The following is a 111,885-nucleotide window of genomic DNA, read 5'->3' as shown; positions in this document are numbered from 1 at the left end:
AACTGTAAACTGGGTTTCGGGCTCATGATTGACCAACACAGGATAGCTGCGGGTATAGGTCAGTTTGCCGTCTCATCCGTGTCCTCTGGCAATGCGTGTGATAATATCTTGTAACCGCCTTTCAACATAAATACGCACAGTCTCGTGCATTGTCCGCATTGTGTCTTTTATAGTGAGGCTTTGCTGTATGACATTTAAGCAGCTCCCCAATAAATACGCTAATTTTGGTTGTCTCTGTTCAGGCTTTGGTCCTTCTGTGACCGGTTGGCATATTCCGCTGGTGTCCAGCCAGCAAGGCTTGAATGTGTGCGGTTGTGGTTGAAGTCGGTGCGCCATGCCGCAGGCTCGCTTCTGATTGTATCCATTCATAAGTGTTGGAGACATCTTAGCACGCTGCCCAATTTTGCCGGACCACTTCACACAAGACATTGCACGAAGGCGCGCACCAGTACGTTCCTAAACTCGGTTCGCCAGCATTGGCGCGTGCGTTTCGAATGAACCCGCTCAACCGAAGACCGTAGATTATAGTGTATGTGTATTGCAGGCCAACGCATTGGCAGAATGCACATTCTGGCATGGCAGGCGCAGCAGTCGCCAAAGACCTGCACTGTCATCAGAGATTTTTCTGGCTGTCATCACTATGTCACGCACAGCGCTTATGCAAAATTCATTCGAATGATTGGTGTGATATGAATAAAGAAAAATGGTCCATTGTCTGTGACAAAATCGAAACGGCTATCACGTTGGGGCACTATCCACCCGGTGAAAAACTTCCAACAGAACCTGAGTTGGCAGCCCAGTTCGGGGTTGGTCGGTATTCGATAAGACGCGCTATTGCAGAGCTGGCAAAAGCCGGAAAGGTGAGTGTCGAACAAGGGCGCGGAACCTTTGTTGAAAGCGGCCCTTTGCTTGAATATGCAATCGGCGCACGCACGCGGCTGCGCAAAAACCTGTTGTCTCAAGGTGTTGATCTGCATGGCGAACTTTTGAGCGCGCAGATCATCACAGCCCATCCACGGATCGCCCAAGCTTTGAACCTCGATAAGGATGCACAGGTCATCCAAAGCCAACGCATCACCTTTGCCGACGGTGTGCCGCTCGCCTTTGGCACGTCGCATCATTGCGCCAAACGCTTTGTTGATTTTGTGGCGCGGCGCGATGTGCTGGGCTCTGTCACCGAGACCTATAAATCTTACGGAATTGACGATTATTTGCGTGCCGAGACGACCATGCATGCGCGTCTGGCCCGTGCCGAAGAAGCCAAAACACTTAAGTTGCACCCGCAGACAGCCGTCATGGTTGTGCGCGCCAAAGATCAATTGCTGGACGGCACGCCGATCAGTTTCAGCGAAGTGATTTGGGCCGCCTCGCGGGTCAAATTCACAATGACAAACGAGGATTAGAATATGCCCCCAACCGCACAAGAATTTTCCCACGAGGAGGCCCTCTCGATTTTGGCGCGTGCAGATGCCGCCGCGCTCAAGAAAGTTGGTGAGGATTTGGCTCCAGAACTGCCGGATTTGGAAGTGCTGCACAGCCGAACAGGCTTGGTGATGCTGCCCATGCGCGACACGGCCAAAGGCACAGCGTTTCACTTGGGTGAAGTGCTGGTGAGTGAAGCCCATATTCGCCATGGCGACCATGAGGGCTACGGGCTGCGCAAAGGATTGGATCTTGAGGCGAGTATGGCCATGGCGCTCGTTGATATTGCTTTAGCGAGCGGAACAAGCGTCGCTATGTGCCACGATTTCTTGCGCACAGCTGAGGCGCAGCACCACGCCTCCGACACAGAAACCTTGCGCCGCGTCGAAGCGACCCGCGTTGATATGGAGACGTTTTAATGCTCACCGTTCCTACAGCCAGCGTAGAAGAAACGCGCGGCAATGAGACCTTTGATGCCTTGCTTTGGGCGCTCAGCCGCCCCGGTATGCCGCGTGACATAGCACCAGACGCCGAAGCTGCCATAATTGATGCTCTGATCGACCGCGAATGCAAAGTCTACTGCGCTGATCCGGTGATGATGCCACTCATCTTGAAAACGGGCGCGCTGCTTGCGGATGTCTGCACCGCAGATCACGCCTTTCTTGGAAAGCTCGTGGATATAAACGTCATGGACCATCTCAAAGCGGGGTCCGATCTCTACCCCGATGATGGCGCCACGATTGTGGTCAATGCGCAGATCGGCGCGGGCCAGCTGTTACGCCTAAGCGGTCCGGGCATTGATGGGTCTCTTGAGATCAACATCGACGGATTACCCCAAGGGTTTTGGGCCAAACGCGCGGATTGTCTGCGCTACCCGATGGGGTTTGACATATTTTTGATCGACGCAGGCCGCGTGATTGGCCTGCCGCGTTCTACACAGATTGAGGTGCTCTGATGGCTTATGTTGCGACCCGCGGTGGCGAACGCGCGATTGAACAATCGGAACGGTTGTTTCGCGCTGAAATGGGTACAATCACCCCTGAACGGATCTGCGAGATCAAAGCCTCCATGCCCTATTTGGTGGATCGTGTAATGGGCGAAGCTTCGCTTTACGACGAAGACATCGCGGCTTTGGCCTTGGCGCAAACGGGTGGAGAATTGTATGAGGCGGTACTGGTATTGCGAGCTTGGCGCACGACACAACCCCGTTTGAGCGTGGCCGAACCGATTGAGCAAGAAACGCTGTTCACCCACCGTCGTCTGTCTGCCGCGTTCAAAGACATTCCGGGTGGTCAATTGCTTGGACCCACCTTAGATTACTCTCACCGTTTATTGGCAACACAGGTCCTCACAGGCGAGGCATTTGAACCCGTGCCTGTTGAGCCTGCCGCCAAAGCAGCGCCAGCGCATCAGCCGTCTGTGAGCGCATGGCAAGCGGCAAACGATTTGGTCGATTTGCCTGATGCGGACACGACGCTGTCTGAAGATATTCCTGACATCACACGCGAACCTTTGCTGTTCCCGTCCAAACGCGCGCATACCTTGCAAAGCCTTGCGCGGGCGGAAACGGGGGGTGTTTTGGCTCTGGGATATGCCGCGATGCGTGGGTACGGCCAATCCCATCCAACTGTGAACGAGTTGCGTTTGGCCGAAGCCGAGATCGTGGTGACCCATCCCAAAGGCACTAAATTCTCTGCTGGCCGCGTCAAAGTTTCCCAAGCTGAAGTTCTATCGAAAAAGGGTGAAAAGCTGGAACTTGGATTTGCCGCCACACTTGGCTGGAACGAGGTCAAAGTCATCGCTGCCGCCACTCTAGATTTGAACAGCGCAGGTGCGCCCAAAGGCTCAGCCACAGAAGAAGAGTTCTTTTTGTATCACACCGAAGGTGTCGAAAGCTCTGGCTTTTGCATCCACTTCAAACTGCCACACTACGTCACGTTTCAGTCGTCTTTGGACGCGATGCGCGACGCGAAAGCACGATCCAAGCAGCAAAAGGAACCAGCGCAATGAGCCTGAAATCCCTCACCCGCGATTGGGAACCGATGAGCTATGGTTTCTTGGATGCGTCCGCCAAGCGCGAGTTGCGCCGCAAGATGCTCAAGGCCGTGGCCGTACCCGGATGCCAGATGCCCTATGCCAGCCGCGAGGTGCCTATGGCGCGCGGCTGGGGGACGGGCGGCTTGCAAGTCTCCTTGACGCTGATCAACCCAAACACTTGCGTGAAAGTGATCGACCAAGGCGCCGACGACAGCGTCAATGCCGCGTCAATCCGGTCGTTTCTTGCTCGGGTTTCTGGTGCGCCAACAACACTCGATACGCTTGAAGCGGATCTCATTCAATCGCGTCACCGCATCCCAGAAGAGGTGTTGCGCGAAGATCAGGTACTTGTTTTGCAAGTGCCAAACCCAGAACCGTTGCGATCCGTTCAACCCAATATGTCGATTGCCCGCCAAATGCATGCGGATGCGGATTACGGGCGCATGTGGCTGCAGCTTTACGAGCAAATCGTGCGGTCGGGCCGGATCATGCAAGGCGCGTCTTATCCGTCTATGGTCAACGGGCGACATGTGATGACGCCGTCGCCGATCCCGCGCTGGGATGTGCCAAAACTGAATATGGCCAAGCATTTGACCATCCTGTCTGCGGGGCGCGAAAAACGCATTTTCGCTGTGCCGCCCTATACGCGGGTCGAACCTTTGGTCTTTGATGATGTGCCCTACAAGGTCGAAGAGCACGCAAATCTGACCTGTTACAGATCAGGCGTTCGCGGTTTCTTTATGAACGAAATTCCGCAAGACGATGGCAGCTCAACTCACGAGATTTCTGACAGTGAATATGGGGTGAAAGCCATTCGCAGCACTGAGGGCGATGACATCGCGCTTGGCAAAACATGGTATGAAAATGGGGAGATGTCGTCATGACGATCACTTTGGACGCACCGCGCATCGTCACAGCGCGCCCGTTGATGACATTGAAAAATGTCTCGAAATCTTACGGGGATGTTAAGGCCGTACGCGATGCCTCGGTTGAGGTATTCCCCGGCGAAGTCATGGGCATTGTCGGCGAAAGTGGGTCAGGCAAATCCACATTGCTGCGTATGATGAACCTCGAAGATACGCCAGACACCGGCAGCTACACGCTAGATTTGCCTGATGTGCAGGGCAATTTATTTGAGCTGGATCGCTTTGCACGCCGGATGCTGTGCGCCACAAAAATCGGTATTGTCTATCAAAACCCACATTTGGGATTGTTGATGAACCATTCCAGTTCCGGCAATGTGGCCGAGCGGCTTTTGGTGGCAGGGGAACGACGGTTTTCAGTGCTGCGTGAAAAGGCCAAAACCGCGCTGGAAGCCTCAGAGTTCCCGTTGGAACGTCTGGACGCTCCACCGATTGAGTTGTCGGGCGGCATGCAGCAACGCGTGCAATTGGCCAAAGCCATCGCCTTGGAGCCTGCGCTGTTGTTGCTGGATGAGCCGACCACGGGCTTGGATGTCAGTGTGCAAGCCTTGGTTCTCGACACGTTGAAACGGCTGCAACAAGATCGGCACATTACCATGGTGATCGTGTCCCATGATTTGGGCGTGATCCGTACGATGGCAGACCGTGTCATCGTCATGCGCCGCGGTGAAATCGTCGAATCTGGCTTGGCTGATCAGATCTTTCAAGACCCTCAACACCCTTACACACAACAATTGGTGCACGCAAAATTATGACACTTGTATTGGATGTTCAAAGCCTGACCAAAGGCTTCACGATGCACCATTTGAACACTCAAATGGCGGCCTTCAACGATATTTCATTTGGCTTGAACGCGGGCGAATTTCTTTTGCTCAAGGGCACCAATGGAGCGGGTAAATCGACGCTGTTGCGCACGCTCTATCGCAGCTATCTGGCGCAAAGTGGGGCTGTGTTGTTCCATTCCTCGCATGGCGTGATCGATCTGATGCGCGCAGCTGATGTGGACATAACCCATTTGCGGCGCACTGAAATCGGCTTTGTCACACAGTTTCTTGTGGCGCGCCCCCGCGTCAGTGCGCAGGCCTTGGTGGCAGAACCTTTGCGCCAAGCTGGACACTCGGCTGAGGCCGCACTGGATGAAGCGCGCAGTTGGCTCAGCGCCTTTGGCGTCAAAGAAGAATTGTGGCGCGCTTATCCCACGACGTTTTCTGGCGGTGAACAGCAAAAAGTCAACCTTGCACGGGCGTTGATCTTGCCGCAAAAACTGTTGTTTTTGGACGAGCCGACTGCGTCACTAGATGTCCAAGCCCGCGCCGCTTTGGTGGCGCGATTGGCCGAGTTGAAATCTCAAGGCACCGCGATGATCGGTGTTTTTCACCACCCCGATGACGTGTCCCATTTGATCGATCGCGTCATCGATCTAACGCCCAATGCTCCCAACCCAGAGGACCGAGAAGATGTGGCTTACTAATGCAAAACTGGTACTGCCTGATCGCGTTGTTGAAAACGGTGCGATGAGACTTGAAGACGGCCTGATTGTCGAAATCGCAGAACAGCCTGTTGACGCTGGCCTTGATTGTGGTGGCGCTCTTATTTTCCCCGGCTTCATTGATATGCATGGCGACATGATTGAGTTGGAACTGGAACCCCGCGCGCTGGTCGATTTCCCGATGGAGGTGGCGCTGGGCCATTTGGACAGCCGCTTGGCGGCCTCTGGGATCACCACGGCCTATGCGGCTGTTAGCTTTTCCAAAGGCGCGCGCAGTGGTGAACAGCGCTCGTTTGAACATACAAACCAGACGATCCGCGCACTTAATGCGTTTCGACAGCATTGCCAAATCGATCACCGTATTCACGCGCGGTTCGACATCACATTCGACAATGCTGTGGCTGTGCTTGAAGATCTCATTCGTGATGATCTGGTCGATCTTGTGTCGGTCATGGATCACACGCCTGGTCAAGGCCAATACCGCGACATTGAACGCCACATCACATTGGTGGCCGCGCGCGAAGGTATTTCACTTACACAAGCACGCCAAGATGTGGCCACGCGTATCGCTGAACGCAGCCGTCCTGAAAGCGTGATCATGGACAATCTGCAACAGGTTGCCGCTCTGTGCAAAACACACGGAGTGGCGCTTGCCAGTCACGATGACGATACGCACGAAAAGGCGCATTTGATGGCAGATGTTGGCGCAGTCATTTCCGAGTTTCCCGTGACGTTCGAGGCGGCAAAAGTCGCAGCCGAACGCGGGTTGCTATCGGCTATGGGCGCACCAAACGCGATGCGCGGACAAAGCTATTCCGGCAATTTGTCAGCGCGTGAGGCACATGCACAAGGTTTGTTGCATATCTTGGCGTCGGACTATCATCCGGGCGCAATGTTGCCGGCTGTGTTGGAGTTGGCGAAATCTGATCCAAATGGTCTTGCAGGGGCTGCCGCACTTGTGACGTCCAATCCGGCGCGCGCGCTTGGGTTGACTGATCGTGGACAGTTGGCCGTTGGTTTGAAAGCCGATCTTGCCATTGTAGAGACCCATGGGTTCACACGGGTTGTTGCAACGTTACGCGATGGGCATTTTGTCCATTCAATACGTCAACTGTCAACGACTTCGGTCGCTCAGCGTGCTGTGGCGTAAGGAAGAATGGCACGTCACCAAGGCGTTACAAAGCCTTGGGCAACTTGTCACGCAACTGTCGATTCAGGGTCATTTTCCTCGGGTACTTCTCACTTGAAACATTCGAATGAATTTTTGGGAGTGCCACACGATGAGTTCGATCTTGACCCTGAACCAAGTTTCCCGGCAATTTGGTGAGACCCGCGCGGTGGACCAAGTCACGCTATCCATCGAGCCGGGCCAGTTTGTTGGCGTCATCGGCCGGTCTGGTGCCGGTAAATCTACTATGTTGCGGTTGATCAATCGCCTTATCGATCCCACTTCGGGGTCGATTTCTTTTGGGGATCTTGAGGTTTCATCTCTCAAGGGCAAAGCGCTGCGCCATTGGCGGCGCGATTGCGCGATGATCTTTCAACAGTTCAATCTGGTCGACCGCTTGGACGTTTTGACCAATGTATTGATCGGTCGTTTGGCCGAGCATGGGTTTTTATCCTCTATGGCGATGCGGTTCACCGACGAAGAACGCGCTATGGCCATCCAAGCTTTGGATCGTTTGGATTTGGTGCCGCAAGCCTTGCAACGCGCAGGTACGCTTTCAGGTGGGCAACAACAACGCGTCGCCATTGCCAAGGCCTTGGTTCAAAACCCTAAAATCATGTTGGCAGATGAACCTATTGCATCGCTTGATCCAGCCAATGCTTCGTTGGTGATGGATGGTTTGAAAACCATCAACCGCGAAGACGGCATCACCGTTTTGGTCAATCTGCACACACTCGACACAGCACGCGCTTACTGTGACCGCATCATCGCGATGCGTCAGGGCCGCGTGTTTTTTGATGGGACCGCTGCGCAGCTCACAGATGATGTTGTGCGCGACATCTATGGTCTTGAAGGCTTGAAAGAATTCAACGCCGACATCACGTCGACCGCGATCCGAACACCTATACACGCTTAATCACTCAACGCTTACAAGGAGATATCCACATGCGTTTTATCACAGCTACAGCCCTTATCGCTCTTATCGCCGTTCCCGCCTTGGCCGAAGGTTGGAAAGATGACTACCAAGTCGTTAAATTCGGCATCTTGTCTGGCGAAAACGAAAAAGACCGTATCGCACGCTACACACCGTTCGAAGACTACTTGGAAAAAGAACTCGGTGTTGAAGTCGAAATCTTCACAGCCGGCAACTATGATGGCGTGATCCAAGCGCTCGCAGCTGACCAAATCGAATTCGCGTTCTTGGGCTCCTCTTCCTACGCGGCAGCTTACACAGCGACAAACGGCGGCGTTACACCCTTGGTGTCTCGTGTGCAAAATGACGGCTCAACCGGCTACTATTCTATCATCGTGACACGTTGTGACAGCGGCTTGAACGACTTGGCCTCTTTGGAAGGCAAAGTCTTGGCCTTTGCTGACCCGGATTCCACATCTGGTTATGCTGTGCCTTACTTCAACCTGTCCAAAGAACTTGATCCTAAAACCTACTTCGCAGCCATCCCTTTCTCTGGCTCCCATGAAGCGGGCGTTCAGGCGGTTGTAAACGGCACGTTTGATGCGGCAGCCACTTACACAACCAACGAAACCAATGGCGTTATTCAAAAGATGGTCACCAAAGGCATGATCAAAGAAGGCGAAGCATGTCCGATCTGGCAGTCTCCTGAAATCACATCTGGTCCATTGGCTGCACGTTCAAACCTGCCGACCGGTCTGATCGAAGCCATGACAACTGCCGTGATGGAAATCCCTGAAAAAGATCCAGCAGCCTTCAAAGAAATGTCTGGTGGCGAAGATTCAACTCAAAAAGGTTGGGTCAAAGTTGATAAAGAGCGCTACCAATGGATCGTTGAGATGCGTGAGTGGATCAAAAACGAGCGCCGTAACGCGAACTGAGTTTGACCCAATAAAAGGGGGGCCATCTGGCCTCCCTTTTTCCTTTTTGGAAGGCATCTCGATATGACCATGACCGCCGACAGTCCCCGCGACACTCCTGAGAAAATCTCTAGGATCAAAACCTTTGAACAAGACTTTGCAACCAAGCGTCTGCGATCGAGGCGCGCTTGGATCATCGGCAGTGTTCTGTTTTTGGTGGCCTTTGCCCTGACAAGCTGGCTGGGTGATTTCTTTAAATACACGCAAGTCAGCCTGCCAGGCGGAGCACGCGAATGGCGCTGGATCATTCCCGCGGGGATCCCACGCCTTGGGGAATATATCTCGCAAACCATCCCCACCCTGCGCTGGGACAGTTTTGGCAGTGATTTCGCCGAATGGTTTTGGCGTTGGAAAATTTGGGGCCGGCTGCTGGTGGAAACCATTTTGATCGCCTTTATGGGGACAGCCTTTGGTGTCTTCGGCGGGTTTGCTTTGTCTTTTCTTGCTGCAAGAAACCTATCGCCAAACAAATGGATCCTCTGGGCGGCGCGGCGCTATCTTGAGATTGCGCGCACCGTACCTGAACTTGTTTGGGCTTTGATTTTCGTTTTTTGTTTTTCGGTCGGGCCCTTGGCTGGCGTTTTGGCCATCGGGCTGCACGCAACGGGCTCTTTGGGCAAGCTCTACTCTGAAGTGAATGAGAACATCGATATGCGCCCGCTTGAAGGTGTTAAGGCCTCGGGCGGCAGTTGGTTCGATCAAATTCGCTATGGCGCTGTGCCACAGGTCTTGCCCAACATCATCAGTTACACTTTGCTGCGATTTGAAATCAACGTGCGTTCCAGTTCGATCATCGGCTACGTCGGCGCCGGGGGCTTGGGGCAAGAGTTTCGCACGGCGATGTCGTTTCAAGAATACGCAGACCTGTCGGCCCTTTTCGTGATCATTGTCTTAACCGTGATGATCATCGACTACGGATCAGAAAAACTACGCCATCGCATGATTGGTATGGAGGCACGGACATGAGCTTGACGTTGGATGAAATCGAGGCCGCCAAAGCGCGTTTGCCACTGGCTTTTAAAGCGCCTTTGTCCTTGCGGATCAAACGCGGCGCACTGTGGGTCGGCTTCATTGGGCTGTTTTGCTATTGCCTTTGGGCCTTCGATTTTAACCCCGCTCGCATTTGGAACGGCTTGGATCGATTGGGCACTGTCTTAGGCTTTATGTTCCCGCCCCATATCTGGGACAACTGGCCTGAGTTTTCGGAAATTCTAAAGGGCTTGGGCGAGACCCTGTCCATCGCGTTCATGGGCACGCTTTTGGGCGCAATCATCGGATACCCTCTGTCGTTTTTGGGCGCGAAAAACATCAACCGCTTTACCTTTTTGCGCCAAGCTGCGCGGCGTGGCTTTGATGTGATCCGCGCCTTCGAGACCTTGATCCTCGCGCTGATTTTTATTCGCGCCTTTGGTCTTGGCCCTTTGGCCGGCATCTTAGCGATTGCGGTCAGCGAGATCGGCACCTTCGCAAAAATGTTCTCAGAGGCCACAGAAAACACTTCTGAGAAACCAGTCGAGGGTGTGAAAGCCTCGGGCGGCTCACGCATTCAGCAAATTCGTTTCGCAATTGCACCACAGGTGAACCCAGTGATCTTGTCTTTCCTTTTGTACCAATTCGAATCCAACGTGCGATCTGGTACGATTTTGGGCATCGTCGGGGCAGGGGGCATCGGCTTTTTGCTTTCGGATCGCATCAGTGCGTACAAATGGGATGAAGCTTGGTCGATCATCTTTTTAATTATCGCCATGGTCTATGTGATCGATCACCTCTCTGGCTTGATCCGTCAACGCATCACCGGCAAATTCGAGGGCGCGAAGTGACCGCTTTGCGGCGCGACCCAGTTTGCCCAACCCCTCACACACTGGAGACATCGCCATGAGCGGCGCAGGATCAAAACATCTTTTAAGCGAAACCCCCACCATTCATCCCGAGGCCCAAGTCGCAGATTGTGAGCTTGGCGCTTGGACAGAAGTGGGCAAGGGCACGATGATGAAGTCATCGCAGATGGGCGATTATTCTTACATCACGCAGAACTGTCATGTGGTTTGGAGCACCATCGGCAAATTCTGTTCCATCGCCAATGCGGCGCGGATCAACCCCGGAAATCACCCGACATGGCGCGCCATGCAGCACCATTCTGTCTATCGCGCCGAAGCCTATGGGTTGGGCGAGGATGATCATGACTTTTTTGAATGGCGCAAAGACCATTGGGTCACCATCGGTCATGACGTTTGGATCGGCCACGGGGTGACCATCACTGCAGGTGTGAGCATCGGCACGGGCGCTGTGATTGGCGCAGGCGCTGTGGTTTCACGCGATGTTGCCCCCTATACAGTCGTTGGCGGCGTGCCTGCACGGCTGATCAAACGGCGGTTTTCTGAGGCGCAGGCCGAGGCCTTGCTCGAGATTGCTGTCTGGGATTGGTCGCGTGAAAAATATAAAGCAGCCCTCCCAGATATTCGAGCCTTAAGCATAGATGAGTTCATTGAAAAATTCCGTCCTTAACACCCCGCTTTCATTTGGCTTCACCTTAGGCATCGCACTGGCTGGCAGCGCGGCGTTCAAGCTCGCGGGCTTGCCCCTGCCTTGGATGTTGGGCGCGATGACCGCGACCACTGTTGCTGCTATGTCAAACGTGTCATTGCGCAGCCCTGAAAAAGTGCGCCCTGCCGTGACCAGTGTGATCGGCGTGATGCTCGGATCGGGCTTTACGGCTGACACATTTACCCAGTTTGGGCAGTGGTCTTTGTCGCTCCTTGGTCTGCTGGCGTGCATCGGTGTCTCTGCGATGGTTGTGAGCCTGTATTACGTGCGCGTTGGCCGGATGGATCCGGTGACGGCGCTCTTCGCGGCCATGCCGGGCGGGGTCGTTGAAATGATGGAAATCGGCCGCCAGCACGGCGGCGACGATCGCGCCATTATTTTGGCTCATGCTGCCCGCATTGTTTTGGTGATCGCCCTTGTGGCCTTTTGGTTTCGTGTCGTTCTGGGCTATGAGGTCAGCGGCGTGTCTGTATCCTCGCACGGGCAGGCTGGCCCCCTTGATTTTGCGATCCTAACACTGTGCGGCTTGATCGGCGCGTTTGCTGCCTATCGCGCCAAATTTCCGGCACCTGCGTTCCTTGGCCCGATGTTGCTTAGCGCCGGGGCGCATATGCTTGGGTTGACGCAAAGCAGTCCTCCGGCAACGCTGGTGATCTGTGCGCAGATCATTATGGGCACAATCGTGGGGTGCCGCTTTGTCGGAATGCCCGCGATAAAAGTGTTCAAAGCCTTTGCACTCAGCCTCGGGGCAACGCTTTTGATGCTGGCGACTGCGCTTGGGTTTGCTCTGGTCTTGCACGGCCTGCTGGGTCAAACAACAGAGCAAATGCTGCTGGCCTATGCACCGGGCGGATTGACCGAAATGACCTTGGTCGCGCTAACGCTCGGCGGCGATGTGGCCTATATCGCCACGCACCACCTTGTCCGAGTCACGGTGCTTCTGGCGATCGCCGCGCCGCTTTTGGGCCGCGTCGCGAAACGCATTTCGACACGCATTTCGGCTTAGTCGCGCGGCGCCTTGCTCAGCCAGAGCATCGCAAGGCGCCGCGGTCAGTCCTGTTATGGCAAAGCCTGCCTCGGATCAGCAGGCCAGTCCCAAACCTTGCAAATAGGCAAACCCCTTGGGGATGTCCGCCTTGTTGCGCAGCTCAAGCACAAGGTGGGGCGCGCTTTCGCAATATGACAAAGCGCGGAACACGGCATGCCATTCGATCTCACCTTCGCCGGGCGCCCAGTGGCGATCCGCATGGCCGTCAAGATCTTGCAAATGCACATGCTGCAGCTGATGACCCGCGTCGCGCACAAAGTAATCAACGGGCGGCGCGCCTGACATATGCCGCGCCAGATGGGCATGGCCGGTGTCGATGGAGAGCGCGATGGCATCGCTGTTAAAACTGTCGACCATCATGCGCCGCGTGGCGGGATCCACGTCTTGGATATTTTCAATCACCAAAGTGATCCCTTCGATCTCGGCCTGTTTGACAACGGGGCCAAGCACGTCATGGATGCGTCCCAGCTTGTTGGCGCTGTAATCAGCGTGGTTGAGCCGGTTGTTTTGGTACCAAAGCGAATAGGGCGAATGCAGCACCATTTGACGCGCGCCCACAGCGGCGGCGGCCTCAAGGGCTTTTAAAAAACGCGCCGTGATCAACGGGCGCAGCTCTTCATCTTTATTATCGATATCGAGCCCCTCAAAAGGCCCGTGAATACCGAGGCGGCCCTTATGGCCTTTGAGGGCGGATTTGGCCGCAGAGATGAGCTCTTGGCTGTCGCGTATTACAGCAGCATGGCTCATGAAATCTTGCAATTCGATGTCGCGATCCGCGTCAAAAAGCCAATCACGATGGGTCGAAATTTCACTATGGCGCAGACATGCGCCGATCTTGAGAGGGGGCATTGGGTTGTCTCCTTGGGTCAGAAATAAAGAAATAGGTGGCCAGAGCGGCCAGCAGGCACAGCGTCATGGCGGCAAAGGAATACCAGCCACCGAACATTTGCGTGATCCATGCAAACACAAACGGAGCAGAGGCGTTCACGCTTAGCTGTACAAAGGAAATCCAGCCGAGCCGCGCGCCATAGCCTTTCGCGCCAAACAGCGCCAGCGGCAGCGTGCCCCGTGCGATGGTTTTGATGCCATCACCCATGCCGTACAACGCGGCGGCGATGATCACACCTGGCAGGGTGAAGCCAAAAACGAGCAACACGGCAAAGCCGGATAACATCAGAGCCAGACTTAGAAAATACGTAAACATAGGGTACATATTGCGGCTGACCAACATTTCAAAGCCACGCCCGACGGTTTTAAACGGGCCAATAACGGCACCTGCCAAAGCGGCCATGGCCGCGCTGTGGCCCAAATCCTGCACGTTGATCACCCATAGGCTCATCATTGCGCCCATGAGGTATCCCGAAAAGACAAAAGATATGACCATCCACATCATGCCACGCTTGCGCGCCAGTCCGGTCAATTCAGGCCAATCGTCTTGTTCGCGGCTTTGGGGCGCGTCATGATCCTTTTGTGGTCCGCGCAAAACAAAGAAATTGATGGGCACGCAGATAAGCGCCAAGGCCACGCCCATCACGATCCAAGTGTCCTGCCATCCCAGCCAATTGTAGAGGGCCAATGTGAGCGGCCAAAAAATGGTCGAGGCCACGCCGCCGAACAGGGTGATGACCGAAATCGATTTCTTGGCGGGCACGGGCCCATCCAGACGTGCCACGCTGGCAAAGGCCACGTTGTATAAAATGAACATGCCGGCGCCCTCGGCCAGAAGGATTGCAAAAAACAATCCAAACTTGCCTTGGACCGCAGACAGCAGCACCAAGGCGGTCGCGGCCATGGCGGTGCCAAGTGTCATCACATAGCGCCCGCCAAACCGGTCCACCAATGTCCCTGCAATCGGGGAGGCCAATCCGCCGAAGAACAAGCCGAGCGAGAGGATGCCAAACACCGTCGACAGCGACAAAGACAGATCCTCGGCCATATGCGGCAGCAAGACCGCATAGGCGTACATCAACGTGCCATAGCCCATGATCTGGGTTACGCCCAATCCGATGGCTGGCACATAGGGGCTTAAATATTTCAGCATCCGGCAGGCGTGCCGCGATAGGCACAGCGCCCTGCAACCCAAGTGCCCAAAATCGCGGGCGCTTGCCCGTCCGGCCAATCCACCAGAACCAGGTCAGCCCGTTTGCCGACGGCAATGTCGCCTCTGTCCGTCAGGTTCATAGCGCGCGCTGGCCCGCTGGACACAAGCGACCAAAGCGTGCTGCGATCTGCGCGTCGTTCTGTATCAAGGCGGGCGACGGCTGCCAGCATTGCTGGATAAAAGTAATCAGAGGCCAAGACATCGCAGAGTCCCTCTTCGACCATATCACCGGCCCCGAGCGAGCCGATATGACTGCCGCCGCGTGCCGCGTTGGGCGAGCCGAAAATGATCAAATCGCCGTGGTCGCGTGCGGCCTGTACAGCTTCCATCACCATCGGAAATTCAGCAACCTTTGCGCCTAAATCTCGGAAATAACTGCGGGTCTCGCTGCGGGTGTCATCATGGCTGAGCATCGGGACACCTGCGGTGCGGCCAAGTTCAGCGACCCGTTGCACGTTTTTTTCAACATCAGGGCGACGAGCCCAGACCTCACTCAAAAGCTTGATATATGCTTCTTGAGTCATGCCGGAACGATGCGCTTTGGAGGCCGTGCGTTTGACCATGCGCGCGTCATCCAGTGCTGCAATCGAGAAATCCGGTGACAGCTCAAATTCGCGATCTTGAATGGCAACGTCATAGGCGCGCATCGTCATCGAAGTGTGATCGTTGAAGGATAGCGAGGGCTTTAAAGGCGATTGAAGCGCCCACTCAATGGTATCGAGCGCTTCAAAAGCGAAGGTTTCCCAACGCAGTTGCACGCGGTTTTCCACGCTCAAACGCGGCGCAAGATCAATCATCGCCTGCATCAAGTCGCGGCCTCGCTGCACATCGCGCAGCCCCGGCTCCCAGCCCAAGGTGATCGCATGATAGGCGGTCGCAATGCCGTTCGAGGCCAGTTGGCGATCTGTGTCTAGAACAGCGGTTTGGGTTGGGAAAAACACATTCGGACGGGGCATCAATTGACGCTCGAAAGCATCGCCATGCACATCGATCAATGCTGGCGCAAGATACTGACCCTTGGCGTCGATCACGTCGCCTGATACAGCCCCGCCAATGTCGACAATCGTCCCGTCTGAAACGGTCACGGTGGTTTCAAAAAGGCCGTCAGGCAAGAAAACTTTTGCCCCCACAAACGTATAAGTCATTTTAGTCTCTCCAAGCTTAGATGTGGTGTCGAGGCAGCGATCGGTGTGCCGATCATCGCTGCTCTCCTATGATTTTTTTGCGCGCCCAAGTGCTGAAGGCTTCAATACTCAGAACCACAACAGCGATCATCAAAATCACTGTCATCGCTGTTGGATAATCAAAAAGGTCGAACCCGACCTTAAGCTCGATCCCGATGCCGCCGGCACCCACCAGCCCCAAAACTGTTGATGATCTCACAGCTTTTTCAAGCGCATAAAGGGCTGTGGACACGAAAGCGGGCATGGATGCTGGCACAGTGGCGCAGGCAGCAATGTCCACGCGGGTCGCGCCTGTTGCCGTCAATGCCTCGGACGGACCTTTGTCGATGGCTTCCATGTCATCTGCGAAAAACCGACCACAAAACCCAATGGTGTCCAGCGCGATGGCAAGGGTCCCAGCAAAGGGCCCAAGCCCCACAGCAACAACAAACACCAAGGCCCACGCCAGATCGGGCACAGAGCGGATGAACCCCAAAATATTGCGTACGGTGGTGCTGACCACTTGGCCTGCAATCAGACCGCGTGCGGCCAAAAGTGCGATGGGTATTGATAGCGCGACGCCAATAATCGCGCCTGCGAATGCGATCTGAAGTGTTTCAACCATTTTCCAAAAAAGCCGTAATAGCACCCTTGGCTCCACGTTGGGCGGAAAGGCACGGGACATGAAATCGGCGAAACGGGGCGGAGAACTTAGGATCTTGTCGACGGAAAATCCGGCCCCTTGAAAAGACCAGAACACTACGATTATGACGACAGCGTAGATCAAAAAGGAAAACGCCGAGGGCCGCTCGAGCCTCTGCGGCAAAGACGTATCAGTCATAAAGCCCCCTAAGGTCTTGAATGCTCAACGATTGGGCTGTCGCGTCTAGGCGCACTTTGCCAGCCGCCAAACCGAGAACGCGGTCGCCATACTTCAAAGCATGTTCCATGTGGTGCGATGTGAAAATCACCGTCACCCCGTCTTCGCGCATCAAACGGAAAAACAGCTCCATCACCTCTTCGCCGGCAGACGGATCAAGGGAAGCGCAGGGTTCGTCCGCGATCAGCAGTTTGGGTTTGGCGACCAAGGCGCGGGCGATGGCCACCCTTTGGGATTGCCCACCAGACAGCCGGTCTGCACGGCGATCTGCCAAATGAGCCAAACCCACCTTTTCCAATGACGCAAGTGCGGCATGGCGTGCGGTGGCTGGCGCAAAGGATTGCGACCAATAGCGCGGCCCTGAATGTTGGCCTAAAAAACCGTGAATGACGTTTGTTAAAACAGACAGGCGCGGCACCAAGTTGTGCTTTTGCGCCACCAGTCCTGTTTGTGCCCGCAGCCTGCGCATATCGCGTGCGGTGGCTCCGTTCACATGTTGGCCCAGTACCTCAACCGTGCCGCCGCTCACTGGGATCAATCCCACAATGCACCGCAACAGTGTAGATTTTCCGGTGCCATTGGCTCCCACAAGCGCCAAGGATTCGCCTGTGGCCAAACGAAAGCTGACGTCTTGAAAAATAGGTGTTGTGCCGAATGATTTCTTGAGGCCCTTGACGGTGACATCATGCCCCAAAGGCACAAGTGAAGCCGGAGTGCGATGCACCCCGGCTGCGGCCGGACGCTGTTGAGCGTCTGGGTGTGTTGTCATTGGATTACTCACCAATAAAATTGTCAAATTGTGGGTAGCCCGCGTTGGAATACATTGAGCGCACGTAGTCGTAAGCAGAGTCGTCGATCGCCACCAAGTCCATGCCAGAGTATTTTTCATTCTCTTCATGGGCCACGATACCGGCGATAACTGCTTCTTTGTTTGCCAAAATCGCGAGCTTCACAGCCTCAGCTTTTTCAGCCGGAACATGCGCGCCAACCATGATCATGTCATTGGGCAGATCGCCAGAGCGCGCGATCATTTTGAAGAATCCGTATGGCAGGTCTGTTTCTTTATTGCGCACTTGCAGCCAGCTGTTCGCATTGGTGCCGATGGCATCCACATCGCCCGCTTTCAACGCTTCATGGGCGATGTTGCGTTCTGTGTGGATTTTTTCGATATCATTGACTGGATCAACGCCGTGATCTGCCAAAACCTGCATCGGGCACAGCATGTTTGATGTGGAGCCGATGTCACCAAAGGCTACTTTTTTGCCTTTCAGATCTTCAGGCACATTGATGCCGCTGTCTGCGCGTACAACGATGGCACAGTGATAATCTGGGCGGCCCAGACCGATCAACGGTGTCGCGTTCGTCAGCTTGTTGATCACAACATATTCTGCCGGACCGGTGACAACGAAATCGACAGTCTCGCCGCGCAGGGCTTCTGCCGCTGCAGTGCGCGATGGCACGGCAAAAAACTCAAAGCTATCGCCTGTTGCCGCTTCGAGCGCGTCTTTGAATGGACCCCATTCGACAAGAAGGCGCTCCATGCCTTCAACGTCTGTGACGGCAAGTTTGAATGTATCTGCTGATGCAGTTGATGCAGCAATTGAGGACACAGTCGCCAGACTGAGACCGAGAAGGATTGATTTGATTTTCATGACGCGCTCCAAATGAAATTCATGCGGATGAATTTCATTTGGAAGCGAAGGCAGCGTGTCGAAGTTGCGAAATATTTGTGACAGGGTTGGTCGCGTTGGGCATCGGTCAGAGTGCCAAGGCAGCAATTTGCATTTAGAGTTCGTATGCCTTTACACGCGCAGGCTTGGGCATTTGCATAGATAATGGAGTCATTTGAGCACTGCACAGATGTTGATGTCAGCTTGGTCAAAATAAAAAATGCCACGCATCAGTTAAGATGCATGGCACTAAATTATACTTGGCTGTGTCAGCAGTCTTAGTTGAACGTCTCAGGCATCAACATTTGTGGCAGCCAAAGTGCGATGTTGGGGAAGATGATAATCAGCAACAAAATCACCAGCATCGGCAGCAAGATGATGCAAACCTCTTTCATGACCTGCACAACATTCATGCCACCGATCGAGGCCGATATCAGCAAGCACAGTCCGTAAGGCGGCGTCACCAAACCAAAGGCCAGCGACACGATACCGATGATCGCAAACACAACCGGATGAATGTCTGCTGCGGTCGCAACAGGCAAAAGAACTGTGCCAAGGATGATGATCGTCGGGATCGCGTCAATGAACAGACCAAAGAACAAGAACAGGCCAGCAATCACAAGTGCGGTTCCGAAAGGTCCGAAATCAAGACTGGTCATCGCGTCCACGACCAATTGCGGAACGTGGTAGAAGGCAAGCAACCACCCGAAAGCAGAGGCAGATCCAATCGCAAAGAGCGAGATCGAAGCGAACCGACCTGTGTCGTAAAAAATGTGGCCAAGGTCTTTAACGGACACGGTGCGATAGACAAACATGCCGAGGAACAAAGAATACCCAGCTGCGATGATCGCGCTTTCTGTAGGCGTGACGATACCGCCGACAATGCCGCCGATCACAAAAACCGGTGTGAGCATGGCAAGGAACGCGCCTTTGAATGCTTTCCAGATGTCGCACAGCGTTGGTTTGCCAATGATCGGATAGTTGTAGACTTTCGCATAGCCATAAACAGTCGCCATCAGTGCAAGGCCGATCATGATCCCAGGAATGGCACCCGCAAGGAACAACGCCCCGACAGAAGTCTGCATCACGCCGCCCCAAACGATCATCAAGATCGATGGCGGGATGATCACACCCATCACAGACGAACAGGCAGTGATCGCGATGGCGAAACGACGGTCGTAACCTTCTTTGATCATCGCAGGAATCAAGATCTTGCCACAACCCGCAGCGTCAGCGGTGGACGAGCCTGAAATGCCTGCAAACAGCATAGACACAGCAACGTTTACATGGCCCAGGCCACCAGGCATCCAGCCGGTTAAGACGCGGGATAGTTCAATCAGCTTGTCCGTCACTTTGCCGGAATTCATCAAGTTTGCGGCCAGCAAGAAAAACGGCACCGCCAGCAAGATGAACGAGTTGTAGGACTGGAACATGCGGTCCAGCACAATGAAGGGGGTCAGACGTAGCTCAAGCACCACGATCGGCACTGTCGCAATGGCAAGCGCAAAAGCCACGGGAATACGCATGGCGACCAAAAAAATGAAACCGCCCACAAGAATGGCGCAGGCGAGGCCAGTTGTAATAATCATGCTGCGGTTACCGCTCTGTTCTTATAGATTTGAATGGCTTCAAAGAGCCGGTATCCTGCAAACAAAAACCAGACCACACCGGTGATTGGGAGCGAGATATAGGTGATCAACATATTGGCCCGCATCATCACAGAGTGCTGGATGTAGCCGAATTTTGCATACTCAAGCCCGTACCACGCGAAAATAAGCGCGAAGGCCAAGATCATGACTAAAACGAACCCGTTTTGAAGCAAAGTTAGCAAGGGATTTTTGGCATCGGGAAGGACACGCACATCGAAATGTGACCCATCCCAAACAGCAATCATAGCGCCAATCATAACCGTCCAAACAAAGATGAATGTGGCCAGTTCTTCCGTCCAAAGATACACAGGGATCACACCTGTATATCGCGCCAAAACCTGCATTCCGACCGGAATAGCAAGAAGGGCTATCAGCGTGCCCAACAATACTCTCAGCCCATTACAAAGCTGATCAAGCATCCGTCCAATCATTGTAGTCCCCAATCCCTCAAAGAAATGTCGGCGCCTCGAATGGGCGCCGACAATAATATTATGTAAAGCGTTCTTATTGAGCGCGGATGGCTTCAAGCAATTCAGTCGCACCAAGTTCAGCTGCATATGCGTCCTGAACTGGGATAACCATCTCAAGCAATTTGTCACGGCCAGCGAATTCTTGAACCATAACTTGACCCGCATCGATCATTTCTTGCATTTTCTCACCGTCTTGACGGCTTTCCAACTCACGACCAAATGCACCGGCGTCTGCGCCAGCTTTCAAAACAGCCGCTTGAAGATCAGCATCAAGCTTAGAGAATGTGCTTTCAGACATCACCAATGGGCGCACAGTGATCGCGTGGCGTGTCAAAGTGATGTTTGGCGCAACTTCGTAGAATTTGAGATTCTGGATAGAGGCCGCTTCGTTTTCAAAGCCAGCGATCACGCCCGTTTGGATCGCGTTGTACACTTCGTTGTACGCGATGGCTGATGGAGCCGCTGAGATCGCTGCGAATGTTTTCGCTTGGATCGGTGCGCCCATGACGCGCATCTTGTGGCCTGTCAGCTCTTCCATGTTGCCGATTGGTTTTGCAGACGCGAGGTTGCGAACGCCGCCACCTGCATAACCGATGACGCGGATGTTTGCTTTTTCAAGAAGCTCAGCTTCGAGTGGCGCCATAACGCCGCTGGACAGCGCTGTGTTCCAGTGCTCAAGGTCACGGAACAAGAATGGCATATCCATGAGTGGGATAGATGGTGCGAATGTCGCCATGTTGGACGGCGCCATTATTGCGTAGTCAATCGCAACACCTTGCTGCAAGAACGTTACGAAATCGCTTTCGTCGCCAAGCTCACCATTCAAGCTGACGTCAAAGGACACATCGCCATCATAGTTTACGCCAACAAGACGTTCGAATTCACGCAAGGTTTTTGTGTAGGCGTGCTCTTCGTCGAACAAGCTCGCGCCGCGCAAAGCTGTTTCGGCGGAAACTGACGTTGCCATAATAGCGGTCGCAGCAATGGCGCCGACGGCAAATGCCGCCGTTGATTTGAAATTAAACATGGTGTCCTCCCAGACGAAATCTGACTGCATCTGTCGTTGCAGACTAGTATACTTGATCAGTCTCACATATTGGTCACACAAGTTTCATTTTGTAAACAACTGTCAGTGTTGCTAGGTTTTTATTTCCGTTTGTAGCAATTAAATATTTGAAATTTAAATGTAATTTATATGGTATAGGTTTGTAAATCTTGCTGCGCTGTCATTTTGATATGTGTCGAGTATGGGAGGTTTACCTGAAGCTTCCTGCTTTTTGAGAAAACTTGATTCTTCAAAATCGGAAGCTTTCTCTGGGCTGGGTCGAAGTATTGAAAACGCGCAGTTGGTCACATTTTGGTTCAACTGATCTTGCTTAAATCGAAATAGTGAAATCCGTCATGGAATGTCTTTCCATCAAAGGTCGTCACTCGATTTCTGTTTTTACCCTTAGTGTAAGACACGTGTACCCAGCCGTATTCATGGCTGTCTGGATCAAACTTTTCAAGAATAACCTCATCGAAATCTGTGTTCTCAATAATCCACTTGGCTAGTTGATCGTTGCGAATGCCGCCCATCATAATATCTGCGGCCTGACCCAATAGATGTTGCGAGTTTACCAGCCCGCCGACCTCTGCGTTCAACTGAGGGCATCGATATCCGCTGGTAACAAACAGGGGCAGGTCAAAATGGGTGATCACAGGGTTCAACACGTTAAGGCAAAGCTGCCGCAAATTGTCGATCACATCTGCATCATGGGGCATGTTATGAATGCCGAGCTTTTGGGCCGTTTCGCTTTGACACAGCGTAAACAAGTCAAGGTACTCTGACAGCATGGGGTTGAATTGGTTGGATTTGTACATCTGATCCATGCGCCTAAGTGTTGAGTTTCAGTAAGTGTTCACAGCTTTTGGCGATAGGTCAATAAGGTCTTTAACAAGACGGGGTTCAGGATGGCCCTTTTGTTTTTGCTTTCAATGGGGCGATAAATATTGGACGTTGTGCCGGCTTTGGTCAAAGGCAATTTTCGGACAGGGATCGTCCGCTGATGACAATTCAGTCCGAAAGGTCAAACTATGAAGAACGCTCTATTTTTGCGTCTGTCATCTGAAGCTACCGGAAATTTGCGTGATCAAGTTTGCGAACTGATCAGCTCGGCCATCACACGTGATTTGTTTTCTGTGTCAGAGCCTTTGCCATCTTGCAGGAGCTTGTGCCAGTAGATCAAAGCGGCTTGATTGTCTCACAGATCCCGGAAAGGGTCGGCATGGTTTACACGACACCCAGTCACCAGTTCCCCACAACTGTCACAATGTCGCACAAACGGCGGTTGGAGTTGTGCGCCCGCGCGGAGGGGGATGACTTTTTGATTTACGAAGATGGTCGCCTCTGTGTTCAGCACCGATAGGGCACGCGCAGAGCAGATCGCACACATCCTAGGTCTTTACCCACTTTGTCATATCGTGAAGTGTCGGTACAGATCTTGGGCATTTGAGCCGAAAATCAAGTCTCTGGCTTGATCGTTTGGAATGAATGAGGATGCTATCGTGTGCCAGATATCATAGGTGGAGGCGAGGGTCAGGACAGGCCAGTCGCTTCCCCAGACCAATCGTTTTGGGCCGAAATTCTCAAACAAATGCGCAACGTAGGGCGCTACATGAGCCTCAGTCCAATCGGTGCCAGCTTCGGTCAAAAGGCCTGATAACTTGCAAAAAGCATGGCTGTCTTTGGCGATGGCCTCCATGTCGTTGGCCCAAGCCTTGAACTGAGCGTCTGCGATATTGGGTTTGGCTCCATGATCGATTACTGCGCGCAATTTTGGGTGGTAGGACAAAAGCGCACGCAGGTGCGGCAGGTGTCGCGGGAACACCAAGGCGTCAAAAGCCAAATCGCATTCGATCATAGCCTCAAACGCAGGCGTAAGCTCAGGTCGTAGCATCCAAGCGTCATCGGCGATGTCTTGGATCATCGGACGCAGGCCCACCAGTTTGGGGTGTTTGGCAAGCCGCTGGATCTCGTTTGACGCTGACGGGGCAGCAAAATCTGTCCAGCCCACGACGCCCAAAACGAATGGCGTATTTTCGGCGATCTTAAGCAAAAATTCTGTCTCGGCAACAGTTGGGGCCGCCTGCACTAAGATCGTGCCGTCGACGCCATTGCGGGACAAAAGCGGTATCAGATCATCTGGCATGAAGTCTCGATAAAGCGGAGCAAGTTCTGGTGTTAGCCAGTCATAGTCGCCGCGTGCCAGTTGCCAAAAATGTTGATGAGCATCGATAATCATTGGTCAATCACGCCTTTCTTGACGATGATATTGCCATACAAACGCGTTTCGCCAGTTTGGATAATTGCAAAGGCTGCTTTGGCGCGCGCGTAAAAGGCAAAGCGTTCCAGTTTGCCCAAGGTTGCAGGGTTATCTGCGGTTTGTGACATGATGGTTTGAAATTCTGCCACGATGGATGGGACGGCGTCAGGGTCGCCCACGACTTCCATCACCAAGGCTGGATCTGGCACATAGCTGTCCAAGGGCATCACAGTCAGTGTGGCTTGTAAAACCTCTGTTGCAGTCAAGCCATCAAGCCGGTGACAGCGTTCGCCCAATGCGGTCGCGGGAAAGTTGGCATCAACAATGACCAACTCGTCGCCGTGCCCCATGGCGCGCAGGCTCCACAATATATCAGGCGACAAAATAGCGGGAATATTACGAAGCATCGGGGAATTCCTCAGGAATGGGTGCGTCTTGCCGGATTAAATCTTGAGCTTTCAGGTCTGTCCACAGCGCGCCTGGGATGGGTGTTTCAAAAATTTTGACATTTTGGCGCACCTCATCGGGGTTGGATGCGCCCGGGATAACAGATTTCACCGCGCTATGACCCAAGGGAAACTGAAGCGCCGCCGCGATCAAAGGCGTAGCATGGGCGGCACAGACGTCTTCGAGTTTGCGCACGCGTTGTAATATGTCTTTAGATGCGGGCGCGTAATCGTATCGCGCACCTTCAATAGCGCCTGTTGCGAGTATACCAGAATTATAAGGCCCACCCAAAATGATCCCAACGTCGCGCTTGAGGCACATCGGCAGGAACGTATCGAGCGGATCTTGTTCCAATAGCGTATACCGGCCCGCAAGTAAAAAACCGTCAAAATCGGCCTCATTCAACAAGCGTTCGCAGATCTGCCAAGTGTTCACGCCCGCACCAATAGCGGCAATACGGCCAGCGTCACGCAATTCGGTGAGAGCACGGTAGCCGCCTTGGTCAAACAGTTCACGCAGCTTGTCTTCAACGCCCGCTTCGCCATGAGTGCCCGCGTCGATGTCGTGTAGAAACAACATGTCGAAAACCTCGATGCCAAGGCGCAAAGTACTGTCTTCAACACTGCGCATGATACCGTCATAGGTATAGTCGAATACGATGCGTTTTTGTGGAACATCGACAAAAGCTTCGGGAGTGACGTCTTCGGGCACACAGTCTTCTAAAACCCGACCTGCCTTTGTCGATAAAGTCAGTGCGCTGCGATCAAATCGTTTGAGGGCCGGCGCAAACCGCAATTCGGATCGCCCCAATCCATATTGGGGGGCTGTGTCAAAATATCGAATGCCTGCGTCCCATGCCGCATCCAATGTTGCCTGCGCATCGCTGTCTTCGATTTTGCGATACAAATTTCCAAGCGGCGCTCCACCAAACCCCAATTGCGTCAAGTTCACCGGTATGCGAGTGCGATGATTGAGTGGATTTATTTTCGTCAGTTTCATGGCTCTATCTTTTCAATTTGGGCAGAAAAATTCGGCGTGTTGCCGTTCATTGGACGCAATGCGCGTGATCAACTGGCAAAGATGGCGCGAGATTGCGGATCGCGCGGCGTCTGCGTCACTCGCTTTTCTTACATCGAGAGCAGATTGGTGCTTTTTGAACGTTTCTGCGTGACGGTCATGCTCTGGCAATATTAACATTCTTGCGCGGTGCAGGTGAAAGGATATTTGCTCGGCGGCGCTGGCGACTTTAGACAATCCGGTTAAAGCCAAAATCAAGGCGTGAAGGACAAAGTTGGCCACAAGGAATCTCTGGAAACCTTCGTCTTTAACCTTAAGGTTTTGTGGTCGTGGAGTGCGCGCCAGATTAGCTAGTCGTTCGTCGGTACGATTAAGTATGATTTTGGCGACCTCGATGGCTTTTCGCAGCACGGATCCAGTTTCGAGCGATGCCATCAGGGTTTTGTCACGCAGCACTGTATAGACCGGCTGAACCAAAGGGTCATCCAGACTGTTGCTGTCGAAAGTGATGCTGTGCCGGTCATTTTTGCCTCCTCCATACTGACATGTTAGTTGACAGGTGATTCAAGTCAAGCTAGAACTACAGCACCAAACACCACGCCGCTCAAGCCAGAGGTACTATGTTAATGACCCAGCCATCCCGTATGCTAACTCTTCATCCGCAAGATAATGTCGCGGTTGCGTTGGCTGATATTGCCGCTGGCGAGGTTGATGCGTCTACAGGCGTGAAGGCGCTGCAGGTCGTGAAGCAGGGGCATAAGATTGCCATCGCGCCGATCAGTGCAGGGCAAAACGTGTTGCGCTATGGTCAAACAATCGGTCAAGCGACGACAGATATCGCCGCAGGTGAACATGTGCATGTTCAAAACCTCGGTATGGGCGAGCACACCAATGATTATGCTCACGCGAGCGAGGCCAAAACTCTTGAGCCAATCACAGAGCAGCGGACCTTTAATGGCTATCATCGCGCCGACGGCAGTGTTGGCACACGCAACTACCTTGGTATTTTGACCTCAGTGAACTGCTCAGGCTCTGTCGCGAAATTCATTGCTGAAGCGGCTGAAAAATCTGGCTTACTGGATGACTTTCCAAACATCGATGGCATCGTGCCAATCACGCATGGGACGGGCTGTGGTATGTCTGGCGAGAACGAAGGCTACGCCACTTTGTTCCGCACGCTGTCAGGATATGCGCAGCATCCGAATTTTGGCGGTATACTTTTGATCGGGCTTGGGTGTGAAGTGATGCAAGTCTCTGCGCTTGTTGGTGGACGTCCAATCCGTGCTGATGGCGCATTGCGTTACATGACGATCCAGCACGAGGGCGGCACACGTAAAACAATCGAAAAAGGTCTAGCTGAAATTCGAAGCCTAGCTGCGTTGGCTAACACGGCAACGCGCGAGCCAGCGCCGATATCTCATCTGATGGTTGGGATGCAATGTGGTGGCTCTGACGGGTATTCTGGTATCACAGCCAACCCTGCGCTGGGCGTGGCATCCGATCTGTTGGTGCGTCACGGCGGTACCACGATCTTGTCTGAGACATCGGAAATTTATGGCGCTGAACATCTGTTGACCCGTCGCGCTGAAACGGTCGAGGTCGGTGAAAAACTGATCGAGCGCGTGCGCTGGTGGGAAGATTATACTGCGCGAAATCACGGCGAAATGGACAACAATCCAAGCCCCGGCAATAAACGCGGTGGCCTGACCACGATCTTGGAAAAATCCCTAGGTGCCGTCGCGAAAAGCGGTAGTGCGCCGCTGACGGATGTGTATCTGTTTGGCGAAAAGATCGACAAAAAAGGCTTTGTTTTTATGGACAGTCCAGGCTTTGATCCCTGTTCCGTAACGGGACAAATTGCCTCTGGCGCGAATTTGATTGTGTTTACGACAGGACGCGGGTCGGTGTCAGGCTATATGCCGACACCATGTATTAAAATCGCTACAAATTCCGAAATGTATGCACGCATGTCCGACGACATGGACATCAATTGCGGCGATATCGTCAGCGATGGGGCCACCTTGAACGACAAAGGCCGCGACATTTTCGAAACATTCATTCGCATCGCGTCTGGCGAACTGACGAAAAGTGAGGAGCTTGGCTTTGGTGGAGTTGAGTTCGTGCCATGGCAAATTGGCGCGGTGATGTGATCATGGGGAATGATATGACACTTTTGAACAAAACAATTCTTATAACGGCTGCTGGCCAAGGGATCGGTGCTGCCAGTGCGCGCGCCTGTGCTGCTGCTGGGGCGCATGTGATCGCAACGGATATAAGCGGCGATCTTCTGGCCACTTTGTCAGACGTCAGCGGTATCGAAACCCGCGTGTTGGATGTGACGGATGTCGCCGCAATCGATGCTCTTGCGGCAGAGCTGCCCGATCTAGATGGCTTGTTCAACTGTGCGGGCATCGTGCACCACGGTTCAGTTTTAGAACTTGATGACGCGGCGTGGGAGTTTTCAGTTAATCTGAATGTCACATCTATGGTCCGTATGTGTCGCGCTTTCGTGCCCGGTCTTTTGCGCCGCGCAGATAGCGAAGGCACCGCGTCTATTTTGAACATGGCCTCTATGGCGTCATCTGAAAAAGGCTTTATCGACCGCACAGCATATGGCGCCACCAAAGCCGCTGTCATCGGTTTGACCAAAGCGATTGCCGCAGATTTTGTGGCTCAGAACTTGCGCTGTAATGCGCTGTGCCCCGGCACTGTTGATACGCCCGCACTGCAAGGCCGCATCGCTGCCGCTTCTGATCCTGTACAGGCTGAAAAAGATTTTATCGCACGTCAGCCCATGGGCCGCTTGTCCACAGTAGACGATCTGACCCCGACTATCGTGCATCTTTTGTCGGACAACAGCAGCTTCATGACAGGACAATCCGTCTTGGTCGACGGTGGTTGCACGATCTAGCACTGCAACCACAGGTTTGGGAGGGCCAAAAAATATGACATATCTGGTCGAGATGAAGGGGATTGAAAAACGCTTTCCAGGCGTTCATGCGCTCAAGGCAGTGCAATTCGATCTTAAGCCTGGCGAAGTCCACGCCCTTATGGGGGAAAATGGTGCGGGTAAATCGACCCTGATGAAAATCATGTCCGGCATCTATGTGCCCGATGGCGGCGAGATGTTTGTTGACGGTAAATCTGTTTCCCCCGACAGCCCGCGTGCCGCGCAAGACCTTGGTATCGGCATCATCCACCAAGAGCTCAGCTTGATGAATGATCTGACTGCCGCGCAAAACGTGCTGATTGGGCGCGAACCGCGTCGCAGTTTTGGGCGCTTGGATGAGCCTGCGTTGAATGCCAAAACAGCAGATATTTTTGCTTCGCTCAATTTGGCGATGGACCCGCGCACGAAGGTCGGCACCCAGACGATTGCACGTCAACAATTGATAGAAATCGCCAAGGCACTGTCCTATAATCCGCGTGTTTTGATTATGGACGAGCCGACGGCTGCGTTGAACGACACTGAAATTTCCGAGCTGTTCAAGGTTATCGACAAGCTCAAGGCCGACGGTGTTGGCATCGTGTACATCAGCCACCGTATGGACGAAATCAAACGCATTGCAGACCGAGTCACGATCCTGCGCGATGGGGCCTATATTGATACCGTAGAGGCAGCAGAGACCCCACTCAAGACAATCATCCAGTTGATGGTCGGTCGTGAAGTCACACAAAACGCGCCTGATATTCCTGATACATCGCAAAATCCCGTCGCTTTGGATGTGCGCAACTTGTCGCGTGGCAAAGAGGTGCGCGATGTCAGTTTTAATCTCCGCAAAGGTGAGATTCTGGGCTTTGCTGGCTTGATGGGGGCAGGGCGTACAGAAGTCGCTCGGATCATCTTTGGCGCGGATCCGCGTGCCGGTGGCGAAATTTTCGTTGCAGGTCAGCTGGTTGATATTCGCACACCCCATGCCGCTGTTGAGGCTGGGATCGGATACCTATCTGAAGATCGCAAGCACTTTGGTCTGGCCGTCGATATGACCGTACGTGCCAACGTGGCGATGGCAAATCTTACACAATTCACCAACCGCGCAGGCGTTTTGGATGAGGGCGCGATGAAAGATGTCGCGGTTGATTACATTGAAAAACTGGGCATTCGTACACCGTCTGACATGCAAGACGTGCGATTGCTTTCTGGAGGGAACCAGCAAAAAGTCGTGATCGCCAAATGGCTGTTGCGTGACTGTGATGTGCTCATTTTTGACGAGCCAACACGCGGAATAGACATCGGCGCAAAATCAGAAATTTACGCTTTGCTTGAAGATCTCGCGGCTCAGGGCCGTGCGATCATCGTGATCTCGTCCGAGTTGCCTGAAGTCATGCGTCTCAGCCACCGCATCGCGGTGATGTGCGAAGGGCGGCTGACAGGCATTTTGCCGGGCGGCGCAGGCACCACACAAGAACAGATTATGGAATTGGCCACGCAACGCGATAGCGCGTTGAGTGCATTGGAGGACCTATAATGACAACGACAGCAGTTGATGCCCCTAAATCGACCCTTTCAAAGATCATTGCGGCAGGCACGCACCAGCGCGTTTTGGCTTTCGCCAGCTTGATCGTGCTGTTGATCGGCTTCTCAATCGCCTCCCCTAACTTTATGCAGACCTCTAATATGCTCGCCATTTTGCAGGCCACGTCTGTGAACGGTGTTTTGGCGATTGCGGTCACTTTGGTGATTATCACTGGCGGTATCGATTTGTCGGTTGGGACGATGATGACTTTTTGTGCTGTGATCACCGGCGTTGTGCTGACCTATGCAGGCCTACCGCTGCCCCTGGGCGTGCTCGCTGCGATCCTGACTGGCGCGCTGTGTGGGGCATGTTCTGGTAGCTTTGTGGCCAAAATGGCGATTCCGCCGTTCATCGCCACCCTTGGCATGATGTTGATCCTCAAAGGTCTAAGCCTTGTGATTTCTGGCACGCGTCCGATCTATTTCAACGACACGCCGGGTTTCAGCGAAATTTCTCGTGGTTCATTGATCGGTGAGGTTCTTCCAAGCCTACCAATTCCCAATGGTGTGTTGATCTTGTTCATTGTTGCAGGCGTCACCGCCTACATTTTGAACCGCACTGTGCTGGGTCGCTACTGCTTTGCACTTGGGTCGAATGAGGAATCTGTGCGTCTGTCTGGTGTGAACACGGACCGTTGGAAAATCGCGATCTATGCGCTTGCGGGATCTATCGTAGGCATCGCTGGCTTGCTGATTGCCTCACGTCTGAACTCGGCACAACCTGCGTTGGGTCTCGGATACGAACTTGAAGCCATTGCAGCGGTTGTCATCGGTGGCACGTCGCTTTCGGGTGGGCGCGGCTCTATTCTTGGCTCGCTCATTGGCGCGTTGATTATGGCTGTGTTGACCAATGGTCTGCGCGTCTTGTCCGTGGCTCAAGAATGGCAAACCGTCGTAACCGGCGCGATCATCATTCTGGCCGTCTACGCCGATATGATGCGCCGCAAGAACGCCAACTAAAGACTAAAATTTCGTCGTCCGGGAGGAGATCCGGGCTGCACAAACGACAACTTAGGAGGAACCATCATGTTGTCACGTCGTACCCTCGTCGCCGCACTGAGTGCGTCCATTGCAATCGCATCTGCGCCAGCCGCATTTGCTCAGGATGAACTTTACATCCCACTCATTTCAAAAGGCTTTCAGCACCAGTTCTGGCAAGCTGTGAAATCTGGCGCTGATCAAGCTGCTGAAGAATTCGGTGTTCGCATCACATTCGAAGGCCCAGACAATGAAACTATGGTTGATCGTCAGATCGACATGTTGGCTGCTGCTTTGGCAAACAACCCTGCTGCAATCGGTTTTGCAGCCCTCGATAGCCAAGCCGCAATTCCACTTTTGCGCAAAGCTGCTGAAGCTGGCATCCCCGTCATCGCGTTTGACAGTGGTGTAGACAGCGACATCCCTGCATCCACTGCGACAACAGACAACGTAGCTGCTGCTGCTTTGGCTGCTGACAAAATGGCTGAATTCCTTGGTGGGACTGGTAAAGTTGCCGTTGTGGCGCACGATCAAACAAGCCGTACAGGTATTGACCGTCGTGATGGCTTCTTGAACCAAATCGAATCTCACTACCCTAACATTGAAGTTGTCAGCGTTCAGTACGGCGCAGGCGATCAGTTGCAATCTACAGAAGTTGCTAAAGCGATCTTGATTGCGAATCCTGATCTTGCAGGCATGTTCGGAACCAACGAAGGCTCAGCGATTGGTATCGTGAACGCAGCTCGCGAAATGGGCACCGAAGGCGTGACCATCATCGGCTACGATTCTGGTAAGGCACAAACTGATGCGATCCGTGCAGGCCTGATGGCTGGTGCGATCACACAGAACCCAGTTGGCATTGGTTATGAAACTGTGAAAGCCGCTCTTGCAGCTTACAACGGTGAAACGCTTCCTGCGATCATCGACACTGGTTTCTACTACTACGATCAGTCCAACATCGATAACGCCGAAATTCAGGCTGTTCTTTACGATTGATTTTATCATCGTCGTAGCCCCTCAACTGGGGGCTGCGATACCCACCTTTCTTAAAAGTCCGAGGACCACATGAAACTATTGCGCTACGGCCCCAAGGGTCAAGAAAAGCCCGGTTGCCTTGATGCAGATGGACGGGTCCGTGACTTGTCGGATCACGTAACAGATATTGCGGGTGAGACCCTGCTGCCCGAAACTATTGCACGTCTAAAAGCCCTAGATATTGATAGCCTGCCGATTGTTGATGGCACACCGCAGGACGGTTTACGTCTCGGATCATGTGTTGGTCAAACGGGCAAGTTCGTGTGCATCGGTTTAAACTACGCCGATCACGCTGCCGAAAGCGGTCTAGACGTTCCACCAGAACCGGTTATTTTCAACAAGTGGACATCCGCGATCGTTGGTCCAAATGATGATGTGCTTATTCCGCGTGGGTCGAAAAAGACCGATTGGGAAGTAGAGCTTGGTATCGTGATTGGCAAAGGCGGTAGCTACATCGACGAGGCCAATGCGCTGGATCACGTCGCAGGGTTCTGTGTCATTAATGATGTGTCTGAACGTGAATATCAAATCGAGCGCGCTGGTACTTGGGACAAAGGCAAAGGGTGTGACACCTTCGGTCCGACCGGTCCTTGGCTGGTGACGCCAGACGAGGTTGGCGATTTTGATGCGCTTGGGCTTTGGCTTGAGGTTGATGGCGTGCGTTACCAAAATGGGTCAACGTCGACGATGGTCTACAAAGTTCCACACCTCATTGCTTACTGCTCGCAGTTCATGAGCTTGCAGCCAGGCGATGTCATCTCCACTGGGACACCTCCAGGTGTTGGCATGGGCTTGACGCCGCCGAAATACCTGTCTGGCGGTGAAACGCTTCGCCTTGGCATTGATAAACTTGGTGTTCAAACACAGCGCGTTAAACACGCGTAATCAGTGTCTTTGCGAACGGTGGGTGGGCTGATCGGCGGGAGGCTGGTCGGCCTGCCTGAGCCGCAGCGGCTTGACCAAAACCCAGTCGCGCTGCGTCTATGCTTTAAGGCGTATCGATAAATTGCAGTGGCGCATCTGACGGATTTTTCAGTTGATTGAGCAGAAACTCACCCATTGTTTTGCCGACTTTTTGAATGTCTTCAAAAACAAGATCCACGCCGTCATCGATTTGGTGGATCAGTTCTGAGTTGCGTTTGACCACGGCTTCAAAGTCCTTTGATCGCGACAAACCACATTCCCGAAAGGCGCTGAAGCTTGCAGCTGGCTAGAACCTGATGTGTACTTCGATGGATTGGTTAAAAGTACCCGGCGCGTGAACGCATCTGTTCGACAGCTTGCGCCATGCCCACAATCTGGTGGCGGCATGGCGCAGAAACTTCAATCACAAGCGCCCACATTCAAGCCTCACTGGCCTGATTCCAGCGGAATATGCCAACCGGTCAAAGCGGGACCAAAGCCTGAACAGAGATAGCCAAAATTAGCCGTCTCTTTGGGGAGTAGGTTAAGAGCACTAGTTTGCAGTTAAAATAATTCGACATCACTGCACGACGACACTTTTGGAACGGTTTCTTCGATGCGGGCGTCTTCCACTAGCTTCTGACGCGCTCGCCCACTTGCAGGGTTGAATTCCACGCGTCTTGCTTGCGATCCGCCTAAACTCTGAGCATCACATGGAATGTTTTCGAGCTTCAAATATTTTAGAACAAATTCGCCATTGCGGTCTCCGGCATCTGTAAGGCCACGGTACATTTCCGCGCCCCCAAAGACCTTGGCTCGAAGGCGATTTTTTTGAGCGCCAGAGCGTGTCAATGTGTTGATCAACAGTTCCATGGCGTTGGCGCCAAACGAACTGAAAGCTCCATCTGAGTTTTTGGGTCCGTCCGGTAGCAGAAAATGGTTCATTCCGCCAATTTTTGCAACGGGGTCCCATATGCATGCAGCAATACAAGACCCGAGAATAGTGGAAATGGTCACTTCGGGTGAACTATCTACAGCAAATTCCCCTTGTGAAATATATATTGATTTTCCTTGTGAAGTTTTTTGTGAAGCATTTGTCATATGGCAGCCGCTCGGACTGGAACTTCTGCTAAATCAAGCATTTCATCACCGAACTTGTCGATATCTACCCATTTTTCAATTCCTCCCAATTGCCCGGCTACTTTTGGCATGCCAAAGACGACGCAAGTCTCTTTCGATTGCCCCAAAGTCTTAGCTCCGTTAGCTCTTAACTCTCGCATACCTTCAGCTCCATCACTTCCCATACCTGTCAAGATTCCAGCAACAATCTGAGGTGCTGCATGAACTGCGGACAGCATCATAGAATCGACAGACGGACGGTGACCGGAAACTGGAGGCCCCTTTAGTAAAGTGACGTGGAATTCAGGTTTAGTAGAAACATTCAAATGAAAATCTCCACCGGGGGCAATCATGATATTTCCTGGTAGAAGTTTTTGCCCGTCTTCTGCCAACGACACTCTGGGAGCAACTACATGGTTTAGTCTCGTGGCAAAACTGACCAGAAACGGCTCGGGCATGTGTTGTGTCACTAGTGTCGGTGGGCAGTTCTCGGGAAACCTTAGTAAGACACGTTCCAAGGCATCAACCGCTCCAGTCGATCCGCCAAGCAGACAAATTCTCTTGAAATTTCTAAGTTGGCTACCAGCGGGCGTGAGTTGTCTCGAGGGGCGTACACCGACTCTGGCTTGAGCCGCCAATACAATCGAGTCGGCCAGTTTCGAGAAAGTATCCCGCTGCTGACCAAGCCTTGGTTTTTCAATACATTCAATGGCCCCAAGAGAAAGCGCCTCTACGGCAATTGCACTACCCTTTTTTGTCAAAGTACTAACCATCACAACAGGCATTGGCCTATGCCGCATCAACCTTTCCAAAAATTCCAAACCGCTCATGTTAGGCATTTCGACATCAAGCGAAATTACGTCTGGCTTATATGTGTTGACTGCATCTCGCGCTTCGCGTGCGGTTCCGGCTTCTGCCACGACTAATATTCTCGAGTCTCTTTCAAGAATAGAGCGGATCAGACGCCTCATCGTGGGAGAGTCATCGACTATAAGTACACGATATTGGTTCACATGACATTCCTGTATTGTTTGTCTTTAGTTGTTTTTAGCCAAGCTTCAAGTTGGTCTAGAAGTCCTCCCAATCATCGCTGATGAGGTTTTCTGCAGAGTGAACTGGTGTATTGACAATGCGTTTAGTGCTCGCCTTCGTATGAACTTCGGGTTCGGTGACGTCCTGAACCGTAGGTGCAAAGTCTGCCGTCACAACACAGGATGGTTTGTGTGTTTCAGCGGAGCTGATTGAAAACCGCGATGTCGTAACATTCAAATTCTCTGCTTCTCTTGTGAGAGCATGACTCGCGGCCGTGGTTTCCTCAAACATAGCTGCATTTTGTTGGGTGACTTGGTCGAGCTGATTTACCGCAGCGTTGATCTCCGCCAATCCGCTTGACTGTTCTCGAGATGAATCTGCAATTTCAGAAACGTTGTTTGCAATTTCGGATACTGAACTAACAATACCTTTCAGAGCATCTCCTGTTTCACCCACCAGACCAACACCACGTTTCACCAATGCGCCTGACTTTGAGATGAGATCATTGATCTCACGCGCTGCTTCAGAAGACCTTTGTGCAAGAGCGCGAACTTCTGAGGCGACAACGGCAAACCCTCTGCCGGCTTCGCCAGCCCGCGCCGCTTCGACGCCAGCATTAAGAGCAAGGAGGTTTGTTTGGAATGCAATATCGTCAATTACTGAGGTGATTTTTGATATTTGATTCGAAGAAGTCTCAATTTCGCTCATCGCTTCAACGGCTTCTTGTACCACCACACCGGACGCTTCAGCGTTAGCTTTGGCTGAGGCTACCATGTTGCTCGCTTGATTTGCGCCTTCGGCAGCTGAGCTAACGGATGATGTAAGTTGATCTAGTGCGGTGGCAGTTTCTTCCAGAGTCGCAGCTTGCTGTTCGGTGCGGCGAGACAGATCATCCGCCGCATTGGAAATTTCACTAGCTTCTCCACGGATCATAGTGGCATTTTCAACAACGCTGCTCATCGCGTCCAATAGGTTTGTCATCGCGAGGTTGAAATCATTGCGGAGTGTTTCGTAGTCTTGAGCAAATGGCTCCGAAATCGTGCTTGTCAGATCACCTTCAGCAAGGCGTTTCAAACCGACTCTTAGCCCCTCGACGACTGTATCTTGCTCGGCTTTCATTTTTTCTTGATCGAACTGAGCATTGCTGAGCGCTCTATCGCTCTCTGTGATGTCGTTACCTAGTAAAATAATACGAAATGGTTTGCCGTTGGAGTCTTTGACAGGACAGAATGTGCCGTCCAGTACTGAGGTGTCGCCGTCCTTTGATGCTAGATTGAAACGCCCGTAAATACTCTCGCCATCAAGTAATCGCTCCCATACCGGTCCATATTTGCTTGCTTTTGCAGGAACAAACTTGAACAGATCATCATGTTTGAGTCCTACGAAGTCTGTTGCGTCAATCCCAGCCATCCGTACAAAGCTTTTGTTCGCGCAGATCAGATTGCCAGACAAATCAAATTCGGCCTTTGCTTGATTGGCGTCTAAAGCGGCAATGATTGCGGCGCTGGTTCGGAATTCAGTAACATCTTTCCACTCCAACACGCAGCCAATTTGCTGACCCTCGAGGTCAATGACAGAGTTAATGTCCAGTGAGAAGTAGATCTCGCCAACTTTGATATCCGTGGCGTAAGGCATCATTGTGGGGTCTGATAAAATTCTGCGATTGTGTTCAGGTGACTTGTGAAAGATATCGATATTTTTACCAACGATGTCTTTGGAATCAAAGTCAGGGAAAATTCCGCGGAAGGTTTGCTCGTGGTCTCCCATAAGAGTAAGCGCCGCTGTGTTCATATAAGTAATGTTGAAATCTTGATCAATCATCATCAAGGCGGCGGAAGATCCTTCAAAAGCAGCGCCCTTAAACAAGCCGTCGCTCGTTGCTTGCTCTGCTCGACTTAATGCGTTTCGGAACTCATCGAGAGCGTTGGCTATACCACCAATTTCATCGCCACGATCGGTGCCTGGAACATCGCCAGTGTAATCGCCTGCGGATACCTTACGCATAGACTGTTCTACACGAGTCAAAGGATTGGAGATAGCACGGGAAATTAGATAAGTGATAACGGCTGCGGCGAAAATCATTATTAAACCATCGCGTAGCATTTCGTTGCGCAAGCGGTTGGCTGGGAGCAGAATTTCACCGACGGTTTGTTCTACAACAAGTCCCCAACGGACACCGTGAAAATCAATCGGGCGATAGGCGGCGAGGTGTTCGTGAGCTTGCCCAATTTCGGCAGTTACCTCAATTTCACGCAGTAAACCTGTTTCACCTGCGAGCGCTTTGCTGGCAGCTTGGTTTTCTACGGTTTGAAGCAACACAGTATTGTCTTGCGCGTGGATCAAATTGCTTTTCAATTTCATGTCAGAGCCAACAAGATACGCTTCGCCTGTTTCACCAAGACCAGTGCTGCGTTGCATGATCGTATCAATCTTGGATGAAGGCATTTGGAACGCAATTATTCCTTTGGTCGTGCCGCGGCGGTCTATGATTGGTGAGCTGATGAAAGATGCGGGCACGCCATGAGAGGGCGCATAAGCTTGAAGATCTTGAAAGACAATTTTTGTTCCGTCACTCGCCGCCGGATCAGTTGATGCTGCCAAAACGGTTTGTACCGCGGCGCCCAAACCTGTGTCTTTGAATTGGCCGTCGACAAAGTTCGTGGCAAAATCGCGTTCTTTGAACACAGAGTAGATTAGGTCGCCGTCCAAGTTGAAAATAAAGACGTCATAATAGCCTTTTTCATCAACGAGTTTGCGAAAATAGGAGTGATACAGCTTGTGGACTCGGCTGTAGCCTGAACCATCTTCAGCAAAGTCTAAGAAGTGCTTTTCACCTTCGATGTTTGGGTTTTTGTCGATGTATGCGTCTTGAAGGTAGGTCAATTGATCACCGCCGAGGGCGCGCCATGATTCGCCAAACCCGCGTGTGGCAGAAAGAACCGTCGGACTACTCGCTTGGCCACGAATATCGATGTCGACACCCTCTAACCATGACTGAAGCTCTATTTGGCGTGCTTCTACGATGGTTGAGAGCTGCTCCTCGGCTTCTACCAGGAGTGCCCGAGATGCGTGGGTGTAAGAAATAAACCCCGATGTGCAAATTGCCAAAGCCGTTAAGCCAATCATGACAATAGGCAGCTTTTGTGCCAATTTGATCTTCTTAAAAACGTTCATCATTCTCTCCTCATCGCGTAGGATAATTGTCCAAAGAGGTCCATTGCGAGTTGCAGTACTGTCCGGACGCGATTGTCCGCATGCTTTGAGAAATGCCCTGAAGGCGTGAAGATTCGTTTAAGTCATATCCGATAAATCGAAATTTTCTGAGTTTGACGGTTTCAGAATTGTAGATAGCTACACGCTTGGACTGCGCTTTCGGTAGAACGCGTAGTTGGGGTCGTTTGGGTTTCAGAATTCCGGCAAATGAGCGTGTAGGTTAGCCATGCGAAGACTAAAGTGTGTTTTAAAATTTCAACCAATATTCCAGAATTAATAAAGGTAGGGGGTCTTTTTGCGTTCTCTCGTTTTTGAGCAGTGAGCGACGCAGAAAATTTTCGTCGTTCGCTGTATTTGAGAAAAGCGACCAAGCGTCGACACTTTGATAGAAAAAGAGTTCCCAGCTTGAAATAATTACAAGACCCTGCGCGGCCTCGCCGTTTAGAAATTGGGTGCAAACAGGGGGGCCATTTATCAGGCCTGCTGCACCAAACGCCGCGTGAGACGGATTGTCAAAGACCGTAATTTTATATGTGGCACGACCTGTTCTTTGTAGGGCTGTGCGTTCAAAGGTTTGATCAAGAGAATACAAAGCAGGCAACAGGTTGCCAAATACACATCCAGTTCTTGCTATTGTTTGTTTTGGTCCATAAGATTGCATCTTAAGATGCGCCAAGAGGAGCCATCTTAAGATGCGCCAAGAGGAGCCAGAGACGTCTGTTGAGGTCTACTCCTTCGGAATCTATGTTCTGCGACTATGTCGGCTGATTGCGAGCAGGTTTAAATGACTCCTGCGTCACTGACTAAAGCGATTCGGCCTTTGACTACACGTATTCTTCAATCGCAACATTGCCCGTCTTCTTTTGTGCTCGACGCGTTCTGCAATTTTTGTCGCATTCAATCGAATGGCTCAGAATTGCGCAGCGTGATGGTTTTTTCGAAATGAAGATTCCTGAGCCTCAATCCGTCCCGTGCCAACGGAAGAAAATGTGTGGTTTTGTAAAAAAGTGGAGACGTGAGTTTCAAGATATCCACCCCAATTAGAGACCATTCCCGTGATGGCAAAAGGATACTTTACCATGAGTTATGAGACCAAACGCCCTCCCATTGCGGTCATCTTGGCCGCAAATACAGGATTTGGACTGAGCCTAAACACGGAAGCAGGTGCCAAAAGTTTGTTATCTGTTGGCGGCACCGTTATTTTGGAGCGTGTAATTCGAAATTGTCTAAGCTGCGGCATTTCTCAATTTGTATTGGTGCTGGGGCACAAAGCAGACGACATCAAGAAATTCGTAGATAAAACGTTTCGCGGTATTCGTGTCACATATGTACTCAATGAACGCTACAATACGACAAACACTGGCTATTCGTTGATGTTGGCCGCACCGGCTATTGGTATGGCCGATTTTATTAAGCTCGACGCGAATGTTGTGTTTGATACAAAAATTCTACGCCGGCTCATGGACAGCTACCAGCCCAACGCATTGTGCATTGATCGCAACATCATGCCCGCCGGAGATGGGGTGAAAGTCACGATCGATGAAGACATGCACGTAACTCACATAGGTGGTGTTTTGAATTCTGAGAATGCGGTCGGCGGCTTGATCGGGATCGAAAAGATCAGTTCAAAAACGGGCAAGATATTATTTTCCGAACTTGAAAAGATGTTGGACGACCCCAGTCATATCCAAGATCATTGTGATGCGGCTTATGGGATCTTGATAGACAAGGGCACTGATTTCTATGCGCTTGATATTACTGGTTTGGATTGGACGGAAGTCGACAACGAAGAAGATTTCGCTACGGCAAATGCACTGTTTACAAGGCCTTTTATGACGATGTCGCGTGGCCAACAAAAGGCATTGGATGATGCGAAAGATCGAGGCGTAACCCCTATATAGAACACTCTTTTTTCGCAGTGACTTTAGGGTCGCTATGAGACGCTGCAGCCAGCTTGTGTCGGTGTGATACAGGCGCGCTGCACATTGGAAGGACAAACTATGGCTAAGGGCAACAATGCCAATCGAGGTAATAAAGCGACCAAGAAACCGAAAGCCGAAAAAGCAAAAGTGTTGGCCGCGGCCAACTCGGGCGCGGGCAAACCGCTGATTTCGATAGGTGGAAAAAAGGTTAAATAGGGTCTTTTGGCTGGCAGGAGACTTTTACATCTGCGGCCAGCCAAGGCCTTTAGGCTTATGTCCGTCTAGCAGAACGGATTTACACTATTTGAGCCCTTTGCTGGCGATATATACCGCGAGATCAAGAATGATTTGACCGCGTGCAAGCGCCACGGCTTGAGGGCCGCCTGAGGTGTCGAACGGCACAACAAGATCAAATAAGCCTGAACGCTCGCGTCGCTCATCTGTGACGCCAACGAAATATTGTCCCGTGGCGCGAAATTGTCCTTCGGCTTGAGCAACAAGACTTTCGAAACGAACTTCTAAGCGGGCGTCAGGGAAGGCCTCAAACGGCCAAGGTTCAGAAGCGACGCGGGCGCTTGAAAGTTTTGCAAGGTTGCGTGCCAGCTCCAGCGCAACGGAACGTTCTGGGCTATCTGCCCAAAGCGCTGAGCCGCTTGGGATCAGTTTTCCATTGGCATCTTGAACAACGATTTCATCGGCTGCGGCATATGTTGGCAACGAGACATCGCGGACCTCAACAGAACCAAATCCGATACGCACCTTTTCTGTCACATTAGGAGGCGTCACGGCATAGCGATCTGGAGTTGTGCCACAAGAGGCGAGGACAAGGGTGATCCCAACAAGGGCAGCTTTAAAAAAGGTCATCGTTATCGTCCTCGAATGAGTGAGCTTGGATTGCGTTCTAGCATGCGTGCCAACGACGTCATAGCGTCTGCCGCCTGCGAAATGTCGCGCAATGCGGTTTGTGCATCGCGGCTGATTACGTCGCCTTTATTGTACCCTTCAATGGTGGTGCTGGCTTGTGTCAAAACGCGCTGGATACGTCCCACCAATGTGGGCAAGTCTTGGGTTGCAACCGCAACGGCATCGGCGGCCTTGCGGGTGGATTCAAGTGTTTCGTTAATGCTGGTTACAGCTCCACCTTTGCGAAGTTCCGCCAAGGTCGCATTGATTTCATTTAATGCGGTGCCGAGGTCTGCTGGCAACCTTTTTGCAGCCTCGGTGCCAAGAATTTGATCGGCAGATGATGTAAGTGCCGTCAGTTGTGTTGTCAGATCAGCAAGCGGCAAGCTTTCCGCTTTTGCTGCAACGGCTTGAAGCTGCGTGATGAGTGCAGGCACACCTTCCACGGACGTGTTCACGCCGTCTGCGGCCTTGGCAGCGGCGTCGAGAGCTGAGACCAGTTTGGACGCCATCTGTCCCTCTTCTAGTTGGGTCAAAAGGATCTCGAAACGGCTGATAGTTGCATTCAAAGCGATTGGGATGTTTTGTAGATCTGGAGAGCCGACAATGCCGCGAACGTCGCTCAAGAGTGCACGTAAATCTTGTGGCGTTTCAAGCAGATCTTCATCCGAAATCAAGGCTTCTGAACTGTTCAGCAACCTGATTGCGCTGAACATTAACGCTTCTATCGGCAGGTTGTTGATCCGATTGACCACGCCTTCGACTGTGGCCGTGGCGTCGGAAATTTGGCTGTCGGTTGTTGGAATGATCGGAACAATGCCGGGGCCCGATTCGACTGCATAGGGCTGTGCATCTTCAACTTGAACCAGTTCGATTTTGAGCCCCGCAGACAAAAGCCCGGAGGAGGCAAGGCGCGCGCGCAGTCCTTCGTTGATGCGTCCAGTCAGAAACTTTAATGCGCCTTCAGGGGTTACGTTTTGTTGCAATCCTAGACGGGCAGGTTGGATGGATAAAACTGCATTCAACAAAACGCGGCGCGCACCAGACGCATCTTGACCGACAACGCCTGAAACGCTGCGCACTTTGCCGATACGCAGTCCGTTGAGTTCAACAGGGGCATCGACGGCCAATCCCGATACGCTTTCATCAAAAACAACACGCATTTCCAGCACTTCAACTTCTGAGGCATTGAAAAGGCTGTTTCGAGCCGCAGTTTCATCTTCGTAGACATCAAACTCAGCATCTGTGCGCACGATGCCGTTCTCCGACACAAATGTATCGAAGGTCAGCCCGCCGCCGATCAAAGTGGCGACTGATGAAAAGTCGATCTCGGCACCACCTGGGCCAACGGAAAAGGTAAATCCAGAGGTGTCCCAGAACCGTGTCGACGGCGAAATTAGTCGACTGTGCGGATGATAGATAATCGCTTTGGCAGTGGCGAAATTGCCTTGTTCGGAAATGGTTGCGGTTCCGACCCGACCAACTTCGATACCACGAAAAGTGATCGAACTGTCGTCGGTGATAGAACCGCCAGCTGTCGTGCGTAGAGTGATCTCTAAGCCTTCTTTACCGTGGCGCGACAAGGGCGCGTCGGATAATCCGGTAAAATGATCTTGCGCGCCAACGATATCACTGTCCCACGAGCCTTCGATGTATACGCCGCTCAAAACTGTATCCAGCCCCGTGACGCCGCGTGCGCTGAGCTCGGGGTGCACAACCCAAAATGCGGCCTCACTATCAACATACGGGGCCACGTCTTTTTCAAGTCGCACCAAGGCGACCACCGTTTCTAAGCCTGAGGAGAATTTGACGTCTTCAACAACGCCAACAGCGATATCACGATACCGCAGTTCCGTTTCGCGTTTGGCAATGCCTGCGCCGTTTTCAAACTCGATAGAAATAAGTGGCCCGCGGTCGTTATAGGATTTCCATGCCACGCCAAGGGCAATCACCAAGGCCAGCATCGGAACGATCCAGACGATGGAAAGTCGGCTCAGTAACGATCCGCGCGCAGGCTCGATGTTGACGGTTGTGGGAGTGTCAGTCATGTTCAATCGTTCCTTGGCGCTCTTGGGGCGTGTCCCAAATCATTTTGGTATCGAAGGCTTGCGCCGAAAGCATGGTGAAAATCACAGATAGGGCAAAAAACAGACTTGCCATACCAGGATTGACTGCTGCTAGAGTGTTCAATTGCACCAGCGAAGACATAATCGCAACGACGAAGATGTCGACCATCGACCATCGACCGACGGCTTCCACGACTTCAAACAAGAGCTGTCTTTGGTGATTAGACATCGACGATCGTTTGGTGACGGAGATTGCTAGAAAAGCGATGGCAATAAATTTACTAAGTGGAATGACCACACTTGCGATCAAAATGATCAGCGCAATACCAACAGCGCCGTGATGGACAAGTTCGATCGCACCGCCGACGATGGTGTCTTGTTGCACCTGCAATAGTGTACGGGTTTGCAGCATCGGGTACATATTCGCGGGAATGTAACACATAAGGCCTGCCAACCATAGCGCCCAAACCCGTTGCAAGCTTTTGTGGTTGCTGGGTCGTATAGATGCACCGCAACGCCCACAGACCTTGGTGCCCCGTGGCCAAGCACGGGTACAACGTGTGCACGCAATTACATTGATGTCTTTTGCGCTTAAGATAACTTGGGTGTCTCCAGAGAGTCCCATATTGACCACCTACAAATCAAATTGTCTTGTATCACAACCAAAACCACAAGCACGGCAAACATCCAAAATGCTGGGCCGAACGTGACATCTGCAAGGTCGCTTATTTTGATCAAAGCGACAGCGCATCCGAGCGCGAATATTTCTACCATAGACCATGGCCTGAGCGCCTCTGAAAGACGAAACGCCTGCATCGCGCCATGTGCGGGTGCTCGGCTTAATACCATCGGCAATAACACGTAGATCGCCAATGTAACGCGCACAAACGGGACTACGACAATCAATGCGGCAGTTGTCAATGACAAGGCCACCAAGGGGCCGTCGCTAAAGGCCAAAGCTGCATCCAACAAGGACGCTGAGTTGCTCGCACCCGCGGCATTGATCGTCAAAAATGGGAAAAACGTTGCAGCCACGATCAAGATCGCGATGGCCAAAGACAATGCAATCACCTGTATGCCTGCTTCGCGCATGTTTCGAATGAGCACGGTGTGGCATCGCGCGCAGGTCGCGCGTTCGCCCGTCTTGGGGCGTGCCAAGACATAGGCAGCATCGCATTGCGGGCAAACCAAAAAGTGTTCGGGGGCAAGTGTCTGCACATCGTTCATGGGGGTACTGTATCGGTGTTGTGATAAGCATACCATAGCTGTTGAATGGCTCTGTCGCGTTTCCGATCCAAGTGCGCAATAGGTGGATGGCCCGTAGACTGAGCGCTTAGAGGGTGCGATTACCCAATTCTTTTTAGCGTTGAAATCGACTATACTAATAAGTGCGTAATTCTCGGCGAATTCTGTCAAATGGCCTTGCAGTCTTGGGAAACAGCTTTAGTTTTGCCAAAGTGACAAAAACGTCCAAATAAGGAGCTCTCGTGTCCCTCTTTTTCATCGTTGCTTTGCCCTTCTTTGGCGCGCTTTTGCCCGGCCTCATGAATTCCGCTGGCCGCTCGGCTTGTGCTGGCGTCACATTTACGGTCTCGTTGCTTGCCTTCATCGGCCTTATGAGCAATCTTCCCACGGTCCTTGCGGGCGGCGTGGTTATGGTCGGCATCGATTGGATGCCTGTGCTCGGCTTGAACTTCACCTTGATGCTGGACGGATTGGGCTTTTTCTTCGCAACGTTGATTTTGGGCATCGGCCTTTTGATCATCGCCTATGCGCGCAATTACCTAAGCCGTGACGACAATATGGGTGAGTTTTTCACCTATCTGTTGTTGTTCCAAGGTGCGATGGTCGGGATTGTCTTAAGTGACAACATACTGCTTTTGCTTGTGTTCTGGGAAATCACATCGCTATCGTCTTTCTTGTTGATCGGATACTGGAAGCATCTTCCAGCCGGGCGCCAGGGTGCCAGGATGGCATTGACCGTTACCGGCTTGGGCGGTTTGGCGATGATCGGTGGCATGCTGATTTTGGGCCAAATCGTTGGCAGCTATGACCTCAGCGTGATTTTGCAAAACCGCGATTTGATCCAAGCTGATCCGCTGTATGTGACGGCATTGATCTTGATTTTACTGGGGTGTTTCACAAAATCTGCGCAGTTCCCGTTCCATTTCTGGCTGCCGCACGCGATGTCTGCTCCGACACCTGTGTCGGCCTATCTTCACTCTGCCACGATGGTGAAAGCGGGTATTTTCTTGATGGCGCGCATGTGGCCTGTCCTGTCTGGCACGCCCGAATGGTTTGTGATCGTCACCTCTGCTGGCTTGATCACTATGGTGCTCGGCGCGGTGATTGCTTTGTTCAAACATGACCTGAAAGCGCTTTTGGCCTTTTCAACGGTCAGCCACCTTGGCCTTATCACGATGCTTTTGGGCACGGGCACGGCGTTCGGCGCTATGGCCGCTGTGTTTCACATCTTGAACCACGCCACGTTCAAAGCCGCTTTGTTTATGTCCGCTGGGATCATCGACCATGAAGCACACACCCGCGATATCCGTCGCTTGGGGGGCTTGCGCAAATTGATGCCTGTGACCTTTATGATCGCATCTTTGGCGGCGTTATCGATGGCGGGTATTCCGCTGCTCAATGGCTTCCTGTCCAAAGAAATGATGCTAGAGGAAGCCCATCACACGGTGCTGTTTGGATCGCATTGGTTGGTGCCTGTTCTGGCCACCTTCGGCTCCATTTTTTCAGCCGCCTATTGTTTCCGTCTAATCGGGCATGTGTTCTTTGGCCCCGTGCGCGACGATTACCCTGCCAAGCCACATGATCCAAAATCCGGCTTGTGGATGCCGCCGGCGATTTTGGCGGTGTTGGTTGTGGTCATTGGTGTTGCGCCGTTTGTAGCAGAACCTTTCGTCAAACTCGTGACCGCATCTGTACTGGGCGGCGCAGCCGATTTGCCAAGCGCGCATTTCAAAATTTGGCACGGTTTGGTGCCTGCCTTGTTTATGTCCATCATCGCTGTTGTGGGCGGTTTGGTGATGCTTGCGATCTTTAATCCTGCGCTGCGCCTTTGGGATCGTACGCCGCGCCCAGAAGCCAAACCGATCTTTGAAGCCATTGTTGAAGCCGTCACCCAGCTGGCGCGCATGTTGATTTTGCCACTGCACAATGGTGCGTTCTCACGTTTTGCCGCCATCGGCGCGATCACAATCATCGCTGCTGGCTTTCATGCTTGGACAACAGGCACGCTGGGCGCGCCAACCCGCGAGGCCCAAGCGGCCAGCCCTGTCGTGATCGCCGGCTGGGTAATGCTTGTCGCAGCCACGGGCGGGTTGGTTTTGATGCACCGCAATCGCCTGTTGTCGCTGATCCTGATTGGCATCGTGGGCTTGATGGTGTCTATCGGTTTCGTGTTCTTCAGTGCGCCGGATTTGGCGATGACGCAGTTCACTGTTGAAGTTGTCACCATCATCTTGCTGCTTTTGGCGCTGAACTTTTTGCCGAAATTCACACCTGTCGAAAGCTCAGTTTTGCGCCGTGTTCGTGACGCAGGTGTGGCGATTGCAGGTGGTTTGGCCACGTTCGGATTGGCCTATTACTACATGTTGCGCACGTCTGTTGCGACACCGATTTCAGAATTTCACTTGGCGAATTCCTACAAAGGTGGCGGCGGCACCAATGTGGTCAACGTGATCTTGGTCGACTTCCGTGGCTTTGATACTTACGGCGAAATCATTGTGCTTGGGATCGCAGCCTTGCTGATTTACGCGCTGACAGAAACCTTGCTTGGAGGACCTGTGCGTGCACGTCTTTTAAACCGCAAACCCGATCAAAAACGTGCAGGCGACATGCATCCGATGATGATGGTCGTTGTGACGCGTGTGATTATGCCTTTGGTTATGCTGGTCGGCTTCTATATCTTCTTACGCGGTCACAATGAGCCCGGAGGGGGCTTTATCGCGGGGCTGATCGTGTCGATCGCAGTCGTTATGCAGTACATGGCCAGTGGTTTTGCATGGACCTCTTCGCGGTTGAAATACCCTTATCACGGCGTGATTGGCGCAGGCGTTTTGATTGCTGGCTTCACCGGCATCGGATCTTGGTTTGTCGGCAAACCGTTTTTGACCTCGGCTTTCACTTACGTACGTATTCCGCCGTTCCATAAATTTGAATTGGCGACTGCGGCCTTGTTCGATCTGGGCGTGTTCTTGGCGGTGGTCGGCGCTGTGATGCTATCGCTGGAAAGCTTCTCGCGTTTGGCCAAGCGGGCCAATATGGAAGACAGCGAATACCCAATGGATATTGATCCTTCAAGAGACGATCCTGCCCCCGCCACAAGCGGTCAAGCAAAGGAGGAGGTGTAATATGGAGTTTCTCGTTGCATCAGCCATCGGCATTTTGACAGCTGGCGGTATTTACCTCACGCTGCGCCTGCGTACGTTTCCTGTGATCATGGGGATTTCCTTGCTCACCTATGCGGTGAATGTGTTTATCTTTGCCTCCGGTCGTTTGACGGTTGGCGCGCCGCCGATCCTAAGTGACGGCGTGACGACGTACACCGATCCATTGCCGCAGGCTTTGGTGCTGACCGCTATTGTGATTTCATTTGGTATGACGGCTGTTGTTGTGATGATTGGTTTGGGGGCCTTTTTGGGGTCCGATGACGATCACGTGGATGATCAGCCTGAAGCATCGAATTCTAAAGCGGAGGGACAGTCATGACCCATTGGTTGATTACACCCATCGTTTTGCCCGCGCTGTTGGCGCCCTTTATTGTCTTGGCTGCGCGCTATCATATTGGTATTCAGCGTAGTTTTTCTGTCGCGGGCGTTTTGGCATTGATTGCAATTGCTCTGGGGCTTTGCATACAGGCCTCTGACGGGACGATTTTGCTGTACCAACTCAGCGATTGGGCCGCACCCTTTGGTATCGTTTTGGTCGGCGATCGCCTGTCGACGATGATGGTTTTACTGACTGCGGTCTTGGCTCTGTTTGTGCTGCTCTATGCGATTGGGTCTGGTTGGGACAATCGCGGGCGGCATTTCCATGCGCTGTTCCAGTTCCAATTGATGGGCATCATGGGCGCGTTTTTGACGGGTGACTTGTTCAACCTGTTTGTGTTTTTCGAAGTTTTGTTGATCGCATCTTACGGGTTGATGATCCACGGAGGCGGCACGCCGCGATTGCGCGCGGGCGTGCAATATGTGCTGTTCAATTTGATTGGGTCGACGCTGTTCTTGTTCGCGCTGGCATCCATCTACGCGGAGACAGGCACCTTGAATATGGCCGATTTGGCCAATCGTGTGGCGATGATTGGTGCGGCTGACACCGTGGGTATTCGTGTCGCGGCTGTGCTGTTGTTGCTTGTGTTTGCGATCAAAGCTGCCGTTGTGCCGCTGCACTTTTGGTTGCCGTCGAGCTATGCCGAGGCACCTGCACCCGTGGCCGCTTTGTTCGCGATTATGACCAAAGTTGGTGCTTATGCGATCATTCGGGTTTATACGATGATCTTTCCGCCAGACCTATCGGTGACAGCCGGGCTGCATGATGTGTGGTTGATGCCTGCAGCGTTGATTTCTGTCGTGGTCGGTATGGTTGGTGTTTTGGCGACGAAGAAACTGGATCGCTTGGTCGCCTTCGCGGTTATCGGATCGATGGGCATGGTCATGGTGTCGATCTCATTGTTCACGCCTGAAGGGATCGCAGCCGCGCTTTACTATACCATTCATTCAACCTTGGCAGCGGCGGCTTTGTTCTTGATTGTTGATCTGGTGCGCACAGGGCGGGCCAATCTTGATCTGACGTCGCAACCACCTGTGGTAGGCAATGCTTTAACTGCTGGAATGTTCTTTGCAGGGGCGATTGCTATGGCGGGCTTGCCGCCTTTGTCGGGCTTTCTTGGCAAGCTCTTGGTGCTGAATGCGTCCTATGAGTCTGGCCTTGTGATCTGGATTTGGGCCGTCGTATTGGGATCAAGCCTGATCGGTATCGTCGGATTTGTTCGTGCGGGTAGCATTGTGTTTTGGAAGGCTCAAGGCGAAGCTCAGACTGGCGCGCCATCAGAGTTCGAACGCCCAGCGGCTCTGTCTTATATTGCTGTCGGCGGCTTGCTATCGCTTTTGATCGCGCTGTCCGTCTTTGCGGGACAGGTACATGGGTATACGACAACGATGGCCGCTCAGCTTTTTGCGCCTCAGCCTTACATGTCCAAGGTTTTGGACACCGAAGGTAAGCTGAGCAAGCCAGTAGCCGATGATCATTCAAGCACGCAAGAGGAGGGGCACTGATATGGTTCGCGCGTTTAGATGGCTGATGCCGCATCCTTTTTTGACACTTCTTTTGACCATTGTTTGGGTGATTTTGCAAAATGAGTTCTCTGCTGGGATGGCCGTTTTTGGTGTCATACTAGGTATTCTTATTCCGTGGGGGACATCAATTTGGTGGCCTGATACGCCGAAAAGTCTGCGGTTGTTCAAGCTTTGCGGCTACAGTTGTATGGTCGTTTGGGATATTATTGTTGCCAACATTCAAGTGGCTTGGGTCGTTTTGTCCGTGCCCAACTCCAAACTGAAACCAGCTTGGATTGTCGTGCCGCTTGAATTGAAACAACCCGAAGCCATCACGCTTTTGGCGGGAACGATCACTTTGACACCGGGCACAGTCTCTGCGGATCTGTCGGACGAAGGGCACAACCTGTTAGTGCATGTGCTGCACACAGATGACCCAGACGCCGTGCGCGACGACATCATGACCCGTTACCAAGATCGATTGAAGGAGATCTTCTCATGACGACAGCTTCAACGGTTATGGACATCGCGTTGATCATCGCTTTTGTCGCTCTTGCGCTTGGGCAAATCTTGTCGATGGTGCGACTGGTTCTGGGACCGACACCGGGAGACCGCATTCTAGCGCTGGACACGATGGTGGTGAACGCGCTGGGTCTTGTGGTGGTCTTGGGCATCCAACAAGGAACGCAGATCTTTTTTGAAGTGGCGCTGTTGATCGCCATGCTTGGGTTTGTGTCCACCGTCGCCTTGGCCCGTTTCATCTTGCGCGGAGACATCATCGAATGACTTTTGAGATTATCGGAACTTATCTTGCGGCGCTGTCTTTGCTGATCGGCTCAGGCTTTATCATTATCGGCGTTATCGGGCTTTTGAAATTCAACGATCCTATGACTCGGCTTCATGCGCCCACGAAAGTGGGAACCATTGGTATCGGAATGTTGCTGTTAGCCTCGACCCTTCATTCGTTTGCTATGGGCGAAGGCTCAGTCCATGAGCTGCTTATTATGGCGTTTCTCTTTGTCACAGCGCCGATTTCTGCCAATTTTATCGCCAAAGTGAACATCCACCGTGGTGTTTGTGAGACGCCGCCTGTGCCACCGAACGATGACACATGGGCAACGCTTGAAACACCTGAAGAAAGTCAAGAAATCTAAAGTGCGGCAAAGCCGCAAGTGCGGTTTGAACCTTTGCGGGACAGAATCTAATTGTTAGGGGCCGTTTTGAAAAGGCTTAGGAGCTTAGCAGATACGCCCATTTGGTATCTTATTGATTGTCGCGAGCGTTCTGGTGCCTCTTTTTGCTTTCGTCCCATTTGCTTTCGTCTCATTGGTGCAGATGCGTCCTAATTCCGATCATTGGGCAGTACTTTGGTGTTTCCGCATTGATTGTCATGGCGTTTGGGCGAGTTTGGCATGAACGGCATCTTGGTTTTGGTCGGTCTCTCCTTGGCATTGTTCATCCCCTATCACTGGTGGAAGCTGACGCATAAGTTCATTGGCGGATTTTTCGTGCTAAGCGCGGTGCATTTTATGTTGATCATCAAACCCTTTGCGTTGAGCGACCCCATTGGGCTTTATGTGACGGCCTTTTGTGTTCTTGGGATGGTAAGTTATGTCATAACGCTTTTGCCGAGGCCAACGCAGCACACCTTAATGCTTTGGTTGATCGCGTTGCGGCGATTGAAAATGTCAGTTTGCATCTTCAGGACACTACGAGTGGTGATCGTTTGACATCCGCTGCGATTGCCGTGACTGCATCCGGGCCTTTAAATAAATCAAAGGTGTTTTTCTGCGGCCCTATAGCTTTGCGCAGTAACTTGTCTCACGAGTTGAAATCTCTTGGGGTGCCGAACAGGTGCTTTCACTATGAAGAATTCGAAATCCGATCTGACATTTGGCTACTTGAACGCACCTGTCAGAAAATGGATTGCGCAATTCGGTTTTTGAAATGCTCGGCCAGATTTCAAATCACTCTTGAATGATCGCGCTGACCCATTCTTTGATAAACGTGTCGCGTTTCAGGACATCCAGGTAGGTCAAAAGTGCTGGCCCTAGGCCAATTGTAGATTGCCTGATTTCATCTTGTTCCGAGATCAACGGCGGCAATGGAAACACATCGCGATCCACAGTGCCGGACTGCAAAGCAATCACATGACGTAGGAAATCGCGGGCTTGCTCTGGGTGCTTTGTGGTGCGCGAAACAAACATTGTGCGCATCATTGTTGTCGGGAAATCAGATGGCAAAATGATCTGCAATGCGTCGCTTGTTTCTGGACGCGCGTCTGCATATCCACCCAGAACATTATAGGCCACAGCGATGGTGCCGTCAGCCAAATCGTCGATCATATCGACCGAACAGCAATAAAGCTTGGTCTCAAGGCCTCCCATGACCTCCATCAAACGCCAATAGGTCTCGGAAATACGTGCGTCCTGCGTGGCAAATAAATAACCAAGCCCGGAGCTGCGCACATCGTAGGTGCCAATGCGTCCGCGAAAAATATCGGGCCGTGCTCTGAGCGCCAAAATAAGATCTTGCCGCGTTTGTGGCACACGCCGCCCTTCAAAGGCCTTGCGATTGATGACAATGGCGGCGGGTTCCGTTGTGAAGGCAAACAGGCTTTGACGCCATTCGGCCCATTCCGGTTGGGACAGCCCTGTCACTTTCTGAGCAAACCCATCATTGGTCAGCTTGAGTTGCAGATCCATCGCGCTGGAAATCACCACATCATAGGCATCAGCGTTTTGGCGAAACTCAGCATTCAAAAGCGCGGTGCTGGTCACCAAATACTCAACTGATGTGTCTGGATTTTCGGTCAAAAAGCTTTCAATAATAGGCGCAAAAAAAGACGTGTCGGTGCTTGATATCACCCGCAGAACGCGCTTGGGAGCCTCGCTGACAAACACATTCTGTTCTTCCCAACCTTGAGCCTTAGACACGAGTGGTGTCGCTGCAAACAGCACAGCTATGACATAGAAAAAGTAACGCATGCGCCCCCCTTTGTTAGATTGGTCAGATGGAGTGCCCCACCGTGCGCGGTCGCGACGTCTTGGGCTATGGTAAGCCCTAAACCCGATCCGATGATGCCCATTGCATTGTCACCGCGCGTGAAACGATCTGTCAGCTGCGAAATTTGATCGACGGGGAACCCTGGCCCTTGGTCGGATATGACAACGCAGGCTGTTGGTGCCGCGCGCACAAAAATCGAAATGACGCTTTCGCTGGGAGAGTATTTCAACGCGTTATCGATGACATTGCGCACAGCGTTTTGTAGTAAAATAGGATCACCGGAAACCTTGACGCTATCGTCACATTGCAAATCAAAGCCTACGTCTTTCATTTCAGCAATGGGCGTAAGGCCGCGTACCAAATCTGTCACTAGGTCCGCAAAGTCGATATCCTGTCTGTCCAAATGGTCGGCGCGAAAGGTGATCATTGCGTGATCCAACAATTGCCCAGCCGCGCGTGAACTTTCGTCAATCGCGCGCACCATAGAGCGCAACGCTTGACGGTTTTCTTCCTTACTGACGCGTTGCAACGTGGCCTCGGCATAGGATCGCACAGTGGCCAACGGCGTGCGCACCCGATGGGCGGCCTCGGCGATAAAATCCTCAGAACGCTGCAAAGATTGATCAAGGCGGTCCATCAGCGTGTTCAAAGAGGCCACCAAAGGCACCATTTCGGCAGGCACTGGTTTGCTTACAGGTGTAAGGTCTTGCGGCCCGCGGCGCGTAATAGATGTGGTGAGGCGTGTAAGCTGATCAATGGTTTTCGATGTCGCCCAAAATGACAAAAGGGCTGCAAGAACAAAAAAACCTACGCCAAATAGTGCCACGTTGCGCGAAATCCGGTTGAGCGTCACGGACAGGGCGTCTTGTGTTTGCGCAACCGTCACAAAAACTTGTGTGCGCAGGTTTTCCCCAACCAAAACGCGACTGGCGCGCGTGAGGCGCACGGTGGCTCCGCGAAATTTGGTGGTGACAAAGGTTTGCTGCGCTCCGTTTTGCAAAAAGGGTTGCGGCAACAGCTCATAACCCGACAACAACCTGTCATCGCGGTAAATTGCATAGAAAACGCGGTCATCAGACGGCGTGTTCAAAATGGAAAAGGCAGAGTAGGGAAAGTCCACCTCAACACTGCCATTGCGGATCACCGCAGCATCTAAAATCGAAGTTGCGGAGGCGCCTAGGATACTGTCTTGGCCTTTTTGTGCAATCTGAGCTGCATAGGCGCGCACAACGAAAAATAGTAAGATCGCCAAAATGGCTGCGCCACCGATCAAGGTGATCGCAAGCCGATTGCGCAATGACCCCGATACGCGGACTGAATTACTCATGCTCGAGCCGATACCCGAGGCCGCGCAGCGTTGTTATGCTCAAACTTGATCCTTTCAAATGCTTGCGCAAGCGACCGATATAGACCTCGACCGCGTTTTCTGACACGTCGTCGTCATATGAAAACAACCGATCCACAAGCTTTTGTTTGGCAAAAATTTGACCCGGCGCATTGATCAAAAGTTCCAACAAACGCAGCTCACGATTGCGTAATTGTAAGGCAGTGCCATCGACCACAAGCGTGCCCGCAACGGGATCAAATTCGACATTTCCGACGCGCAAAACGGTTTGCGACACACCGCCTCTGCGACGCAAAACAGCACGCACGCGGGCCTCAAGTTCAGCGTGATCAAAAGGCTTTGTGACATAGTCGTCGGCTCCCAAATCAAGGATACTGATTCTATCTGAAACCTGCGACCTGGCGGTCAAAACGATGACAGGTGTGTCCTTTTTCCCTTCGCGATGGTGCTTAAGAAAGTCCCTGCCGTCTCCGTCAGGCAACATAATATCCAGCAAGATAAGATCGTAATCTTCTGTCGCGGAAAAAGCACGCGCATCTCGAATTGTCGCTGCATGATCAATGACATGCCCGTCAAATCCCATACGCGAACAAATCGCGTGGGCCAGTTGGATATTGTCTTCGATTAAGAGAAATTTCATAGGAAGCGTTTACTTTTTAGGGGCACGACAGGTTTGTGTCAGGTTGCCGTGATTATTTTATCCAACTGAGCCGCTTAGCGGTCGGTTGTCAAATGGGAGGAAACTATGATGACTTTGAAACTGGGCCGCCGCGCCCTTATGCTTGGTGCTGCCGCAGCCCTAAGCTTAGCAACATCCGCATTCGCTGACACAAAAGTTGACAGCATTCACTTTTTGATTCCTGGCGGCGCCGGCGGCGGCTGGGATGGTACAGCTCGTGGCACAGGCGAAGCTTTGACCAAATCCGGTTTGGTTGGCACAGCCTCTTACGAAAACATGTCTGGTGGTGGTGGTGGCAAAGCCATCGGTTACCTGATCGAGAACGCTGCCAGCAATGAAGGCACGTTGATGGTCAACTCGACACCAATCATCATTCGCTCGCTGACTGGTGTGTTCCCACAAAACTTCCGTGATCTCACATTGGTTGCAGGCACAATCGGCGATTACGCTGCGATCGTTGTTGGCAAAGATAGCCCAATCAACTCAATGGCGGATCTCTTGGCAGCTTACGATGCCGACCCATCCAGCACTGCAATCGGTGGCGGTTCTGTGCCCGGTGGCATGGATCACCTCGTGGCAGCTATGGCGATGGAAGCGGCAGGGAAAGACGCTCTTGGCGTGAAGTACATTCCATACGACGCGGGCGGCAAAGCTATGGCAGCCCTTTTGTCTGGTGAGATTGCAGCTTTGTCCACGGGCTTCTCAGAAGCTGTTGATCTGGCCGCTGCTGGCGAAATTAAAATCATCGGTGTGACGGCGCCGGATCGTGTCGCCGCTGCGCCAGATGCTATGACAATGATCGAGCAAGGCATCGACACAACATTCGTCAACTGGCGTGGGCTCTTTGGCGCACCTGGCTTGTCAGACGAAAAAATCGCAGCCTACCAAGAAGTGATCGCAGACATGTACGACACCCCCGAGTGGGAAGAAGTCCGCGCTCGCAACGGTTGGGTCAACATTCACAACTCTGGCGATGACTTCAAAATGTTCTTGGAAAACCAAGAGCAGGTCATCGGCGATTTGATGAAAAAGCTCGGCTTTCTCTAAAAACGCTTAACTGAACGTCGGCAGAGCGGGTATCTGCTCTGCCGATTTTTGCTATTGATGGGGGATGGACACAATGGCCTTAGATCGTTGGATCGCTTTAATTTTGGTGGGGATTTGCCTCGCTTACGGATACACCGCGTGGTTCACAATGGACGCCGGTCTCGCACCTTTCATGCAACGCAACCCAATATGGCCCAGCACTTTTCCTAAAATTCTGTCCATCCTTGGCTTGGTCGCGTCCTGTGTCATTTTATTCAACCTTGAGAAATCCGAGGACGAAGTCGGTGACATCGATTACCGCCGTTTGCACGAGTACAAACTCGGTCAAGCCCTGCTGCTGTTGGCCTTGATGGTTGTTTACGCGCTGACCCTGCGCCCTTTGGGTTTCATTGGGTCTACCGTCGGCTTTTTGGCCATCGGCGCGTTTATTTTAGGCGAACGTAAATATCACATCATGCTGATCGTCGCTTTCATCGCGGCCTTTGCCGTTTGGTATTTGGTGTCACAGGTCTTGGGCATCTACATGCGTCCACTGCCAGGCTTTTGGGGAGGTTGATATGCTAGAGGGACTTCTGATTGGCCTACATACGGCCCTGTCATTTCAAAATATTTTACTGGTCATCGGCGGTTGCTTGATCGGGACATTCATCGGGATGTTGCCAGGTCTTGGCCCCATGTCGATCATTTCGATCATGATTCCCGTCGCGATCTCTATGGGCGACCCTTCGGGCGCGCTGATCTTGCTGGCTGGGGTTTACTACGGTGCGATTTTTGGCGGATCGACATCGTCGATTTTGCTCAACGCGCCGGGGGTTGCAGGCACAGTGGCCAGCGCCTTTGACGGCTATCCGATGGCGCAACAGGGCAAGGCAGGCAAAGCGCTGACCATTGCTGCGATCTCAAGCTTTGCTGGTGGCACAATCGGCGCGATCTTGTTGATGATCTTCGCACCAGCGTTGTCATCTGTCGCACTTTTGTTCCACTCCTCTGAATACTTTGCGTTGATGGTCGTTGGCTTGTCTGCCATCGCGGCCTTCGCTGGCACTGGCCAAGTGTCCAAAGCGATGGTGATGACTATTTTGGGTCTGATTATGGCGACCGTGGGCGAGGGCGCTTTGTTTAACATGCCACGCTTCACTATGGGCATTATGGATCTGCAATCTGGCTTTGGTTTCGTCACCTTGGCGATGGCGATGTTTGCTTTGCCTGAGGCGATGTTCTTGGTGCTTAAGCCTAAGATTATGAATGGTGATGGCGGCGAAATCAAAGATATGCGCATCAGTCGCGCTGAAGCGCGTGCCATTGCACCAGTCATCGGACGTCAGTCTTTGCAAGGCTTCTTTATCGGGGTTCTTCCCGGTGCTGGGGCAACGATTGCCAGTTTCCTAGGCTACGCAGTGGAGCGCAACATTGCCACCAAAGAAGAACAAGCAGAGTTCGGCAAAGGCTCCATCAAAGGCTTGGCCGCACCAGAAACTGCAAACAACGCGGCCTGTACTGGGTCTTTCGTACCTTTGTTGACGCTTGGCATTCCGGGGTCTGGCACAACGGCCATTTTGCTCGGCGCTTTGATCGCTTTGAACGTGACCCCAGGCCCGCGTTTGATGATCGATGAACCGCAAGTGTTCTGGGCTGTGATCATGTCGATGTTCGTCGGCAATCTCGTGCTGTTGATCTTGAACTTGCCGTTAATCCCTTACATTGCGAAAGTGCTGTCAGTCCCACGCAACTATTTGATCCCGTTCATCTTGTTCTTTACATTGATGGGCGCATACATCGGGCAAAACAACGCGACAGAGCTGTTGATGCTTGTGGGCTTTGGGGTCTGTGCAACGGCCCTGCGCTTTGCCAACTATCCGCTGGCGCCACTTTTGATCGGCTTTATCTTGGGCGGTATGATGGAAGACAACTTTGCACGCTCTATGCAGTTGTATGACGGTGTGGCGTTCATCTGGGAACGCCCCATGACAGCCGGTCTGCTGGCGATTGCCTTGATCTTGGTTGTCTTGCCAAGCTACCGCGCACAGCGCGCACGGGCCAAAGCCAGAGGTGTGGCTGACGGCGATTGATCGCTTTACGTAAGTGATAAAATTTTGAAGCCGCGCCGTGTCAGATCGACATCGGGGCGGCTTCGTTTTTGTATTGGGGCGCCGTCATTTCAAATAATGTTGCTATGCAGACGCGCGCGTTAAAATTTCAAAGCCAAGATCATGGATTGATTTGGTCGGCTGCCCTGTCAATCTGTCGAGCAAAGAACTGGCCGCAAGATGACCCAATTGTAAGCGATCTACGGCGACAGTGGTGAGGGCAGGGTCGATATCTCGGGCGAAATCTTGATCGCCGAAACCAACCACTGCGACGTCTTGGGGAACCTTAAGCCCGCGCGTGCGTAGCTCGATTATAGCCCCATGAGCTGATAGGTCAGAGCTGCAAAACACAGCGCCTGATTGGAAGCCGTATTGATCAATGAGATGCGCCATAGCTTCGCGGCCTGCTCCGATACTGGCAATTCCGCCTGTGTTCGCGTCTGGCACTGTGGTTCTTGAAAACGTGCTAAACCGTTCGGCAAATGCAGACTGCCTGCGCAATGCGCGTTCATCATCGGCGGTAATCGTTGCAGCAAAAGAGTGACCTTTGGCGTTGAGGTACTCCGCCACGGCACGCCCTGCAGCGCTGTGGTTGAAGCCAACGCAGATGTCGATTGGGATGTCCGTGATATCCCAAATTTCAACAACAGGAATGCCTGCACCTTGCAACTGCTTGCGGGCTTTGTCGCTATGGCGGACACCGGTCAAAAGCATTGCATCGGGCCTGCGTGAGAGATGCGTCGCGATCAATGCGTCTTCGTTGGCGGGGTCGAAGCCAGTTTCTGACATCAATACCTGATAGCCGTTTTGTCGTAGGTGTTCTGAAAACGTAGCCATGAAAGAGGTGTAGACGACGTTTGTCAAAGATGGGATCAGCGCGGACACGAGTTTGGACCGCTTTGATGCCAATGCCCCAGCCACAGCGTTTGGGACAAATCCTGTTGCAGCGATGGCGTCTTGGATGCTGTGCAAAGTTTTTTTTGAGACTTTGTCTGGATGTGACAACGCCCGCGACACGGTCACTTGTGTCACGCCGGCAAGGCGTCCCACGTCGGCCATGGTGACGCGGTTTGTGTCGGGTTTCTTGAAGTTCTTATCTGCCATTTTGTGATCATTAGGCATTCGGCGTTACGCCGCAAGGGGTATCTGATTACGTTGACAATCGAAAATGTATGCGCATACATTGCGCAGTAACTTGTCGTCTGTGCTGCAAATACGACGATGTATTTAAAGGATAATGTGCAATGAATGCGGTATTGGTTGGTTTGGGCATGGTGGCCGAGACCCATCTGCGCGCAGTCGCCGGTGCTGGCATCAATCTTGCAGGGGTGATGGCGCAAAGCGCCACCAAGGCAAAAGCCTTCGCTGAGGCCGCGGCCGATACGCTTGGGTATATGCCGCGCGTTTATGTAAGTGCGGATGAAATTGTGGCTGACGCAGGTGTCGATTTTGTTATCTTGTGCACGCCCCCCAATGCACGACTTGAGTTGGTGAAAACCTTTGCAGGCGCTGGCAAACACATCTTAATGGAAAAACCCATTGAACGAGATGCCGTGGCCGCCGAAGCCATTGTCGAGATATGCGAGGTCCAAGGCGTGACCTTGGGCGTGGTCTTGCAGCATCGTATGCGCGAGGCGTCACAACAGCTTGCCAAGCTTTTGAACGAAGACGCTTTTGGCGCGGTTGCTTTGGCCGAAATTTCCGTCCCTTGGTGGCGCGATCAATCTTATTACAATGAGCCGGGGCGTGGCACTTATGCGCGCGATGGTGGTGGCGTTCTCATTTCACAGGCTATTCACACCCTTGATCTGGCGCTCTCATTGCTTGGGCCTGTGGCCACTGTGACAGCATCAGCCCATACGACTGCGTTGCACGCGATGGAATCCGAAGACTTTGTGCAGGCCAGTCTTGTCTTCGCTTCCGGTGCCATCGGCTCGGTGACCTGTAGCACCGCGAGTTTTCCGGGCAGGGCTGAAACCATCACCTTGCACTGCGCTAAGGCCAGCGCCATCCTTGAGACTGGTCGGCTGATTGTGCATTGGCGCGACGGCAAGGTTCAAAAACTCGGTACGGAAAATGCCACAGGCGGCGGGGCTGATCCGATGGCCTTCACCCATGATTGGCATCAAGCTATTCTTACAGATTTCATCGCAGCGTTGCATGAAGGGCGTGCTCCGGTGGCACCTGGGCGAGAGGCCTTGAATGTGCAACAGCTCATCGATGCTATGATTTTGTCGTCACGCAACGATAGCACAATCTCACTGTCGAAAGACCGTTAGTATGACAAATTCTTCGAGCTTTACGGCGTCTGATCTGTCCGCGTCAGTAACTCAATTTTAGACCTAGGAGCGTTTATGAAAACCCGAGTGTGCTGCCTTCATGAGGCAAAAGATCTGCGTATCGAGACCCGCGATATTGTCGCGCCAAAAGCGGGTGAGGTGCGTGTGGCGCTTGGTGCTGGTGGAATTTGCGGATCGGATCTGCATTACTATCAGCACGGTGGTTTTGGAACCATTCGCGTGAAAGAACCTATCATTTTGGGGCACGAGGCGGCTGGTTTTGTCGAGGAACTAGGCGAAGGCGTCACGGGGCTTAAAGTGGGCGACATGGTTGCGCTGAACCCTAGTATCAATTGCGGCACATGTGAATATTGTACGCAAGGTCTAGAGATGCATTGCACCGATATGATCTTTAGCGGATCCGCTATGCGCTCGCCGCATGTTCAAGGGATGTACCGCGATAAAATCACCCTTGCCGCGGCGCAATGTGTGCCCGTGACAGGCGATGTGTCCGTGGCTGAGGCCGCGTGTTCTGAACCTTTGGCCGTCTGTATGCATGCGCACAGTCTTGTGGGTGATTTGCAGGACAAGCGGGTTTTGGTCATGGGGGCAGGGCCGATTGGCGTGCTCTGTACGGCTTTGGCCAAAGCGGCTGGGGCCTTTGAAATTGTGGTAGCTGATTTGCAAGATGTGCCTTTGAACGTTGCCTCTGAGATGGGTGCCACAACCACCATCAACGTCATGAATAATACCACAACGATGGCTGAATATGCTCAAGGCAAAGGGTACTTCGATGCATGCTTTGAATGTACTGGTGCTGCGCCTGCGCTGGTCTCAGCTTTGGGGGCTTTGCGTCCGCGCGGCGTCATCGTGCAGGTCGGCATGGGCGGCGATACGGCCATTCCGCTTGGGGTTTTAGTGGCCAAGGAGCTAACCCATCGTGGCACCTTCCGGTTCTACAATGAGTTCCAGCAAGCGGTGACTGCCATCTCAACGCGCAGCATCGATGTACGCCCTATGATCACGGCGCAAATGCCGTTGGACAAAGCTGTTGAAGCCTTTGAATTGGCGGGGGATCGCACCCAAGCCGTCAAAGTGCATTTGATGTTCAACACGGATTCTGCGACGTAACTTTTAGCTGTTTTAACGACGTTTATACAAAACGGGGGCTCCAAAAGTGCCCCCGTTTCAATGTGTTACAATACTTGGGGTCAAAGAGTAACAGGTTTGCCTGTCTTGAACGATTCCGTGGCTGCATCTGCCAAAAGCTGTGCTTTCAAACCATCTGTGATGCTCGGCGTCACTGGCGTGCCGCGGGTCACAGCATCGACAAAAGACTGCATCTCAGACAGATAGGCGGTCTCGTAACGCTCTAGAAAAAAGTTAAGCGTGGGCGCACGGCGAAAGCCCGCTTCCGTTGCAACTTCTACAGTGTTTTCAAGCAGATTTTCCGCACGCAACATGCCTTTAGAACCATGAACTTCAAGGCGTTGATCATAGCCATAGCTGGCACGGCGCGAGTTGGATATTTGACAGATTTTGCCGCTTGCCGTGGTTAAAGTCACCGCAGCTGTGTCGACATCGCCTGCCGCACCAATCGCAGGGTCCACCAAGGCAGAACCGACAGCAAAGATTTGCACAGGTTCTTCCCCAAGTAAAAAACGCGCCATATCGAAATCATGGATCATCATGTCGCGAAAGATACCGCCAGAGCTTTCAATATAACTGATGGGCGGAGCTGCGGGGTCGCGCGATAGGATCGTCACGATCTCAACATCACCAACCTCGCCAGCCGTGATGCGCGCTTGGACGTTGGCAAAGTTTGGATCAAACCGACGATTGAACGCGGTCATGAAGGCGACATCGTTGCTCTCAACAACTTTGACACAATCGCGAATGCGGTCCGCGGACATATCAATCGGCTTTTCGCAAAAGATTGCTTTGCCCGCCTTTGCTGCCGCGTGAATCAAATCGTAATGCGTGTCCGTTGGCGTGCAGATGATGATCGCGTCGACGTCGTCGCTGGCGATGATAGCGTCAACGTCGCGCACATCCGCGCCCGTGGTTGCCGCCAGTGCCGCAGCCGAGGCAGGAAAGGCATCGGCAACGGCCACGATTGTTGCGTCAGGCATGCGCATCAGGGATCGTGCATGCACTTGCCCGATACGGCCGCAGCCCAAAATTCCAATGTTGAGCATTGCGTTATCCTTTGTTGGCAGGACCAAAGGCCCGCAGAACGTTGCGTGTGGCCTCGACCAATGGATCGTGGGTTTCTTTCAAAATGGTGACGCGGTCAAAGCGTGACGGATCGGCATTCACGGCTGCGCGCAAGGCTGCACCAAAGGCCATCCGCAACTCGGTGCCGATGTTGAATTTGCAAATTTTCGAAGTGGTTGCAAGCTCGGTGCGCTGTGCCACAGGCACGCCAGATCCGCCATGGATCACAAGCGGAACACTTGTCACCGCCTCAATCGCGCGAATGCGCTGCATGTCTAAACCACCCTCTTTGTCTTGTTGCAAATGCACGTTGCCGACAGAAATCGCCATTGCATCGACGCCTGACTCAGCCGCGAACTTGGCCGCTTCTTCAGGATCAGTGCCTGCGGAGTTCTCGCCATCGGCGTAACCAACAAAGCCAATCTCGCCTTCGCAAGAAATGCCAGCCTTATGCGCCATTTCAGCGATCTGAGCGGTTTCATCGATGTTTTGGTTCAAAGGCTTACGCGACCCATCATACATCAAGGACGTGAAGCCTGAATCCAGAGCCTCTTGGCATTCCTCAAAAGTATAGCCGTGATCAAGGTGTGCGACGACAGGCACGCTTGCATTTTCAGCCAGATGACGAAACATTTTGCCCAAGATCGGCAAAGGCGTATGGGCGCGACAGGATGGGCCAGCCTGTAAAATCACAGGACAGCCCTCTGCCTCTGCTGCGGCCACATAGGCGCGCATATCTTCCCAACCAAGCGTGACCAAACCAGCCACTGCATAGTTTCCTGTGAGAGCAGGCTGAAGGGCCTGTGCGAGTGTGACCAGCGTCATTTAAATTTCGCCACCATGTCTTTGATCCCAGGGATCGTTTCAATTTGGTATGCATGTGTCGGCTGAAAGAACTGCACCAAGCTGCGCTGCGACAAGCCGCCCAAAATGGTGAAATAGTACATCTCGTAACCCGGCATCGCGACGCAAGGGTGGTAACCACTGCGCAGCAAAATCGTAGACCTGTCCATCAGCTGGTAAGCATCGCCCGGCTTGCCTTCTTCGTGCTGAATGATCTGCACGCCTGAACCGTGGTTTGGACGGAAGCGGAAGTTGTAGGTCTCGTCGTGACGTGTCTCGATGATGTTGCCATCGGCGTCTTTGCGGTCCGTGTCATGCTTATGCGCAGGGAAACCGGACCAGCCGCCTTCGCCAACCGTGAACAGCTCAGACACCAGCAAACGGCCGACTTTGTCGTGATGCGCTTGACCCAAGATGTGTTTGATCTTGCGGTGGGTTTTGGTGTCGTCTGAGCCGTATTGCACTTTGTCCAATTGGGCCACGCGCACATCAAAAGGCTCAAGCACTTTATCGAAGCGCGCGCCTGCGATGAATGTCTCGGTGTCGGTGGTTGCCACGAAAGTCACTTTGGCTCCCACTGGCACGTAAACGCCCTCTGGTTCGCCGTCCCAAACATCCAATGTACGGTTGCCGATGGCCTTGTATTCAACGCCTTCAACACTCACGTCGATGGTGCCAGTGGCAGGCACGATGCAGGTTTCGTATCCCGGCACCTGATATTCAAAGGCTTCGCCTGCTTTAAGCTTGACGATATTCAGATAGTTGAGCGGGACTGTGGCGTCATTCGCGTCAACAATGGGAATGTTCTTATTGTCGTGTGGGGCAATATGCATTTGAATTCCTTAGGTAACATGGGTTGGGCCAGAGTGGTTGGCCAGAAAGTTTTCGAGATCTGCGGGGAAAGGCATCGCAGGGGCGCAACCGGGTTTTGCCACTACGATTGCCGCACAGGCAGAGCCTCGCAGCACGGCGTCTTTGAGCGGATAGCCATCGGCGATAGAGGCCAAAAGCCCCGCCATAAAACTGTCGCCAGCGCCCGTGGGTTTGAGAGCTGTGACAGGAAAAATACCTGTGCGAATTTCCGCGCCATCGGCAAAAGTGACTGCGCCATGTTCGCCCATTTTGTAGACAACAATGGTCGCAGTTGAGGCCGCAAGGGCGCGGGCCTTGTCCATGCCTTTGTCGATGCCGCCCGCCATAAAGCCGAACTCTTCGTCGTTGCCAATGATGACATCTGAGAGCGCGCCAGCTTTTGACAGAACCTCTTCCGCGACCTGTGCAGAGGGCCAGCTGTAAGGGCGGTAATCGACATCAAAAATGATTGGGATGCCTGCTTCGCGTGCCAATTCAAAGGCACGAAAAGTGGCCGAACGGGATGGTTCAGCCGCAAAAACAGTGCCAGCTGTGACCAAAGCGCCGTAAGAGGCGTAATCTACGGCTTCGACATCTTCGATGGTCATTTCAAAATCAGCGGCTGAATTGCGGTAGATCACTGATTGGTGGTCTTCGATGCGGCTTTCATAGAGCGCTAAAGAGTTGCGAAACTCGCCGCCAATAGGCTTCACATGCGCGCGCCCAACGCCGTAGTGGTCCAGTTTATTGGTGCAAAACCGCCCCACCGCGTCGTCTGAGACGCGCGTGACAAGAGAGGCCTTGCCGCCAAGTTTCACAACGCCCGCCGCGATATTGGCGGATGATCCGCCCATATCTGCGGTGAATTGATCCGCAGTTTCGGTCGCGCCATCAGGGCCCGTGAACAGGTCCATACCCACGCGACCGACGACGACGAAGTTGTTCTTTTTGATGCCTGCAAGAACGTCCATTACACACCCTTTCGTTGTTTGGCGCGTGAGGCTTCGGTCTCGAAATGCTTTTCGGCGACCTTTTTATGCGTGGTGATGTGCGGCGTGCCCACTTCCCACCATGTGTGGCCTTCCGTGGTCCAGCCCTCATAGGCGTCGACTTTCATGACGATGACGCTCGTCTTGTCTGACGCTTGTGCGCGTTTAAAGGCTTCGCCAAATTCATGCGGGTTTGCCACGGTTTCGGCATTGGCGCCCATGGATTTCGCGTGGGCTTCAAAATCGACCGCGAAGGGCGCTTTGATTGTTGGGCAATCTTCCAACAGGTTGTTGAAGCTCTCGTTGCCTGTGTTGTTTTGCAGCTTATTGATGACGGCAAAGCCACCATTATCGAGCACACAGATGATCAGTTTGTGACCAGACAACACAGACGAATACACATCCGAGTTCATCAACATATAAGACCCATCGCCAGTGAACACGATGGTGTCGCGGTCTGGTTCGCGTTCATGTTGCGCGATACGTGCGCCCCAACCGCCTGCGATCTCGTAACCCATGCAAGAGAAGCCAAATTCCACATCCACAGTCCCGATGTCTTTGGTTTGCCAATGTGCTGTGACTTCTGCGGGCAGGCCGCCAGCGGCCGCAACAACACGGTCACGTGGATCGCATAGATCGTTAACTACGCGAATGGTTTGAGCATAGGAATTCGGCCCATTTCCGACGGTTGTGACCTTGTCTGTATAAGCGACCCATTTGACACGCTCTTCTTTTGCAAAGGCGGTCCACGTGGATGGTGATACATAGTCACCAAGAGCTGACGACAGTGCGGGCAGGCTGAGTTTCGCGTCCCCTACAACAGGTACAGACATGTGTTTCATCGCATCGTGGCGCCCAACATTGACGCCGATTATTTTGGCATTTTGCGCAAAAGCCGTCCAAGACCCCGTGGTGAAATCTTGCAAACGGGTGCCGACCGCGACGATCACGTCCGCTTTTTCAGCGATGGAATTGGCGCTGTTCGATCCCGTTACACCCACTGGCCCGATGTTAAGCGCATGGTCTTGTACCAAATTGGCGCGACCTGCGATGGTTTCCACCACGGGGATGTTATGCGTTTCGGCAAAAGCAGTGAGTTCCGCCACAGCGCCAGAATACTGCACACCGCCGCCAGCAATAATCATCGGGCGTTCCGCTTTGGACAGCACAGCAATTGCATCCGCAACATCTGCCACGTCAGGGGCTTGCCTGCGCATACGGTGCACGCGCTTCTCGAAAAAGCTTTCGGGGTAATCATAAGTCCAACCTTGGACGTCTTGTGGCAAACCAATAAAGGCAGGTCCACAATCCGTTGGGTCCATCATCGTTGCCAGTGCTGCTGGCAAAGATTGCAAGATCTGTGCCGGATGTGTGATTCGATCCCAGAATCGTGTGACGGCTTTGAACGCGTCATTCACGCCTATAGTGGGATTGTTGAAGTGCTCAAGCTGTTGCAAAACAGGGTCGGGCAGGCGGGTGATGAAGGCGTCCCCACACAGCAACAATATCGGCAAACGGTTGGCGTGGGCCAATCCCGCTGAGGTCAAAAGATTCGTTGTGCCGGGGCCAGCACTTGCGGTGCAAAGCATAAATCGCTGACGCAACCATTGCTTGGCATAGGCTGCGGCTGCAAAGCCCATGCCTTGTTCGTTTTGGCCGCGATACAGGGGCAGAGTGTCGCGCACATCATAGAGCGCTTCGCCCAAACAGGTCACATTGCCATGGCCAAAAATGCCAAAGCCGCCGCCGCACACGCGCATCTCTTGACCGTCAATTTCGATGAATTGATTGTCGAGATATTTGATGATCGCCTGCGCTGTTGTCAGGTGTATTGTTTTGTTTGTCATGTGCTTAATTGTTCCTCACGCTTATCGATTTTGCGATTGTTGCTTGCGCGCTTTCGAATCCGAAGATACTAATTTTGCAACCGGTTGCAAATAGAATTTGAAAAGAAAGACTCAGCGGCATGACAGAAATAGGAATTGGGATCATTGGTGGCGGCTATATGGGCAAAGCGCATGCGGTCGCGATGTCTGCTGTTGGTGCCGTGTTCAACACGGCGCTGCGGCCCCGTTTAGAGATGATCTGCGCCAGCTCTCCTGCAAGTGCGCAGGGCTATCTTAAGGCTTATGGTTTTGAGCGCGCGACAGACGACTGGCGAGTGCTGGTCAATGATCCGCGGGTCGAGGCCGTGGTGATTGCCTCGCCGCAAGAAACCCACCGCGAGATCGCATTGGCCGCCTTTGCGTTGAACAAGCCTGTGTTTTGCGAAAAGCCGCTTGGCGCGTCATTGCACGACAGCCAAATCATGACCGAGGCCTCCCGTGGCCAGATCAGCATGACTGGGTTTAATTATATTCGCACCCCTGCAAGCCAGTTTGCCCGCAAGCTGATTGCCGAGGGCGCTATCGGTGATATCACGTGGTTTCGCGGGGAACATACAGAAGACTTTATGGCCGATCCCGAAAGCCCTGCGACATGGCGGACAATGGGCGATGCCAACGGCACCATGGGCGATTTGGCCCCACATATGATCAATGGTGCGATGGCCTTGATCGGCCCGATTGCCAAGTTGATTGCCGAGGTTGAGACCGTGCACACCACGCGTCCGGGCGGCACTGTGGACAACGATGATCATGGTCAAATGATGTGTCGTTTTGAAAATGGTGCGATGGGACAAATGTATTTTAGCCGTATCAGTCATGGTCGTAAAATGGGCTATGCCTATGAAATCACGGGCACCAAAGGTGCTATAAAATTCGACCAAGAAGACCAAAATGCGCTGTGGCTTTACAACGCAGACGAGCCTGAGGCGACACGTGGATTTCGCAAAATCCTGATCGGGCCTGCGCACCCAGATTATGAAAACTTCTGCCAAGGTCCAGGCCACGGCACCGGATACCAAGACCAAATTATCATTGAAGCACGCGATTTTTTACGTGCGATCGAAACCCAAACACCCGTTTGGCCCACATTCCAAGATGGGTTGGACGTTACTCAAGTTGTCGCAGCAGCATTGGCATCTTCTCGCGCAAAAGCGTGGGTTGATGTGACCGCTGTCTAACGTTTTCGAAAGGCTCTTACATGACTATTAAAATCGGCAACGCCCCCTGTTCTTGGGGGATCGAATTCCCTAGCGATCCAGCTTACCCGACATGGCAATCCGTGTTGGATCAATGCGCAGGTGCTGGCTACAAAGGCATCGAACTCGGCCCTATCGGCTATATGCCTGAAGACCCAAAAGTGCTGGCTCCAGCTTTGGCTGAGCACGATTTGGAAATCATTGGCGGTGTGGTGTTCCAAGCGTTTCACGACCCAAACAATTGGGACACTTTGTTGGACGCGGCGACGCGTACCTGCAAAGCGCTTGTCGCTCACGGTGCGCAGAATTTGGTGCTGATCGATAGCATCTCTGCGCGTCGTGCACCGACTGCTGGACGTGCCTCCGAGGCCGAGCAAATGGACAAGGCTGAATGGACCGCCTTCCGTGATCGCATCGCCACTATCGCGAAAATGGGCGCCGAAGATTACGGTTTGACTGTTGGTATTCACGCGCATGCTGCGGGCTTCATGGACTTCGAGCCAGAGCTGGAACGCCTGCTCAGTGAGGTCGACAAAAAGATCCTGAAGATCTGTTTCGACACCGGCCACCACTCTTATGCTGGCTTCGATCCGGTGGCCTTTATGGACCGCTATATTGACCGCATTTCTTACATGCACTTCAAGGATATCGATCCTAAGGTCAAAGCGGATGTTGTTGAAAAACGCACCGATTTTTACACCGCTTGCGGGCAGGGCATTTTTTGTAATCTCGGCCAAGGCGATGTCGACTTTCCAGCTGTGCGGCAGCGTCTTTTGGACGCTGGTTTTGAGGGCTGGTGTACTGTTGAACAAGACTGTGATCCGTCCATGCCTGGCACGCCGCTTGAAGATGCGCGCGCCAATCGTGAATATTTGCAATCCATTGGATTCTAAGGAGACTTACCTATGGCAAAGTTAAAATGGGGTATGATTGGCGGCGGCGAAGGTAGCCAAATTGGTCCCGCGCACCGCTTGGGCGCATTGGCTGACGGGCGGTTTGAGTTCACCGCTGGCGCGCTGGATCATCGGGCCGATGCTGGTCGTGAATATGCGCAGCGCTTGGGCATTGGCCAAGACCGCGCTTATGGCGATTGGACAGAGATGCTTGCGGGCGAAAAAGATCGCGTGGATCGTGTTGATCTGGTGACGGTTGCGACACCAAATGCGACGCATTTCGAGATCACCAAATCCTTCTTGGAAGCGGGCTTTAACGTGCTGTGCGAAAAGCCGATGACGATGACTGTGGAAGAAGGCGAAGCCATCGTTGGTATCGCTGACAAAACAGGTAAAATCTGTGCGGTGAACTATTGTTATTCCGCTTATCCCATGGTGCGCCAAGCGCGTGCAATGGTTCAGTCGGGAGAGCTTGGTAAGCCGCGTTTGGTTGTGACAAACTTCTCGCACGGTCACCACGGTGATGCGACAGATGCTGACAATCCTCGGGTGCGTTGGCGCTATGATCCCGCCATGGCGGGTGTCTCAGGTCAGTTTGCGGATTGCGGTATTCACGCGCTGCACATGGCGAGTTTCATCTGTAACGATGAGGTGGAAACACTGTCTGCAGACTTTGCCTCGACGATCTCTAGCCGTGAGCTGGAAGACGACGCGATGGTCAATTTCCGCATGTCGGGCGGCACTGTTGGGCGTCTTTGGACCTCATCTGTGGCCATCGGTCGTCAGCATGGTTTCGACATTCAAGTGTTTGGCGAAACAGGCGGTCTGCGTTGGGCGTCTGAGCAACCAAACCAGTTGATCTACACCCCCGTTGGCGGGCGCACACAGATCATTGAAAAAGGCGAAGCGGGCCTGTCAGAAGATGCGCAGCGTTTGTCGCGTGTGTCCATTGCGCACCCCGAGGGCTTTCCTTTGGCAGTGGCCAATATCTACTGCGATTTGGCGGATGCTATTGCTGGTGAAGTCCGTGATGGCTTGCCAAATGCATCAGACGGTGTGCGGTCTATGGCGGCTGTTCACACGGCTGTGGCGTCGGCCAAAGAGGGCGGTGTTTGGATGGATGCGCGCCCTTCTATCTTCAGGTAAAAATTTAGGAACGGGGCCGCAACGTGCCCCGTTCCACCACACGACACGGAAACAACCGCGCCTCAGGATAGCGATCTGGCTCGTCCAGCATGGCGACCATCAATTCGATGGACGAGCTGATGATTTGGCGAATGGGCTGATGGATCGTTGTCAGGTTAATATTTTCCCACCCAGACATTTCCATATCGTTCAAGCCGATGATGCCGATATCTTCGGGCACACGAAGCCCCATGTCTTTGACTGCGCTGAGCGCGCCAATAGACAACACATCATCCGCGCAAAAATATGCTTCAGCTGGGTTTTCTTTCAACAGGCGTAGCATTTCAGTGCGACCCGCCTCGAAAGAATAGGCAGCTGCGTAGCTGTGAGACTGCTTGATGTTAGGATGGTGAGACAGTTCACGTTCAAAGCCTTCAAGGCGATCTTGTGCTGACGTCGCAGACTGTGGGCCGCCAAGATAAGCGACTTTTTTATAGCCGCGTTCCACAAGTTCAAGTGCCGCCATGCGGCCAGCGACGACGTTGTCGATTCCTACGGCATGAACATCAGGACTGCTGGAATAACGGCCAAAGGTGTGCACGACAGGCAGTTTTTGATCGCGAAAAGCCTTGGAAAACACCGGCGGAAGAGTAGATGAGGCGACGATTGCACCGTCTACTGAATATTGCTGTAGCATGCGCAGGGAGTTTTCGGGATCAACCTCGTCACTCAAATTGACCAAAAGCGGCCGCAATCCGCGATCTTGCAGGCCGCGCGTGAACAGATCGAATACTTGCAAAAAGATCGGATTGTGAAAGTTGTTGCTGACCAATCCGATAAGTTTGGTGCGGCGCGTCGTGAGGCTGCGTGCCAAAAAGTTCGGGCTGTAGCCAAGCTCTGCGGCGGCTTTCTCGACTTTGCGGCGCATCTTGAGAGAAACGGACGCGCCATCTGTAAAGGTGCGCGAGACAGCTGACGTCGAAACCCCCGCGCGGTTCGCGACATCTTTGAGTGTAGCAGTCATCACTTCATCCTCCTTGGCACGCAATGTTATGCCCGTATCTCTTTGAAAAGTCAGTAGAGGTGAGGGTAGGGATATAAAATATTTTTTGCAACCGGTTGCAAAAAAAACGAATCCGTGTTTTGTTCCATCTTGAGAAGGGCGCCGCCCGCTCGATTGCTGATTAAAATCGCGTTCTTGGGAGGAACAACATGAAATCTATTTTTACCAAACTTATGCTGACCGCAGCTGTCATCGCATCGCCAGTTTTGGCAACTGCAGACGATCACGGTGACGACCTGACATATGTACTTGTCAGCCACGCCCCTGATTCAGACAGCTGGTGGAACACAATCAAAAACGGCTTGGCGCTTGCTGGTGAGCAAATGGGCGTTAACGTTGAGTACCGCAATCCACCAACAGGTGACCTTGCAGACATGGCGCGCATCATCGAGCAAGCCGCAGCGTCGAACCCTGACGGTATCATCACAACACTCGCCGATTACGACGTTCTTAAGGGCCCCATCATGGCGGCTGTTGATCAAGGTATCGACGTGATCATTATGAACTCAGGCTCCCCTGCTCAAGCCCGCGAAGTTGGCGCTTTGATGTACGTTGGTCAACCTGAATACGATGCAGGCTTTGCCGCTGGTCAGCGCGCAGCCGGCGACGGCGTGGGATCATTCTTGTGTGTGAATCACTATATCAGCTCACCATCCTCCACTGAGCGTTGCCAAGGTTTCGCAGACGGTCTTGGTATCGATCTTGCCAACCAAATGATTGATTCCGGTCAAGATCCATCCGAGATCAAAAACCGTGTTCAAGCTTACCTTTCAGCCAACCCTGAGACAGACGCAGTTTTGACACTCGGTCCGACCTCTGCTGATCCAACCATGCTTGCTTTGGAAGAAATCGGCCTGTCTGGCGATATCTACTTTGGCACATTCGACCTTGGCGAAGAAATCGTGAACGGTTTGAAATCCGGTGTGATCAACTGGGGTATCGACCAACAGCCATTCTTGCAGGCTTACCTGCCAGTTGTTGTGTTGACCAACTATGATCGCTACGGCGTTTTGCCCGGCAACAACATCAACTCTGGTCCAGGCTTTGTGACCAAAGATGGTCTTGAGCTGGTCGAAAAATACGCAGGTGAATTCCGCTAGAACGAGCGATACTTAGGGCGGGTCTTTAATTTTGGGCCCGCCCTCTTTTTGACCAAAATTTGGGAGGGGGCGCATATGTCAGACGCATCCAATAACGACGAACGCATCAAGGAAATGTCCAGTCTACGGCAGTCTTTGATCCGTCCTGAACTCGGCGGCATCGTGGGTTCGATTGCCGTATTTACGTTCTTTTTGCTGTTTGCATTCGACAGTGGTATGTTCAACTCTCAGGGTGTGCTGAACTGGTCCACAGTATCTGCGCAGTTTATGATCATCGCGGTCGGCGCCTGTTTGTTGATGATCGCAGGTGAGTTCGATTTGTCTGTTGGGTCCATGATCGGGTTTGCCGGTATGATGATCGCAATCTTCGGCGTCGTCCTTGCTTGGCCGATGTGGATTGCGATTTTAGTGACCTTTGCAATCTGTATCGCATTTGGGGCTTTGAACGGCTACATCGTTGTGCGCACGGGGCTTCCGAGCTTTATCGTGACGCTGGCGACTTTGTTCATTTTACGCGGGTTTACAATTTTTATTCCGCAAACACTTGAAAGCAAAACCATCATCGGCGGCATTCGCGAAGCGGCGGAAGGCGATTGGCTTGCGTCCTTGTTTGGTGCCAAAGTTGGCGGGCCGATCTTTACATGGCTTGGCGAGGCGGGGCTGATTTCGACATTCACACGCGGCACGCGTGCAGGGGAACCTGTGGTGGATGGTATTCCAATGCTGATCGTATGGGCCATTGGCTTGGTCATCGTCGGTCATATCGTTTTGACGCGTACCCGTTTTGGCAACTGGATTTTTGCAGCAGGCGGCGACGCGCAAGCGGCACGTTACGCGGGTGTGCCAGTGGACCGTGTTAAGATCACTATGTTCATGTTTACAGCCTTTTGTGCCACAGTGTTTGCTGTGTGTCAGGTGATGGAATTTGGCTCCGCTGGTGCGGATCGCGGTATCTTGAAAGAGTTCGAGGCCATCATCGCAGTTGTGATCGGCGGCGCGCTTTTGACCGGTGGTTACGGATCAGTGATCGGGGCGGCCTTGGGCGCTTTGATCTTTGGTGTGGTGCAGCAAGGCCTGTTTTTCGCAGGTGTTGAAAGCTCACTGTTCCGCGTGTTTCTTGGGGTGATTTTGCTCTTAGCTGTTATCCTGAACACATACATTCGACGCATGATTACGGGAGAACGCTAATGGAACCTATCATCCGTATGAGCAATATCGAAAAACACTTTGGCTCAGTGATTGCGCTGGCTGGTGTGACTGTCGATTTCTTCCCTGGCGAATGTCACTGCCTTTTGGGTGACAACGGTGCGGGTAAATCCACGTTTATCAAGACGATGGCGGGCGTGCACAAACCAACCAAAGGCGACATCACGTTTGAAGGTCAGCCAATGCAATTTGAAGATCCACGCGACAGTATCGCCGCAGGGATTGCCACAGTGTACCAAGATCTTGCGATGATCCCGTTGATGTCTGTGAGCCGTAATTTCTTTATGGGCAACGAGCCTATTAAAAAGATTATGGGGATGCCGTTCTTTGATCATGAGCACGCCAATGAGGTGACCATGACTGAGATGAAGAAAATGGGCATCAATTTGCGCGGGCCGGATCAGGCTGTGGGCACTCTGTCTGGCGGTGAACGCCAAACGGTTGCCATCACGCGGGCTGTGCATTTCGGGGCGAAGGTTCTGATTTTGGATGAACCCACGTCGGCTTTGGGTGTGCGTCAGACAGCCAATGTTTTGGCCACCATTGACCGCGTGCGCAAGCAGGGTATTTCGGTTGTTTTCATCACGCACAACGTACGTCACGCGATGGCTGTTGGGGACCGGTTCACTGTTTTGAATCGCGGAAAAACCTACGGTACGGCGCTTGCGGGCGAAGTGACACCAGAAGGGTTGCAAGACATGATGGCCGGTGGTCAGGAACTTGCAACGCTTGAAGGGTCTCTCGGCGGCACGGTTTAAATCGTCGCACTTACGGGATTTAGAAAATAGCACAGCGAGCATGATGTTCGCTGTGTTTTTTGTGTGAGGGTGGACTTGCGTTTAGATCGGCGCACCATTGCCTAACGTGAGTAGGCTTCAAACAAATACGGACCACTTGTTGTGTTGTCGATCATCTCAAGTACATGTTCTGGAATATGATGGCTGTCACGGTCGAACAACCCGCAATGGCGCAAGGCTGCCATGGAATGCATCGAATGGGGCGGGCGTTCGAACACAACACGTACTGCACAAGGCATATGGTTACTGTCAGCTGACACCCCAAGTTTGATTCCATGCAGTCGAGTCCAGCGCATGGAATAATCGGGGTATAGCACTGTTTGTGTGAGCTCGACTTCGGCACCGTACTCATGATCCGACATGAAAATCCGATCCCCCGTCATCAAGGCAGCACCTTGATAGCGAAAATGGTGGCGACAGGGTTTGTCGTGTGGGCCCATGCGCTCTAGGCGTTTGTAAAACATATAATGGTCGCGGGCTTCAAAGGTGATCAGGTTTCGGATCACTTTGCCCGGCTGCGACATTGAATGGTAATATTCCCAGAACGTGCCCGCCATGTTTTGAATACGCGGTTCGTTACTGGCCATAAGTTTATCGATGTACTGGCGTAACATGCGCCCCGTGCTGTCGTCATTATCGAGGCCGCGCAATTGGATCAGTTCGGCGAAGTCCTTGGGCGGTGACATCAACTCATGAATCTCGACGCCAAAATAGTCACATATTTTGCGCATCAGCCCTGTTCTTGGGGTCGACGTGCCCGCAAGATATCGATTGAGTTGACTGCGATTGATGCCTAGATCGCGACTGACCTGAGAGATCGACGTCTTGAACGAACATAACAGTCGCAGGTTTTCCGATATTTCAGACATCTTGTTCTTTTTCTCGCGGTAAATGCATCAATTTGCACCAGTTTGCGCGCAATGAGCCAATTGTCAATAAGGGGCGTACCGCGCATGATTGAGCTAAGGAGACATCTATGACACGCAGACCATATACGATCGGGATCATCGCAGGATCTGGCCCTGAGGCTGGCGTCGACTTGTGGTCCAAAGTTTTGGTAGCAAATCAAAAAATCATGGGCGACGCATTTCATGGCGATCTTGATGCGCCGCGCGTGGTGATCGTATCTGAGCCGCAATTGGGCCTATCAATGGCGCTGCGTGCCAATGAAAATGAAACTTGGGAGGCCCTAGAGCGCACGGTGCGCCAGATTGCACCGCAAGTGGATGTATTTGCGATTGCTTGCAACACGCTCAATTGGTTCGCCCCGCGGATCGACGCTTTGCTGCCCTTGATAGAAGGTGCAGGTGAATTTTTGTCATTTCAGTCGGTTCTTAAAGACGTGCTGATGCGTGCGGATCAGACCCAAGTTGGTCTCTTGGCTGCAGGTCCCGTTGCGGCACTTGACGACTATTCCGTTTACACGGCACTCACTTCTGGCATAGATTTTGAAACACCTAAACAGGCCAAGCCATTGCATTTTTTGATTGAAGATGTGAAACGGTTTGGTCAGAACCACGGCGGATTGGCGCAGCGTTTTGAGGTTATCGCCCAAGACTTAACGTCATCGCTTGTTGTTTTAGCCTGTACAGAGTTGCCCTTGATTGCCGCAGATGTTGCTGGCAAGACATTTATAGACGTGACGGAATGTGTGGCACAAACGCTGGCGGCCCGCGCGACCCGCGCACGAAAGAATGATCTATGAAGCTGCTTTTTATCCACACAGGGGGCACCATCGGGATGGTGCCCAGCGATGAGGGTTTGACCCCGCAAGAGGGTCTTGTCGAAGCGGCCATCGCGGCGCTCTTGCCCGCAGAGGTCGAGTTGCATCAACATATTTTCGCGCCTTTGGTGGACAGTGCTAATCTTGGGCCAGATCATTGGAATGAAATGCTAGATGTCATCGATGCACATCCTGACTGTCCCGTATTGGTGATCCAGGGCACTGACACAATGGCGTTCACCGGTGCTGCCCTGTCGCAGGCGCTGGAAGGCTTGAACCGGCGTGTGGTGCTTTGTGCCTCTATGGTGCCGCTTGGGGCTGGCGGCGATGCCGAAGGTAATCTGAGCTCTGCCATCGATGCCTTATTAAATGATGCCACTGTTGGCGTATTTTTGGCCTTTAACAACATGTTGATGCCTGCGCGTGCAGTGGTCAAACATCACAGCTTTGCCCGCGATTCTTTTCGCGCCATCCCGCAAAATCCGGTGACGTCGCCCAAGCGCCGTCGTTTTGGTTCCAAGAGATTGGCGATTGTGACCTTGGCAGTAGGGTTACCCGCAGCCGCGCTTGCAGCGATGTTGGCGGAACTGGATGGAGCCGTGTTGCGGGTCTTTGGTACGGGGACGATCATGAATGACGCTGGCGTCATCGCGGCGCTGTCACAAGCCACCACGCGCGGTGTGCAAATTCGCGCTGTCAGTCAGTGTGAGGTCGGATCGCTTGAGCCCGGCACTTATGCTGCGGGTGCGCCCTTGTGGGGTACTGGTGTGCAAAACGGTGGGCGCGAGACGCCAGAGGCCGCTTTGATCCATCTTTGGCTCAACTGAGCCTCAGGGCTATCGTCTTTGATGTGCGGCAGTTCCAAATACGTTTCACAGTAAAAAGGGTCGCCCGAAGGCGACCCAATGTATCTTAGTTGTTTGAGTAACGTGATGTCTTAGTCGTCTTTCCAACGCGCTGTGTTCCAAGCCTCACGGTCCAAGTTCAAGTCTTGGAAGTCGTCAGGGTTAAACACAGGCCGCTTGATGCCCGCGCTGAGCTGTTTGCGGAAATCGTCTACGACACGCATCGCGGTCGGGAAGAGCATCATCAAGGCCACAAGGTTGACCACAGCCAAAATGCCCATCATCGGATCTGAGAAGAAGAACACAGATGTCGCATCAGGTGCCACGGCCCCCAACAACACGATGCCCAAAATCGCAACACGCAAACCGATGATCGCTTGTTTGGATTTCGTGATCGCCGCCATGGCGTTTTCGCCAAGGTATGTGTTGTAGATGATCGACGAGAAGGCAAAGAGCAAAATACCGACAGTCAACGCGTATTTGGACCAATCGCCAAAGTGGCTTGCCAAGGATTGCTGTGTCAAAACAACGCCATCAATGCCCACTGCGCCGGGTACATAGACATCCCCCAAAAGGATGACAAACGCCGTACAAGAACAGATGATAATGGTGTCGATGAACACTGAGAAAGACTGCGTGATGCCTTGGCTTACAGGATGGCGCACAAGGGCCGTGGCTGCGACGTTTGGCGCTGAACCCAGACCTGCCTCGTTTGAGAACAACCCGCGACGCAGACCGTTGGCAATGGCAGCGCCCATGCCGCCTGCAACCGCTTCGTTAAAGCCGAATGCGCTGCTGACGATGTCACTGATGACCCGTGGAATTTCGCCGATGTTCAAGATGATCGCAACAACAGCCAAGCCGATGTAGCCAACAGCCATCACGGGCACAACAACATCAGCCGCTTTGGCGATGCGTTTGATGCCACCGAAGACAACGAAAGCCGTGATCGCGACAAGTGCGATACCTGTGTACAGACGATCGATGCCAAAGGATTCTTGGACGGCACCCGCAACAGTGTTGCCTTGAAACGCGTTAAAGCCAAGACCAAAGGATGCGAGCAAACACACAGCATAGATCACAGCGATCCAGTTGTAGCGTGCTCCGAGGCCACGACGAATGTAATCTGCTGGGCCACCGCGAAACGCGCTTTCGCCGTCAGATTGTTTGTAGACTTGCGCCAAGGTACATTCGATCAAAGATGTCGCCATGCCCGCGAAAGCAATTGCCCACATCCAGAACACCGCACCGGGGCCGCCAAGCGTGATCGCCACAGCGACACCTGCAATGTTGCCACCGCCAACACGACCGCCAACAGACACAAGCAAAGCTGCTCGCGCGGACAAGGCATTCGGGTCTTGGTTTTGGTTGTCCCCAGACAACACGCGGAACATACGTTTGAAAAACTCGATCTGGACGAAGCCAGACATGAGCGTCATGAAAATGCCAAATACGACAAGTATGGGAATAAGGGCCCATCCCCACGTGAGGTCATTAATAACCCCGAAGAATGTTTCTAGGCTTTGCATAGTCCCTCCATTCAGAACCAGTTGTTAGTGTTCGTGACGTTTTTGGGCGTTGTCGCCTCGTTGATCTTGCGCGAACCCTAGGTAAATGGAAAGAAGCTTGCTATTACCTAAGACAGGAACAGCTGGCGCTATTCGATCCTATTTTGGCACTAGATAGCACCAATTCGGGTGCAATAGGTGTGGTCGCGCTACCCCGTGTGGATCGAGCAAGACCTGACTTGAGGTGGTTTCAGGCTCAGGATGGACTCCAATCCGCAATTGTCATGGACCAAGTCGGCCAAAGTCACAGCATCTAGCTCTTTGTAAAAGGCCTCCAGCGCGCGATTGATATAATGACGCAACCTACAGCAGTCGGACAGAGGACAAGTGTTGGTGTCCGGTGCAAAGCATTCGGCAAACGGTACGTTGCTTTCAAAAACGCGAAACAACTGGCCGATAGAGATTTCACTCATATCTCGTCCAAGCTTTAAGCCCCCCGCACGTCCACGTTGGGTTGTGACATACCCGTGTAAGTGCAGTTGATGCACAACTTGCGCCAAATGATTGCCTGATGCGTTGCACGCCGCCGCGATGTCCGAGGATCGTACAATTTCGTTTTTGTGGACTGCACAAAACATCAAGACGCGGGCAGCAAGATTTGTTTTTGTTGTCAGACGCATTAACGGCCCGCTTTCGATACTGTGGCTCCTGTGAGCAGGCCCAATGGGCTTTAGCTCAAGATGTCGTAGCGTCCTAAATGGGGCGGGTCTCTGATCTAGATCAGTAAGAGGGCAACAAGGGGGGGCGATTTCTATCTGTCAACATCTGCAATAGACAAGGCGCGCGCAGCCTCCTATGCAAATGCTCATGAATTGGGATCAAGACATCGACGCTATCGGCCTTTTGTGCCCCTTGCCTGTGCTTAAAGCGCGCAAGCGCCTGTTGGCGATGAAAACCGGTGAGGTTTTGCGTCTTGTGGCCTCAGACCCTGCTGCTGTGATCGACGTGCCGCATTTTTGTGCCGAGGCTGGTCACTTGCTTTTGGCACAAACCGCCGCAGATGATGCACTTAGCAAACTTAGCCCCAACGGCACGGCCCAATTTTATTTCATCAAGCGCGGTTAAATATCGCGCGCCAACAAGTGTTCAGCCCGTTCCAAATCTTCAGGTGTGTTGATGTTGAAAAATGGATCGAATGTCTTCGTCTCAAAAACAATGACATCTGCATTTTGAGCCTGAGTCCATTGGGTGACTTTACGCGTGCCTGCCAAAAGATCAGCGCGCAGTTGATCGCGGGAATCAGTTGGCCAAATCCCAAACGTTGGATGAAGCCTTAGCCTGCCTGTCTCGTCGCGTGTCCCAGCCAAAGCAATTTTGCCCTCTGTGCGCTCTGAGATGAGCCGTCTGGCAAGATCGTGAGGAAAAAACGGTGTATCAACCGCTGTGGTGATAACGCTCGCATGACCAAGGCCCGCCGCCCAGTCCATCGCCGCTAAAATGCCTGACAGCGGACCCAGATGACCCTCAAGCGGATCAGGGATGACCTGTTTCTTAAACGGGTCAAACCGGGTCAGATTTCCATTGGCGTTCAGCGCGATTGTTGAGCATTGCGCGCCCAAGCGGGCAAGTCCGAGTTCCAACAACGTCTTGCCGCCCAATTGGCATAGCGCTTTGTCGCGCGTCCCCATGCGTGTCCCAAGTCCCCCAGCTAAGATCATTGCGGGTAGGGTGGTCATTGGCGGGCTAAAAGGTTGTAGGTCATCGGTGTGTTCCCTATTCAAGGCACTCAACTTGGCGCGAAGTGATCGCAGGTGCAAGGCGGTTCACGATTCAGTTTCATCACCATAGAAAGCACCTTTGTGCGCTTCGATTAAAAAATGGGCGCAAGGCCAATTTTTTACACATCCAAGACCTGCGCTGACTTTACAACGCAAAGCCTCTGTGGCCCTTGTCATCTTATGGCAAACACTCTTTCCGTTATCATCGTCGAACCTGATCCCGCGCGTGCCCAGCTTATCATTGATAGCCTGTGCGATGCGGGCGAGTACGATTTACATGTCATCGCTGAGTCCACAGGTTTGGCGCGTCATATCAAAGCGCATAATCCAGACATTGTGTTGATCGATGTTGAAAGCCCCTCACGGGACACGCTTGAAGAACTTACACTGGCATCGGGTCCGTTGGATCGTCCTGTGGCTATGTTCGTAGATCGCTCTGATGACGGCTTGTCCACGGCCGCGATCGAGGCGGGCGTCTCTGCCTATGTGGTCGACGGTCTGCAGAGCCAGCGTGTCAAACCCGTCATGGATGCCGCCATCGCACGGTTCCGTATGTTCCAGCGTATGCGTACCGAACTGGCGGAAACCAAACGGTCGTTGGAAGAACGTAAAGTCATTGATCGCGCTAAGGGCATGCTGATGCGGGCCCGTGGTATTGGCGAAGATGAAGCCTATGCTCTTTTGCGCAAAACCGCGATGGACCAAGGCAAACGTGTCGCCGATGTGGCCAACGCGTTGGTGACGGCTGCGGGACTTTTGGCATGACGGGACTTTTGGCATGAAGGGTACGGTTCTATCTGTCGGCTTTATCCCGCTCGTGGATTCTGCGCCTTTGATCGTCGCGCAAGAAATGGGATTTGCTGCCGAAGAAGGTATCGCATTGGATTTACGTCGCGCACCGTCATGGTCATCCTTGCGCGATATGCTCAGTTTTGGCCAAGTTCAGGCGGCACATATGTTGTCGCCCGTTCCTGTCGCAACCGCTTTAGGTTTGGGCGGAGCGCGGGCAAAACTGTCAGCAGTCTCAGTTTTATCCATAAATGGCACGGTCATCGGTGTCTCCAACACTTTGGCGCAGAAAATGCGCGGGCAGGGGCACAGCTTTGATTTTCGCGATGCCTATGCCGCTGGCAATGCCTTGATCGCGGCCGCCGGCGCGCGGTTGCGCATTGGGGTGCCTTTCCCTTTTTCAATGCATGCCGAGCTTTTGTATTACTGGTTGTCCGCTTTGGGCCTTCCTGCGCCGCAAGGCGTGGATATCAAGACCGTCCCCCCGTCCCTGATGGCTGAGGCGATCAAAGCGGGCGAGATCGACGCGTTTTGCGTGGGCGAACCTTGGGGATCTATCGCCGTAGAAAATGGCGTTGGCGAACTGTTGTTGCCTGGCTCTGCGATATGGGCTTTTGCCCCAGAAAAAGTGTTGGCCGTGCGCTCTGATTGGGCCGAGCAAGAAGCGGAGCTTATGGGGAGGCTGATCCGGTGCGTGGGGCGCGCTGGGCAGTGGTTGGCGGCCCCGTCATCACGCCTTTTGCGATCTGAGCTTTTGGCACGCCCCGAGTATCTGAATATGTCCGCTGAAATTTTGGATCGGTCCTTTGACGGACGTTTGGTGATTTCTAACGCAGCAGGCGAGCGCCATGTGAAGCAATTTATGGAATTCAGTTCAGGAGCGGCCTGTTTCCCGTGGCGATCCCAAGCGGAATGGATCGGCGGTCAGCTTGCAGCGCGCTTGGGGCTTGATCGCCCTGCCGCTTTGGCTGCGGCGAGATCAGTGTTTCGATCTGATTTATACCGTGCGGCGCATGCAGGCACATCTACAGATATGCCTGGGGCGTCGAGTAAAGTTGAAGGCGGTGTTCTGACGCCAATGGCGGTGGCGTCAGAATCGGGTCAGATCATTTTGCAGCCTGATCAGTTCTTTGATGGGCGACTTTTTGAGCCAAGTTCGGGCTAAAGCTTAAATAGTAAGCGAAATCGCCAACGGATTTGCTGCAGTTGAAAAAAACATACAGCGATGCATTGCAGAATTTACTCAAGAACTGTCCACTCAAGTTAGTCGAAGGCAATGGCGCCGCGACGCAGAATTATTTTTCCAGTGATGGAATACGAAGAGCAAAGCCGCTCGATACGTTCACCCTCCTCCTCCCGGGTGGTCCGTATCGGCGGCTTTTTTTTGTTTTAGGTCAGCGCGCACAGAAAGCGGGCCTCTAATGGACGACGACAAAGGGACATAGGAATGAAAAAACTACTACTCGGCCTAATCGCCAGCACAGCACTCGCAGCACCCGGTTTTGCCGAAATGCTGGACCTTGAAAAAGACGAACTGACATTTGGTTTTATCAAATTGACAGACATGGCACCGCTCGCCATTGCTTATGAACAAGGCTTTTTTGATGACGAAGGTCTGTTTGTAACGCTTGAAGCTCAAGCGAACTGGAAAGTTCTTTTGGATGGCGTGATCGACGGCACACTTGATGGTGCGCACATGCTAGCTGGTCAGCCTTTGGCCGCGACCATCGGTTACGGCACCGAAGCACATATCATCACACCCTTCTCAATGGATTTGAACGGCAACGCGATCACCTTGTCGAACGAGGTTTGGGAAACGATCAAACCAACGTTGCCAACTGACCCAGACGGCAAAATTTCGCACCCAATCTCTGCATCTGCTTTGAAGCCTGTGCTTGACGATTACGCTGCTAAAGGTAAGCCTTTCAACATGGGCATGGTTTTCCCAGTGTCCACACACAACTACGAGCTGCGCTACTGGTTGGCTGCGGGCGGTATCAACCCTGGTTACTACTCACCTGAGAACGTGTCCGGTCAAATCGGCGCAGAAGTGTTCTTGTCTGTGACACCCCCTCCACAAATGCCAGCGACTTTGGAAGCGGGCACAATCGACGGTTACTGCGTTGGTGAACCTTGGAACCAGCAAGCTGTGTTCAAAGGTATTGGTGTCCCTGTGATCACTGACTACGAGCTTTGGAAAAACAACCCAGAGAAAGTATTCGGCATCACCAACGAATTTGCTGAAATGTACCCGAACACAACCAAAGCTGTGGTCAAGGCTTTGATCCGCGCTGCGATGTGGCTTGATGAAAATGACAACGCCAACCGTCCTGAAGCTGTCGCAATCTTGTCACGCCCTGACTATGTTGGTGCTGATTATGACGTGATCGCGAACTCTATGACTGGTACGTTTGAGTACGAAAAAGGTGATGCGCGCGCTGTGCCTGATTTCAACACCTTCTTCCGTCACAACGCGACTTACCCGTTCTACTCTGACGCTGTTTGGTACCTGACGCAGATGCGCCGCTGGGGTCAAATCGCCGAAGCCAAGCCTGATAGCTGGTACGACGAAATTGCAAAATCTGTTTACAAACCAGAGATCTACCTCGAGGCCGCAAAGCTGTTGGTCGAAGAAGGTCTGGCAGATTCAGCTGATTTCCCTTGGGACTCTGATGGCTACAAAGCACCAACCCCTGCTGAAGACATCATCGATGGTATTGGGTTCAATGGCGCAATGCCGAACGCATACTTGGAGAGCCTGCCGATTGGCCTGAAAGGCGAACAGATCGTCTCAGGTTCAGACATCAAAGGTTAACTTTAAGTGGAGCGTCCCTCGACGCTCCACCTTTTTACGTTTTTAAGGACCGACCCAATGACCGCCATAGACCCACAAGTTTTGGATGCAGATCAAATTGCGAAATCCAAAGAGGCCAAACGCGCCAAACTGTTCACCCGCATCAACAAGGCGGATAAATGGTTTCAGGTGATCGGCCTCAGCTGGATGACACCGATTTTGAAAGCGCTCGCGGGAGACAACCCACGCGCGCAAGGCAAAGAGATTTGGCGCCTTTTGGGCGTGCCTGTCTTGGCGATTATCGGTTTTCTACTGCTTTGGGGTATTATGGCGCCCAAGGTTGTGACCTCTCTTGGTGCGATCCCTGGGCCTGCTGCTGTCTGGGTCGAGGCCAAGAACCTTCATGCTGACGCGATCGCGAAAGCAGAAAAGAAAGAAAGCCACGAAGAGCGCGTTACCAAGCGCAACGATCGCTTTATCGCCAATGGCGAGCCTGAAAAGGTTAAAGACATTCCCTACACTGGGTCACCGTCTTATTACACACAGATTTGGACTTCTATCAAAACTGTATTCTTTGGCTTCTTGATCGGGTCTATCATTGCCATCCCTTTGGGTATTTTTGCAGGCCTGTCGCCCTACGCGAACTCTGCGATCAATCCCTTGGTGCAGCTGTTTAAACCGGTGTCGCCACTGGCGTGGTTGCCAATCGTGACCATGGTTGTATCGGCGGTCTACACCACCAATGATGGCATGTTTTCCAAGTCGTTCTTGGTCTCTGCGATTACGGTGACGCTTTGCTCACTTTGGCCCACTCTGATCAACACTGCTATGGGCGTGGCCACCATCGACAAAGATCTGATTTCAGTATCTAAGGTTCTGAAAATGAACACTTACAGCAAAATCACCAAACTGGTTTTGCCATCAGCTTTGCCTTTGATCTTTACCGGTTTGCGTCTGTCTTTGGGTGTGGGCTGGATGGTTTTGATCGCCGCTGAAATGCTGGCGCAGAACCCCGGTTTGGGCAAGTTCGTTTGGGATGAGTTCCAAAATGGCTCATCACAATCTTTGGCGAAAATCATCGTTGCTGTGCTGACAATCGGCATCATCGGGTTCTTGCTGGACCGTGTGATGTTCGCGCTGCAATCCCTTACAACCTTCTCGAACAACCGGTGATCTCATGAGCATTTTAAAGTTCGAAAACGTCAACAAAGGCTTCGGCAACGGGCTGACACGTCAAGAGGTTCTCAAGGACATTTCCTTGGAAGTGGAAGAGGGTGAATTTCTCGCTATCCTCGGGTTTTCCGGCTCTGGTAAGTCTACGATCATGAACATGGTCGCAGGTCTGGAAAAGCCCGACACAGGCAGTGTGACCTTCAAAGGTAAGCCTATTGAGGGCCCCGGTCCAGAGCGTGGCTTGGTGTTTCAATCCTATTCTTTGATGCCGTGGTTGACGGTCAAAGGGAATGTCTTGCTGGCGGTTCATAGCGTCTTTCCAAAGCTGTCCAAGGCTGAGCAAAGCGACAAGGCAGATCACTACATCAATATGGTGGGGCTCGGACATGCGTCCGCGCGCCGCCCTGCAGAACTGTCTGGCGGGATGCGTCAACGTGTGTCTGTGGCGCGTGCTTTGGCGATGGACCCTGAGATGTTGTTGCTGGACGAGCCACTGTCAGCGCTGGACGCATTGACACGTGCGAATTTGGCCGATGAGATTTTGGACATTTGGGAGCAGGACAAAAAGACCTGTATCTTGATCACCAACGATGTGGATGAAGCTATTTTGTTGGCGGATCGCATCGTGCCGCTCAACCCTGATGGCACGCTTGGCGAGCCTTTCGTGGTCAATATTCCACGCCCACGGGAACGCGGCGCGATGAACAATGATGCGACATTCAAAGCCTTGCGCGTTGCTGTGACGTCCTATTTGATGGACGTTGGCATCACCGCCAAGCACGAAGAATCGCGCACCTTGCCAAACGTGACGGCGATCCATTCCGTGCCGGCTGCCGTAAGCAAAGCGCAAGAGGGCATGATCACAGATCGTTACCTTGATTTCTCGCAAATTCACAAAATCTATCCGACTCCAAAAGGGCCGCTGACGGTTGTGGAAAATTTTGATCTTAAAGTGAATCGTGGCGAATTTATTTCGGTCATCGGCCACTCTGGATGCGGCAAATCCACCGTTTTGACCATGGCTGCGGGTCTGAATGAAATCTCAAAAGGCGTGATCAAACTTGACGGTTACGAGGTGCGTGGTGCGGATCCTGAGCGGGCTGTTGTATTTCAATCGCCGAACCTATTCCCTTGGCTCACAGCCAAAGAAAACGTCGCCATCGGTGTGCATAAAGTCTATCCAAAAGCCAGCCAAGCTGAGCGCCAAGATGTGATCGAATATTATCTTGAACGTGTCGGTCTGGCGGATGCGATGGACAAAGAAGCCTATTCTATGTCCAACGGTATGAAGCAACGTGTTGGCATCGCCCGCGCCTTTGCTTTGTCGCCCAAATTGCTGTTGCTTGATGAACCTTTCGGCATGCTGGACAGTCTTACACGGTGGGAATTGCAAGAGGTGTTGATGGAAGTGTGGGAACGCACCAAAGTCACCGCGATCTGTGTCACGCATGATGTGGATGAAGCGATTTTGCTGTCGGATCGTGTGGTGATGATGACCAACGGACCGCAAGCAACAATCGGTAAAATCACCAACGTCGATTTGCCACGTCCACGTACACGCAAAGCCCTGCTCGAGCACCCTGATTACTATCACTACCGTCAAGAGGTTCTTGATTTCTTGGAAGAATACGAGCACGGCGCCAAACCAAAGCCAAAGGCCGAAGCGCCTATCACAAAATCAGTCGCAGCGGAATAAGCACGCAAAAGCTGAAACGTTTTTGGTGCGCGTTTGAGAATGACTTGGGCGATCATTTGTCGCCCAAACTCAAAGGCAATGGGGCCTCTGCCAAGTGGTGCATTGTCTGACGCGATGAAAGATGTTGTTCACGCACTTGCGTAGGGCACAGTTAAGAAAGCCTGAAGTCACATGTCACAAAAACTTGTCATCATAGGCGCTGGAATGGCACCTGGTCGTTTGCTTGATCATTTGGTCGCGGCAGATCCACAAGCTTATGACGTGACACTGTTCAACGCAGAAAAACGTGGCACTTATAATCGCTTGATGTTGTCGCCTGTTTTGTCTGGCGAAAAAAACTATGCAGACATCGTGACCCATGATGACGCTTGGTACGCAAAACATGGCGTGACTTGCCGATTTGATGAACGCGTGCTTGCGATTGATCCGGTGTCCAAGGTGGTGATCGGGGAAAAGGGCAGGGTTGCTTATGACAAGCTGGTGATCGCGACGGGATCAACCCCGTTTATGATTCCAATGCCGGGGCATGATCTGCCTGGTGTGATCGCGTATCGGGACTTAGAAGATACTGAAACTATGATTGGGCTTTGCAATAAACCCGATGCCCGCGCTGTTGTGATCGGCGGCGGTGTCTTGGGGCTTGAGGCCGCAGCCGGTATGGCTGCGCGCGGCATTGACGTGACCGTTGTGCACAATTCGGGCCATGTTATGAATCGGCAATTGGATGCGCCCGCAGGTGGTTTGCTCAAAGCTGATCTTGAAGCGCGTGGCGTAAAGGTGCTCTGCGGCGCTGCATCGACGCAGATTTTGTCAGGCGCTGACGAGCGTGTGCGCGCGCTACAACTGTCCGATGGGACTGAACTTGCCTGCGATCTTTTGGTGATGGCCGTTGGGATTAGACCCAATGTGTCTGTCGCGAAAGACGCTGGGCTGGATGTGAACAGGGGCGTTGTTGTCGATGACCAAATGCAAACGTCTAACCCGAACATTTTCGGACTGGGCGAATGTGTTGAGCATAACGATGTACTATTTGGTTTGGTGGCTCCGCTTTATGATCAGGCTGAGGTTCTGGCCAAAACGCTTCTTGGTCAACAGGCGCAGTTTGTGCCAAAAGAGCTGTCTACCAAGTTGAAAGTCACCGGTTGCGATCTGTTCTCTGCGGGTGATTTTGCCGATGCTGAGGATCGCGAAAGCATTGTATTCCACGATAAAATACGGCGTGTTTATAAGCGGTTGGTGATCAAGGAAAACATACTCATCGGTGCCGTTCTCTACGGCGATACCGCAGATGGGGCATGGTTCTACAAGCACATCACCGATGGCACAGATATTAAACCGTTGCGTGATCAGCTCATTTTCGGGCCAGCATTTGATGCGGATCACACTCAGCTAGCTCAGTCTGCGATCAGTTCAGACATTGCGCGTCCCGCTTCCATTTTGATGACCCAAGAAAGCCTGCAATGACACTGCCTTGCCAATCCGACGAAACGCGGTCCACCTGTCCTTATTGTGGTGTTGGCTGCGGCGTTTTACTTAAACCCGATCCGCAAGGTGGTCTGATTGTTAGGGGCGATCCTGAACACCCCGCCAATTTTGGACGGTTGTGCTCAAAAGGCTCAGCTTTGGGCGAAACGGTGTCGCATGAGGGCCGTTTGCTGGCACCTCAGGTAGGCGGTGCCGATACCGATTGGGACAGAGCTTTGGATTTGGTGGCTGAAAAGTTCAAACAGACCATTGCGGAACACGGCCCTGACAGCGCGGCGTTCTACGTCTCAGGCCAATTGCTGACCGAAGACTATTACATCGCCAACAAACTGATGAAGGGCTTCATAGGGTCCGCCAATATAGACACCAATTCACGACTGTGCATGGCGTCTACCGTGGCAGGGCACAAACGCGCCTTTGGCACAGATACCGTGCCCGGCACCTACGAAGATCTGGAAACCGCTGATCAAATCGTGCTGGTCGGATCGAATTTGGCGTGGTGCCACCCTGTGTTGTATCAACGCATCGTGGCTGCGCGTGACAAGAACCCTGACCTGAAAATCATCGTGGTCGATCCGCGCCGCACTGCAAGTTGCGATCTGGCTGATTTGCATGTGCCTTTGCGTGTTGGCACCGATGTGGCTTTGTTCAATGGATTGCTGGCGGAAATTGCATCACAGGGTGCCACGGATCAAAGCTATCTGGCCCATGTGAACGGTGCTGTGGCGGCGATTAAAGCCGCGCGCATCGGCGACCCAAATGTGACGGGCCTCGCGCCTGAGACCTTGCAGCGTTTCTATGATATGTGGATAAACACGCCCAAAACGGTCACAGTATTTTCCCAAGGCGTCAATCAATCCTCTGCCGGTGCCGATAAAGTCAATGCGATCCTCAATTGCCACCTTGTGACGGGGCGTATCGGCACAAAAGGCTGCGGGCCGTTTTCTGTCACAGGTCAGCCCAACGCCATGGGCGGGCGCGAAGTTGGTGGTTTGGCCAATATGCTGGCCTGCCATTTGGACATTGACAACCCGGCGCATCACGCAGCTGTTTCCGAGTTTTGGCAGACGGATCGCTTGTCGCCAAAATTGGGCTTGAAAGCCGTCGATATGTTCGAGGCTGTGGGCGATGGGCGCATCAAAGCGCTCTGGGTTATTCACACCAATCCGGCCGTCTCTATGCCAGATGCTGACAAGGTGGTCGCGGCGATGAAGTCTTGCGATTTTGTGGTGGTCTCAGACATCACCGCTGCCACAGACACGGCGCGTTTGGCGGATGTGCTGCTGCCCGCAAGCGCTTGGGGCGAAAAAGACGGCACAGTCACCAACTCAGACCGGACTATATCACGTCAACGCCCCGCCATGGTTGCCCCAGGGCAAGCTCGCGCAGATTGGGACATCTTGGCCGACGTTGGCCGCCGCATGGGGTGGGACGCTGCATTTGATTTCAAAACGCCCGCCGACATTTTTCGCGAATACGCTGACATGTCACGCCTTGGCACGGTCTTTGGCAAAGACTTTGACATCTCCGCTTTGAGTGACATCGACAACGCCGCCTATGATAGTTTTGAGCCGCAACGCTGGCCCATTACAGCTACGCGCCAAGGTGGCCGGTTCTTTGCTGATGGGCAATTTTTCACCGCAGATGGCAAAGCGAACATGCTGCCGCTGACCTACCGTGGCCCTGTTGCCAAAACCGGAAAACGCTATCCTTTGCGTTTGAACACAGGCCGCATTCGCGATCAGTGGCATACCATGACCCGTACGGCACTGTCGCCACGCTTGTCGGCGCATTTGGCTGAGCCCTTCATCGAAATTCACCCCGATGATGCAGATGCCGTAGGGATTAAGCCGTCGATGCTTGTGCAGGTCAAAAGTCCTGCCGGATCGGGTATTTTACGGGCGATGATCACGGATCGTGTGCGTCAAGGCGATGTCTTTGCGCCGATGCACTGGACTGGTGAAACAGCCCCCAGTGCGCGCATAGACGCACTTGTGCCGTCAGTGGTCGACCCTGTCTCTGGCCAGCCAGAAAGCAAAGCTGCCGTTGTGGCCGTGACCCCTTTCAAGGCTGAATGGTACGGCTTTGCTGTGTCCTCTGGCGAGGTCGGGCCCAATTGTGACTACTGGGCCCGCGCCAAAACCCGCACAGGATATCGTTTGGAATTGGCTGGCGCCGTGACGCCCAAAGATTGGGAAGCCGAGGCACGGCGATTGTTCAATCTGCCCGACACGCCTGTGCAAACAATGATCGATGCCAGCTCTGGCAAAGCGCGTTTGGCGTTTTACGAGGGCAGTGTTCTGAAAGCGGCTTTGTTTATTTCGAAAGCACCCGTGGCTGTGATGCGCGATTATCTTGCCACTTTGCCAACAACAGATGCGCCCCATGCGATCGCAGGCGTATCGCCCGCCGACCAACCTGATCCGGGGCCTGTCGTTTGTTCTTGCTTTAATGTGGGCATCAATACGATTGTAGCGGCTATTGAGGCCGACGGACTTATGAGCGTCGAGGCCGTGGGCAAAGCCTTGCAAGCGGGCACGAATTGTGGCTCTTGCAGACCTGAGATTGCCGACCTGCTTGTGAAAGTACGGGAGGCGCAGACACAAGCGAAAGAGGCAGCAGAATGACATTAGCCCCCCATGTGCGCACATTAGGTCGCGGCCCAGGACGCTCACGCTCGTTGACACGTGACGAAGCTTATGACGCGATGCGTATCATTCTGAGCGGTCAAGCTGCAGCTGAATCTGTCGGCGCCTTGTTGATGCTCTTGCGCATGAAAGGCGAAGTCGCAGATGAAATTGCAGGCTTCACCCAAGCTCTGCGTGATGATTTGCCCAATGCGCCGAAACCCGATCTCGATTGGCCAAGTTACGCCGCGGGGCGCACGCGTGGTTTGCCGTATTTTCTGCTGTCAGCCAAATTGGTTGGGGCTGCGGGCCATTCTGTTTTGATGCATGGCTTCAACGGCGAAGGCGAGGCGGCACAGACCATTCGCGACGCGCTTCCTTTTGCTGGCATTCCTGTATGCGACGATATCGATGGGGCGACCGCTGCACTCAAGGCCGACAATATCGCTTACTTGCCGCTTGAAAACTTCGCGCCAGAACTGCACCGTCTTTTGCTTCTGCGTCGCGATTTTAACTTACGCTCTTGCCTTAATACAGTCAGCCGGATGCTCAACCCCGGTGCGGCAAATGCCAGTGTGCAGGGGGTTTTTCACCCGTCTTACCGCGAACTTCAGGCCGATGCGTCTAAACTGCTGTCGTTGACATCTTTGACAGTGATCAAGGGGGGCGGTGGCGAATTTGAATGCAATCCGTCCAAAGACACCGTTGCCTTTGGCCTGCGTGCTGGCGCATCTTGGGAACACAGCTATGCCCCCGATTTAGATGCAACGCGCAAATTGAATGATGGCGAACGTGATCCTAAGCGTTTGCAAGAGTTGTGGGCTGGCACTGCGCATGATGCATTTGCCGAAGGGATTGTCGTCACCACCGCTGCATTGGCTTTGGACACACTCGGCGTCGCAAATCCTAATGATGCAGCGCGATCTCTGTGGGACGCGCGCGTGCGCTAAACTGCACCGACAAGAGATTGAAGTTTCCAATTTTTGAGACCTTTGGACGTAATTAACGCGCAAAGAACCACATTTGTTTCCGCGATAATGCCCGATTTTTGCCTTTTTGCGCCGCGATGTTTGACCTAGAGGAAACGAGATTGGGATCTAACATGGCATTTTTGGAAAACGCACAGCTTTCTTTTAAAATTTGGTCGAATGGGCTGGATGCCGCAGATAGTGCAGCGCTCGGGGCCATCGGGTTTGGCCTCATTATCTTTTCGGTGGTGGCTTTGTTGCTTCAACGCCATTTCGAGAAGCGCACCTTGCAGAACCGCGAGTCCGCTTCACGCCCACGTCCATGCCGTCCTGTGTTGGGATTGCGCCACAGCCGTGGCTCATGTTCTGAAAGCAAATCGGGGGGCTTTTTGACCGGTCAAAAGAAAGACCCATTTTTGTCGCGCCTGGAGCGTTTGGTCTAAAGGTTACAATAACCCTTTTTTGAGATAATATATTTAATAATACGAGTGAGAGAGCGGAATGTTTAAATGGTAATTCAGGCAACCATGTTATCTGCTGCAGCACTTATGGCTGCGATAGGCCTCGATCCATCTATAGTGATGACCGTTCGTTTGGATTGATGCGGATGGGCCGTGCTAGATCTTAAAAGTTGATGTCGACGTCGGGTAAATCTAGCGTTTTCATCAGGTCGCGGACCTCTTGACGGGCGGCTATGTTGGAAATGTTAAGCGCGTTTTTGACGCCGATCTCTTTTAGATCCAACAGTGTCAATCCGCGTGGGAACAGTTCACGAAAAATAACACGTTCAGAAAATCCTGGGGATAGGCGAAAGCCGATCCGCTTAGACAGATCGTGCATCGCTTCGCCGATTTTTTTCTTATTGTGCATGTTCTGCGCGCCCAGACGGTTGCGTAAGACAACCCAATCGATGGGTTTCAAGCCGGCCTTAGCGCGCAGTTGCCGCGCATTCCAGACCATTTCTGCATAAACCGATGGTCCCATGATTTTATTGGTTTCTGGATCGACCCGAGCCAGTAAGTCGAAATCGATAAAGCTGTCATTGATCGGTGTAATTAAAGTGTCGGCCAGTGAATGCGCCACTTGGCTCAAACGTGTGTGTGAGCCAGGGCAGTCAATAAGAATGAATTCGCATGTTTCTTCCAAGCCAGCGACGGCCAAAGACAACCGGCGGTCATATATGTTTTCACCTTTTTTAAGATCAGAGGCGTCAACATCAGGCAAATCGCGGTATTCTGGGGTTGGAAGGTTAATCCCTTCACGCAGGCAAAATGCCGAGCGGTTTTCAAGGTAACGGGCCATGGTTTTTTGACGCAAATCGAGATCCAGTGCCCCAACACGGTGCCCCATGCGTGACAAGGCCGTTGCAACATGCATGGATACAGTGGACTTGCCTGCGCCGCCCTTTTCATTGCCTACGATGATAATATGCGCCACGTGTCATTCACCTTATCTGCGGGCGCTTATACTGCGCGCTCCTGTTTCGCGTTAACCCTTATATGCCGCCCTTGCCCATATTGGTGCAAGAGCAATTGCGAAGCTGAGCTTTATTGAAAAGGGATTGTTGCCTGCCGCACGCGCAGAATGCTGTCGGCGTCGAGCCACAAAAAAACGCCACTCCAAAGAGCGGCGTTTTCTGTAGTAGGTACAAAGGTGTTTGGCTTAGAAGCCAAGACCTGCGTATTTGTTTTTGAACTTGGAAACACGGCCACCTTGGTCGAGAAGGCGTGAGCTGCCGCCATTCCATGCTGGGTGCGCTGTAGGATCAATGTCGAGTGCAAGCTGATCGCCCTCAGAACCCCAAGTGGATTTCATTTGAACCACTGTACCGTCTGTCATTTTGACGTTGATCATGTGGTATTCTGGGTGTGTATCTTTTTTCATGATAGTGCCCCTTACGCCTTTGGCGCTTTGTAGTTGGTGACTTCAGAGATACGTGCAGATTTACCGCGACGATCACGCAAGTAGTAGAGTTTCGCGCGACGCACACGGCCACGACGGATCACTTCGATGCTGTCGATGTTCGTGGAGTGCAGCGGGAACACACGTTCTACGCCTTCACCAAAAGAAATTTTGCGAACTGTGAACGAGCCGGCGATGCCTTTGCCGTTCTTACGAGCGATACAAACGCCTTCGTAGTTCTGTACACGAGAGCGCGTGCCCTCAGTGACTTTGTAACCAACGCGGATGGTGTCACCCGCTTTGAAATCTGGAATGGTTTTGCCAAGAGCAGCAACCTGCTCGGCTTCCAGCTGTGCGATAAGATCCATCGCTTTTCTCCAATATATGCTCACGGTATTTTCCGCGAAGGTGTGTACGTCCTCAGAGCTCTGTGTCTTCTATCGGGTCCATCAGATGATGCCCGCCAGAGGGTTCAGGTCGATTTTACTTTTATGTTGCCTTGCTTGGATTTGGTGGCACCGAAGAAAATACGCGCCCAAACAAAACAAGTCCGCACGACTCGTTATGAGCGGCGGACAGGTGCCTTATAGGCAAAGCTGGGGTGCTGGGCAAGGCGCAAAAAACCGTATAAATGGCGATTTTATTGAGAATTTTGAAATAATTTTTGCCTCGGGCCGCGATGCTGAGGCTACCATAGATCAAGCGAGCGTTGAAAGGCTGGGACGACCGCAAATGTTATTTTCTGAGGAAGGTCAGGGTGCATGGCCGAAGCAATGCCACGCGCGGGATGTTCAGACCTGTTGTGTCAATGGATCGAAGCACTTAGTGCCGCCACGATGAATGAAATGCGATGGAATACTGCACTCACTTTGACTCAAAATATCGGGGTGTCAGCGCTCAATGTTGTATCGCTTTCGTTGTATCGCTTTCGACCTGTGGACGCGATATCAATAGGTTTCGCAGTTCGATGAGCAATACGTGGTTGAAATCCTATTCTGCGCGTGAGCTTTGCCAATTGTCGTCCGTGCTTGCTGCGTTTTTAAAAGGACCAAACGGATGGCAGGAAAAGAGGGTTTTACATTTTGCATCGCAACGACTGACAGGGCGCGAAGTCGATGTTTTGTCATTTTGTTCTTCGTATTGTCTGATGTGACACGCTTGAGATGAAACTGAAGCATTACCTCTTCTAGAAACGCCCCCTATCTGCTTGCAGTTGAGGGGTATTTCTTTGCAAAGGCAGGCTGTTACACTTAGCTGTTATGGTAACCGGAATTGGAAAGAGGGTTAGGATGATTAAAGGCAGATGCGAATGCGGGGCAGTGATGTTTGAAGTTGCCGCCGTGCGCAAGACAGTCACCGTGTGCCATTGCTCTCAATGTCGCCGTCTTAGCGGTCATCTTTGGGCAGCAACGCGCGCGCTTTTCGATAATCTGGTGTTCGCCAAAGACGAGGGCCTTACTTGGTATGCCTCGTCGAATTTCGCCAAGCGCGGTTTTTGTCGCTGCTGCGGCACTAGCCTTTTTTACCGTATGAATGATGAAGACGGCGTCGGTATCGGGGCGGGATGCTTAGACATGCCGACGGGGCTTGAAATCAGTCAGCACATCTTTTGCAAAGATAAAGGTGACTATTACGACATCGATGGCGATGCGCTGCAGTTACCGACCTACTGATTGCTACGTTAATGTCAAAATTGGAAAGTTCTGCCGCAATTCCACTTTGGCACTGGATAACATCGGTTGTGTTTGTGTGCCAAAAAACACGCCATTACCAATACTCAGATGACGCGTGATGGCGTCTACCACGTACAGCTGATGAATAGGCTGTAGTACAAAATGCGAGCAAGGCTGGAGAGGCCTGCTCTCGAACTTAGGTCGGACAGTTCGAGCGGAATCGTTCAAGCAACTTTTGCGCGGCATCAGACATGTCGATATCGGGAGATGTTTTCAAAGCAATAAGCGCGGTCTGCAATGTCGTTTGGACTTCTGCAAGTGACGCACCATCGCGCGCAATAGCGCTAAACGCAGTGTCCAAAATATCCACACCACTCAAGGCCGATACAACGATGTTTTGAACACAGGTTTCCGGTGGCTCAGGCTCAATGTGGCTGGCCTCCCACAGGACGGTTGTGAGCGTATTGATGACCTGGATCGCGGTGCCTGGATCGTTTATTCCAGGTGACAAAGCCCGTGATGCGATTTCGGACAGAATTTGCAGACCAAGCAATGGGTCTTGTTCAAAGCTGCGTTGATCGCCAAGGGTGAAATGGGACTGAATGGTGCTAAGAATTGCGTCGCTATGGTTTCCAGACACCTGCGCCAAAACCGTGCCTTTGAGCACATGTTGCCCAGGAACATGCAAGATGTAAGTGGTTGATCTATCAGGGGTTGCGCCTGAAAGCCCGTGAACGTCGAGCAATTGGATATATCCAGATCTGGGCGCAACTATATCTGTGCAGATATCTGGCATCACAACCGCATCCGTCATAGGCAAGGCGCCAAACGCCGGTTTTTTGCGATAGGTTTTAAAGCGTGCTTGAGTCCGATTGCGAACAAGCGCGAGAGTGTCATCATGGCTGCCAAGAGTGCTTAAATGTTCGATCCAACGCAAAATCGCGCCAATGACCAGAGCCACGATCAATACAGTTACACCCATGAGTGCGAGGAGGGCTTCTGACGTGTAGAACCCCATCTGTGTGAGCACGATTGAGGTCAAAGCATAGACGAATGCGCCGATGAAAATGGCCAGAACGGATTGCGTTGTGGTGTCCTCAAGCAGCAAGCGATGCACACGAGGTGTAGTGTTTTGTGCCGCCGCGCGATGGGCCGAAACCATCACATTCAACGAAAACGTTGAAACGGCCAACATCGACGAAGCCAAAATTGTCAAAATGGGCATAACGGCGCTGGAAGGTAGCGTCATGGACACCGAGTCAGGCAACAGTTTGGCACTCCATGGGCCAACCACTGCAACCAGCAACGATCCAATCGCATAGAGACAGACACGCAACCAAAGTTTGCGATACAAACGCATGAACAGCGCCAACGGAACGTATAGAAACTGTGTACTCATTGAACCACTCCGATATGCTATTTAGGTTGGACGTAGACTTTCCACATGTCAGGACGGCGGTCTTCGGTTAGCGCGCGCGCCATGTCTTCGCGCCATTTGGCGATGTTACCATGGTGACCAGACATCAACACCTCAGGAATCTCATGTCCGCGCCACTCTTTGGGACGGGTGTATTGCGGGTGCTCCAGCAAGCCGTTTGAGTGGCTTTCGTCTTCGATGCTTTCCGCGTTGCCAAGCACGCCGGGCAAGAGCCGCACTGTGGCGTCGATCATCGCTGTCGCGGGGATTTCGCCACCGGTCAACACGAAATCGCCCAATGAAATTTCTTCGATCTCAAAGTGTTCAATCACCCGCTCATCGAGGCCTTCAAACCGACCGCAAATCAGGGTGATGCCTTCGGCTTCTGACCATTGCTTGGCCGTCGCCTGATCAAAGCGCTTGCCGCGCGGGGACAGATAAACCAGCGGCCATTTTTCGCGATCTTTCGGCAGGCCATTCATCGCAAAGTCAACAGCCTTACCCATGATGTCTGGACGCAAGACCATACCAGCTCCACCGCCCGCTGGGGTGTCATCGACATTGCGATGTTTGCCCTCGCCAAAGATACGCAGATCGATCGGCTCGAGCTGCCACAGCCCCTCTTGCAGCGCTTTACCCGTCAGGCTTTCGCCCAACATGCCCGGAAAGGCTGTCGGCAATAGCGTGATTATTTTGGCCTTCCACGTGCCCGCGATGTCAGGGGTATCCTGCATCAACTCGCGCGGTTGCAAGGTTGGGCGCACCGCCAGACGGCCATGGGATTTACTAGCAAGTTTGGGGGCGGTATTTGGTGTATCTGTGCTCATAGGCTCATATAGCCGCCCAAAGCCACAAAGGGAAAGGGGCGTTAGGTTCGTGTGCGCAAGATCGTCGCCTTAGCGGCTTGAAAGTCATCGCCCCAAAGCTTGCGACGATTGAGTTCCAAAAGCTGCGCGCGCGCGTCATCGTCCAAAGAGATATTCACGTTTTTAGGCAATGTCAGATCATCACGCAGATGCGTCAAATTGAGAATATCGAGTACAGGATCAATGGGATGATCGATGTCTTCTATGGCTCTGGTATGAACAGCGTGGTCGCCCAAGCGCACCCGCAGATCGTGGATGATCGCGTCATGATCGGCCGCCGCGGTGTATTTGGCGGCATAGTCATCGAAGCTGATCGTGGAGCGATTGTTTTTCAGCCGCTGCCAATGGCATGAGGCCAACCAACCTTCGCGCCGCGTCGTGTAATAGGTCTCGAAATCGTCCGCGTTGCCCATAACATCGCGCCACGCATCGCGGATCAGTTCCATCGCAATTGGTGCTGGAGCGTATTTGCCCACGCCTGATGAGCCCGGAAAATGCCCCGCTAGGCTTTCGCTGCTGACCAACACAGGGCGTGGGTCATCTGGGTCTATAAGTGAAAAGAACGCGCGCGCATGTGTGGTGATATTGGCTTTAGTGTCTTTGCAGCGATTGCCAGAGAAATGCAAAACTGCCTGAGACAGCGATGAAACCATAGCCCCGTGTTGTAGATAAAGTTCCACATAGGGCAGCAAGACAACACTGTTTTGAGCCAGCGTGGCCTGCAGGGTTTTCGTGCCTGTCTTGTGAAACCCTGCGTGAATGACGATACGCCTGCGCATGTGGTGATTACTCGAACAATCCTTCAGGTGGGTCTGCGATGATGCGTTTGCTGGCCAAATCGACCGTTGGAACGGCGGCTTTGGTGAACGGCAACAGCGCAGGTTCGCGCAGGTTTGGCGCGTGGACCTCTAACAGATCCCCTGCGCCATGATCGACCACAAGGCGCACTTCTCCCAATTTGGTGCCACCTGTGTCAAAGACTTCAAGGCCGACCAAGTCGGTGTAGTAGTATTCATCATCGGGCAAGGACGGCAGCTGATCGCGGGTTGCGAACACTGTTACGCCTTTAAGTGCATCTGCGTCCTCTTTGGTTTTCACACCAGACAAGGACACGACAAACCCGTTTTTGATCGATTGCTTTAGCGTCACATCAAAGCTGCGCGCGCCGTCTTCGGTGAACAGCGGGCTGTAGTCGGCAATCGCTTGCGGGTCCGCGCAAAAGGATTTGAGGCGCACATCGCCGTGGACGCCAAATGACCCTGCGATGGCCCCAACGATAATTCTCGGTTCGCTCATAGCGTGCTCTTTCATAGTCTAAGGCCTTTTACCAAAACCCGGATGTGCGGTTTTGGTAAAAGGCTTTTGTTCGAGATTACCGTGTCTCAGGTTTTGGGCAAGGCAATCGTTCTTCCCAACCCAATTGTTCAAGCTCTGGATCAAGCCCCTCAGAGTCGGGATGCCCGATACACAGATACCCAACCAATTGCCAATCGTCAGGGATGTCGAGGTCCGCTTTTAGACGCGGGGCATCCAAAATAGACACCCAACCCATCCCAAGCCCGTAAGTGCGCAAAGTCAGCCAAAACTGCATGATCGCGCAAACAACAGAATATCTGCGCATTTCCGGCATGGTGCCAGCGCCAAGACCTTTGCCCTTTTGGGTAGCCTCGTCGCAAAAGACGGCCAAATGAATGGGTGCGTCTTGCAGACCTGCGAGTTTCAATCCAGCGTAAAGCTTTGCCGTGTCACCTGTATAACCGCGCAACGCCCGCGTGTTGGCGGTCTCGAAATTATCAAGAACCGCCGCGCGGGCGTTGTCACTTATGACGTCCACAATCCGCCAAGGCTGTGACAGCCCGACGGAAGGGGCCAAAGAAAAACTCGTCAGGCAAGCGTCCATCGTCTTTTGGTCGACAGGGGAAGTGCGAAACCGGCGCACATCGCGCCGCAATCGCATCACTTTTTCAAGCGCTATGCGCTCGCTGTCGGTAAAAGACGTGGACAGTGCCAAGGGGCTTATTCCTCAGCAGCAGCCTCGGCAGGTGCCGCAGCAGCTTCAGCCGCGTCAGCAGCTTTTTGAGCTTTTTCGTCAGCACGGTCTTGAGCTTTTTTGCCTGGGACAGCTTTTTTCGGGTTGTTGCGATCAGTTTTCGCAATAACACCAGCAGCTTCGAGCATGCGAACGACACGGTCAGTTGGCTGTGCGCCTTCACCCAACCAGTATTTTACGCGATCGAGATCCATGATCACGCGCTCTTCGGAATCTTTCGCCAAGAGTGGGTTGTATGTGCCGAGTTTTTCGATGAAACGACCATCGCGTGGCATGCGTGAGTCAGCTGCTACGATACGGTAAAAAGGGCGTTTTTTAGAGCCACCGCGGGCAAGACGAATTTTCATAGACATAGTGAATTCTCCTAATTAAGTAAGTGACCGGACCTAAGAGCCGGTTATTCTTGGTGTTTTTCGTGATGATGGATAACTTCCTGAATGATGAACTTCAGGAAAGCTTTTGCGAATTCCGGATCAAGGTCTGCGCGTTTTGCGAGATCCTCAAGGCGGGCAATTTGTTTGGTCTCACGCGCTGGATCGGAGGGCGGAAGATCATGTTCGGCTTTGAGCTTGCCAACTGCTTGGGTGTGCTTGAAGCGCTCGCCAAGGGTGTAGACAAGGATCGCGTCGAGGCGGTCGATGCTCTCGCGGTGCTCTTTGAGAACCTCTTGAGCCAATTGAATTGGGTCACTCATGTGTAGGCCTCCATGCCGCCATCCATCAGAGCTGACGCATCTGGGTGTCGGTACACAACTGTTTCCTCGAGGGTGTCTCCGTCGGGGCGTTCAGACGTATCATCGCGCAACGCACCAAGGCGTGTGGCCAAGGCAATGGATCGAGAATTTTTTGGATCGATGTAAGACACAAGCGTGTCGCGGCCAAGCTCTGCATAGGCAAAGTCACGCGCCACTTGAGCGGCCTCAAAAGCGTAGCCTTTGCCTTCGCCCGCGGCTGTCATCATCCAACCCAATTCCAGTTCTGGGAAATGATCTGGTTTGAGCAAAGCCACTTGGCCAACAAACGCGCCGTCTTCCAAGGTTTCAATGCCCCAAGCGCCATGGCCAAACAAAGACCACTGCGCCACATCAGAGCAAAAGCTGAACCAAGCATGGCGGCGTTTCAGTTGACCCATGTAACCCGCACGGTCAGAGGCGAAGACATCGGCGTAAGCCTCAAAATCTGCACTGACATGCGCACGAAGACGCAAGCGTTGGGTTTCTATGGTGGGGGCTGCGGTCATTACGCGTTGTCCCCAAGTGGTTGGCCATCAAGAACTGGGCGTGTGAACGAACGATCATAACGGATGATGCAGCGCGTGCGTTCTGCATAGGCGTAAGCCGCGTTGCATTCAGCGTCGACAGCCATGCGATTGCGGTAATCTTCATAATCGGCAAGTGTTTCAAATGAGAAGTGGCAGTAAGCCACATCATTTGCGCCTTCATGTGGGAACCAATAGCCGTGATGCGTGCCGCCCATACGGGTAATGATGTGGATCCATGCGCGGGCATAAATCTCAAACTCCGGCACTTTATATGGGTCGATTTGATAAGTGAGTGAGCAAGTGATCATTTTTTCTTACCCAGACCCGTAAGATTGCTGGGCAAGCCCATGCCGCCGCCAAGACCAGGCAGGCCCATGCCGCGTGGCATAGCGCCTTGCAGCGCTTTGGTGGCTTCGGCCATTTTCGCCGGATCCATATCGTCGAGACCTTGCGGGCCGCCTTTGCCGATCATGCCCTTCATAGCCTGTTTCAGCATGCCGCCTTTGCCCATTTTGCCCATCTTTTTCATCATGTCCGCCATTTGACGGTGCATTTTCAAAAGTTTGTTCAATTCGGACACTTCAAGACCGGCACCTTTGGCGATGCGTTTCTTGCGCGAGGCTTGTAACAACGCAGGGTTGGCGCGTTCGCGTTTGGTCATGGATTGGATCAAAGCGACCTGGCGCTTGATGGTTTTGTCTTCAAAGCCGCTGTCTTTGACCTGTTTGGCTATTTTGCCCATGCCGGGCATCATCCCCATGAGACCTTCCATGCCGCCCATTTTGAGCATTTGCTCGAGCTGCATTTTCATGTCGTTCATGTTGAACTGGCCTTTGGTGAAGCGGCGCATCATGCGCTCTGCTTGCTCGGCCTCGATGGTGTCTTGGGCTTTTTCAACAAGAGCAACGATATCGCCCATGCCAAGAATGCGCCCAGCGATACGATCTGGGGTGAACTCTTCGAGCGCGTCCATTTTCTCGCCAAGACCGACGAATTTGATCGGCTTGCCTGTGACCGCACGCATAGACAGCGCAGCACCACCGCGTCCATCACCATCCATACGGGTCAGAACCACGCCGGAAATGCCAATGCGATCGTTGAAATTCTCGGCTGTGTTCACAGCATCCTGACCGGTCAAACCATCAACCACGAGCAAAATTTCGCGGGGATTGGTTACATCACGGACGGCTTCGACTTCGGCCATCAGTTCGTCATCGATAGACAAACGACCGGCGGTGTCGAGCATGTAGACGTCATAGCCGCCCATGGTCGCTTGTTGCTTGGCACGCTTGGCGATGTCGGCTGGTTTTTGACCCGGCACGATAGGCAGGGTGTCGACGCCGATTTGTTGACCCAAGACTTCGAGCTGTTGCATCGCCGCAGGACGGTACACATCGAGCGAGGCCATCAACACGCGCTTGCCTTGTTTTTCTTTCAGACGTTTCGCCAACTTCGCAGTCGTCGTGGTTTTACCACCACCTTGCAGACCGACCATCAAGATCGGGGCAGGGGGATTGTCGACTTTGAGCAGCTCGGCGTTTTCGTCATCGCCTTTGAGCACATTGATCAATTCGTCGTGGACGATCTTGATCACTTGCTGGCCGGGTGTCACAGATTTGGTTACAGCTTGACCTGTGGCGCGGTCTTGCACGGCTTTGACGAAATCGCGGGCCACTGGCAAGGAAACGTCAGCTTCCAAGAGGGCCACACGCACTTCGCGCAACGCTGTTTTGACGTCATCTTCGGACAGCGCGCCTTGGCTTGTCAGCTTGTCAAAAACACCGGAGAGGCGTTCGGATAGATTTTCAAACATACCGGCCCTCCTAAGACCTTAAAAACTGATGTGCCTCATATGGGGATGAGGCGGCGACGTTCCAAGACAATTTGCCAAACGATGAGCGCCCCCGTGGGCGCAACGCGCTGACGGAGGGCGATCCCGGCAAATGCCATGGGACCGGAAGTCTAGGTGCTTCCGGAGAGTTGTGCTTGCATTACGCTGACGCGAGACATGAGTCAAGCGCTGCACCAATGACGTCGCTATATAAGGCTATATAATAAGTCGCCCTCCAATATAGAGAGCGCCTTTGAACGCTTAGGGTTGATGGGATTAGGCCTCAAGTGCGGTGATCTGTTCTTCAGACGTCACAAAGGTAACATCAGTGATTCCGATAAAGCCAAGCACGTGACGCAAATAGGTCGAGGCAAAATCGACGTCTGCGCCCAATTTCGTGCCGCCTGAGGCGAAGGCAACGATGGCTTTCTTGCCTGTCAGTTGTCCAACAGGGCCAGTTTCTGTGTATTTGAATGTGCGACCGACCCGTGCCACTTGATCGATCCATGCTTTCATCGCCGCAGGGATGCCGAAGTTATAGACCGGCAGGCCAATGACGATGACCTCTGCGGCGATCAGCTCGTCCACCAATGCGTCTGAAAAGGCTAGGACGTTTTTTTGAGCGTCTGAACGGTCGTCTGCAGGTGTGAAGTTCGCGCCAACCCAGGCTTCGTCGATATGTGGAATCGCGTTTGACAGGTCGCGCTCGGTTGTTTTCTCGGGATTCAGAGTTTGAACGATCTGCGCTGTCAATTTGCGTGATGATGAGGCCGCGTGACGTGCAGAACTGTTGATTGAAAGTATATGTGTCATAAAATATCCTTGAGAACTGGCGGAACGTTTTGCCTGTGCTCAAGAGATAAAGGCGCTTTGAAATCTGCGTTAGTCGGAATTATCGCGCATAAAGCGTTCGAAAATGAACCTTGAATGCGGGGTGCGCCTAGACGTTTCGTATGATCAAGCTAGACTCCCCAAGAACAGAACAAGGCCCCACGGATCATGACCAATACAACAGTTCTAATCGTGGGCAGCGCCCCAAGCGCGCCTCAGGTTGCATCGTGGGACGTCAGCAGCTTTGACGCCGTTGTCGTTATAAACAACGCGTGGCAAGCGGTGCCACAGTGGACGCATTTCATCCATCCAGAGGACTTTCCACCAGAGCGCCGCCCTCAAGCGATCCCTCAAGGTCGCGTGCAAATCGGGGCGGATGTGTATGTGGAATCTCAGAACAAATACGGTGGGTTTGTCTATGCTGGCGGCACGATGGCCTTCACTTCGGCTTACTGGGCGCTTGATGCGTTTCGCCCAAAGGTTTTGGCCTTTTACGCCTGTGATATGATCTACCCCAAAACAGGCGCGACCCATTTTTATGGTTCAGGCGCAGCTGATCCATTGCGTAAAGATCCGACGCTTGTATCACTGCGTGCCAAAGCAAGACGTTTGCAGGTTTTGGCGGCAAAGCAAAGCTGCGCCGTGGTCAATCTCAGCACAGGCGACAGCGTGCTTCCCTATCCCCGTGCCGATGCCAAAGGTGCCCCGCACCCGCGCCCGCAGTTCTATGATAGCGATGTCGCGAATGAGGCTTTGTGGCTCGAACAGCAGGCGGACTATTTTGTGCCATCGGGTCGGTATTGGGACCACATTGATCAGTTTGACGCCGATGTCATTGCAAGCATTGATGCAGCTTGGCTGCGTGCCTTTGATGAGACCCTTTGAGGGTCGGGCAATTTCCAGTTGCGGCTTTCAGCCGACAGGCCATAGTCTGCACTTGTGTTTTTGAACGCTAGACGTTTAAACGGGTGAACCTCGTTCGTTAACGCACAGATTTGAGTCAGCTATGAATATAGAAAACTGGGACGAAATCCGCACAGCCTTTCAAGTTGCCAAAATGGGCACAGTGTCCGGCGCAGCACAGGTTCTGGGGGTGCATCACGCCACCGTCATTCGTCACATCGACTCTCTTGAGCAGACCCTCGGGGTGAAGCTATTCCAGCGCCACGCGCGCGGGTACACGTCCACAGAAGCCGGAATTGATCTGTTGAAAGTGGCACAGGCCACCGATGATCAATTTTCCCAACTGGTCAATCGGATCAAGGGGCGTGGAGAAGATGTAAGCGGTGAGCTGATCATCACGTCTTTGCCCGTCATGTCGCATCTAATCTTTCCTATTTTGGCCGATTTCCAAGCCCTGAACCCTAAATTAGTTGTGCGTTACCTCACCGGAGATCGCGTGTTTCGCTTGGAGTATGGCGAGGCGCATGTCGCGATCCGGACCGGAGCCGCACCGCAAGAACCTGACAATGTCGTGCAGCCTTTGGGGATGCAAAAATTCGGCTTGTTTGTCCATCAATCCTATGTCGATCGGTTTGGTATGCCTAAACCTGAAAATTTGCTCACCGATATGCGTTTTGTAGGGTTCGACGATCTTGGGCACAGGGCTCCCAGCATGGCTTGGTTTCGTGAAAATGTGTCGCCAGAGCAAGTCAGCTTTCGCGTCTCAAGTATGGAAGCGGCTGTTGAGGCTGTGCTGGCGGGCGTAGGCGCGGGCTTTATGAGCCATGAAGTTGCTTTCGCAAGTAAAGATCTCATCCAAATTTTGCCTGATCAAGCGGATTGGAGCGCGCCCAATTGGATCGTGACCCATGTCGATTTGCACCGAACCCCTAAGGTTCAGGCTATGCTGAGCTATCTGAAAGAGCGATCTAAGGAATGGAAACTTGACTGACGCAGCACGTCGCCTTGAGCGCCGCAATGGGCATCTCGCGATGCTCGCATTTTCCTTTCTTGTGGCTGGCAGTTTCTCGCTGGGCGGCATTGCGATGAAAACGGGGACGATTTCACCGATTGCCTTCAACAGCGTGCGATTTTTGATTGCGACCTGCGCTGTTGGCATTTTGGTGATGGCCACAGGCGGCATCACGCGGTCCGCGCTTCAAGCTCCTTGGCGTTACGCTATTTTAGGCGGGTTGTTCGCGCTGTATTTTATTATGATGTTCATAGGGCTGGAAACGGCTGCGCCCATTTCAATCTCTGCTTTGTTCACGTTGACGCCGCTGATGTCTGCTGTTTTTGGCTATTTCATCATGAGCCAAATCACCACCAAGCGGATTGCTTTCGCTTTGGCCGTGGGGGCCAGTGGCGCGCTTTGGGTGATTTTTCGGGCCGATCTGTCAGCGTTTTTGGCGTTTGAGGTCGGGCGCGGCGAAATGATCTATTTTATCGGTGTCGTGGGACATGCGCTTTATACGCCCCTTGTGCCGCGGCTTAATCGAGGCGAGCGCACCTTTGTATTCATCTTTCTCATATTGATTGCGACCACGCTTGTGGCGCTCGCCTTTGGCGCATCTGACATTCTGGCCACAGATTGGACCAGCCTGCCCAGCAGCGTGTGGATCGCTATGGGGTACACAGCGATCGTCGCCACCACTGTTACTGCGACATTGCTGACTTTTGCCTCGGTGCGTTTGGACAGCGCTAAGGTGATGGCTTACACCTATCTGACGCCGTCATGGGTGATCTTGTGGGAAATAGCCCTAGGCAACGGCGTGCCGCCTGCGTTGATTTTCGTGGGCATTGGATTGACAATACTGGCGCTGTACCTGCTGTTGAAACACGAGGAGTGATCCGCAACAAGTCAGATATCGAACGGTGAGCTGCGCGTGGGGTTAGGTCTGTTCCGCATCCTCACCCAACTCCGCCTCCAAGAACCGTTCAAGCCCGTCTAAATCCAGTGCCTCGAATTGACCGAAGCCTTGCATCCAGATCGAGGCAGCGCGCATGGCGTCGGGTTCCAGTTTGCACCATTTCACCCGCCCGCGTTTTTCTTGCCCGATCAGCCCTGCGCGCATCAGAAGCGTCAGGTGTTTGCTGACGGCGGCCAAAGACATCTCAAACGGTTCGGCCACGTCTGTGACGGCCATGTCGTCTTCCAACAGCATTTCAAGGATCGCGCGTCTGGTGGGATCGGCGAGAGCGGCGAAAACGAGGTCGAGGGATTTGGTAGGGTTGCTTTGGGTCATAGGGATCAGCGTTAAAATGGCAGGGCGCCTTGGTCAACCATTTGGTTGAATATAGTTCGGGGTCTTGAAATGCGCACAATGTGACCAGTTCGGTCTGAAGCGTCGCAGTGCTATAAAATTATTACTGTTTTATTTCAATAACTTAATTTGATTTCGAAAAGCCTAATCCCGTATTGACTCATGTCACCGTGCGCCATAGTTTGCCGACAACTAAACCAAGGGGCTTTGACGATGACTGACCCGCATGATCCGAAGCGGCTTAAAGCCTTGGATGAGCGGATCGCGACATTGAAAAAGACACAAGCGCCAACAAGCTCCCGCGGTGAAGAACACTTTTCTCAGGCCAATATGGCATGGCGGATGGTGATAGAATTGGTAGCCGGTCTCTTGATCGGTTTTGGCATAGGATGGGGCTTGGATAAGCTTTTTGGCACAACGCCAATTTTCATCGTGCTGATGGTTGGATTTGGACTGGCTGCGGGCGTCAAAACGATGATGCGCACAGCCCAGACGATCCAAGCAGAACAAGAGGCGGAAGCCTCGAAATTGAATGCGCAGGCAACTGCGGTAGATGATAACGCGGCAGATGCCGCAGGTGACGAGAGGGATTGAACATGGCGACCGAAGCACATGGTTCTGAGAGCAGCCTTGCATTCCACCCGATGGATCAGTTCAGAATTACGCCTCTTTTCGGAGATGGCGCGGTTCACTGGTACACAGTAACCAACGCAACCCTCTGGATGGCCCTTGCTGTTCTCGGTGTGGTGTTGCTTTTGGTTGTTGGCTCACGCGGCCGCTCAATTGTGCCGTCTAAAGGTCAATCCCTTGCCGAGCTGACATACGGTTTCGTTTACAAAATGCTCGAAGATGTGGGCGGCAAAGATTCCGTGCGCTACTTCCCGTACGTGATGACACTGTTTTGCTTCATCGCATTCTCAAACATCTTGGGCCTCTTGCCTTTGTCCTTCACGCCAACGACCCATATCGCGGTCACAGGTGTTTTGGCGCTGCTCGTGTTCGTTTTCGTCACCGTTCTTGGCTTTGTCAAAAATGGCGCGAAATTCCTTGAACTGTTCTGGGTTAAATCTGCGCCACTCGCGCTGCGCCCTGTTCTCGCAGTGATCGAGCTTATCTCATACTTCGTGCGTCCTGTAAGCCACTCCATTCGTCTGGCTGGCAACATGATGGCTGGTCACGCTGTGATCAAAGTCTTCGCGACATTCGCGGCCATCAAACTTATCGCACCCGTTTCTATCGCGGCCATTACAGCCATGTACGGTCTCGAACTTCTCGTAGCCTTCATTCAGGCCTACGTGTTCACCATTCTAACCTGCGTGTACCTCAAAGACGCGCTGCATCCGGCTCACTAATCGGATCAGGTTCGAACTCTAACTACTTTTCAGCCAATTCCAACGTAAGGAGATACCCCCATGGAAGGCAATATCGCAGAACTCGGCAAATACATCGGTGTAGGTCTCACAGCAATCGGCATGGGTGGCGCAGCTATCGGTGTTGGTAATGTTGCTGGCAACTACCTCGCGGGCGCTCTTCGCAACCCATCCGCTGCTGCTTCACAAACTGCTACACTCTTCATCGGCATGGCGTTTGCCGAAGCTTTGGGGATTTTCTCTTTCCTCGTCGCTCTCTTGTTGATGTTCGCAGTCTAAATCAGACTCACACATCCTTACGGCGGGGTGGGTCCTAACCGATCCACCCTAGCGTAATTTTGGCTCCTTCCGATTATCGGGGGGAATTATTCAGAGCCAGGAGGACACCATGGCGACAGAGACACATGGGGCAACTGAAGCAGTGGCAATGCCACAGCTTGATTTTGCTACTTTCCCGAACCAGATTTTCTGGCTTCTTGTCACGCTCGTCGTGATCTATTTCGTGCTGTCTAAAATTGCACTGCCACGCATTTCTTCGGTGCTTGCAGAACGCTCTGGCACGATTATGAACGACATTTCTGCCGCTGAAGAGCTCAAGCTCAAAGCCCAAGACGCAGAAAACGCATATAACAAAGCGCTCGCCGAGGCCAAAGCCGAAGCCCAGCGCATTTCAGGCGCAGCCAATGCAGCGATCCAAGCTGATTTGGATGTCGCTTTGGCAAAAGCCGACGCAGAGATTGCAGCGAAAGCTGTTGAATCTGAAGCGATGATCGCAGACATCCGCGACAACGCGGCAGACAGCGTCAAAGTGGTTGCCAAAGACACAGCTAAAGAACTCGTTGCAGCATTCGGCGGTAAAGCCGATGCCAAGACACTGACCGCCGCGATCAACGCGCGTTTGAAAGGGTAAGATCATGAAAACACTTCTCACCCTGACAGCTGCTGTTGTCGCGACACCAGCTTTCGCAGCCGATGGTCCGTTCTTGTCCTTTAGCAACACAAACTTCATCGTTTTGCTTGGTTTCCTCGTCTTCATCGGCGTTTTGGTCTACGCAAAAGTCCCATCCATGCTTGGTGGTCTTTTGGACAAGCGCGCTGAAGGTATCTCTAAAGAGCTCGAAGAAGCCCGCGCCCTGCGCGAAGAAGCCCAAACCATTTTGGCGTCTTACGAGCGTAAGCAACGTGAAGTACAAGAGCAAGCTGATGCGATTGTGGCACAAGCCAAAATCGATGCGGATGCCGCCGCCGTGAAAGCAAAAGAGGTCATCAAGACATCTATCGAACGTCGCCTTGCTTCTGCTCAGGATCAGATCGCATCCGCCCAAGCCGCAGCCGTTCGTGATGTACGCAATACTGCTGTGACCGTGGCTATCGCCGCTGCACAAGACGTGATTGCACAGCAGATGACTGCCGCAGACGCAAACAAATTGATTGATGACGCGATTGGCGATGTGGCTGACAAGCTGCACTAAGCTGTGATATCAAGACCAAGTTTTGAAAGCCCTGCGGTGACGCGGGGCTTTTTTTGTCTATATACTGCGCCATGAATGATCGAGATATTTTCAAGGGGCACATATGACTTACCAAGGGCAATGCCATTGTGGTGCTGTGCGCTTTGTTGTGCATGCTGAGATAGATCACGTTCGGGTTTGCGATTGTTCCATCTGCTCGATGCGTGGGGCTTTGAACTTTCGTATACCAGATAAGGCTTTGTCTCTTTCGACGCCTTGGGATGCCTTGCATGTCTACCGTTGGGGAACGCGAACAGGGGCAGACTATTTCTGCTCGACCTGCGGTATCATGCCATTTCGTCGGCCGTCGGCCCCTTCACCTCAAGAAGTGCGAAATGGCGTTATACCCTTTGATGGCTGGGCTGTGAATGTCCGATGCTTGAGCCATTTAGATATCGAAGCACTGCCTGTCGTTCAGATTAATGGACGCCAGATATAGCCGTTGCGGTATGATTACCCACGATACTGTTCGTGATCGAAACGCAGTTTCGCGATTCCCTCATTTTTCTCGAACTGTTGCTGGTCCTTGAGCGCCTGTTCCACGTAATTCAGATGGGACACGACGGCTGTATGTGCTGCCACTGGATCGCGCGTTTGCAGGGCATCATTGATCGATCTGTGTTGGCTTAAAAGATCGGCGCGATTGGTGCGCTGTTTGAACATCACCGAACGGTTGTAAAACACACCTTCGCGCAGCAAATCAAACATAGACCGCATCATGTGCAGCATCACCACATTGTGGCTGGCTTCTATGATGGACAGGTGAAATTCAGCGTCCAGACGGGCCTCGTCCGATGGGTTACGTTTGGGGTGTACCGCTTCCATTTTCTCAAAAATCGTATTGATGACTTTAAGATCGGTGTCAGATCCAAAGGTGGCAGCACGTTCCGCGGCCAAGCCTTCCATGTCGCGGCGAAAGGCAATGTAGTCGAACACAGCTTCGTCATGATCGCCAAAGAGCTTAACCAAGGCTGGGGAAAAGGCAGACCCCAAAACATCTGCCACAAATACGCCAGCACCCGCGCGTGTTTCCAACAGACCTTTGGTGCTCAGGTCGCCAATAGCTTCGCGCAAAGATGGGCGCGATACGTTCAGGCGCTCTGCCAAATCACGCTCAGCAGGTAGTCTTTCGCCTGGACGTAGGATGCCACGCAAAATCAGCAATTCAATTTGCTTGACCACGCTCTGTGCCAGCTTTTCAGATTGGATTTTTTGAAATGGCATGACGTCTCCGACGGCTGATCGATATGATTGGTCAATATATATGACCAAGACTTGCCGCTGGCCATGAAAAAAGGCCGGACACTGTGCCGGCCTTTTAAAAGAGTTTGAGTTTGGCTTACGCAGCTGGCGTGATGATGATCTCAACGCGGCGGTTTTGTGCGCGACCCTCAGGTGTAAGATTGGTTGTCACAGGCGCGTCTTCGCCACGGCCATAGGCGTTCACCCGGTAAGATTCGACCCCATTTGCTCGCAGAATCGTAGATACAGCTGAAGCGCGGCGCGTGGAGAGCTCTTGGTTGTAACCTGCATCGCCGGTGTTATCGGTGTGGCCAATGACCTGAACTGTGGTTGACGGGTAGTCTTGCAAATTACGAGCAAGCGCGCCGAGATCCGATTGAAGGCCGGCGCGAACAACAGCGCTGTCAGTATCGAACAAGATGTCTTGTGGCAGGGTCACAACAAGCTCGGAGCCGGTGTTGACGATTTGAACGTCATCATTGCCAAGGTCTTGGCGCAAGTCTGCGGCCTGCTGATCAAGCGTGCCACCGATACCAGCACCGATCGCGCCACCGATTACGGCGCCGACTGCGGCCTTGCCGAGTTTGCCGTCGCCCTGTGACAGACCGACGATGCCGCCAAGAACTGCGCCTGCGACGGCACCTTGGCGGGCTTTGGAATCAGGATCGCTCAGGCTGCTATTTTCCAAACAACCCGTCAATGCAACGGTGGCGACAAGGGGAAGGGCGATAAGGGTGCGGGTCTTCATGAGACTACCTTTTTGGTTAAACTGCTTTGACGCTTCTTTTACCTTAGGCCCGACATGATGCGCAGGTCTATGACAGATAGATCTAGAAACGGGCGGAAACGTGCTTACGACGTTGCTCGTTATATAGATTCAGATTGCACAGTTTCAAATGCCAATAGGGCACGTTTGACAGGAGTACCCCAGTGATACCCACCCAAATCACCCGATTTGCGCAACACGCGGTGGCACGGGATCAGCCAACTGATGGGGTTGCGCCCCACGGCGGTCCCTACCGCGCGTACGGCTTTCGGGTTACCAATGGCGGCCGCTATATCGCCATAGGTCGTCACTTGGCCTGAAGGAATCGACAAAAGCGCCTCCCAAACTTTGATTTGAAAAGGGCCTCCGATCAGTTGAAGCTGCGCTGTGCCCCCCGATAGGGCTGCATCAACAAAAGGGCGTACCACTAAAGGGTTCTCAACAAAACTTGCGTTGGGCCAGCGCGCGCTTAGATCGGCAAAACTTGCCTCGCGTCCGATTTCAGATGTAAAGCCAAGGCCGCACAATCCGCGCGGCGTGGCCATCGCTAAAGCTTCTCCAAAGGGCGTTTCGCACCAACCATAGGAAATCTGTAAGCCCGCGCCTTTGCGGGCATAGTCGCCCGGTGACATGGCTTCCCAGCGCAAAAATAAATCGTGCAGCCTGCCAGTGGATGATAAGCCGACATCTTCAGCGATATTCAACAGCGTGTGACGTGTTTTCATCAGTGTTTTGGCGTGATCCAAGGTCAAATACTGCTGATA

General features: G+C 52.8%; 115 protein-coding genes and 3 pseudogenes (1 of these 118 cut by a window edge). 62 read left to right on the top strand and 56 right to left on the bottom strand.

What is annotated here, in order from left to right; genetic code table 11:
- Positions 1–218: 218 nt before the first annotated feature.
- A pseudogene (locus tag WNY38_RS05060) lies at positions 219–341 on the bottom strand (IS3 family transposase); the annotation flags it as partial.
- Between the two features lie 348 nt (positions 342–689).
- On the opposite strand from WNY38_RS05060, the gene phnF reads away from it, so the two are divergent.
- From phnF to WNY38_RS04990, 14 genes are all read left to right on the top strand, one after another.
- On the top strand, positions 690–1,403 hold the full coding sequence (gene phnF, locus WNY38_RS05055; protein ID WP_342856247.1) for a phosphonate metabolism transcriptional regulator PhnF: 714 nt from the start codon (positions 690–692) through the stop codon (positions 1,401–1,403).
- A gap of 3 nt (positions 1,404–1,406) precedes the next feature.
- Positions 1,407–1,841 carry a phosphonate C-P lyase system protein PhnG gene (locus WNY38_RS05050; RefSeq protein WP_342856246.1) on the top strand — a complete coding sequence of 145 codons (435 nt, stop codon included), beginning with the start codon at positions 1,407–1,409 and terminating at the stop codon, positions 1,839–1,841.
- Entirely contained in the window at positions 1,841–2,377 is a 537-nt protein-coding gene (phnH, locus tag WNY38_RS05045; RefSeq protein ID WP_342856245.1) for a phosphonate C-P lyase system protein PhnH, read from the top strand. Before WNY38_RS05050 ends, phnH begins: the two co-directional genes overlap by 1 nt.
- Positions 2,377–3,432 (top strand): carbon-phosphorus lyase complex subunit PhnI, encoded by a 1,056-nt coding sequence (locus tag WNY38_RS05040; protein ID WP_342856244.1) that lies wholly within the window; start codon positions 2,377–2,379, stop codon positions 3,430–3,432. Before phnH ends, WNY38_RS05040 begins: the two co-directional genes overlap by 1 nt.
- Positions 3,429–4,343, top strand: coding sequence for an alpha-D-ribose 1-methylphosphonate 5-phosphate C-P-lyase PhnJ (locus WNY38_RS05035; protein ID WP_342856243.1), 915 nt, complete (start codon positions 3,429–3,431; stop codon positions 4,341–4,343). Before WNY38_RS05040 ends, WNY38_RS05035 begins: the two co-directional genes overlap by 4 nt.
- Positions 4,340–5,137 carry an ATP-binding cassette domain-containing protein gene (locus WNY38_RS05030; RefSeq protein ID WP_342856242.1) on the top strand — a complete coding sequence of 266 codons (798 nt, stop codon included), beginning with the start codon at positions 4,340–4,342 and terminating at the stop codon, positions 5,135–5,137. The genes WNY38_RS05035 and WNY38_RS05030 overlap by 4 nt, the downstream gene beginning before the upstream one ends.
- Positions 5,134–5,853: an ATP-binding cassette domain-containing protein gene (locus WNY38_RS05025; protein WP_342856241.1), complete on the top strand. Its 720-nt coding sequence runs from the start codon at positions 5,134–5,136 to the stop codon at positions 5,851–5,853. Before WNY38_RS05030 ends, WNY38_RS05025 begins: the two co-directional genes overlap by 4 nt.
- A complete protein-coding gene (locus WNY38_RS05020; protein ID WP_342856240.1) occupies positions 5,840–7,021 on the top strand; it encodes an alpha-D-ribose 1-methylphosphonate 5-triphosphate diphosphatase in 1,182 nt (393 codons plus the stop codon). Before WNY38_RS05025 ends, WNY38_RS05020 begins: the two co-directional genes overlap by 14 nt.
- A gap of 130 nt (positions 7,022–7,151) precedes the next feature.
- On the top strand, positions 7,152–7,955 hold the full coding sequence (gene phnC / locus WNY38_RS05015) for a phosphonate ABC transporter ATP-binding protein (RefSeq protein ID WP_342856239.1): 804 nt from the start codon (positions 7,152–7,154) through the stop codon (positions 7,953–7,955).
- Positions 7,956–7,984: 29 nt separating this feature from the next.
- On the top strand, positions 7,985–8,890 hold the full coding sequence (gene phnD, locus WNY38_RS05010; protein ID WP_342856238.1) for a phosphonate ABC transporter substrate-binding protein: 906 nt from the start codon (positions 7,985–7,987) through the stop codon (positions 8,888–8,890).
- Positions 8,891–8,953: 63 nt separating this feature from the next.
- Positions 8,954–9,895, top strand: coding sequence for a phosphonate ABC transporter, permease protein PhnE (phnE, locus tag WNY38_RS05005; RefSeq protein WP_342856237.1), 942 nt, complete (start codon positions 8,954–8,956; stop codon positions 9,893–9,895).
- Entirely contained in the window at positions 9,892–10,749 is an 858-nt protein-coding gene (phnE, locus tag WNY38_RS05000; protein WP_342856236.1) for a phosphonate ABC transporter, permease protein PhnE, read from the top strand. The genes phnE (WNY38_RS05005) and phnE (WNY38_RS05000) overlap by 4 nt, the downstream gene beginning before the upstream one ends.
- Before the next feature lie 55 nt (positions 10,750–10,804).
- Positions 10,805–11,434 carry a DapH/DapD/GlmU-related protein gene (locus WNY38_RS04995; protein ID WP_342856235.1) on the top strand — a complete coding sequence of 210 codons (630 nt, stop codon included), beginning with the start codon at positions 10,805–10,807 and terminating at the stop codon, positions 11,432–11,434.
- Positions 11,415–12,479, top strand: a complete 1,065-nt coding sequence (locus WNY38_RS04990) for an AbrB family transcriptional regulator (RefSeq protein WP_342856234.1) — start codon at positions 11,415–11,417, stop codon at positions 12,477–12,479. Before WNY38_RS04995 ends, WNY38_RS04990 begins: the two co-directional genes overlap by 20 nt.
- A gap of 75 nt (positions 12,480–12,554) precedes the next feature.
- Here WNY38_RS04990 and WNY38_RS04985 read toward each other — a convergent pair whose 3' ends face one another.
- From WNY38_RS04985 to WNY38_RS04920, 14 genes are all read right to left on the bottom strand, one after another.
- Positions 12,555–13,370: a TIM barrel protein gene (locus WNY38_RS04985; RefSeq protein ID WP_342856233.1), complete on the bottom strand. Its 816-nt coding sequence runs from the start codon at positions 13,368–13,370 to the stop codon at positions 12,555–12,557.
- The gene (locus WNY38_RS04980; protein WP_342856232.1) at positions 13,333–14,562 is read right to left on the bottom strand and encodes an MFS transporter; all 1,230 of its coding nucleotides are present in this window, start codon (positions 14,560–14,562) and stop codon (positions 13,333–13,335) included. Before WNY38_RS04980 ends, WNY38_RS04985 begins: the two co-directional genes overlap by 38 nt.
- Positions 14,556–15,767: an alpha-D-ribose 1-methylphosphonate 5-triphosphate diphosphatase gene (locus WNY38_RS04975; RefSeq protein WP_342856231.1), complete on the bottom strand. Its 1,212-nt coding sequence runs from the start codon at positions 15,765–15,767 to the stop codon at positions 14,556–14,558. Before WNY38_RS04975 ends, WNY38_RS04980 begins: the two co-directional genes overlap by 7 nt.
- A 52-nt stretch (positions 15,768–15,819) precedes the next feature.
- A complete protein-coding gene (gene phnE / locus WNY38_RS04970) occupies positions 15,820–16,626 on the bottom strand; it encodes a phosphonate ABC transporter, permease protein PhnE (RefSeq protein WP_342856230.1) in 807 nt (268 codons plus the stop codon).
- Positions 16,619–17,434 (bottom strand): ATP-binding cassette domain-containing protein, encoded by an 816-nt coding sequence (locus tag WNY38_RS04965; RefSeq protein WP_342856229.1) that lies wholly within the window; start codon positions 17,432–17,434, stop codon positions 16,619–16,621. The genes phnE (WNY38_RS04970) and WNY38_RS04965 overlap by 8 nt, the downstream gene beginning before the upstream one ends.
- A 4-nt stretch (positions 17,435–17,438) precedes the next feature.
- Positions 17,439–18,317: a PhnD/SsuA/transferrin family substrate-binding protein gene (locus tag WNY38_RS04960; RefSeq protein ID WP_342856228.1), complete on the bottom strand. Its 879-nt coding sequence runs from the start codon at positions 18,315–18,317 to the stop codon at positions 17,439–17,441.
- A 296-nt stretch (positions 18,318–18,613) separates the two neighbouring features.
- Positions 18,614–19,924 (bottom strand): TRAP transporter large permease, encoded by a 1,311-nt coding sequence (locus tag WNY38_RS04955; protein WP_342856227.1) that lies wholly within the window; start codon positions 19,922–19,924, stop codon positions 18,614–18,616.
- Positions 19,921–20,415: a TRAP transporter small permease subunit gene (locus WNY38_RS04950; RefSeq protein WP_342856226.1), complete on the bottom strand. Its 495-nt coding sequence runs from the start codon at positions 20,413–20,415 to the stop codon at positions 19,921–19,923. The genes WNY38_RS04955 and WNY38_RS04950 overlap by 4 nt, the downstream gene beginning before the upstream one ends.
- A gap of 73 nt (positions 20,416–20,488) precedes the next feature.
- Positions 20,489–21,481 (bottom strand): TRAP transporter substrate-binding protein, encoded by a 993-nt coding sequence (locus tag WNY38_RS04945; protein ID WP_342856225.1) that lies wholly within the window; start codon positions 21,479–21,481, stop codon positions 20,489–20,491.
- A gap of 335 nt (positions 21,482–21,816) precedes the next feature.
- A complete protein-coding gene (locus WNY38_RS04940) occupies positions 21,817–22,317 on the bottom strand; it encodes a D-Ala-D-Ala carboxypeptidase family metallohydrolase (protein WP_342856224.1) in 501 nt (166 codons plus the stop codon).
- Positions 22,318–22,910: 593 nt separating this feature from the next.
- Positions 22,911–23,738: an amidohydrolase family protein gene (locus tag WNY38_RS04935; protein ID WP_342856223.1), complete on the bottom strand. Its 828-nt coding sequence runs from the start codon at positions 23,736–23,738 to the stop codon at positions 22,911–22,913.
- Positions 23,735–24,166, bottom strand: a complete 432-nt coding sequence (locus WNY38_RS04930) for an RbsD/FucU domain-containing protein (protein WP_342856222.1) — start codon at positions 24,164–24,166, stop codon at positions 23,735–23,737. The genes WNY38_RS04935 and WNY38_RS04930 overlap by 4 nt, the downstream gene beginning before the upstream one ends.
- The gene (locus tag WNY38_RS04925) at positions 24,156–25,205 is read right to left on the bottom strand and encodes an aldo/keto reductase (RefSeq protein WP_342856221.1); all 1,050 of its coding nucleotides are present in this window, start codon (positions 25,203–25,205) and stop codon (positions 24,156–24,158) included. The genes WNY38_RS04930 and WNY38_RS04925 overlap by 11 nt, the downstream gene beginning before the upstream one ends.
- Before the next feature lie 12 nt (positions 25,206–25,217).
- Positions 25,218–25,700 (bottom strand): FCD domain-containing protein, encoded by a 483-nt coding sequence (locus tag WNY38_RS04920; RefSeq protein WP_342856220.1) that lies wholly within the window; start codon positions 25,698–25,700, stop codon positions 25,218–25,220.
- A gap of 149 nt (positions 25,701–25,849) precedes the next feature.
- Here WNY38_RS04920 and WNY38_RS04915 point away from each other — a divergent pair, with 149 nt between their 5' ends.
- The 6 genes from WNY38_RS04915 to WNY38_RS04890 all read left to right on the top strand — a co-directional run bounded on the left by WNY38_RS04915 (position 25,850) and on the right by WNY38_RS04890 (position 32,637).
- On the top strand, positions 25,850–27,373 hold the full coding sequence (locus WNY38_RS04915) for an altronate dehydratase family protein (protein ID WP_342856219.1): 1,524 nt from the start codon (positions 25,850–25,852) through the stop codon (positions 27,371–27,373).
- A gap of 14 nt (positions 27,374–27,387) precedes the next feature.
- Positions 27,388–28,134, top strand: a complete 747-nt coding sequence (locus WNY38_RS04910; RefSeq protein WP_342856360.1) for an SDR family oxidoreductase — start codon at positions 27,388–27,390, stop codon at positions 28,132–28,134.
- Between the two features lie 34 nt (positions 28,135–28,168).
- On the top strand, positions 28,169–29,692 hold the full coding sequence (locus tag WNY38_RS04905; protein WP_342856218.1) for a sugar ABC transporter ATP-binding protein: 1,524 nt from the start codon (positions 28,169–28,171) through the stop codon (positions 29,690–29,692).
- Positions 29,692–30,699, top strand: a complete 1,008-nt coding sequence (locus WNY38_RS04900; protein ID WP_342856217.1) for an ABC transporter permease — start codon at positions 29,692–29,694, stop codon at positions 30,697–30,699. The genes WNY38_RS04905 and WNY38_RS04900 overlap by 1 nt, the downstream gene beginning before the upstream one ends.
- A 66-nt stretch (positions 30,700–30,765) precedes the next feature.
- Complete coding sequence (locus WNY38_RS04895; RefSeq protein ID WP_342856216.1) at positions 30,766–31,713, top strand: ABC transporter substrate-binding protein; 948 nt, start codon at positions 30,766–30,768, stop codon at positions 31,711–31,713.
- 69 nt (positions 31,714–31,782) lie between these two features.
- Positions 31,783–32,637 carry a fumarylacetoacetate hydrolase family protein gene (locus tag WNY38_RS04890; protein ID WP_342856215.1) on the top strand — a complete coding sequence of 285 codons (855 nt, stop codon included), beginning with the start codon at positions 31,783–31,785 and terminating at the stop codon, positions 32,635–32,637.
- 103 nt (positions 32,638–32,740) lie between these two features.
- Here the strand turns inward: WNY38_RS04890 and WNY38_RS04885 are convergent, their stop codons facing one another.
- Positions 32,741–32,926 (bottom strand): hypothetical protein, encoded by a 186-nt coding sequence (locus tag WNY38_RS04885; RefSeq protein ID WP_342856214.1) that lies wholly within the window; start codon positions 32,924–32,926, stop codon positions 32,741–32,743.
- A gap of 91 nt (positions 32,927–33,017) precedes the next feature.
- Here WNY38_RS04885 and WNY38_RS04880 point away from each other — a divergent pair.
- A pseudogene (locus tag WNY38_RS04880) lies at positions 33,018–33,179 on the top strand (integrase core domain-containing protein); the annotation flags it as partial.
- Between the two features lie 40 nt (positions 33,180–33,219).
- On the opposite strand, the gene WNY38_RS04875 reads toward WNY38_RS04880, so the two are convergent.
- From WNY38_RS04875 to WNY38_RS04860, 4 genes are all read right to left on the bottom strand, one after another.
- Positions 33,220–33,756: a chemotaxis protein CheD gene (locus tag WNY38_RS04875; protein ID WP_342856213.1), complete on the bottom strand. Its 537-nt coding sequence runs from the start codon at positions 33,754–33,756 to the stop codon at positions 33,220–33,222.
- Positions 33,753–34,787 carry a chemotaxis response regulator protein-glutamate methylesterase gene (locus WNY38_RS04870; protein WP_342856212.1) on the bottom strand — a complete coding sequence of 345 codons (1,035 nt, stop codon included), beginning with the start codon at positions 34,785–34,787 and terminating at the stop codon, positions 33,753–33,755. Before WNY38_RS04870 ends, WNY38_RS04875 begins: the two co-directional genes overlap by 4 nt.
- Before the next feature lie 55 nt (positions 34,788–34,842).
- Positions 34,843–37,983: a methyl-accepting chemotaxis protein gene (locus WNY38_RS04865; RefSeq protein ID WP_342856211.1), complete on the bottom strand. Its 3,141-nt coding sequence runs from the start codon at positions 37,981–37,983 to the stop codon at positions 34,843–34,845.
- A 283-nt stretch (positions 37,984–38,266) separates the two neighbouring features.
- Positions 38,267–38,695 carry a hypothetical protein gene (locus WNY38_RS04860; protein ID WP_342856210.1) on the bottom strand — a complete coding sequence of 143 codons (429 nt, stop codon included), beginning with the start codon at positions 38,693–38,695 and terminating at the stop codon, positions 38,267–38,269.
- A 403-nt stretch (positions 38,696–39,098) separates the two neighbouring features.
- Here WNY38_RS04860 and WNY38_RS04855 point away from each other — a divergent pair, with 403 nt between their 5' ends.
- Complete coding sequence (locus WNY38_RS04855) at positions 39,099–39,920, top strand: phosphocholine cytidylyltransferase family protein (protein ID WP_342856209.1); 822 nt, start codon at positions 39,099–39,101, stop codon at positions 39,918–39,920.
- Positions 39,921–40,019: 99 nt separating this feature from the next.
- Positions 40,020–40,157 carry a hypothetical protein gene (locus WNY38_RS04850; protein ID WP_342856208.1) on the top strand — a complete coding sequence of 46 codons (138 nt, stop codon included), beginning with the start codon at positions 40,020–40,022 and terminating at the stop codon, positions 40,155–40,157.
- A gap of 84 nt (positions 40,158–40,241) precedes the next feature.
- Here the strand turns inward: WNY38_RS04850 and WNY38_RS04845 are convergent, their stop codons facing one another.
- From WNY38_RS04845 to WNY38_RS04830, 4 genes are read right to left on the bottom strand one after another with little or no spacing between them, the layout of a single operon-like run.
- Positions 40,242–40,805, bottom strand: coding sequence for an ABC-type transport auxiliary lipoprotein family protein (locus WNY38_RS04845; protein ID WP_342856207.1), 564 nt, complete (start codon positions 40,803–40,805; stop codon positions 40,242–40,244).
- A gap of 2 nt (positions 40,806–40,807) precedes the next feature.
- The gene (locus tag WNY38_RS04840; RefSeq protein ID WP_342856206.1) at positions 40,808–42,892 is read right to left on the bottom strand and encodes an MlaD family protein; all 2,085 of its coding nucleotides are present in this window, start codon (positions 42,890–42,892) and stop codon (positions 40,808–40,810) included.
- Positions 42,885–43,535 (bottom strand): paraquat-inducible protein A, encoded by a 651-nt coding sequence (locus WNY38_RS04835; protein ID WP_342856205.1) that lies wholly within the window; start codon positions 43,533–43,535, stop codon positions 42,885–42,887. Before WNY38_RS04835 ends, WNY38_RS04840 begins: the two co-directional genes overlap by 8 nt.
- On the bottom strand, positions 43,502–44,137 hold the full coding sequence (locus tag WNY38_RS04830) for a paraquat-inducible protein A (RefSeq protein WP_342856204.1): 636 nt from the start codon (positions 44,135–44,137) through the stop codon (positions 43,502–43,504). Before WNY38_RS04830 ends, WNY38_RS04835 begins: the two co-directional genes overlap by 34 nt.
- Before the next feature lie 260 nt (positions 44,138–44,397).
- Here WNY38_RS04830 and WNY38_RS04825 point away from each other — a divergent pair, with 260 nt between their 5' ends.
- From WNY38_RS04825 to WNY38_RS04795, 7 genes are all read left to right on the top strand, one after another.
- Entirely contained in the window at positions 44,398–47,277 is a 2,880-nt protein-coding gene (locus WNY38_RS04825) for a monovalent cation/H+ antiporter subunit A (RefSeq protein ID WP_342856203.1), read from the top strand.
- A gap of 1 nt (position 47,278) precedes the next feature.
- Complete coding sequence (locus WNY38_RS04820; protein WP_342856202.1) at positions 47,279–47,635, top strand: Na+/H+ antiporter subunit C; 357 nt, start codon at positions 47,279–47,281, stop codon at positions 47,633–47,635.
- Positions 47,632–49,200 carry a monovalent cation/H+ antiporter subunit D gene (locus tag WNY38_RS04815; protein ID WP_342856201.1) on the top strand — a complete coding sequence of 523 codons (1,569 nt, stop codon included), beginning with the start codon at positions 47,632–47,634 and terminating at the stop codon, positions 49,198–49,200. The genes WNY38_RS04820 and WNY38_RS04815 overlap by 4 nt, the downstream gene beginning before the upstream one ends.
- A 1-nt stretch (position 49,201) precedes the next feature.
- Complete coding sequence (locus WNY38_RS04810) at positions 49,202–49,702, top strand: Na+/H+ antiporter subunit E (protein ID WP_342856200.1); 501 nt, start codon at positions 49,202–49,204, stop codon at positions 49,700–49,702.
- On the top strand, positions 49,699–49,986 hold the full coding sequence (locus tag WNY38_RS04805; protein ID WP_342856199.1) for a K+/H+ antiporter subunit F: 288 nt from the start codon (positions 49,699–49,701) through the stop codon (positions 49,984–49,986). The genes WNY38_RS04810 and WNY38_RS04805 overlap by 4 nt, the downstream gene beginning before the upstream one ends.
- Positions 49,983–50,354, top strand: a complete 372-nt coding sequence (gene mnhG / locus WNY38_RS04800; RefSeq protein WP_342856198.1) for a monovalent cation/H(+) antiporter subunit G — start codon at positions 49,983–49,985, stop codon at positions 50,352–50,354. The genes WNY38_RS04805 and mnhG overlap by 4 nt, the downstream gene beginning before the upstream one ends.
- Before the next feature lie 258 nt (positions 50,355–50,612).
- On the top strand, positions 50,613–50,930 hold the full coding sequence (locus WNY38_RS04795) for a hypothetical protein (protein ID WP_342856197.1): 318 nt from the start codon (positions 50,613–50,615) through the stop codon (positions 50,928–50,930).
- Between the two features lie 237 nt (positions 50,931–51,167).
- Here WNY38_RS04795 and WNY38_RS04790 read toward each other — a convergent pair whose 3' ends face one another.
- From WNY38_RS04790 to WNY38_RS04780, 3 genes are read right to left on the bottom strand one after another with little or no spacing between them, the layout of a single operon-like run.
- Positions 51,168–52,187: an ABC transporter substrate-binding protein gene (locus tag WNY38_RS04790; RefSeq protein ID WP_342856196.1), complete on the bottom strand. Its 1,020-nt coding sequence runs from the start codon at positions 52,185–52,187 to the stop codon at positions 51,168–51,170.
- Positions 52,163–53,533, bottom strand: coding sequence for a sensor histidine kinase (locus tag WNY38_RS04785; protein WP_342856195.1), 1,371 nt, complete (start codon positions 53,531–53,533; stop codon positions 52,163–52,165). Before WNY38_RS04785 ends, WNY38_RS04790 begins: the two co-directional genes overlap by 25 nt.
- Complete coding sequence (locus WNY38_RS04780) at positions 53,526–54,191, bottom strand: response regulator transcription factor (protein WP_342856194.1); 666 nt, start codon at positions 54,189–54,191, stop codon at positions 53,526–53,528. The genes WNY38_RS04785 and WNY38_RS04780 overlap by 8 nt, the downstream gene beginning before the upstream one ends.
- 105 nt (positions 54,192–54,296) lie before the next feature.
- Here WNY38_RS04780 and WNY38_RS04775 point away from each other — a divergent pair, with 105 nt between their 5' ends.
- The 3 genes from WNY38_RS04775 (at position 54,297) to WNY38_RS04765 (ending at position 57,346) form a co-directional block, all read left to right on the top strand.
- A complete protein-coding gene (locus tag WNY38_RS04775; protein WP_342856193.1) occupies positions 54,297–55,277 on the top strand; it encodes a tripartite tricarboxylate transporter substrate-binding protein in 981 nt (326 codons plus the stop codon).
- Between the two features lie 73 nt (positions 55,278–55,350).
- The gene (locus WNY38_RS04770) at positions 55,351–55,833 is read left to right on the top strand and encodes a tripartite tricarboxylate transporter TctB family protein (RefSeq protein WP_342856192.1); all 483 of its coding nucleotides are present in this window, start codon (positions 55,351–55,353) and stop codon (positions 55,831–55,833) included.
- A 1-nt stretch (position 55,834) separates the two neighbouring features.
- On the top strand, positions 55,835–57,346 hold the full coding sequence (locus tag WNY38_RS04765; protein ID WP_342856191.1) for a tripartite tricarboxylate transporter permease: 1,512 nt from the start codon (positions 55,835–55,837) through the stop codon (positions 57,344–57,346).
- Positions 57,347–57,448: 102 nt separating this feature from the next.
- Here the strand turns inward: WNY38_RS04765 and WNY38_RS04760 are convergent, their stop codons facing one another.
- Positions 57,449–58,468, bottom strand: a complete 1,020-nt coding sequence (locus WNY38_RS04760; RefSeq protein WP_342856190.1) for a LacI family DNA-binding transcriptional regulator — start codon at positions 58,466–58,468, stop codon at positions 57,449–57,451.
- Positions 58,469–58,608: 140 nt separating this feature from the next.
- On the opposite strand from WNY38_RS04760, the gene WNY38_RS04755 reads away from it, so the two are divergent.
- Together WNY38_RS04755 and WNY38_RS04750 are read left to right on the top strand one after the other, a co-directional pair.
- Positions 58,609–59,643, top strand: a complete 1,035-nt coding sequence (locus tag WNY38_RS04755; RefSeq protein WP_342856189.1) for a Gfo/Idh/MocA family oxidoreductase — start codon at positions 58,609–58,611, stop codon at positions 59,641–59,643.
- 75 nt (positions 59,644–59,718) lie between these two features.
- Complete coding sequence (locus WNY38_RS04750; RefSeq protein ID WP_342856188.1) at positions 59,719–60,774, top strand: L-idonate 5-dehydrogenase; 1,056 nt, start codon at positions 59,719–59,721, stop codon at positions 60,772–60,774.
- An 80-nt stretch (positions 60,775–60,854) separates the two neighbouring features.
- On the opposite strand, the gene iolG is transcribed toward WNY38_RS04750, so the two are convergent.
- From iolG to iolD, 5 genes are read right to left on the bottom strand one after another with little or no spacing between them, the layout of a single operon-like run.
- Positions 60,855–61,841, bottom strand: coding sequence for an inositol 2-dehydrogenase (gene iolG, locus WNY38_RS04745; RefSeq protein WP_342856187.1), 987 nt, complete (start codon positions 61,839–61,841; stop codon positions 60,855–60,857).
- 4 nt (positions 61,842–61,845) lie between these two features.
- Positions 61,846–62,685: a class II fructose-bisphosphate aldolase gene (locus tag WNY38_RS04740; RefSeq protein WP_342856186.1), complete on the bottom strand. Its 840-nt coding sequence runs from the start codon at positions 62,683–62,685 to the stop codon at positions 61,846–61,848.
- Entirely contained in the window at positions 62,682–63,536 is an 855-nt protein-coding gene (locus tag WNY38_RS04735; RefSeq protein WP_342856185.1) for a 5-deoxy-glucuronate isomerase, read from the bottom strand. The genes WNY38_RS04740 and WNY38_RS04735 overlap by 4 nt, the downstream gene beginning before the upstream one ends.
- 9 nt (positions 63,537–63,545) lie before the next feature.
- Positions 63,546–64,526, bottom strand: coding sequence for a 5-dehydro-2-deoxygluconokinase (gene iolC, locus WNY38_RS04730; protein ID WP_342856184.1), 981 nt, complete (start codon positions 64,524–64,526; stop codon positions 63,546–63,548).
- Entirely contained in the window at positions 64,526–66,391 is a 1,866-nt protein-coding gene (gene iolD / locus WNY38_RS04725; RefSeq protein ID WP_342856183.1) for a 3D-(3,5/4)-trihydroxycyclohexane-1,2-dione acylhydrolase (decyclizing), read from the bottom strand. The genes iolC and iolD overlap by 1 nt, the downstream gene beginning before the upstream one ends.
- Positions 66,392–66,510: 119 nt before the next feature.
- Here iolD and WNY38_RS04720 point away from each other — a divergent pair, with 119 nt between their 5' ends.
- Genes WNY38_RS04720 through WNY38_RS04710 form a run of 3 tightly spaced genes read left to right on the top strand, consistent with a single transcriptional unit; the run spans position 66,511 to position 69,665 of the window.
- Positions 66,511–67,608, top strand: coding sequence for a Gfo/Idh/MocA family oxidoreductase (locus tag WNY38_RS04720; protein ID WP_342856182.1), 1,098 nt, complete (start codon positions 66,511–66,513; stop codon positions 67,606–67,608).
- A 20-nt stretch (positions 67,609–67,628) separates the two neighbouring features.
- Entirely contained in the window at positions 67,629–68,519 is an 891-nt protein-coding gene (locus tag WNY38_RS04715; RefSeq protein WP_342856181.1) for a TIM barrel protein, read from the top strand.
- Between the two features lie 12 nt (positions 68,520–68,531).
- Positions 68,532–69,665: a Gfo/Idh/MocA family oxidoreductase gene (locus tag WNY38_RS04710; RefSeq protein ID WP_342856180.1), complete on the top strand. Its 1,134-nt coding sequence runs from the start codon at positions 68,532–68,534 to the stop codon at positions 69,663–69,665.
- Between the two features lie 4 nt (positions 69,666–69,669).
- Here WNY38_RS04710 and WNY38_RS04705 read toward each other — a convergent pair whose 3' ends face one another.
- The gene (locus WNY38_RS04705) at positions 69,670–70,668 is read right to left on the bottom strand and encodes a LacI family DNA-binding transcriptional regulator (protein WP_342856179.1); all 999 of its coding nucleotides are present in this window, start codon (positions 70,666–70,668) and stop codon (positions 69,670–69,672) included.
- 188 nt (positions 70,669–70,856) lie between these two features.
- Here WNY38_RS04705 and WNY38_RS04700 point away from each other — a divergent pair, with 188 nt between their 5' ends.
- From WNY38_RS04700 to WNY38_RS04690, 3 genes are all read left to right on the top strand, one after another.
- Positions 70,857–71,807, top strand: coding sequence for a sugar ABC transporter substrate-binding protein (locus WNY38_RS04700; protein WP_342856178.1), 951 nt, complete (start codon positions 70,857–70,859; stop codon positions 71,805–71,807).
- Between the two features lie 75 nt (positions 71,808–71,882).
- Positions 71,883–72,995 carry an ABC transporter permease gene (locus WNY38_RS04695; RefSeq protein WP_342856177.1) on the top strand — a complete coding sequence of 371 codons (1,113 nt, stop codon included), beginning with the start codon at positions 71,883–71,885 and terminating at the stop codon, positions 72,993–72,995.
- Complete coding sequence (locus WNY38_RS04690; RefSeq protein WP_342856176.1) at positions 72,995–73,771, top strand: ATP-binding cassette domain-containing protein; 777 nt, start codon at positions 72,995–72,997, stop codon at positions 73,769–73,771. The genes WNY38_RS04695 and WNY38_RS04690 overlap by 1 nt, the downstream gene beginning before the upstream one ends.
- A 101-nt stretch (positions 73,772–73,872) precedes the next feature.
- Here WNY38_RS04690 and WNY38_RS04685 read toward each other — a convergent pair whose 3' ends face one another.
- Complete coding sequence (locus tag WNY38_RS04685) at positions 73,873–74,679, bottom strand: helix-turn-helix transcriptional regulator (protein WP_342856175.1); 807 nt, start codon at positions 74,677–74,679, stop codon at positions 73,873–73,875.
- Positions 74,680–74,786: 107 nt separating this feature from the next.
- On the opposite strand from WNY38_RS04685, the gene WNY38_RS04680 reads away from it, so the two are divergent.
- Both WNY38_RS04680 and WNY38_RS04675 read left to right on the top strand, forming a co-directional pair.
- Positions 74,787–75,515, top strand: coding sequence for an aspartate/glutamate racemase family protein (locus WNY38_RS04680; protein WP_342856174.1), 729 nt, complete (start codon positions 74,787–74,789; stop codon positions 75,513–75,515).
- Positions 75,512–76,360, top strand: coding sequence for an asparaginase domain-containing protein (locus tag WNY38_RS04675; RefSeq protein ID WP_342856173.1), 849 nt, complete (start codon positions 75,512–75,514; stop codon positions 76,358–76,360). Before WNY38_RS04680 ends, WNY38_RS04675 begins: the two co-directional genes overlap by 4 nt.
- 110 nt (positions 76,361–76,470) lie before the next feature.
- Here WNY38_RS04675 and WNY38_RS04670 read toward each other — a convergent pair whose 3' ends face one another.
- Positions 76,471–77,907: an alanine/glycine:cation symporter family protein gene (locus WNY38_RS04670; RefSeq protein ID WP_342856172.1), complete on the bottom strand. Its 1,437-nt coding sequence runs from the start codon at positions 77,905–77,907 to the stop codon at positions 76,471–76,473.
- A gap of 188 nt (positions 77,908–78,095) precedes the next feature.
- A complete protein-coding gene (locus WNY38_RS04665) occupies positions 78,096–78,566 on the bottom strand; it encodes an Rrf2 family transcriptional regulator (RefSeq protein WP_342856171.1) in 471 nt (156 codons plus the stop codon).
- 187 nt (positions 78,567–78,753) lie between these two features.
- Between WNY38_RS04665 and WNY38_RS04660 the strand changes: the two genes are divergently transcribed.
- Entirely contained in the window at positions 78,754–79,011 is a 258-nt protein-coding gene (locus WNY38_RS04660) for a sulfurtransferase TusA family protein (RefSeq protein WP_342856359.1), read from the top strand.
- Here WNY38_RS04660 and mobA read toward each other — a convergent pair.
- Positions 79,008–79,622: a molybdenum cofactor guanylyltransferase MobA gene (gene mobA / locus WNY38_RS04655; RefSeq protein WP_342856170.1), complete on the bottom strand. Its 615-nt coding sequence runs from the start codon at positions 79,620–79,622 to the stop codon at positions 79,008–79,010. The genes WNY38_RS04660 and mobA overlap by 4 nt on opposite strands.
- A gap of 222 nt (positions 79,623–79,844) precedes the next feature.
- Here mobA and WNY38_RS04650 point away from each other — a divergent pair, with 222 nt between their 5' ends.
- The 9 genes and pseudogenes from WNY38_RS04650 to WNY38_RS04610 all read left to right on the top strand — a co-directional run bounded on the left by WNY38_RS04650 (position 79,845) and on the right by WNY38_RS04610 (position 91,639).
- Entirely contained in the window at positions 79,845–80,429 is a 585-nt protein-coding gene (locus tag WNY38_RS04650; protein WP_342856169.1) for an ANTAR domain-containing protein, read from the top strand.
- 13 nt (positions 80,430–80,442) lie between these two features.
- Positions 80,443–81,618: an ABC transporter substrate-binding protein gene (locus WNY38_RS04645; RefSeq protein ID WP_342856168.1), complete on the top strand. Its 1,176-nt coding sequence runs from the start codon at positions 80,443–80,445 to the stop codon at positions 81,616–81,618.
- 282 nt (positions 81,619–81,900) lie between these two features.
- Complete coding sequence (locus tag WNY38_RS04640) at positions 81,901–83,268, top strand: CmpA/NrtA family ABC transporter substrate-binding protein (protein WP_342856167.1); 1,368 nt, start codon at positions 81,901–81,903, stop codon at positions 83,266–83,268.
- A 57-nt stretch (positions 83,269–83,325) separates the two neighbouring features.
- Positions 83,326–84,420 (top strand): ABC transporter permease, encoded by a 1,095-nt coding sequence (locus WNY38_RS04635; protein ID WP_342856166.1) that lies wholly within the window; start codon positions 83,326–83,328, stop codon positions 84,418–84,420.
- Between the two features lie 4 nt (positions 84,421–84,424).
- Positions 84,425–86,116 carry an ABC transporter ATP-binding protein gene (locus tag WNY38_RS04630; RefSeq protein WP_342856165.1) on the top strand — a complete coding sequence of 564 codons (1,692 nt, stop codon included), beginning with the start codon at positions 84,425–84,427 and terminating at the stop codon, positions 86,114–86,116.
- Positions 86,117–86,287: 171 nt separating this feature from the next.
- Positions 86,288–87,487: pseudogene (locus WNY38_RS04625) on the top strand (FAD-dependent oxidoreductase); the annotation flags it as partial.
- Positions 87,488–87,576: 89 nt separating this feature from the next.
- Positions 87,577–90,228 (top strand): molybdopterin-dependent oxidoreductase, encoded by a 2,652-nt coding sequence (locus tag WNY38_RS04620; protein ID WP_342856164.1) that lies wholly within the window; start codon positions 87,577–87,579, stop codon positions 90,226–90,228.
- A complete protein-coding gene (locus WNY38_RS04615) occupies positions 90,225–91,178 on the top strand; it encodes a glycosyl transferase family protein (protein WP_342856163.1) in 954 nt (317 codons plus the stop codon). The genes WNY38_RS04620 and WNY38_RS04615 overlap by 4 nt, the downstream gene beginning before the upstream one ends.
- A gap of 152 nt (positions 91,179–91,330) precedes the next feature.
- A complete protein-coding gene (locus WNY38_RS04610) occupies positions 91,331–91,639 on the top strand; it encodes a hypothetical protein (protein WP_342856162.1) in 309 nt (102 codons plus the stop codon).
- A gap of 181 nt (positions 91,640–91,820) precedes the next feature.
- Here WNY38_RS04610 and WNY38_RS04605 read toward each other — a convergent pair whose 3' ends face one another.
- From WNY38_RS04605 to rplS, 3 genes are all read right to left on the bottom strand, one after another.
- Positions 91,821–92,633, bottom strand: coding sequence for a division plane positioning ATPase MipZ (locus tag WNY38_RS04605; RefSeq protein ID WP_342856161.1), 813 nt, complete (start codon positions 92,631–92,633; stop codon positions 91,821–91,823).
- 225 nt (positions 92,634–92,858) lie between these two features.
- On the bottom strand, positions 92,859–93,080 hold the full coding sequence (rpmE, locus tag WNY38_RS04600) for a 50S ribosomal protein L31 (RefSeq protein WP_342856160.1): 222 nt from the start codon (positions 93,078–93,080) through the stop codon (positions 92,859–92,861).
- Positions 93,081–93,091: 11 nt separating this feature from the next.
- Positions 93,092–93,466 carry a 50S ribosomal protein L19 gene (gene rplS, locus WNY38_RS04595; RefSeq protein WP_342856159.1) on the bottom strand — a complete coding sequence of 125 codons (375 nt, stop codon included), beginning with the start codon at positions 93,464–93,466 and terminating at the stop codon, positions 93,092–93,094.
- Between the two features lie 954 nt (positions 93,467–94,420).
- On the opposite strand from rplS, the gene WNY38_RS04590 reads away from it, so the two are divergent.
- A complete protein-coding gene (locus tag WNY38_RS04590) occupies positions 94,421–94,771 on the top strand; it encodes a GFA family protein (protein WP_342856158.1) in 351 nt (116 codons plus the stop codon).
- Between the two features lie 196 nt (positions 94,772–94,967).
- On the opposite strand, the gene WNY38_RS04585 is transcribed toward WNY38_RS04590, so the two are convergent.
- From WNY38_RS04585 to WNY38_RS04535, 11 genes are all read right to left on the bottom strand, one after another.
- Complete coding sequence (locus WNY38_RS04585) at positions 94,968–96,170, bottom strand: DUF2254 domain-containing protein (protein WP_342856157.1); 1,203 nt, start codon at positions 96,168–96,170, stop codon at positions 94,968–94,970.
- Between the two features lie 17 nt (positions 96,171–96,187).
- On the bottom strand, positions 96,188–97,015 hold the full coding sequence (gene trmD / locus WNY38_RS04580; protein ID WP_342856156.1) for a tRNA (guanosine(37)-N1)-methyltransferase TrmD: 828 nt from the start codon (positions 97,013–97,015) through the stop codon (positions 96,188–96,190).
- 41 nt (positions 97,016–97,056) lie between these two features.
- Complete coding sequence (locus WNY38_RS04575) at positions 97,057–97,833, bottom strand: hypothetical protein (RefSeq protein ID WP_342856155.1); 777 nt, start codon at positions 97,831–97,833, stop codon at positions 97,057–97,059.
- Between the two features lie 7 nt (positions 97,834–97,840).
- Positions 97,841–98,350, bottom strand: a complete 510-nt coding sequence (gene rimM / locus WNY38_RS04570) for a ribosome maturation factor RimM (protein WP_342856154.1) — start codon at positions 98,348–98,350, stop codon at positions 97,841–97,843.
- A gap of 76 nt (positions 98,351–98,426) precedes the next feature.
- The gene (gene bluB, locus WNY38_RS04565; protein WP_342856153.1) at positions 98,427–99,065 is read right to left on the bottom strand and encodes a 5,6-dimethylbenzimidazole synthase; all 639 of its coding nucleotides are present in this window, start codon (positions 99,063–99,065) and stop codon (positions 98,427–98,429) included.
- 5 nt (positions 99,066–99,070) lie between these two features.
- Complete coding sequence (gene rpsP / locus WNY38_RS04560) at positions 99,071–99,457, bottom strand: 30S ribosomal protein S16 (protein WP_342856152.1); 387 nt, start codon at positions 99,455–99,457, stop codon at positions 99,071–99,073.
- Positions 99,458–99,501: 44 nt separating this feature from the next.
- Positions 99,502–99,798 carry a chorismate mutase gene (locus WNY38_RS04555; RefSeq protein ID WP_342856151.1) on the bottom strand — a complete coding sequence of 99 codons (297 nt, stop codon included), beginning with the start codon at positions 99,796–99,798 and terminating at the stop codon, positions 99,502–99,504.
- On the bottom strand, positions 99,795–100,343 hold the full coding sequence (locus WNY38_RS04550) for a GNAT family N-acetyltransferase (RefSeq protein ID WP_342856150.1): 549 nt from the start codon (positions 100,341–100,343) through the stop codon (positions 99,795–99,797). The genes WNY38_RS04555 and WNY38_RS04550 overlap by 4 nt, the downstream gene beginning before the upstream one ends.
- The gene (locus WNY38_RS04545; RefSeq protein ID WP_342856149.1) at positions 100,343–100,672 is read right to left on the bottom strand and encodes an NIPSNAP family protein; all 330 of its coding nucleotides are present in this window, start codon (positions 100,670–100,672) and stop codon (positions 100,343–100,345) included. Before WNY38_RS04545 ends, WNY38_RS04550 begins: the two co-directional genes overlap by 1 nt.
- Positions 100,669–102,177, bottom strand: a complete 1,509-nt coding sequence (gene ffh / locus WNY38_RS04540; protein ID WP_342856148.1) for a signal recognition particle protein — start codon at positions 102,175–102,177, stop codon at positions 100,669–100,671. Before ffh ends, WNY38_RS04545 begins: the two co-directional genes overlap by 4 nt.
- Positions 102,178–102,471: 294 nt before the next feature.
- Positions 102,472–103,008, bottom strand: coding sequence for an NAD(P)H-dependent oxidoreductase (locus tag WNY38_RS04535; RefSeq protein WP_342856147.1), 537 nt, complete (start codon positions 103,006–103,008; stop codon positions 102,472–102,474).
- Between the two features lie 186 nt (positions 103,009–103,194).
- Here WNY38_RS04535 and WNY38_RS04530 point away from each other — a divergent pair, with 186 nt between their 5' ends.
- From WNY38_RS04530 to WNY38_RS04520, 3 genes are all read left to right on the top strand, one after another.
- On the top strand, positions 103,195–103,911 hold the full coding sequence (locus tag WNY38_RS04530) for a hypothetical protein (protein WP_342856146.1): 717 nt from the start codon (positions 103,195–103,197) through the stop codon (positions 103,909–103,911).
- A 127-nt stretch (positions 103,912–104,038) separates the two neighbouring features.
- Positions 104,039–104,920, top strand: coding sequence for a LysR family transcriptional regulator (locus WNY38_RS04525; RefSeq protein ID WP_342856358.1), 882 nt, complete (start codon positions 104,039–104,041; stop codon positions 104,918–104,920).
- A gap of 40 nt (positions 104,921–104,960) precedes the next feature.
- Positions 104,961–105,818 carry a DMT family transporter gene (locus WNY38_RS04520; protein WP_342856357.1) on the top strand — a complete coding sequence of 286 codons (858 nt, stop codon included), beginning with the start codon at positions 104,961–104,963 and terminating at the stop codon, positions 105,816–105,818.
- Positions 105,819–105,860: 42 nt separating this feature from the next.
- Here WNY38_RS04520 and WNY38_RS04515 read toward each other — a convergent pair whose 3' ends face one another.
- Positions 105,861–106,214, bottom strand: coding sequence for a metalloregulator ArsR/SmtB family transcription factor (locus WNY38_RS04515; RefSeq protein ID WP_342856145.1), 354 nt, complete (start codon positions 106,212–106,214; stop codon positions 105,861–105,863).
- 231 nt (positions 106,215–106,445) lie between these two features.
- Here WNY38_RS04515 and WNY38_RS04510 point away from each other — a divergent pair, with 231 nt between their 5' ends.
- From WNY38_RS04510 to WNY38_RS04490, 5 genes are all read left to right on the top strand, one after another.
- Positions 106,446–106,826 (top strand): AtpZ/AtpI family protein, encoded by a 381-nt coding sequence (locus tag WNY38_RS04510; RefSeq protein WP_342856144.1) that lies wholly within the window; start codon positions 106,446–106,448, stop codon positions 106,824–106,826.
- A 2-nt stretch (positions 106,827–106,828) separates the two neighbouring features.
- A complete protein-coding gene (locus tag WNY38_RS04505; RefSeq protein WP_342856143.1) occupies positions 106,829–107,584 on the top strand; it encodes a F0F1 ATP synthase subunit A in 756 nt (251 codons plus the stop codon).
- Positions 107,585–107,644: 60 nt separating this feature from the next.
- Positions 107,645–107,881, top strand: coding sequence for a F0F1 ATP synthase subunit C (locus tag WNY38_RS04500; RefSeq protein WP_123792676.1), 237 nt, complete (start codon positions 107,645–107,647; stop codon positions 107,879–107,881).
- Positions 107,882–107,990: 109 nt separating this feature from the next.
- Positions 107,991–108,512: a F0F1 ATP synthase subunit B' gene (locus WNY38_RS04495; protein WP_342856142.1), complete on the top strand. Its 522-nt coding sequence runs from the start codon at positions 107,991–107,993 to the stop codon at positions 108,510–108,512.
- 4 nt (positions 108,513–108,516) lie between these two features.
- Positions 108,517–109,074: a F0F1 ATP synthase subunit B gene (locus WNY38_RS04490; protein ID WP_342856141.1), complete on the top strand. Its 558-nt coding sequence runs from the start codon at positions 108,517–108,519 to the stop codon at positions 109,072–109,074.
- 492 nt (positions 109,075–109,566) lie between these two features.
- Here WNY38_RS04490 and WNY38_RS04485 read toward each other — a convergent pair whose 3' ends face one another.
- The 3 genes from WNY38_RS04485 to WNY38_RS04475 all read right to left on the bottom strand — a co-directional run.
- Entirely contained in the window at positions 109,567–110,337 is a 771-nt protein-coding gene (locus WNY38_RS04485; protein WP_342856140.1) for an FCD domain-containing protein, read from the bottom strand.
- A gap of 115 nt (positions 110,338–110,452) precedes the next feature.
- Positions 110,453–111,103 carry an OmpA family protein gene (locus WNY38_RS04480; protein ID WP_342856139.1) on the bottom strand — a complete coding sequence of 217 codons (651 nt, stop codon included), beginning with the start codon at positions 111,101–111,103 and terminating at the stop codon, positions 110,453–110,455.
- A 119-nt stretch (positions 111,104–111,222) separates the two neighbouring features.
- Positions 111,223–111,885 carry the 3' portion of a bifunctional helix-turn-helix domain-containing protein/methylated-DNA--[protein]-cysteine S-methyltransferase gene (locus tag WNY38_RS04475; RefSeq protein ID WP_342856138.1) on the bottom strand. It continues 168 nt past the right edge of the window, so 663 of the gene's 831 nt are visible here — the last part of the coding sequence; the start codon falls outside the window, past its right edge; the stop codon is at positions 111,223–111,225.

The organism is Pacificibacter sp. AS14, from assembly GCF_038899935.1.
Lineage (GTDB): Bacteria > Pseudomonadota > Alphaproteobacteria > Rhodobacterales > Rhodobacteraceae > Celeribacter.
Note: the sequence above shows the minus strand (reverse complement) of the source record. Positions and strands in the feature narration are given on the sequence as shown.

What these genes read in the sequence shown, in the direction of transcription:
- phnF (WP_342856247.1), top strand. Translation starts at nt 690, where the DNA reads ATGAATAAAGAAAAATGGTCCATTGTCTGTGACAAAATCGAAACGGCT.
- WNY38_RS05050 (WP_342856246.1), top strand. Translation starts at nt 1,407, where the DNA reads ATGCCCCCAACCGCACAAGAATTTTCCCACGAGGAGGCCCTCTCGATT.
- phnH (WP_342856245.1), top strand. Translation starts at nt 1,841, where the DNA reads ATGCTCACCGTTCCTACAGCCAGCGTAGAAGAAACGCGCGGCAATGAG.
- WNY38_RS05040 (WP_342856244.1), top strand. Translation starts at nt 2,377, where the DNA reads ATGGCTTATGTTGCGACCCGCGGTGGCGAACGCGCGATTGAACAATCG.
- WNY38_RS05035 (WP_342856243.1), top strand. Translation starts at nt 3,429, where the DNA reads ATGAGCCTGAAATCCCTCACCCGCGATTGGGAACCGATGAGCTATGGT.
- WNY38_RS05030 (WP_342856242.1), top strand. Translation starts at nt 4,340, where the DNA reads ATGACGATCACTTTGGACGCACCGCGCATCGTCACAGCGCGCCCGTTG.
- WNY38_RS05025 (WP_342856241.1), top strand. Translation starts at nt 5,134, where the DNA reads ATGACACTTGTATTGGATGTTCAAAGCCTGACCAAAGGCTTCACGATG.
- WNY38_RS05020 (WP_342856240.1), top strand. Translation starts at nt 5,840, where the DNA reads ATGTGGCTTACTAATGCAAAACTGGTACTGCCTGATCGCGTTGTTGAA.
- phnC (WP_342856239.1), top strand. Translation starts at nt 7,152, where the DNA reads ATGAGTTCGATCTTGACCCTGAACCAAGTTTCCCGGCAATTTGGTGAG.
- phnD (WP_342856238.1), top strand. Translation starts at nt 7,985, where the DNA reads ATGCGTTTTATCACAGCTACAGCCCTTATCGCTCTTATCGCCGTTCCC.
- phnE (WP_342856237.1), top strand. Translation starts at nt 8,954, where the DNA reads ATGACCATGACCGCCGACAGTCCCCGCGACACTCCTGAGAAAATCTCT.
- phnE (WP_342856236.1), top strand. Translation starts at nt 9,892, where the DNA reads ATGAGCTTGACGTTGGATGAAATCGAGGCCGCCAAAGCGCGTTTGCCA.
- WNY38_RS04995 (WP_342856235.1), top strand. Translation starts at nt 10,805, where the DNA reads ATGAGCGGCGCAGGATCAAAACATCTTTTAAGCGAAACCCCCACCATT.
- WNY38_RS04985 (WP_342856233.1), bottom strand. Translation starts at nt 13,370, where the DNA reads ATGCCCCCTCTCAAGATCGGCGCATGTCTGCGCCATAGTGAAATTTCG.
- WNY38_RS04980 (WP_342856232.1), bottom strand. Translation starts at nt 14,562, where the DNA reads ATGCTGAAATATTTAAGCCCCTATGTGCCAGCCATCGGATTGGGCGTA.
- WNY38_RS04975 (WP_342856231.1), bottom strand. Translation starts at nt 15,767, where the DNA reads ATGACTTATACGTTTGTGGGGGCAAAAGTTTTCTTGCCTGACGGCCTT.
- phnE (WP_342856230.1), bottom strand. Translation starts at nt 16,626, where the DNA reads ATGACTGATACGTCTTTGCCGCAGAGGCTCGAGCGGCCCTCGGCGTTT.
- WNY38_RS04965 (WP_342856229.1), bottom strand. Translation starts at nt 17,434, where the DNA reads ATGACAACACACCCAGACGCTCAACAGCGTCCGGCCGCAGCCGGGGTG.
- WNY38_RS04960 (WP_342856228.1), bottom strand. Translation starts at nt 18,317, where the DNA reads ATGAAAATCAAATCAATCCTTCTCGGTCTCAGTCTGGCGACTGTGTCC.
- WNY38_RS04955 (WP_342856227.1), bottom strand. Translation starts at nt 19,924, where the DNA reads ATGATTATTACAACTGGCCTCGCCTGCGCCATTCTTGTGGGCGGTTTC.
- WNY38_RS04950 (WP_342856226.1), bottom strand. Translation starts at nt 20,415, where the DNA reads ATGATTGGACGGATGCTTGATCAGCTTTGTAATGGGCTGAGAGTATTG.
- WNY38_RS04945 (WP_342856225.1), bottom strand. Translation starts at nt 21,481, where the DNA reads ATGTTTAATTTCAAATCAACGGCGGCATTTGCCGTCGGCGCCATTGCT.
- WNY38_RS04940 (WP_342856224.1), bottom strand. Translation starts at nt 22,317, where the DNA reads ATGTACAAATCCAACCAATTCAACCCCATGCTGTCAGAGTACCTTGAC.
- WNY38_RS04935 (WP_342856223.1), bottom strand. Translation starts at nt 23,738, where the DNA reads ATGATTATCGATGCTCATCAACATTTTTGGCAACTGGCACGCGGCGAC.
- WNY38_RS04930 (WP_342856222.1), bottom strand. Translation starts at nt 24,166, where the DNA reads ATGCTTCGTAATATTCCCGCTATTTTGTCGCCTGATATATTGTGGAGC.
- WNY38_RS04925 (WP_342856221.1), bottom strand. Translation starts at nt 25,205, where the DNA reads ATGAAACTGACGAAAATAAATCCACTCAATCATCGCACTCGCATACCG.
- WNY38_RS04915 (WP_342856219.1), top strand. Translation starts at nt 25,850, where the DNA reads ATGACCCAGCCATCCCGTATGCTAACTCTTCATCCGCAAGATAATGTC.
- WNY38_RS04910 (WP_342856360.1), top strand. Translation starts at nt 27,388, where the DNA reads ATGACACTTTTGAACAAAACAATTCTTATAACGGCTGCTGGCCAAGGG.
- WNY38_RS04905 (WP_342856218.1), top strand. Translation starts at nt 28,169, where the DNA reads ATGACATATCTGGTCGAGATGAAGGGGATTGAAAAACGCTTTCCAGGC.
- WNY38_RS04900 (WP_342856217.1), top strand. Translation starts at nt 29,692, where the DNA reads ATGACAACGACAGCAGTTGATGCCCCTAAATCGACCCTTTCAAAGATC.
- WNY38_RS04895 (WP_342856216.1), top strand. Translation starts at nt 30,766, where the DNA reads ATGTTGTCACGTCGTACCCTCGTCGCCGCACTGAGTGCGTCCATTGCA.
- WNY38_RS04890 (WP_342856215.1), top strand. Translation starts at nt 31,783, where the DNA reads ATGAAACTATTGCGCTACGGCCCCAAGGGTCAAGAAAAGCCCGGTTGC.
- WNY38_RS04875 (WP_342856213.1), bottom strand. Translation starts at nt 33,756, where the DNA reads ATGACAAATGCTTCACAAAAAACTTCACAAGGAAAATCAATATATATT.
- WNY38_RS04865 (WP_342856211.1), bottom strand. Translation starts at nt 37,983, where the DNA reads ATGATGAACGTTTTTAAGAAGATCAAATTGGCACAAAAGCTGCCTATT.
- WNY38_RS04855 (WP_342856209.1), top strand. Translation starts at nt 39,099, where the DNA reads ATGAGTTATGAGACCAAACGCCCTCCCATTGCGGTCATCTTGGCCGCA.
- WNY38_RS04850 (WP_342856208.1), top strand. Translation starts at nt 40,020, where the DNA reads ATGGCTAAGGGCAACAATGCCAATCGAGGTAATAAAGCGACCAAGAAA.
- WNY38_RS04845 (WP_342856207.1), bottom strand. Translation starts at nt 40,805, where the DNA reads ATGACCTTTTTTAAAGCTGCCCTTGTTGGGATCACCCTTGTCCTCGCC.
- WNY38_RS04840 (WP_342856206.1), bottom strand. Translation starts at nt 42,892, where the DNA reads ATGACTGACACTCCCACAACCGTCAACATCGAGCCTGCGCGCGGATCG.
- WNY38_RS04835 (WP_342856205.1), bottom strand. Translation starts at nt 43,535, where the DNA reads ATGGGACTCTCTGGAGACACCCAAGTTATCTTAAGCGCAAAAGACATC.
- WNY38_RS04830 (WP_342856204.1), bottom strand. Translation starts at nt 44,137, where the DNA reads ATGAACGATGTGCAGACACTTGCCCCCGAACACTTTTTGGTTTGCCCG.
- WNY38_RS04820 (WP_342856202.1), top strand. Translation starts at nt 47,279, where the DNA reads ATGGAGTTTCTCGTTGCATCAGCCATCGGCATTTTGACAGCTGGCGGT.
- WNY38_RS04815 (WP_342856201.1), top strand. Translation starts at nt 47,632, where the DNA reads ATGACCCATTGGTTGATTACACCCATCGTTTTGCCCGCGCTGTTGGCG.
- WNY38_RS04810 (WP_342856200.1), top strand. Translation starts at nt 49,202, where the DNA reads ATGGTTCGCGCGTTTAGATGGCTGATGCCGCATCCTTTTTTGACACTT.
- WNY38_RS04805 (WP_342856199.1), top strand. Translation starts at nt 49,699, where the DNA reads ATGACGACAGCTTCAACGGTTATGGACATCGCGTTGATCATCGCTTTT.
- mnhG (WP_342856198.1), top strand. Translation starts at nt 49,983, where the DNA reads ATGACTTTTGAGATTATCGGAACTTATCTTGCGGCGCTGTCTTTGCTG.
- WNY38_RS04795 (WP_342856197.1), top strand. Translation starts at nt 50,613, where the DNA reads ATGAACGGCATCTTGGTTTTGGTCGGTCTCTCCTTGGCATTGTTCATC.
- WNY38_RS04790 (WP_342856196.1), bottom strand. Translation starts at nt 52,187, where the DNA reads ATGCGTTACTTTTTCTATGTCATAGCTGTGCTGTTTGCAGCGACACCA.
- WNY38_RS04785 (WP_342856195.1), bottom strand. Translation starts at nt 53,533, where the DNA reads ATGAGTAATTCAGTCCGCGTATCGGGGTCATTGCGCAATCGGCTTGCG.
- WNY38_RS04780 (WP_342856194.1), bottom strand. Translation starts at nt 54,191, where the DNA reads ATGAAATTTCTCTTAATCGAAGACAATATCCAACTGGCCCACGCGATT.
- WNY38_RS04775 (WP_342856193.1), top strand. Translation starts at nt 54,297, where the DNA reads ATGATGACTTTGAAACTGGGCCGCCGCGCCCTTATGCTTGGTGCTGCC.
- WNY38_RS04770 (WP_342856192.1), top strand. Translation starts at nt 55,351, where the DNA reads ATGGCCTTAGATCGTTGGATCGCTTTAATTTTGGTGGGGATTTGCCTC.
- WNY38_RS04765 (WP_342856191.1), top strand. Translation starts at nt 55,835, where the DNA reads ATGCTAGAGGGACTTCTGATTGGCCTACATACGGCCCTGTCATTTCAA.
- WNY38_RS04760 (WP_342856190.1), bottom strand. Translation starts at nt 58,468, where the DNA reads ATGGCAGATAAGAACTTCAAGAAACCCGACACAAACCGCGTCACCATG.
- WNY38_RS04755 (WP_342856189.1), top strand. Translation starts at nt 58,609, where the DNA reads ATGAATGCGGTATTGGTTGGTTTGGGCATGGTGGCCGAGACCCATCTG.
- WNY38_RS04750 (WP_342856188.1), top strand. Translation starts at nt 59,719, where the DNA reads ATGAAAACCCGAGTGTGCTGCCTTCATGAGGCAAAAGATCTGCGTATC.
- iolG (WP_342856187.1), bottom strand. Translation starts at nt 61,841, where the DNA reads ATGCTCAACATTGGAATTTTGGGCTGCGGCCGTATCGGGCAAGTGCAT.
- WNY38_RS04740 (WP_342856186.1), bottom strand. Translation starts at nt 62,685, where the DNA reads ATGACGCTGGTCACACTCGCACAGGCCCTTCAGCCTGCTCTCACAGGA.
- WNY38_RS04735 (WP_342856185.1), bottom strand. Translation starts at nt 63,536, where the DNA reads ATGCATATTGCCCCACACGACAATAAGAACATTCCCATTGTTGACGCG.
- iolC (WP_342856184.1), bottom strand. Translation starts at nt 64,526, where the DNA reads ATGGACGTTCTTGCAGGCATCAAAAAGAACAACTTCGTCGTCGTCGGT.
- iolD (WP_342856183.1), bottom strand. Translation starts at nt 66,391, where the DNA reads ATGACAAACAAAACAATACACCTGACAACAGCGCAGGCGATCATCAAA.
- WNY38_RS04720 (WP_342856182.1), top strand. Translation starts at nt 66,511, where the DNA reads ATGACAGAAATAGGAATTGGGATCATTGGTGGCGGCTATATGGGCAAA.
- WNY38_RS04715 (WP_342856181.1), top strand. Translation starts at nt 67,629, where the DNA reads ATGACTATTAAAATCGGCAACGCCCCCTGTTCTTGGGGGATCGAATTC.
- WNY38_RS04710 (WP_342856180.1), top strand. Translation starts at nt 68,532, where the DNA reads ATGGCAAAGTTAAAATGGGGTATGATTGGCGGCGGCGAAGGTAGCCAA.
- WNY38_RS04705 (WP_342856179.1), bottom strand. Translation starts at nt 70,668, where the DNA reads ATGACTGCTACACTCAAAGATGTCGCGAACCGCGCGGGGGTTTCGACG.
- WNY38_RS04700 (WP_342856178.1), top strand. Translation starts at nt 70,857, where the DNA reads ATGAAATCTATTTTTACCAAACTTATGCTGACCGCAGCTGTCATCGCA.
- WNY38_RS04695 (WP_342856177.1), top strand. Translation starts at nt 71,883, where the DNA reads ATGTCAGACGCATCCAATAACGACGAACGCATCAAGGAAATGTCCAGT.
- WNY38_RS04690 (WP_342856176.1), top strand. Translation starts at nt 72,995, where the DNA reads ATGGAACCTATCATCCGTATGAGCAATATCGAAAAACACTTTGGCTCA.
- WNY38_RS04685 (WP_342856175.1), bottom strand. Translation starts at nt 74,679, where the DNA reads ATGTCTGAAATATCGGAAAACCTGCGACTGTTATGTTCGTTCAAGACG.
- WNY38_RS04680 (WP_342856174.1), top strand. Translation starts at nt 74,787, where the DNA reads ATGACACGCAGACCATATACGATCGGGATCATCGCAGGATCTGGCCCT.
- WNY38_RS04675 (WP_342856173.1), top strand. Translation starts at nt 75,512, where the DNA reads ATGAAGCTGCTTTTTATCCACACAGGGGGCACCATCGGGATGGTGCCC.
- WNY38_RS04670 (WP_342856172.1), bottom strand. Translation starts at nt 77,907, where the DNA reads ATGCAAAGCCTAGAAACATTCTTCGGGGTTATTAATGACCTCACGTGG.
- WNY38_RS04665 (WP_342856171.1), bottom strand. Translation starts at nt 78,566, where the DNA reads ATGCGTCTGACAACAAAAACAAATCTTGCTGCCCGCGTCTTGATGTTT.
- WNY38_RS04660 (WP_342856359.1), top strand. Translation starts at nt 78,754, where the DNA reads ATGAATTGGGATCAAGACATCGACGCTATCGGCCTTTTGTGCCCCTTG.
- mobA (WP_342856170.1), bottom strand. Translation starts at nt 79,622, where the DNA reads ATGACCACCCTACCCGCAATGATCTTAGCTGGGGGACTTGGGACACGC.
- WNY38_RS04650 (WP_342856169.1), top strand. Translation starts at nt 79,845, where the DNA reads ATGGCAAACACTCTTTCCGTTATCATCGTCGAACCTGATCCCGCGCGT.
- WNY38_RS04645 (WP_342856168.1), top strand. Translation starts at nt 80,443, where the DNA reads ATGAAGGGTACGGTTCTATCTGTCGGCTTTATCCCGCTCGTGGATTCT.
- WNY38_RS04640 (WP_342856167.1), top strand. Translation starts at nt 81,901, where the DNA reads ATGAAAAAACTACTACTCGGCCTAATCGCCAGCACAGCACTCGCAGCA.
- WNY38_RS04635 (WP_342856166.1), top strand. Translation starts at nt 83,326, where the DNA reads ATGACCGCCATAGACCCACAAGTTTTGGATGCAGATCAAATTGCGAAA.
- WNY38_RS04630 (WP_342856165.1), top strand. Translation starts at nt 84,425, where the DNA reads ATGAGCATTTTAAAGTTCGAAAACGTCAACAAAGGCTTCGGCAACGGG.
- WNY38_RS04620 (WP_342856164.1), top strand. Translation starts at nt 87,577, where the DNA reads ATGACACTGCCTTGCCAATCCGACGAAACGCGGTCCACCTGTCCTTAT.
- WNY38_RS04615 (WP_342856163.1), top strand. Translation starts at nt 90,225, where the DNA reads ATGACATTAGCCCCCCATGTGCGCACATTAGGTCGCGGCCCAGGACGC.
- WNY38_RS04610 (WP_342856162.1), top strand. Translation starts at nt 91,331, where the DNA reads ATGGCATTTTTGGAAAACGCACAGCTTTCTTTTAAAATTTGGTCGAAT.
- rpmE (WP_342856160.1), bottom strand. Translation starts at nt 93,080, where the DNA reads ATGAAAAAAGATACACACCCAGAATACCACATGATCAACGTCAAAATG.
- rplS (WP_342856159.1), bottom strand. Translation starts at nt 93,466, where the DNA reads ATGGATCTTATCGCACAGCTGGAAGCCGAGCAGGTTGCTGCTCTTGGC.
- WNY38_RS04590 (WP_342856158.1), top strand. Translation starts at nt 94,421, where the DNA reads ATGTTTGAAGTTGCCGCCGTGCGCAAGACAGTCACCGTGTGCCATTGC.
- WNY38_RS04585 (WP_342856157.1), bottom strand. Translation starts at nt 96,170, where the DNA reads ATGAGTACACAGTTTCTATACGTTCCGTTGGCGCTGTTCATGCGTTTG.
- trmD (WP_342856156.1), bottom strand. Translation starts at nt 97,015, where the DNA reads ATGAGCACAGATACACCAAATACCGCCCCCAAACTTGCTAGTAAATCC.
- WNY38_RS04575 (WP_342856155.1), bottom strand. Translation starts at nt 97,833, where the DNA reads ATGCGCAGGCGTATCGTCATTCACGCAGGGTTTCACAAGACAGGCACG.
- rimM (WP_342856154.1), bottom strand. Translation starts at nt 98,350, where the DNA reads ATGAGCGAACCGAGAATTATCGTTGGGGCCATCGCAGGGTCATTTGGC.
- rpsP (WP_342856152.1), bottom strand. Translation starts at nt 99,457, where the DNA reads ATGTCTATGAAAATTCGTCTTGCCCGCGGTGGCTCTAAAAAACGCCCT.
- WNY38_RS04555 (WP_342856151.1), bottom strand. Translation starts at nt 99,798, where the DNA reads ATGAGTGACCCAATTCAATTGGCTCAAGAGGTTCTCAAAGAGCACCGC.
- WNY38_RS04550 (WP_342856150.1), bottom strand. Translation starts at nt 100,343, where the DNA reads ATGACCGCAGCCCCCACCATAGAAACCCAACGCTTGCGTCTTCGTGCG.
- WNY38_RS04545 (WP_342856149.1), bottom strand. Translation starts at nt 100,672, where the DNA reads ATGATCACTTGCTCACTCACTTATCAAATCGACCCATATAAAGTGCCG.
- ffh (WP_342856148.1), bottom strand. Translation starts at nt 102,177, where the DNA reads ATGTTTGAAAATCTATCCGAACGCCTCTCCGGTGTTTTTGACAAGCTG.
- WNY38_RS04535 (WP_342856147.1), bottom strand. Translation starts at nt 103,008, where the DNA reads ATGACACATATACTTTCAATCAACAGTTCTGCACGTCACGCGGCCTCA.
- WNY38_RS04530 (WP_342856146.1), top strand. Translation starts at nt 103,195, where the DNA reads ATGACCAATACAACAGTTCTAATCGTGGGCAGCGCCCCAAGCGCGCCT.
- WNY38_RS04520 (WP_342856357.1), top strand. Translation starts at nt 104,961, where the DNA reads ATGCTCGCATTTTCCTTTCTTGTGGCTGGCAGTTTCTCGCTGGGCGGC.
- WNY38_RS04515 (WP_342856145.1), bottom strand. Translation starts at nt 106,214, where the DNA reads ATGACCCAAAGCAACCCTACCAAATCCCTCGACCTCGTTTTCGCCGCT.
- WNY38_RS04510 (WP_342856144.1), top strand. Translation starts at nt 106,446, where the DNA reads ATGACTGACCCGCATGATCCGAAGCGGCTTAAAGCCTTGGATGAGCGG.
- WNY38_RS04505 (WP_342856143.1), top strand. Translation starts at nt 106,829, where the DNA reads ATGGCGACCGAAGCACATGGTTCTGAGAGCAGCCTTGCATTCCACCCG.
- WNY38_RS04500 (WP_123792676.1), top strand. Translation starts at nt 107,645, where the DNA reads ATGGAAGGCAATATCGCAGAACTCGGCAAATACATCGGTGTAGGTCTC.
- WNY38_RS04495 (WP_342856142.1), top strand. Translation starts at nt 107,991, where the DNA reads ATGGCGACAGAGACACATGGGGCAACTGAAGCAGTGGCAATGCCACAG.
- WNY38_RS04490 (WP_342856141.1), top strand. Translation starts at nt 108,517, where the DNA reads ATGAAAACACTTCTCACCCTGACAGCTGCTGTTGTCGCGACACCAGCT.
- WNY38_RS04485 (WP_342856140.1), bottom strand. Translation starts at nt 110,337, where the DNA reads ATGCCATTTCAAAAAATCCAATCTGAAAAGCTGGCACAGAGCGTGGTC.
- WNY38_RS04480 (WP_342856139.1), bottom strand. Translation starts at nt 111,103, where the DNA reads ATGAAGACCCGCACCCTTATCGCCCTTCCCCTTGTCGCCACCGTTGCA.